The 115,343-nt window shown below is 37.7% G+C and carries 108 protein-coding genes and 2 pseudogenes (1 of these 110 running past the window's edge); 57 read left to right on the forward strand and 53 right to left on the reverse strand.

Annotation, left to right across the window (positions count from 1 at the left end; all coding sequences use genetic code 11):
- Together JEM65_RS10845 and JEM65_RS10850 are read right to left on the reverse strand one after the other, a co-directional pair.
- Nucleotides 1–581, reverse strand: a 581-nt coding sequence (locus JEM65_RS10845) for an IS91 family transposase (RefSeq protein WP_199599309.1), incomplete at its 3' end; no start/stop codon positions are given.
- On the reverse strand, nucleotides 581–1,408 hold the full coding sequence (locus JEM65_RS10850; protein WP_233530618.1) for a tyrosine-type recombinase/integrase: 828 nt from the start codon (nucleotides 1,406–1,408) through the stop codon (nucleotides 581–583). The genes JEM65_RS10850 and JEM65_RS10845, both read right to left, overlap by 1 nt.
- A gap of 751 nt (nucleotides 1,409–2,159) precedes the next feature.
- Between JEM65_RS10850 and JEM65_RS23110 the strand changes: the two are divergent.
- The 3 genes and pseudogenes from JEM65_RS23110 to JEM65_RS10865 form a co-directional block, all read left to right on the forward strand.
- Nucleotides 2,160–2,267: pseudogene (locus JEM65_RS23110) on the forward strand (hypothetical protein); the annotation flags it as partial.
- Entirely contained in the window at nucleotides 2,268–2,924 is a 657-nt protein-coding gene (locus tag JEM65_RS10860) for a T9SS type A sorting domain-containing protein (RefSeq protein WP_199599315.1), read from the forward strand.
- A 125-nt stretch (nucleotides 2,925–3,049) separates the two neighbouring features.
- On the forward strand, nucleotides 3,050–4,822 hold the full coding sequence (locus JEM65_RS10865) for an AMP-dependent synthetase/ligase (protein ID WP_199599317.1): 1,773 nt from the start codon (nucleotides 3,050–3,052) through the stop codon (nucleotides 4,820–4,822).
- A gap of 320 nt (nucleotides 4,823–5,142) precedes the next feature.
- On the opposite strand, the gene JEM65_RS10870 is transcribed toward JEM65_RS10865, so the two are convergent.
- Entirely contained in the window at nucleotides 5,143–5,490 is a 348-nt protein-coding gene (locus tag JEM65_RS10870; protein WP_199599318.1) for a hypothetical protein, read from the reverse strand.
- A 310-nt stretch (nucleotides 5,491–5,800) separates the two neighbouring features.
- Here JEM65_RS10870 and JEM65_RS10875 point away from each other — a divergent pair, with 310 nt between their 5' ends.
- The 5 genes and pseudogenes from JEM65_RS10875 to JEM65_RS10895 all read left to right on the forward strand — a co-directional run bounded on the left by JEM65_RS10875 (nucleotide 5,801) and on the right by JEM65_RS10895 (nucleotide 12,217).
- A complete protein-coding gene (locus tag JEM65_RS10875) occupies nucleotides 5,801–6,253 on the forward strand; it encodes a MarR family winged helix-turn-helix transcriptional regulator (protein ID WP_199599322.1) in 453 nt (150 codons plus the stop codon).
- A gap of 4 nt (nucleotides 6,254–6,257) precedes the next feature.
- Nucleotides 6,258–8,651, forward strand: coding sequence for a 3-hydroxyacyl-CoA dehydrogenase/enoyl-CoA hydratase family protein (locus JEM65_RS10880; protein WP_199599323.1), 2,394 nt, complete (start codon nucleotides 6,258–6,260; stop codon nucleotides 8,649–8,651).
- A 118-nt stretch (nucleotides 8,652–8,769) separates the two neighbouring features.
- A complete protein-coding gene (locus tag JEM65_RS10885; RefSeq protein WP_199599325.1) occupies nucleotides 8,770–9,960 on the forward strand; it encodes an acetyl-CoA C-acyltransferase in 1,191 nt (396 codons plus the stop codon).
- A 41-nt stretch (nucleotides 9,961–10,001) separates the two neighbouring features.
- Nucleotides 10,002–10,368, forward strand: a pseudogene (locus JEM65_RS10890) (four helix bundle protein).
- 43 nt (nucleotides 10,369–10,411) lie between these two features.
- Complete coding sequence (locus tag JEM65_RS10895) at nucleotides 10,412–12,217, forward strand: acyl-CoA dehydrogenase family protein (protein WP_199599327.1); 1,806 nt, start codon at nucleotides 10,412–10,414, stop codon at nucleotides 12,215–12,217.
- Nucleotides 12,218–12,301: 84 nt separating this feature from the next.
- Here JEM65_RS10895 and JEM65_RS10900 read toward each other — a convergent pair whose 3' ends face one another.
- Both JEM65_RS10900 and JEM65_RS10905 read right to left on the reverse strand, forming a co-directional pair.
- On the reverse strand, nucleotides 12,302–13,720 hold the full coding sequence (locus JEM65_RS10900) for a M56/M15 family metallopeptidase (RefSeq protein WP_199599329.1): 1,419 nt from the start codon (nucleotides 13,718–13,720) through the stop codon (nucleotides 12,302–12,304).
- Nucleotides 13,720–14,100, reverse strand: coding sequence for a BlaI/MecI/CopY family transcriptional regulator (locus JEM65_RS10905; RefSeq protein WP_307810555.1), 381 nt, complete (start codon nucleotides 14,098–14,100; stop codon nucleotides 13,720–13,722). The genes JEM65_RS10900 and JEM65_RS10905 overlap by 1 nt, the downstream gene beginning before the upstream one ends.
- A 90-nt stretch (nucleotides 14,101–14,190) precedes the next feature.
- Here JEM65_RS10905 and JEM65_RS10910 point away from each other — a divergent pair, with 90 nt between their 5' ends.
- Genes JEM65_RS10910 through JEM65_RS10920 form a run of 3 tightly spaced genes read left to right on the forward strand, consistent with a single transcriptional unit; the run spans nucleotide 14,191 to nucleotide 18,486 of the window.
- Entirely contained in the window at nucleotides 14,191–15,492 is a 1,302-nt protein-coding gene (locus tag JEM65_RS10910) for a DUF6265 family protein (protein WP_199599331.1), read from the forward strand.
- A gap of 30 nt (nucleotides 15,493–15,522) precedes the next feature.
- On the forward strand, nucleotides 15,523–16,860 hold the full coding sequence (locus JEM65_RS10915; protein ID WP_199599333.1) for a M28 family peptidase: 1,338 nt from the start codon (nucleotides 15,523–15,525) through the stop codon (nucleotides 16,858–16,860).
- Nucleotides 16,861–16,863: 3 nt separating this feature from the next.
- Nucleotides 16,864–18,486, forward strand: a complete 1,623-nt coding sequence (locus JEM65_RS10920) for a M1 family metallopeptidase (protein ID WP_199599335.1) — start codon at nucleotides 16,864–16,866, stop codon at nucleotides 18,484–18,486.
- 922 nt (nucleotides 18,487–19,408) lie between these two features.
- On the opposite strand, the gene JEM65_RS10925 is transcribed toward JEM65_RS10920, so the two are convergent.
- Nucleotides 19,409–20,875 carry a magnesium chelatase gene (locus tag JEM65_RS10925; protein ID WP_199599337.1) on the reverse strand — a complete coding sequence of 489 codons (1,467 nt, stop codon included), beginning with the start codon at nucleotides 20,873–20,875 and terminating at the stop codon, nucleotides 19,409–19,411.
- A gap of 125 nt (nucleotides 20,876–21,000) precedes the next feature.
- Nucleotides 21,001–22,128: a vWA domain-containing protein gene (locus JEM65_RS10930; protein ID WP_199599339.1), complete on the reverse strand. Its 1,128-nt coding sequence runs from the start codon at nucleotides 22,126–22,128 to the stop codon at nucleotides 21,001–21,003.
- A 181-nt stretch (nucleotides 22,129–22,309) separates the two neighbouring features.
- On the opposite strand from JEM65_RS10930, the gene JEM65_RS10935 reads away from it, so the two are divergent.
- Nucleotides 22,310–24,250 (forward strand): S9 family peptidase, encoded by a 1,941-nt coding sequence (locus tag JEM65_RS10935; RefSeq protein WP_199599340.1) that lies wholly within the window; start codon nucleotides 22,310–22,312, stop codon nucleotides 24,248–24,250.
- 74 nt (nucleotides 24,251–24,324) lie between these two features.
- Here the strand turns inward: JEM65_RS10935 and JEM65_RS10940 are convergent, their stop codons facing one another.
- Complete coding sequence (locus JEM65_RS10940) at nucleotides 24,325–25,293, reverse strand: App1 family protein (protein ID WP_199599341.1); 969 nt, start codon at nucleotides 25,291–25,293, stop codon at nucleotides 24,325–24,327.
- A gap of 62 nt (nucleotides 25,294–25,355) precedes the next feature.
- On the opposite strand from JEM65_RS10940, the gene JEM65_RS10945 reads away from it, so the two are divergent.
- On the forward strand, nucleotides 25,356–26,252 hold the full coding sequence (locus tag JEM65_RS10945) for a diacylglycerol/lipid kinase family protein (RefSeq protein ID WP_199599348.1): 897 nt from the start codon (nucleotides 25,356–25,358) through the stop codon (nucleotides 26,250–26,252).
- Nucleotides 26,253–26,373: 121 nt separating this feature from the next.
- On the opposite strand, the gene JEM65_RS10950 is transcribed toward JEM65_RS10945, so the two are convergent.
- Entirely contained in the window at nucleotides 26,374–27,051 is a 678-nt protein-coding gene (locus JEM65_RS10950; protein ID WP_199599350.1) for a Crp/Fnr family transcriptional regulator, read from the reverse strand.
- Nucleotides 27,052–27,155: 104 nt separating this feature from the next.
- On the opposite strand from JEM65_RS10950, the gene JEM65_RS10955 reads away from it, so the two are divergent.
- The 12 genes from JEM65_RS10955 to JEM65_RS11005 all read left to right on the forward strand — a co-directional run bounded on the left by JEM65_RS10955 (nucleotide 27,156) and on the right by JEM65_RS11005 (nucleotide 39,220).
- Complete coding sequence (locus tag JEM65_RS10955) at nucleotides 27,156–29,531, forward strand: heavy metal translocating P-type ATPase (RefSeq protein ID WP_199599352.1); 2,376 nt, start codon at nucleotides 27,156–27,158, stop codon at nucleotides 29,529–29,531.
- A 227-nt stretch (nucleotides 29,532–29,758) separates the two neighbouring features.
- The gene (gene ccoS / locus JEM65_RS10960; RefSeq protein ID WP_199599354.1) at nucleotides 29,759–29,944 is read left to right on the forward strand and encodes a cbb3-type cytochrome oxidase assembly protein CcoS; all 186 of its coding nucleotides are present in this window, start codon (nucleotides 29,759–29,761) and stop codon (nucleotides 29,942–29,944) included.
- Between the two features lie 10 nt (nucleotides 29,945–29,954).
- Nucleotides 29,955–32,138, forward strand: coding sequence for a cytochrome-c oxidase, cbb3-type subunit I (gene ccoN / locus JEM65_RS10965; protein WP_199599355.1), 2,184 nt, complete (start codon nucleotides 29,955–29,957; stop codon nucleotides 32,136–32,138).
- 5 nt (nucleotides 32,139–32,143) lie between these two features.
- A complete protein-coding gene (locus JEM65_RS22400; protein WP_233530619.1) occupies nucleotides 32,144–32,329 on the forward strand; it encodes a CcoQ/FixQ family Cbb3-type cytochrome c oxidase assembly chaperone in 186 nt (61 codons plus the stop codon).
- The gene (locus tag JEM65_RS10970) at nucleotides 32,326–33,201 is read left to right on the forward strand and encodes a cbb3-type cytochrome c oxidase N-terminal domain-containing protein (RefSeq protein WP_199599357.1); all 876 of its coding nucleotides are present in this window, start codon (nucleotides 32,326–32,328) and stop codon (nucleotides 33,199–33,201) included. Before JEM65_RS22400 ends, JEM65_RS10970 begins: the two co-directional genes overlap by 4 nt.
- A 185-nt stretch (nucleotides 33,202–33,386) precedes the next feature.
- Nucleotides 33,387–34,811: a cytochrome c oxidase accessory protein CcoG gene (gene ccoG / locus JEM65_RS10975; RefSeq protein ID WP_199599359.1), complete on the forward strand. Its 1,425-nt coding sequence runs from the start codon at nucleotides 33,387–33,389 to the stop codon at nucleotides 34,809–34,811.
- A gap of 89 nt (nucleotides 34,812–34,900) precedes the next feature.
- Nucleotides 34,901–35,347, forward strand: coding sequence for a FixH family protein (locus JEM65_RS10980; protein ID WP_199599360.1), 447 nt, complete (start codon nucleotides 34,901–34,903; stop codon nucleotides 35,345–35,347).
- Nucleotides 35,348–36,049: a sulfite exporter TauE/SafE family protein gene (locus JEM65_RS10985; protein WP_199599361.1), complete on the forward strand. Its 702-nt coding sequence runs from the start codon at nucleotides 35,348–35,350 to the stop codon at nucleotides 36,047–36,049. It begins immediately after the preceding gene.
- A gap of 91 nt (nucleotides 36,050–36,140) precedes the next feature.
- Nucleotides 36,141–36,575, forward strand: a complete 435-nt coding sequence (locus JEM65_RS10990) for an RrF2 family transcriptional regulator (protein ID WP_199599519.1) — start codon at nucleotides 36,141–36,143, stop codon at nucleotides 36,573–36,575.
- A 107-nt stretch (nucleotides 36,576–36,682) separates the two neighbouring features.
- Entirely contained in the window at nucleotides 36,683–37,414 is a 732-nt protein-coding gene (gene ric, locus JEM65_RS10995; protein WP_199599362.1) for an iron-sulfur cluster repair di-iron protein, read from the forward strand.
- 167 nt (nucleotides 37,415–37,581) lie between these two features.
- Entirely contained in the window at nucleotides 37,582–38,787 is a 1,206-nt protein-coding gene (locus tag JEM65_RS11000; RefSeq protein ID WP_199599367.1) for a hypothetical protein, read from the forward strand.
- Nucleotides 38,759–39,220, forward strand: coding sequence for a hemerythrin domain-containing protein (locus JEM65_RS11005; protein ID WP_199599370.1), 462 nt, complete (start codon nucleotides 38,759–38,761; stop codon nucleotides 39,218–39,220). Before JEM65_RS11000 ends, JEM65_RS11005 begins: the two co-directional genes overlap by 29 nt.
- Nucleotide 39,221: 1 nt before the next feature.
- Here JEM65_RS11005 and JEM65_RS11010 read toward each other — a convergent pair whose 3' ends face one another.
- The 16 genes from JEM65_RS11010 to hemN form a co-directional block, all read right to left on the reverse strand.
- Nucleotides 39,222–39,461, reverse strand: coding sequence for a TonB-dependent receptor (locus JEM65_RS11010; protein ID WP_233530620.1), 240 nt, complete (start codon nucleotides 39,459–39,461; stop codon nucleotides 39,222–39,224).
- Between the two features lie 268 nt (nucleotides 39,462–39,729).
- The gene (locus JEM65_RS11015; protein ID WP_199599374.1) at nucleotides 39,730–39,903 is read right to left on the reverse strand and encodes a hypothetical protein; all 174 of its coding nucleotides are present in this window, start codon (nucleotides 39,901–39,903) and stop codon (nucleotides 39,730–39,732) included.
- A gap of 202 nt (nucleotides 39,904–40,105) precedes the next feature.
- Nucleotides 40,106–40,888 carry an ABC transporter permease gene (locus tag JEM65_RS11020; RefSeq protein ID WP_146889016.1) on the reverse strand — a complete coding sequence of 261 codons (783 nt, stop codon included), beginning with the start codon at nucleotides 40,886–40,888 and terminating at the stop codon, nucleotides 40,106–40,108.
- Nucleotides 40,881–41,588 (reverse strand): ABC transporter ATP-binding protein, encoded by a 708-nt coding sequence (locus tag JEM65_RS11025; protein WP_199599376.1) that lies wholly within the window; start codon nucleotides 41,586–41,588, stop codon nucleotides 40,881–40,883. The genes JEM65_RS11020 and JEM65_RS11025 overlap by 8 nt, the downstream gene beginning before the upstream one ends.
- Nucleotides 41,582–42,817 carry a nitrous oxide reductase family maturation protein NosD gene (locus JEM65_RS11030; RefSeq protein WP_233530621.1) on the reverse strand — a complete coding sequence of 412 codons (1,236 nt, stop codon included), beginning with the start codon at nucleotides 42,815–42,817 and terminating at the stop codon, nucleotides 41,582–41,584. The genes JEM65_RS11025 and JEM65_RS11030 overlap by 7 nt, the downstream gene beginning before the upstream one ends.
- 4 nt (nucleotides 42,818–42,821) lie before the next feature.
- On the reverse strand, nucleotides 42,822–43,259 hold the full coding sequence (locus tag JEM65_RS11035) for a nitrous oxide reductase accessory protein NosL (RefSeq protein ID WP_199599378.1): 438 nt from the start codon (nucleotides 43,257–43,259) through the stop codon (nucleotides 42,822–42,824).
- Between the two features lie 30 nt (nucleotides 43,260–43,289).
- Complete coding sequence (locus JEM65_RS11040; RefSeq protein ID WP_199599380.1) at nucleotides 43,290–43,910, reverse strand: hypothetical protein; 621 nt, start codon at nucleotides 43,908–43,910, stop codon at nucleotides 43,290–43,292.
- A gap of 154 nt (nucleotides 43,911–44,064) precedes the next feature.
- The gene (gene nosZ, locus JEM65_RS11045; RefSeq protein ID WP_199599382.1) at nucleotides 44,065–46,026 is read right to left on the reverse strand and encodes a Sec-dependent nitrous-oxide reductase; all 1,962 of its coding nucleotides are present in this window, start codon (nucleotides 46,024–46,026) and stop codon (nucleotides 44,065–44,067) included.
- Nucleotides 46,027–46,052: 26 nt separating this feature from the next.
- Entirely contained in the window at nucleotides 46,053–46,628 is a 576-nt protein-coding gene (locus JEM65_RS11050) for a fasciclin domain-containing protein (protein ID WP_199599384.1), read from the reverse strand.
- An 11-nt stretch (nucleotides 46,629–46,639) separates the two neighbouring features.
- Nucleotides 46,640–47,131 (reverse strand): c-type cytochrome, encoded by a 492-nt coding sequence (locus JEM65_RS11055; protein ID WP_199599386.1) that lies wholly within the window; start codon nucleotides 47,129–47,131, stop codon nucleotides 46,640–46,642.
- A 321-nt stretch (nucleotides 47,132–47,452) separates the two neighbouring features.
- On the reverse strand, nucleotides 47,453–48,706 hold the full coding sequence (locus JEM65_RS11060; RefSeq protein ID WP_199599388.1) for an alginate export family protein: 1,254 nt from the start codon (nucleotides 48,704–48,706) through the stop codon (nucleotides 47,453–47,455).
- Between the two features lie 37 nt (nucleotides 48,707–48,743).
- Nucleotides 48,744–49,457: an SCO family protein gene (locus JEM65_RS11065; RefSeq protein WP_233530622.1), complete on the reverse strand. Its 714-nt coding sequence runs from the start codon at nucleotides 49,455–49,457 to the stop codon at nucleotides 48,744–48,746.
- A gap of 1 nt (nucleotide 49,458) precedes the next feature.
- On the reverse strand, nucleotides 49,459–50,238 hold the full coding sequence (locus JEM65_RS11070) for a formylglycine-generating enzyme family protein (protein WP_199599390.1): 780 nt from the start codon (nucleotides 50,236–50,238) through the stop codon (nucleotides 49,459–49,461).
- Nucleotides 50,239–50,356: 118 nt separating this feature from the next.
- On the reverse strand, nucleotides 50,357–51,802 hold the full coding sequence (gene nirK, locus JEM65_RS11075) for a copper-containing nitrite reductase (RefSeq protein WP_199599392.1): 1,446 nt from the start codon (nucleotides 51,800–51,802) through the stop codon (nucleotides 50,357–50,359).
- A gap of 159 nt (nucleotides 51,803–51,961) precedes the next feature.
- Nucleotides 51,962–52,792 carry a universal stress protein gene (locus JEM65_RS11080; RefSeq protein ID WP_199599394.1) on the reverse strand — a complete coding sequence of 277 codons (831 nt, stop codon included), beginning with the start codon at nucleotides 52,790–52,792 and terminating at the stop codon, nucleotides 51,962–51,964.
- A gap of 78 nt (nucleotides 52,793–52,870) precedes the next feature.
- Nucleotides 52,871–54,235 carry an oxygen-independent coproporphyrinogen III oxidase gene (gene hemN / locus JEM65_RS11085; protein WP_199599396.1) on the reverse strand — a complete coding sequence of 455 codons (1,365 nt, stop codon included), beginning with the start codon at nucleotides 54,233–54,235 and terminating at the stop codon, nucleotides 52,871–52,873.
- 210 nt (nucleotides 54,236–54,445) lie between these two features.
- On the opposite strand from hemN, the gene JEM65_RS11090 reads away from it, so the two are divergent.
- The 5 genes from JEM65_RS11090 (at nucleotide 54,446) to JEM65_RS11110 (ending at nucleotide 60,099) form a co-directional block, all read left to right on the forward strand.
- Complete coding sequence (locus JEM65_RS11090) at nucleotides 54,446–55,027, forward strand: superoxide dismutase family protein (protein WP_199599397.1); 582 nt, start codon at nucleotides 54,446–54,448, stop codon at nucleotides 55,025–55,027.
- Between the two features lie 88 nt (nucleotides 55,028–55,115).
- Nucleotides 55,116–55,646, forward strand: coding sequence for an RNA polymerase sigma factor (locus JEM65_RS11095; RefSeq protein ID WP_199599399.1), 531 nt, complete (start codon nucleotides 55,116–55,118; stop codon nucleotides 55,644–55,646).
- 1 nt (nucleotide 55,647) lies between these two features.
- Entirely contained in the window at nucleotides 55,648–56,469 is an 822-nt protein-coding gene (locus JEM65_RS11100; RefSeq protein ID WP_199599400.1) for an anti-sigma factor, read from the forward strand.
- 381 nt (nucleotides 56,470–56,850) lie between these two features.
- The gene (locus tag JEM65_RS11105; RefSeq protein WP_199599401.1) at nucleotides 56,851–58,314 is read left to right on the forward strand and encodes a potassium/proton antiporter; all 1,464 of its coding nucleotides are present in this window, start codon (nucleotides 56,851–56,853) and stop codon (nucleotides 58,312–58,314) included.
- Nucleotides 58,315–59,013: 699 nt separating this feature from the next.
- Nucleotides 59,014–60,099, forward strand: coding sequence for a PAS domain-containing sensor histidine kinase (locus JEM65_RS11110; RefSeq protein WP_199599402.1), 1,086 nt, complete (start codon nucleotides 59,014–59,016; stop codon nucleotides 60,097–60,099).
- 297 nt (nucleotides 60,100–60,396) lie between these two features.
- Here the strand turns inward: JEM65_RS11110 and JEM65_RS11115 are convergent, their stop codons facing one another.
- From JEM65_RS11115 to JEM65_RS11130, 4 genes are all read right to left on the reverse strand, one after another.
- Entirely contained in the window at nucleotides 60,397–62,631 is a 2,235-nt protein-coding gene (locus JEM65_RS11115) for a TonB-dependent receptor (protein WP_199599403.1), read from the reverse strand.
- 12 nt (nucleotides 62,632–62,643) lie between these two features.
- A complete protein-coding gene (locus JEM65_RS11120; protein WP_199599405.1) occupies nucleotides 62,644–63,933 on the reverse strand; it encodes a tetratricopeptide repeat protein in 1,290 nt (429 codons plus the stop codon).
- A gap of 85 nt (nucleotides 63,934–64,018) precedes the next feature.
- Nucleotides 64,019–64,567: a DUF4331 family protein gene (locus tag JEM65_RS11125; RefSeq protein ID WP_199599407.1), complete on the reverse strand. Its 549-nt coding sequence runs from the start codon at nucleotides 64,565–64,567 to the stop codon at nucleotides 64,019–64,021.
- A gap of 18 nt (nucleotides 64,568–64,585) precedes the next feature.
- Nucleotides 64,586–65,236, reverse strand: coding sequence for a DUF4331 family protein (locus JEM65_RS11130; RefSeq protein WP_199599409.1), 651 nt, complete (start codon nucleotides 65,234–65,236; stop codon nucleotides 64,586–64,588).
- 146 nt (nucleotides 65,237–65,382) lie between these two features.
- Here JEM65_RS11130 and JEM65_RS11135 point away from each other — a divergent pair, with 146 nt between their 5' ends.
- Nucleotides 65,383–66,555, forward strand: a complete 1,173-nt coding sequence (locus JEM65_RS11135; RefSeq protein WP_199599410.1) for an LETM1-related biofilm-associated protein — start codon at nucleotides 65,383–65,385, stop codon at nucleotides 66,553–66,555.
- On the opposite strand, the gene JEM65_RS11140 is transcribed toward JEM65_RS11135, so the two are convergent.
- The 4 genes from JEM65_RS11140 to JEM65_RS11155 form a co-directional block, all read right to left on the reverse strand.
- The gene (locus tag JEM65_RS11140) at nucleotides 66,556–67,311 is read right to left on the reverse strand and encodes a LytR/AlgR family response regulator transcription factor (protein WP_199599412.1); all 756 of its coding nucleotides are present in this window, start codon (nucleotides 67,309–67,311) and stop codon (nucleotides 66,556–66,558) included.
- Between the two features lie 85 nt (nucleotides 67,312–67,396).
- Entirely contained in the window at nucleotides 67,397–67,711 is a 315-nt protein-coding gene (locus tag JEM65_RS11145) for a 2TM domain-containing protein (RefSeq protein WP_199599414.1), read from the reverse strand.
- Nucleotides 67,711–69,030, reverse strand: coding sequence for a 2TM domain-containing protein (locus JEM65_RS11150; protein WP_199599416.1), 1,320 nt, complete (start codon nucleotides 69,028–69,030; stop codon nucleotides 67,711–67,713). The genes JEM65_RS11145 and JEM65_RS11150 overlap by 1 nt, the downstream gene beginning before the upstream one ends.
- Nucleotides 69,031–69,105: 75 nt before the next feature.
- Nucleotides 69,106–69,312 (reverse strand): hypothetical protein, encoded by a 207-nt coding sequence (locus tag JEM65_RS11155; RefSeq protein WP_199599418.1) that lies wholly within the window; start codon nucleotides 69,310–69,312, stop codon nucleotides 69,106–69,108.
- Between the two features lie 598 nt (nucleotides 69,313–69,910).
- On the opposite strand from JEM65_RS11155, the gene JEM65_RS11160 reads away from it, so the two are divergent.
- The 7 genes from JEM65_RS11160 to JEM65_RS11190 all read left to right on the forward strand — a co-directional run bounded on the left by JEM65_RS11160 (nucleotide 69,911) and on the right by JEM65_RS11190 (nucleotide 75,392).
- Nucleotides 69,911–70,615 (forward strand): esterase family protein, encoded by a 705-nt coding sequence (locus JEM65_RS11160; protein ID WP_199599420.1) that lies wholly within the window; start codon nucleotides 69,911–69,913, stop codon nucleotides 70,613–70,615.
- Between the two features lie 24 nt (nucleotides 70,616–70,639).
- On the forward strand, nucleotides 70,640–71,602 hold the full coding sequence (locus JEM65_RS11165) for an ATP-grasp domain-containing protein (RefSeq protein ID WP_199599421.1): 963 nt from the start codon (nucleotides 70,640–70,642) through the stop codon (nucleotides 71,600–71,602).
- A gap of 82 nt (nucleotides 71,603–71,684) precedes the next feature.
- The gene (locus tag JEM65_RS11170) at nucleotides 71,685–72,779 is read left to right on the forward strand and encodes a carboxylate-amine ligase (RefSeq protein WP_199599422.1); all 1,095 of its coding nucleotides are present in this window, start codon (nucleotides 71,685–71,687) and stop codon (nucleotides 72,777–72,779) included.
- A gap of 10 nt (nucleotides 72,780–72,789) precedes the next feature.
- Nucleotides 72,790–73,608 carry a type 1 glutamine amidotransferase gene (locus tag JEM65_RS11175; protein WP_199599423.1) on the forward strand — a complete coding sequence of 273 codons (819 nt, stop codon included), beginning with the start codon at nucleotides 72,790–72,792 and terminating at the stop codon, nucleotides 73,606–73,608.
- Between the two features lie 4 nt (nucleotides 73,609–73,612).
- Nucleotides 73,613–74,812, forward strand: a complete 1,200-nt coding sequence (locus JEM65_RS11180) for a hypothetical protein (RefSeq protein ID WP_199599424.1) — start codon at nucleotides 73,613–73,615, stop codon at nucleotides 74,810–74,812.
- Between the two features lie 188 nt (nucleotides 74,813–75,000).
- Complete coding sequence (locus tag JEM65_RS11185; protein WP_199599425.1) at nucleotides 75,001–75,183, forward strand: hypothetical protein; 183 nt, start codon at nucleotides 75,001–75,003, stop codon at nucleotides 75,181–75,183.
- On the forward strand, nucleotides 75,171–75,392 hold the full coding sequence (locus tag JEM65_RS11190; protein ID WP_199599426.1) for a type II toxin-antitoxin system RelE/ParE family toxin: 222 nt from the start codon (nucleotides 75,171–75,173) through the stop codon (nucleotides 75,390–75,392). The genes JEM65_RS11185 and JEM65_RS11190 overlap by 13 nt, the downstream gene beginning before the upstream one ends.
- A gap of 523 nt (nucleotides 75,393–75,915) precedes the next feature.
- Here the strand turns inward: JEM65_RS11190 and JEM65_RS11195 are convergent.
- From JEM65_RS11195 to JEM65_RS11205, 3 genes are all read right to left on the reverse strand, one after another.
- Nucleotides 75,916–77,118 carry an ATP-grasp domain-containing protein gene (locus JEM65_RS11195; RefSeq protein WP_199599428.1) on the reverse strand — a complete coding sequence of 401 codons (1,203 nt, stop codon included), beginning with the start codon at nucleotides 77,116–77,118 and terminating at the stop codon, nucleotides 75,916–75,918.
- 115 nt (nucleotides 77,119–77,233) lie between these two features.
- A complete protein-coding gene (locus tag JEM65_RS11200; protein ID WP_199599430.1) occupies nucleotides 77,234–78,646 on the reverse strand; it encodes a leucyl aminopeptidase family protein in 1,413 nt (470 codons plus the stop codon).
- A 9-nt stretch (nucleotides 78,647–78,655) separates the two neighbouring features.
- On the reverse strand, nucleotides 78,656–79,417 hold the full coding sequence (locus JEM65_RS11205) for an alpha/beta hydrolase (protein ID WP_199599432.1): 762 nt from the start codon (nucleotides 79,415–79,417) through the stop codon (nucleotides 78,656–78,658).
- A gap of 262 nt (nucleotides 79,418–79,679) precedes the next feature.
- Between JEM65_RS11205 and JEM65_RS11210 the strand changes: the two genes are divergently transcribed.
- The 6 genes from JEM65_RS11210 (at nucleotide 79,680) to JEM65_RS11235 (ending at nucleotide 84,155) form a co-directional block, all read left to right on the forward strand.
- Complete coding sequence (locus JEM65_RS11210) at nucleotides 79,680–80,240, forward strand: TetR/AcrR family transcriptional regulator (protein WP_199599434.1); 561 nt, start codon at nucleotides 79,680–79,682, stop codon at nucleotides 80,238–80,240.
- Nucleotides 80,241–80,405: 165 nt separating this feature from the next.
- Nucleotides 80,406–80,969 carry a carboxymuconolactone decarboxylase family protein gene (locus tag JEM65_RS11215; protein WP_199599436.1) on the forward strand — a complete coding sequence of 188 codons (564 nt, stop codon included), beginning with the start codon at nucleotides 80,406–80,408 and terminating at the stop codon, nucleotides 80,967–80,969.
- A gap of 71 nt (nucleotides 80,970–81,040) precedes the next feature.
- Nucleotides 81,041–81,688 (forward strand): DsbA family oxidoreductase, encoded by a 648-nt coding sequence (locus JEM65_RS11220; protein WP_199599438.1) that lies wholly within the window; start codon nucleotides 81,041–81,043, stop codon nucleotides 81,686–81,688.
- Nucleotides 81,689–81,711: 23 nt separating this feature from the next.
- On the forward strand, nucleotides 81,712–82,401 hold the full coding sequence (locus tag JEM65_RS11225) for a haloacid dehalogenase type II (RefSeq protein ID WP_199599443.1): 690 nt from the start codon (nucleotides 81,712–81,714) through the stop codon (nucleotides 82,399–82,401).
- Nucleotides 82,402–82,686: 285 nt separating this feature from the next.
- Nucleotides 82,687–83,499 carry a DUF6503 family protein gene (locus JEM65_RS11230; RefSeq protein ID WP_199599444.1) on the forward strand — a complete coding sequence of 271 codons (813 nt, stop codon included), beginning with the start codon at nucleotides 82,687–82,689 and terminating at the stop codon, nucleotides 83,497–83,499.
- 146 nt (nucleotides 83,500–83,645) lie between these two features.
- A complete protein-coding gene (locus tag JEM65_RS11235; protein ID WP_199599445.1) occupies nucleotides 83,646–84,155 on the forward strand; it encodes a GreA/GreB family elongation factor in 510 nt (169 codons plus the stop codon).
- A gap of 126 nt (nucleotides 84,156–84,281) precedes the next feature.
- Here JEM65_RS11235 and guaB read toward each other — a convergent pair whose 3' ends face one another.
- The 8 genes from guaB to JEM65_RS11275 all read right to left on the reverse strand — a co-directional run bounded on the left by guaB (nucleotide 84,282) and on the right by JEM65_RS11275 (nucleotide 94,295).
- On the reverse strand, nucleotides 84,282–85,754 hold the full coding sequence (gene guaB / locus JEM65_RS11240; RefSeq protein WP_199599453.1) for an IMP dehydrogenase: 1,473 nt from the start codon (nucleotides 85,752–85,754) through the stop codon (nucleotides 84,282–84,284).
- A 255-nt stretch (nucleotides 85,755–86,009) separates the two neighbouring features.
- On the reverse strand, nucleotides 86,010–86,516 hold the full coding sequence (locus JEM65_RS11245) for a hypothetical protein (RefSeq protein ID WP_199599455.1): 507 nt from the start codon (nucleotides 86,514–86,516) through the stop codon (nucleotides 86,010–86,012).
- A gap of 1 nt (nucleotide 86,517) precedes the next feature.
- Nucleotides 86,518–87,045, reverse strand: a complete 528-nt coding sequence (locus JEM65_RS11250) for an FMN-binding protein (protein WP_199599457.1) — start codon at nucleotides 87,043–87,045, stop codon at nucleotides 86,518–86,520.
- A gap of 105 nt (nucleotides 87,046–87,150) precedes the next feature.
- Nucleotides 87,151–88,326 carry a porin gene (locus JEM65_RS11255; protein ID WP_199599460.1) on the reverse strand — a complete coding sequence of 392 codons (1,176 nt, stop codon included), beginning with the start codon at nucleotides 88,324–88,326 and terminating at the stop codon, nucleotides 87,151–87,153.
- Nucleotides 88,327–88,494: 168 nt separating this feature from the next.
- Nucleotides 88,495–89,355, reverse strand: a complete 861-nt coding sequence (locus tag JEM65_RS11260; RefSeq protein WP_199599462.1) for a hydroxymethylglutaryl-CoA lyase — start codon at nucleotides 89,353–89,355, stop codon at nucleotides 88,495–88,497.
- A 262-nt stretch (nucleotides 89,356–89,617) separates the two neighbouring features.
- Complete coding sequence (locus JEM65_RS11265) at nucleotides 89,618–90,232, reverse strand: LysE family translocator (protein ID WP_199599464.1); 615 nt, start codon at nucleotides 90,230–90,232, stop codon at nucleotides 89,618–89,620.
- A gap of 68 nt (nucleotides 90,233–90,300) precedes the next feature.
- A complete protein-coding gene (locus tag JEM65_RS11270; protein ID WP_199599466.1) occupies nucleotides 90,301–91,335 on the reverse strand; it encodes a quinone-dependent dihydroorotate dehydrogenase in 1,035 nt (344 codons plus the stop codon).
- Between the two features lie 65 nt (nucleotides 91,336–91,400).
- Entirely contained in the window at nucleotides 91,401–94,295 is a 2,895-nt protein-coding gene (locus JEM65_RS11275; protein WP_199599468.1) for a TonB-dependent receptor, read from the reverse strand.
- A gap of 526 nt (nucleotides 94,296–94,821) precedes the next feature.
- Here JEM65_RS11275 and pepT point away from each other — a divergent pair.
- Together pepT and JEM65_RS11285 are read left to right on the forward strand one after the other, a co-directional pair.
- Nucleotides 94,822–96,060 (forward strand): peptidase T, encoded by a 1,239-nt coding sequence (gene pepT / locus JEM65_RS11280; protein WP_199599470.1) that lies wholly within the window; start codon nucleotides 94,822–94,824, stop codon nucleotides 96,058–96,060.
- An 85-nt stretch (nucleotides 96,061–96,145) separates the two neighbouring features.
- Nucleotides 96,146–96,742 (forward strand): YdeI/OmpD-associated family protein, encoded by a 597-nt coding sequence (locus JEM65_RS11285; RefSeq protein WP_199599472.1) that lies wholly within the window; start codon nucleotides 96,146–96,148, stop codon nucleotides 96,740–96,742.
- Between the two features lie 54 nt (nucleotides 96,743–96,796).
- Here the strand turns inward: JEM65_RS11285 and yajC are convergent, their stop codons facing one another.
- The 4 genes from yajC to JEM65_RS11305 all read right to left on the reverse strand — a co-directional run bounded on the left by yajC (nucleotide 96,797) and on the right by JEM65_RS11305 (nucleotide 99,894).
- The gene (yajC, locus tag JEM65_RS11290) at nucleotides 96,797–97,108 is read right to left on the reverse strand and encodes a preprotein translocase subunit YajC (protein ID WP_199599474.1); all 312 of its coding nucleotides are present in this window, start codon (nucleotides 97,106–97,108) and stop codon (nucleotides 96,797–96,799) included.
- Between the two features lie 16 nt (nucleotides 97,109–97,124).
- Nucleotides 97,125–97,673: a DUF1573 domain-containing protein gene (locus JEM65_RS11295; protein ID WP_199599476.1), complete on the reverse strand. Its 549-nt coding sequence runs from the start codon at nucleotides 97,671–97,673 to the stop codon at nucleotides 97,125–97,127.
- 66 nt (nucleotides 97,674–97,739) lie between these two features.
- Nucleotides 97,740–98,684, reverse strand: coding sequence for a transcription antitermination factor NusB (gene nusB, locus JEM65_RS11300; RefSeq protein WP_233530623.1), 945 nt, complete (start codon nucleotides 98,682–98,684; stop codon nucleotides 97,740–97,742).
- Between the two features lie 109 nt (nucleotides 98,685–98,793).
- Nucleotides 98,794–99,894, reverse strand: a complete 1,101-nt coding sequence (locus JEM65_RS11305) for a Glu/Leu/Phe/Val family dehydrogenase (protein ID WP_199599477.1) — start codon at nucleotides 99,892–99,894, stop codon at nucleotides 98,794–98,796.
- 132 nt (nucleotides 99,895–100,026) lie between these two features.
- On the opposite strand from JEM65_RS11305, the gene JEM65_RS11310 reads away from it, so the two are divergent.
- The 3 genes from JEM65_RS11310 (at nucleotide 100,027) to JEM65_RS11320 (ending at nucleotide 105,149) form a co-directional block, all read left to right on the forward strand.
- Complete coding sequence (locus JEM65_RS11310) at nucleotides 100,027–101,781, forward strand: ABC transporter ATP-binding protein (protein WP_199599479.1); 1,755 nt, start codon at nucleotides 100,027–100,029, stop codon at nucleotides 101,779–101,781.
- A 373-nt stretch (nucleotides 101,782–102,154) separates the two neighbouring features.
- The gene (locus tag JEM65_RS11315) at nucleotides 102,155–102,544 is read left to right on the forward strand and encodes a PUR family DNA/RNA-binding protein (RefSeq protein WP_199599480.1); all 390 of its coding nucleotides are present in this window, start codon (nucleotides 102,155–102,157) and stop codon (nucleotides 102,542–102,544) included.
- Nucleotides 102,545–102,641: 97 nt separating this feature from the next.
- Nucleotides 102,642–105,149: a M14 family metallopeptidase gene (locus JEM65_RS11320; protein WP_199599481.1), complete on the forward strand. Its 2,508-nt coding sequence runs from the start codon at nucleotides 102,642–102,644 to the stop codon at nucleotides 105,147–105,149.
- 105 nt (nucleotides 105,150–105,254) lie between these two features.
- Here the strand turns inward: JEM65_RS11320 and JEM65_RS11325 are convergent, their stop codons facing one another.
- On the reverse strand, nucleotides 105,255–105,590 hold the full coding sequence (locus JEM65_RS11325; protein ID WP_199599482.1) for a tRNA-binding protein: 336 nt from the start codon (nucleotides 105,588–105,590) through the stop codon (nucleotides 105,255–105,257).
- 42 nt (nucleotides 105,591–105,632) lie between these two features.
- Here JEM65_RS11325 and JEM65_RS11330 point away from each other — a divergent pair, with 42 nt between their 5' ends.
- From JEM65_RS11330 to JEM65_RS11340, 3 genes are all read left to right on the forward strand, one after another.
- Nucleotides 105,633–106,211, forward strand: coding sequence for a thioredoxin family protein (locus tag JEM65_RS11330; RefSeq protein WP_199599483.1), 579 nt, complete (start codon nucleotides 105,633–105,635; stop codon nucleotides 106,209–106,211).
- A 57-nt stretch (nucleotides 106,212–106,268) separates the two neighbouring features.
- Entirely contained in the window at nucleotides 106,269–107,540 is a 1,272-nt protein-coding gene (locus JEM65_RS11335) for a hypothetical protein (RefSeq protein ID WP_199599484.1), read from the forward strand.
- A gap of 235 nt (nucleotides 107,541–107,775) precedes the next feature.
- Nucleotides 107,776–108,396: a hypothetical protein gene (locus JEM65_RS11340; RefSeq protein ID WP_233530624.1), complete on the forward strand. Its 621-nt coding sequence runs from the start codon at nucleotides 107,776–107,778 to the stop codon at nucleotides 108,394–108,396.
- On the opposite strand, the gene JEM65_RS11345 is transcribed toward JEM65_RS11340, so the two are convergent.
- Together JEM65_RS11345 and JEM65_RS23115 are read right to left on the reverse strand one after the other, a co-directional pair.
- Nucleotides 108,383–109,906 (reverse strand): GH3 family domain-containing protein, encoded by a 1,524-nt coding sequence (locus tag JEM65_RS11345; RefSeq protein ID WP_199599485.1) that lies wholly within the window; start codon nucleotides 109,904–109,906, stop codon nucleotides 108,383–108,385. The two genes, JEM65_RS11340 and JEM65_RS11345, sit on opposite strands and share 14 nt — an antisense overlap.
- Nucleotides 109,907–109,933: 27 nt before the next feature.
- Nucleotides 109,934–110,251: a four-helix bundle copper-binding protein gene (locus tag JEM65_RS23115; RefSeq protein ID WP_199599487.1), complete on the reverse strand. Its 318-nt coding sequence runs from the start codon at nucleotides 110,249–110,251 to the stop codon at nucleotides 109,934–109,936.
- Between the two features lie 139 nt (nucleotides 110,252–110,390).
- On the opposite strand from JEM65_RS23115, the gene JEM65_RS11355 reads away from it, so the two are divergent.
- The 4 genes from JEM65_RS11355 to JEM65_RS11370 all read left to right on the forward strand — a co-directional run bounded on the left by JEM65_RS11355 (nucleotide 110,391) and on the right by JEM65_RS11370 (nucleotide 113,573).
- Complete coding sequence (locus JEM65_RS11355) at nucleotides 110,391–111,464, forward strand: endonuclease/exonuclease/phosphatase family protein (protein WP_199599496.1); 1,074 nt, start codon at nucleotides 110,391–110,393, stop codon at nucleotides 111,462–111,464.
- 126 nt (nucleotides 111,465–111,590) lie between these two features.
- A complete protein-coding gene (locus JEM65_RS11360; RefSeq protein ID WP_199599498.1) occupies nucleotides 111,591–112,259 on the forward strand; it encodes a lysoplasmalogenase in 669 nt (222 codons plus the stop codon).
- A gap of 167 nt (nucleotides 112,260–112,426) precedes the next feature.
- Nucleotides 112,427–112,921 carry an RNA polymerase sigma factor gene (locus JEM65_RS11365; RefSeq protein WP_199599500.1) on the forward strand — a complete coding sequence of 165 codons (495 nt, stop codon included), beginning with the start codon at nucleotides 112,427–112,429 and terminating at the stop codon, nucleotides 112,919–112,921.
- Nucleotides 112,922–112,925: 4 nt separating this feature from the next.
- Nucleotides 112,926–113,573: a hypothetical protein gene (locus JEM65_RS11370; RefSeq protein ID WP_199599502.1), complete on the forward strand. Its 648-nt coding sequence runs from the start codon at nucleotides 112,926–112,928 to the stop codon at nucleotides 113,571–113,573.
- Nucleotides 113,574–113,584: 11 nt separating this feature from the next.
- Here JEM65_RS11370 and JEM65_RS11375 read toward each other — a convergent pair whose 3' ends face one another.
- Both JEM65_RS11375 and JEM65_RS11380 read right to left on the reverse strand, forming a co-directional pair.
- Nucleotides 113,585–114,394 carry a lysophospholipid acyltransferase family protein gene (locus tag JEM65_RS11375; protein WP_199599536.1) on the reverse strand — a complete coding sequence of 270 codons (810 nt, stop codon included), beginning with the start codon at nucleotides 114,392–114,394 and terminating at the stop codon, nucleotides 113,585–113,587.
- A gap of 88 nt (nucleotides 114,395–114,482) precedes the next feature.
- Nucleotides 114,483–115,124 carry an NUDIX hydrolase gene (locus JEM65_RS11380; RefSeq protein WP_199599504.1) on the reverse strand — a complete coding sequence of 214 codons (642 nt, stop codon included), beginning with the start codon at nucleotides 115,122–115,124 and terminating at the stop codon, nucleotides 114,483–114,485.
- 6 nt (nucleotides 115,125–115,130) lie between these two features.
- Between JEM65_RS11380 and JEM65_RS11385 the strand changes: the two genes are divergently transcribed.
- Nucleotides 115,131–115,343, forward strand: the beginning of a protein-coding gene (locus JEM65_RS11385) for a peptidylprolyl isomerase (protein ID WP_199599506.1). 495 nt of this gene lie beyond the right edge of the window; 213 of the gene's 708 nt are visible here — the first part of the coding sequence; its start codon is at nucleotides 115,131–115,133; its stop codon lies off the right edge, out of view.

Here is a 115,343-nt window from a genome sequence, read left to right on the forward strand (position 1 = left end):
CTGAACACTTGGCTCATGGATTTTACGTTGAACAGGTAGTTGCCGTTATTCTTTGCTATTTTCCATTGTCCTGATCTGCTCAAACCACCGCCTGGCACAATGCAGTGCAGGTGAGGGTGCAAACTCATATTCTGGCCCCAAGTATGTAGCACCGCAATCATCCCCATTCTACCACCAAGGTGCTTGGGATTGTCCCCAAATTGCTGCAAGGTCTGCCAAGCAGCTCTGAACAGACTGCCGTACACTATTTTGCCGTGGCTCAATGCGTAGCTGTTAAACTCGCTGGGAAGGGTAAACACCACGTGAAAATAGGGAACGTCCAAGAGTTCATCCCCGCGTGCACGGATCCACTCCTCGCGCTTGTGCCCCTGACAGGTTGGGCAATGCCTGTTCCTGCAACTATTGTAACTGATGTGCAACGCATGGCAACAATCGCATTTATCAATATGTCCGCCCATAGCTTTGGTTCGGCACCTTCTTATGGCCTGCAAGGCTCGGTAATGCCAAGAGGTCAGGCTCAAATTTCTGAGCTGTAGCTGCTCCATTTCTAAAATATCAGCCACCGTATGTTTGGGGCGCATTAATCGTAGAGCTTATCCAAAGGAGAAAACTTCGAACCACTGGGCAGATTGGCCACATGCAGATAGGTCAGGGTCATCTCGATATGCGCATGGCCCAAAAGTTCTTTTAGGCTGACAATGTCAACGCCATATTCCAACAAATGCGTGGCAAAGGTGTGGCGCAAGGTGTGGGCGGTTATCTTTTTGGAACTGCCTATTTTACTGCGGTTTTCCTTGATGACCCATCGGATTCCATTGGTGGTCAACCCCCGAGCTACTCCATCTTTGGTGACCTGACTGTTGAAAAGATAGCCTTGAGGATTTTCCGTTTTGATATATTTCTTTAGCCCTCTGACCAGATATTTACTTAAAGGGACATAGCGGTCGATCTTCCCTTTTTTCTTGGGGATAAAGACCGTTCTGCGATCAAAATCGATGTCTGCCAATTTGAGATTGCAAAGTTCGTAGCTGCGAATTCCACAGCCGTAAAGCATTCCAATGATCAAACGGTGCTTAAGATACTTGGGCGCTTTTAAAAGACGCTTGACCTCTTCCTGACTCAGAACAATCGGCAGTTTCAAATCCCGTTTGATCTGGGGCAAAGCTACCCGCTTGGTCTCCATGCCCATGATTTTGTAGGCGGCCCTCAGCCCAAAAATGGTGTGCTTAAAGAAACTTTCAGATGGGGTTTTGTGGAGTTTTTGGCAGTAATAAAGGTAAGACTCAATATTTTCCACCGAAAGCGTTTCTGGGCTCTGTTTATAATGCAGGGCAAGATGTGCTAGGCATCGGAGGTAATTGTTTAAGGTGCTTTTGGCTTTGCCGTTAATGGAAAAGCTCTGCTCCAATTTGTTCTGGAGCGTACTGAAACCTGCTACTTCCTCAAAAGCGCGTTCAGCAATGGTTTTACTTTTTTTTAAACATGATATTAGATTTAATATTTAGCTACAAATTAATAAATCTATTACATTTACAAAAAGAACATCCGATCTGAAAGGTTCAGGAGGGCTTCCGACCGGTAGGGAGGATTCGTTCAACACAGATTCCAGTAAAGTTAATAGCATATTTTACGATGATGGCATTATCGCCAAAATAGTTTGGTATGGTGCTGATTCAAGAATAGATAGTTTAAAAACGTATTATACTTCCGGAAATTTAAACGAAGTTTTCTACCATGATAACATTGGTCGGTTTTTAAAAGGAAAACAATATAATTCTGAAGGTGAGATTTTAACGACTTGGGATTTTAAAAATGGTACTGTATTAAAGCGTTCTGACTACAGACTTTCTTACAACACAAAAAACAAAGCGATTATTAACAAGGCTCAAGACGCAATAAAAAGTAGTAATGAAAAGCTTTTAAAAAATCCAGACGACTTTAATTCATTTTACAGCAGAGCTGCAGCTAGATATATATTAGGCAACTATACCTTAGCGCTTAGAGATTTTAAACTACTTGAAGGGAAAATAGACAAAATCGTTAAAGACAAAAACATAATAGGCCCTAATAAAACACAGGCGGCAGTTTTTGACTATTTAGCTGGTATTTATGAAAGTTATGAACTAGAGAATCACACGGTTCACTATAAAATAAAAGCCATTAACACCTCTCCAAAAGAAAGTCGATTATACTATAACTTAGGAGCTTACCTCACTAAAATAAAAGCTTACGATCTTAGCATCAGCTACTTAAATAAAGCTATAGAAATGGTTCCCAAACACGGTTTTGCACAATGGCTTTTGGCTATAGCGTATTCTGATTTAGGTGAAAATGAAAAAGCTATGAAAAACATTAATGTAGCTTTTCAGCATGAAGATGGCATTTATAGACGCAGTCAAGGTACAGCAGAAAGGGATTTAAGAACCACACGAGGCCTTCTCTATCACCGTTTGGGAGAATCTCAAAAAGGTATTTCTGATCTAAAAAAAGCTTTAAGAATAAATAAAAACAACTCGTTTGCGTTACGCAACCTAGGCGTTATTTATCATGACCTTGGGGACTTCGCTAAAGCTTGCGAGGTATTAACAAAAGCCAAAGATCTCGCTTATGAAAAAGTACATGACAAAACTGATTTACAACCTTATTTAAAAAATGCCTGCAATAAAGAGCATTCAGAGTTTGAGACCGTTGAACCGGCTCTACAACTGTCAGTATATCCAAATCCAACGCAAGATTTTGCCTACGTTAAAAACTTGGATGCTGAAAATTTTGAATATGAAATTTACAATTTTGAATCAAAGCTAATCAAGCAAGCGGTCGCTACTACTAACGCCATAGATTTCTCTGATCTTGCTACGGGTTTATACATTTTAAAAGTGAAGGCCAATAACAAAACACACACGTTTAGAGTGGTAAAAGAGTAAATTTTCGCTCCTTAAAATTATTAACTTTCTAGAATTTTATAGTATTAGAATCCGCTTTTTTTAGGTCCGTATTTGAAAATCCTATTTAATTTCATACTTTGCAGATACTAAACTCCATATAACTAATGACGGACGTTACCAGAATTTTTGATATCCCTAGGCATCAATTAAAACACTACAACCTTAAAAAGGCGCTTATTACAAAAAGTGACGGCGAATGGAAATCAATTTCTTCTAAAGAATATGTAGACCAAGCCAATGCCATTAGTAGAGGTTTATTACGCTTGGGGGTGCAGCCAAATGATAAGATTGCTGTCATTTCTACCAATAATAGAACGGAATGGAATGTTATGGACATTGGCATCTTGCAAATTGGAGCACAAAACACTCCTATCTATCCAACAATTTCTGAGCAAGATTACGAATATATCCTAAACCACTCTGAATCTGTCATCTGTTTTGTCTCTGATGAAGAGGTTTTGGCTAAAGTGAATGCCATCAAAGCCAATACGAAACTAAAAGCCATATATACTTTTGACGCTATTACAGGTGAAAAAAACTGGAACGAAATTTTAGAATTAGGTAAAGATGAGAGTAACCAACAGGAGGTAGAAGCACGGATGGCTGCTGTTAAACCAAACGATTTGGCCACTTTGATCTATACTTCTGGCACCACGGGAAAACCAAAAGGCGTTATGCTATCTCATGACAATTTGGTATCTAATGTGTTAGCAAGTCAAAAACGTGTACCATTTGAAAATGGCAAGTCTAAAGCCTTAAGTTTTTTACCGGTTTGTCACGTTTTTGAGCGGATGGTTATCTACCTCTACCAATATTGTGGGGTAGAAATTTATTTTGCAGAATCAATTGACAAAATGAGTGACAATCTGAAAGAAGTCAAGCCAAATGTGATGACCGCAGTGCCAAGGTTGTATGAAAAAGTATATGATAAGATTGTTGCCAAAGGAAGTGAATTAACAGGGATCAAGAAAAAATTATTCTTCTGGGCTATCGAGCTAGGTCTTAAATATGAGCCCTACGGCGCTAACGGTTGGTGGTATGAAACACAACTTAAATTAGCCAGAAAACTCATTTTCAGCAAATGGAAAGAAGGCCTTGGTGGTCAATTAGAACTTATGGTTTCTGGAAGTGCTGCATTGCAACCACGACTGACGCGAACATTTGCTGCGGCAGGAATGCCTATCATGGAAGGCTACGGCTTAACGGAGACGTCTCCTGTAATTGCCGTAAATGATATGCGCGATGGTGGTTTCAGGGTAGGCACTGTTGGAAAGGTTTTAGACAAAGTGATGATTCAAATAGCTTCGGATGGAGAGATTCTTGTAAAGGGACCAAACGTAATGTTGGGCTATTTTAAAGAACCTGAAAAAACAAATGAAGCTATGACTGGCGATTATTTTCACACTGGCGACATTGGAGAAATTGATGCTGACGGCTTTTTAAAGATTACGGACCGTAAGAAAGAGATGTTTAAGACCTCTGGCGGAAAATATGTGGCCCCTGCGCTGATTGAAAACGAGTTAAAACAGTCGCGTTTTATTGAGCAAATTATGGTGATTGGTGAAGGCGAAAAAATGCCCGCCGCACTGATTCAGCCAAATTTTGAATTCATTAAAGATTGGATCAAACACAAACAAATGGATGTTCAGTTGGACAATAATTCTATCGGAAAGTCAGAAATTGTGCTCGCAAGAATCCAAAAGGAAATAGATAAGGCTAATAAACATTTTGGCAACTGGGAACAGGTTAAGAAATTTGAACTGACCCCCGATATTTGGACTATTGAAGGTGGACATTTAACCCCCACCCTAAAAATGAAACGAAAAATTATCAAAGAAATTTATAAAGATCTTATTGAAAAGATTTACAGACCATAAAAACAAAGAGCTTCATTGAAGCTCTTTTATATTAGTTCAACCTCAACTTCTTATCCACAATCCGCTCAAAATAATCTTGTTAAAATTCCTGGCACGCTATTTATGTCGCTTCCATTCATGAGTTTTATTACCAATCAGATTATTCTCAAGATTTTTACCGTTAATATCATAAAAACCCATGGCTTGTTGTCCATCAAACGTACAGATGTAATTGTCATGTAACATATGATATTACGGCGCGTTAGAGTTGATTACAAAAGGCACAACCCCATCTTCAGAAATCAGACTCCTACCCCAACTTCTAGAAGGTTCAATATATCCTATAATATCCAACAACGTTGGATAAATATTAATTTGCTGCGCCAAATCGGTATTTGTGCCAACCAAGCTTCCATCCGATTTATAAAACAGAATCGGTACCGATCGCCTATTGATGACGAAGTTGAACTTTTTATAAATAAATCCACAAAATTTAGTGCGCAGGCAATGAAGTTCTTCAAAAAATGCATAGAATAAGAGCTTACGGTACCAAGATCTGGTGTGGTAACGTTTAGCGGTACGATGGATAACAAAATAAGTAGGATATTGACATATAAAATGGCATCGTTATCAAAAGCCAATCCGTAATAAGACAGCCTCAAAAACTCCCCTGCAAAGTATGCTTCCAAAACATCATAATTATAAAGAAAGAATAAAAACCTGCTAAAAAACAAAACACATAAACCAAAAACAGGCGGTAACATAAAATTGTGTATTCCCTGTTTCCTAAAAAATAAAGCCATGTCAAAAGTGTGATGGTAAATAGTGGCGGCAAAAGTACAAATAACCCATACACAATAATAAAATCGTGCTAGATAATAGTCATTTACAAAGACTAAAAATCCCATGTCCCAACCTCTAAAATTTATAAATAAATTATCACAACTTACTATGCATGCATAATAAATTTTTGTATATTTGGTTTCCTTATAATTAAAAATGAAAGATAAAACCATTGATTATGTACTCAAAACCACTTGGTTAGCGGTTACTAAAATGTATAATGAAGAAGCTTCTAAGTTTGACAGTACCATGGCAACAGGTTTCGCTCTATTGAGTATTGATCCTGAAAAAGGGACCCCATCTACAGCGATGGGACCCAAAATGGGAATGGAAGCCACAAGTTTGTCCAGAACTTTAAAGTCTATGGAAGCACGCGGCTTGATTGAGCGTCGCCCAAATCCGGAAGATGGCCGCGGAGTTTTGATTTTTTTAACTGATTTTGGAAAACAAAAGCGTGCCTATTCTAGAGAAAAAGTACTGATTTTTAATGAAACCATTCGAAAGAGCGTCACTGACGAACAACTGAAACACTTTTATGAAGTGGCTGAAGTAATCAATAATATGATTTCAAACAAAAATATTTACAATCAAAAAGAAAATAGTTTATAATAACATGAGCAAACGTAGAATAAAAAAAGTAGCCATTGTTGGCTCCGGAATTATGGGAAGCGGTATTGCATGTCATTTTGCCAATATTGGTGTTGATGTGTTGCTTCTTGACATTGTACCAAAAGAATTGACTGATGCTGAAAAAGCTAAAGGATTAACTTTAGAGGATAAAGCCGTTAGAAACAGAATTGTGAATGATTCTTTGACTGCATCTCTAAAATCGAAGCCCTCTCCTATTTACCACCAATCTTTTGCGAGTAGAATTAGTACTGGTAATCTTGAAGATGACATTGCTAAAGTAAAGGATGTGGATTGGATTATGGAGGTGGTTGTGGAGCGCTTAGACATTAAGCAACAAGTGTTTGAAAAACTTGAAAAGCACAGAACGCCTGGCACATTGATTACCTCTAACACTTCTGGTATCCCTATCCACTATATGAGTGAAGGAAGAAGTGAAGATTTCCAAAAACATTTCTGTGGCACGCACTTTTTCAACCCTGCGCGTTACTTAAAATTATTTGAAATCATTCCTGGGCCAAAAACCTCTCAAGAGGTATTGGATTTCTTAAATGGTTATGGCGAAAAATTCTTAGGAAAAACATCCGTAACAGCAAAAGATACACCTGCGTTTATTGGAAACCGTATCGGAATTTTTGGTATTCAGAGTTTGTTCCATCAAGTTAAGGAAATGGACTTAACGGTTGAAGAAGTTGACAAATTAACTGGTCCGGTTATTGGCCGTCCAAAATCGGCCACCTTCAGAACTGTTGATGTGGTTGGATTGGATACATTAGTGCACGTGGCCAATGGTATTTATGAAAATTGTCCTAAAGATGAATCTCACGAGCTTTTCAAATTGCCAGATTTCATCAACACCATGATGGAAAACAAATGGTTGGGAAGTAAAACTGGCCAAGGCTTCTACAAAAAAGAAGGCAAGGATATTAGAACTTTAGATCTCAACACCTTAGAATATAGAGATAGGAAATCGGCACGCTTTGCGACTTTAGAACTGACAAAAACTGTGGATAAAGTGGTTGACCGCTTCCCGATTTTAATCTCAGGAAAAGATAAAGCTGGCAAATTTTACAGAAAGAATTTTGCAGCAATGTTTGCTTATGTTTCCCACAGGATTCCGGAAATAACAGAGGAGCTTTATAAAATAGATGACGCCATGAAAGCTGGATTTGGATGGGAACATGGGCCTTTCCAAATTTGGGATGCCGTTGGTGTGGAAAAAGGAATAGAATTGATGAAAGCGGAAGGCTTAGAACCTGCTGCTTGGGTTACTGAGATGCTGGCATCAGGTAACAAATCATTCTACACCGTTAAGGAAGGCAACACCTTCTTTTACAATATTCCATCAAAAAAGCAAGAAAAAGTTCCGGGACAGGATGCCTTTATCATTTTAGATAACATCCGTAAGTCGAAAGAAGTCTATAAAAACTCTGGTGTTGTTGTTGAAGATTTAGGAGATGGCATTTTAAATGTAGAATTCCAATCTAAAATGAACACTATTGGTGGCGATGTGCTTTCTGGCTTAAATAAAGCGATTGACATTGCTGAAAAAGATTTCGTAGGATTGGTTGTTGGTAACCAAGCCGCAAACTTCTCTGTAGGTGCCAATATCGGAATGATCTTTATGATGGCTGCAGAGCAGGAGTATGACGAATTGAATGCGGCAATCAAATATTTCCAAGATTCGATGATGCGTATGCGTTATTCTTCTATCCCAACCGTTGCGGCACCTCATGGTATGGCACTTGGTGGTGGGTGTGAATTATCAATGCACGCTGATATGGTTGTTGCTGCAGCTGAAACTTATATGGGACTTGTAGAGTTTGGTGTAGGTGTGATTCCTGGCGGTGGTGGCTCAAAAGAGATGGCACTGCGCGCTCAGGACAACTTTAGAGAAGGTGATGTCAAATTAAACACACTTCAAGATTACTTTTTAACAATTGCTATGGCCAAAGTCTCCACATCAGCTTATGAAGCTTTCGATTTGGGTGTATTACAAAAAGGAAAAGATGTTGTCGTAATCAATAAAGACAGACAATTAGCCACTGCTAAAGCACATGCTAAATTAATGGCAGATGCGGGTTATACCCAACCTATAAAACGCACCGATATCAAAGTACTTGGGAAACAAGCGCTAGGGATGTTCTTAGTAGGAACAGACGCTATGGAAGACAGCAAATACATCAGCGAACACGACCAAAAGATTGCCAATAAACTGGCATACGTAATGGCGGGAGGCGATTTATCAGAACCAACCCTAGTGTCTGAACAATATTTATTGGATTTAGAACGTGAAGCGTTCTTATCTCTTTGTACCGAAAGGAAAACTTTGGAAAGAATTCAACACATGTTGAAAACAGGGAAACCGTTACGTAATTAGAAAATAGAATAAAGAATAAAGAGAAGAGAAGCCATATAAGAATGTTTTGAAATAGATAAAAAAGTCTTATTTCTCTTATCTCTTTTCTCTTTTCTCACTAAAAACACATAATATAACCATGAGAACCGCATATATAGTAAAAGCATACAGAACTGCTGTTGGTAAAGCGCCCAAAGGTGTCTTCCGATTTAAAAGGACTGACGAGCTCGCTGCCGAGACCATTCAGTACATGATGAAAGAATTGCCTAACCTCGACAAAAAACGTATTGACGATGTTATTGTGGGTAATGCAATGCCAGAAGGCGCACAAGGCTTGAACATGGCTCGATTTATTTCGTTAATAGGCCTTGATAGTGTGGATGTACCTGGTGTTACCGTCAATCGTTTTTGCGCTTCAGGCATCGAAACCATTGGGATTGCTACAGCAAAGATTCAAGCAGGCATGGCCGATTGCATCATTGCAGGTGGTGCCGAAAGCATGAGTGCTGTACCGATGACCGGATTTAAACCAGAATTGAATTATGATACCATAAAAGCTGGTCACCCTGATTATTATTGGGGAATGGGAAATACGGCAGAAGCAGTTGCCAACCAGTTTAACGTCTCTCGTGAAGATCAGGATGAGTTTGCTTACCATTCGCATATGAAAGCTCTAAAAGCACAAGCCGAAAATCGCTTTCAAAATCAGATCGTGCCTATTACTGTGGATGAAACCTATGTGGATGCCAATGGCAAGAAAGCCACAAAATCTTATACAGTAACTAAAGATGAAGGTCCCAGAGCTGGCACAAGTTTAGAGGCACTCGCCAAACTACGTCCAGTATTTGCCGCCAACGGAAGTGTGACCGCAGGAAATTCATCACAAATGAGTGATGGTGCTGCCTTTGTAATGATTATGAGTGAAGCCATGGTGAAAGAATTGAATCTGGAGCCCATTGCGCGATTAGTCAATTATGCAGCGGTAGGTGTTGAGCCTCGAATTATGGGAATTGGTCCTGTTAAGGCCATTCCGAAAGCATTAAAACAAGCAGGTTTAGAACAAAAAGATTTGGAATTAATTGAATTGAATGAGGCTTTTGCTTCTCAGTCCATTGCTGTCATCAGAGAGCTCAATCTAAACGCAGACATCGTTAACGTGAATGGTGGTGCAATTGCCCTAGGTCACCCATTGGGTTGTACAGGTACAAAATTATCGGTACAGTTATTTGATGAAATGCGCCAACGCAACATGCAAGGTAAATACGGTGCTGTCACGATGTGTGTAGGTACAGGTCAGGGAGCTTGTGGAATATTTGAATTCCTTAAGTAATTAGAACATAGAGTAGAGAAAATAGACAAGAGACTTTTATAATGGGGGTTAGAAAACGTCATAATTATAAAAATTTGAAAATTTGGTCTTTAGGATTGGAAATTGCAAATGATATTTCTGACCTATTGGTAGAGTTTCCAAAACACGAACGTTATGATCTAACTTCTCAATTGAGTAGGTGCTCTGTTTCAATACCAAGTAATATTGCTGAAGGATCCGCAAAAACTGATAAGTCATTTAGCAACTACCTGGATATATCTTTAGGGTCTTCCTTTGAATTAGGAACTCAATTATTAGTAGCCAAACACAGAAAATATATAAACGAACAAAAATTAAAAACGCTAGAAGAAAAAAATAGAAGAATTCCAAAGGATGACCATGGGATTTCAAAATGGACTAAATCAATAGTCTATTTTCTCTACTCTTTTCTCTCTTTTCTTAAACAAAAAACATGGAAACACAACAAGAAAAAGAAATACTACGCGGGGGTCAATTCCTCGTTAAGGAAACGAAATGCGAAGACATTTTTACGCCGGAAGATTTTAATGAGGAGCAAAAAATGATGCGCGACTCAGTTATTGAGTTTAATGACCGTGAGATTATTCCGCACAGAGACCGTTTTGAAGCTAAAGATTATGCACTGACAGAAGAAGTGATGCGTAAAGCAGGAGAAATGGGATTCTTAGGGGTTGCAGTTCCTGAAGCTTACGGCGGATTGGGTATGGGATTTGTGTCTACCATGATTGTTTGCGAATACATTTCAAGTGGCACTGGATCGTTCAGTACAGCCTTTGGAGCGCATACCGGAATCGGAACCATGCCAATTACACTCTACGGAACTGAAGAACAAAAACAAAAATATGTTCCAAAATTAGCGACTGGCGAATGGTTTGGCGCGTATGCATTAACAGAGCCTGGTGCGGGATCTGATGCCAACTCTGGTAAAACCACCGCTACTTTATCTGAAGACGGAAAATCTTATAAAATCAACGGACAAAAAATGTGGATCTCCAATGCTGGTTTCTGTGATTTGTTTATTGTATTCGCACGGATAGAAAATGATAAAAACATCACTGGTTTTATTATTGAAAAGGATCTTAATAATGGCATTTCTTTAGGTGAAGAAGAGCATAAATTAGGAATTCATGCATCCTCAACAAGACAAGTGTTCTTTAGTGATACTGTTGTTCCTGTTGAAAATATGCTAGCCGGTCGTGGTGAAGGCTTTAAAATTGCCATGAATGCATTAAATATTGGCCGTATTAAATTGGCTGCCGCCTGTCTTGACTCTCAAAGAAGAATTACCACCTCTGCCGTTCAATACGCTAATGAACGCAAGCAATTCAACACCCCAATTTCCGACTTTGGAGCTATTAAGTTAAAATTAGCGGAAATGGCAACCAATTGTTACGCCGGTGAATCAGCATCATACAGAGCTGCTAAAAACATTGAAGACCGTATTGCACTCCGCCAAGCGGCGGGTAACTCACATCAAGAAGCGGAATTGAAAGGTGTTGAAGAATACGCTATCGAATGTTCTATCTTAAAAGTTGCCGTTTCTGAAGATGTCCAGCATTGTGCTGATGAAGGTATCCAAATTTTTGGAGGCATGGGCTTTTCTAAGGACACGCCTATGGAAGCTGCTTGGAGAGATGCACGTATTGCAAGAATTTATGAGGGCACCAATGAGATCAACAGAATGTTATCTGTGGGCATGTTGGTCAAAAAAGCGATGAAAGGCCATGTAGATTTATTAGGTCCTGCACAAGCAGTGGCTGATGAGTTAATGGGCATTCCTTCTTTTGACGCACCTGATTACTCTGAGTTATTTGCAGAAGAAAAAGAGATGGTGGCCAAACTTAAGAAAGTCTTCTTAATGGTTGCTGGTGCCGCAGCTCAAAAATTTGGTGAAAAATTAGATGACCAACAACAATTGTTATTGGCTGCATCTGATATTCTGATCGAAATTTATATGGCAGAATCGACTATTTTGAGAACTGAGAAAAATGCAAAACGTTTTGGTGAGGCATCTCAAGAGATTCAGATCGCAATGTCTAAATTATACTTATACAACGCTGTTTCTATAGTTGAGAAAAACGGTAAGGAAAGCATTATTTCATTCGCTGAAGGAGATGAACAACGTATGATGCTGATGGGTCTGAAACGTTTTGTAAAATACACGAACTACCCGGATATCGTCGATTTACGTAAAGCAATTGCTGAAAAAGTTAAATCGGAAAATAAATATAGTTTCTAAATTTCTGACTAACATAAATTTGTTAACTAAGAAAAGCCAATTCATTAATTTGAATTGGCTTTTTGATTGATGAAAATTGATAGTTTAGTTGGTTTTAAGCGCTCTGATTTTCAATAGACTTTCGTATAGTGACTTCGCGATAGATTCTTGATGATTGTTACTGGTTAAGATCGCTTTATCTTTATCATTTGTAATAAATCCGAGTTCCAATAATACTGCCGGACATTCCACATTTTTTAGAATATAGAACCCTGCAACATTTATTTTACCGCGATTAGAGAATTGATTTAACTGGTTTTCGACAAGAATTTTACTGTATGTATAAGAAGATTCCTGATAATTGCTTTTATCATAATAAAATCCCTCCACCCCACTAATATTGGAATCTTGATGGGCGTTAGAATGTAAACTGATCACTAAATCTGGATTGACTTGATTTATAAAACGTACCCTTTCAGATAAGTTTAAGGATTCATCGTTAGTTCTAGTTTCAATGATTTTGATTTTTTGATCGCTGTACGCGGCTAGTCTATTAGATATTTGAAGAACAACATCTTTTTCAATAAGGTTACCTGAATCTGTACCACCGTGTCCAGCATCAACTACAACGACCAATTGTGGTTTGCTGTCTTTGAAAGAGCTTAAAGTGAAAATTGCTGCAAATAGCGTCAAGGCGATTAAAGATTTAACTGTTCGTTTTAGTACTGATGATTTTGATTGATGTAACATGATGAGTCTGGTTTTTATATGATTAAAATTAAATCCGCTGGTAAAAGGCATTGGGCCATAGTTATTTCCTGAATAAATAATAGTGTTAGAATAGGTTGTAATATCTACTCCTGATTGAATGACCTGATCATCTGCTATGAATTCGTGATTTTCCCGAATCTGCCGTCTATAAAGCCACACAAAAGGATTGAACCAAAACACACAATTTAACAACTCAATAATCAGAATATCGAATGTATGCCACTGTTTTGAATGGATCATCTCATGTTGAAGGACATTCTTCGCATAGGCTTCGTCTGCCAATTGTTTTGGGTCAATAAAGACATAATTAAAAAAACTTGAAGCATTCTGTTGTTCAGCAATCCCCACCAATTTTAAACCACCAATAGTCTTGTTGCTATTTTTGGTCAGCTTAATAATCCGAAAAAAATTAAGTCCATATCTTACCAAAAGCACTAACAGGACAATGAAATAGCTTGACACCAAGAGGTTGTTGAAAGAATTGTCAGCCTTTTCCACTGTTTCCACAGTTCTCCCAGTAAGCAAATCTTCTGAAATTATTGCACTATCATCGGATTGAAAATTTATTTCAGGTAGACTTGGAATAGTATTAAAAAGCTCGACCTCCATAATAGGTGCTAGCAAACTAAGGACGAGGGATGTTAATAGGAAAAATCGATTAAACTGAAACGTTTTTTGATTTTTTAGAAACAAACGATAGACTAAAAAAGAACATCCTAAACTGACTATGGTATAAACGATATAATGGATCATTATTTTTTCTTTTGATCGATTTTTTGTTTGACTAATTCCTGGAGTTCTTCTAATTCTTCCATACTAAAATCGGCATTTTTGGTAAAAAAAGAGGCGAACTGAGACGTAGAATCATTAAAAAAATGAGTAATCATGGTTTTCATTTGTGAAGCGAAGTATTCATTCTTTTTAAGAATAGGAAAATATTCCTTGTCACGCCCTAACCTATTAAAGCCAATGTAATTTTTATCACACATTCTACTCAGCAAGGTCGAAACTGTTGTATATGCAGGTTTAGGCTCTGGAAAAAGATCTATAATATCTTTCATAAACCCTTTGTTGAGGATCCATAGATATTTCATCACTTGTAGTTCGGTTTTATTTAATTGTTTTATATCCACAAATATAGTTTTAATACTACAAATGTAGTAATATAAATTATATATGCAAGTTTAGATTGAAAAATTATATCTTTATGAAAATGAATTTCTATGAGATCCTCTTTTTTATTCCTTTTAAGTTTTAACTATATATTTAGTTTCGCACAGCCTAATACAGAAGTTTTTCTATTTGATTTGAATGGTGCTAATGGAACTTTTAAAGTGTCAAATTTTAAAAATATTTCTAACAACGACGGTTATGACAATCAGCCTTCGTTCATGGATAATGGAACGATATTATATGCTGGAACTCGAAATGCCCAAACAGACATCATCAAATACAACCTCAACTACGGATTAAAAACTTGGATTAGCTTTACGGAAGGTGGCGAATATTCACCCTTAAAAATTCCAAATCAAAATGCCGTGTCGGCAATTCGATTGGATCCTGATGGAAAGCAGCACCTGTATCGTTACGATTTAAAAACAATCACCAATGAAGTTCTCATTAAGGACCTAGTAATTGGCTATCATGTGTGGGCTGGCCAACATCAAATCGTTTCTGCTGTTTTAGAGGATGATGGGCTCTCATTGTATATTTCAGATTTAAGAACCAAAGAAAATAAAAGAGTGGCAACGAATATTGGTAGGTCGTTACACCAAATTCCTAATACGGATTTGATTGGTTTTATTTCTAAAAACACCTCTGGTATATCAGATATCAAATCGTTCAATCCTATAAACGGTGCCATCAAAACTATTGCGAGAGCACTTCCAAATAGTGAGGACTTATATTGGCTCACAGTGAACAGCATATTAATGCCCAAAGATGATGTTATTTATAAATTAGATACAAAGAGCACTATAGGTTGGACTGCAGCTGTCTCTTTAAAAGAGTTTGAGATTATCAACCTTACCCGATTAGCGATCAGTCCTGACGGGACAAAGCTGGCCATTGTGGGCGAATTAAGTGATCAAGCAATTATGAACACAAGCGTTTCTGACCAACCCTTGGCCCCAACCCTTGAAAACATCAAGTGGATTGCTGGCAATTGGAAAGGAGAGGCGTTTGGCGGACAAACCGAAGAAAACTGGAGTGAACCTTCAGGAGGTTCAATGATGGCGACGTTTAAATTAATCGATAACGGTACTGTGGTCTTTTATGAGATCGAAATCATTCGGGAAGTTGAGAACAGCTTGATGTTACAGCTAAAACATTTTGGCAATGACCTTAAAGGCTGGGAAGAAAAAGATGAGACCATCGATTTTCCATTAAAGGAAATCACACCAACCAAAGTTGTTTTTGAAGGCATGACCTTCGAGAAAATAAGTGAAAATGAAATGAATATTTACGTCGATATTAAGCAAGATGATGGCAGCATTAAAAATGTAAAATTCAATTATACAAAATAAAAACAGATCTAATTCCCTAAAAAAACTAATATGAATTATATTTTAAACTATAGTCTTGCCTTGTGTTTCTGTGCGAGTCTAAATGCACAAACAGATCAAAAAATCTACGATATTATTGATGGTGTTTCTGCGGAGCGCATTGAAAAAGATGTTCAAACCCTTGTTAATTTTGGTACCCGAAACACGTTTAGTGATACTGTGTCTAATACCCGTGGGATTGGTGCCGCCCGACGTTGGATAAAAAAAGAATTTGAAACCATCTCCAAGACCTGTAATAATTGTTTGGATGTATCCTACCAAAAGGATTTTGTAACCAAAGAAGGCAACAGTCGCGTGCCTCACGACGCTTGGATTGTTAACGTGCTGGCCGTTCAAAAAGGCAGCAAATATCCTAACCGCTATATCATTATGAGCGGCGATATTGATTCGCGCGGCAGTGACACAATGGATTTCACCACAGATGCTCCAGGTGCCAATGATAACGCTTCCGGAATGGCGGGCACCATTGAGGCGGCTCGTGTCTTATCAAAATATAAATTTGAAAGCAGCATTATTTACGTAGGGCTATCCGGAGAAGAACAAGGGCTTTTTGGCGGTGCTGGCTTAGCTGCTTATGCTAAAGAACAAGGTTGGGACATTATTGGAGTTCTCAATAATGACATGATCGGAAATATTGAAGGTGTTGATGGGGTCATTGACAACCGTGCCTTTAGAATTTTCTCTGAACCCGTCCCTCCTACTGAAACTGAAAAAGAGCGTCAAATGCGCCGTTTTTATGGTGGGGAAGTCGATGGTATTTCACGTCAATTGGCACGCTATGTGCATAAAACCACACAAACCTATATGCCGGAAATGAACCCAATGATGGTGTATAGATTGGATCGCTTTGGTCGTGGAGGCCATCATCGTCCTTTCAACGATTTAGGTTTTCCTGGCATCCGAATTATGGAAGCTCACGAAAATTACACTCAGCAACATCAAGATATTCGCACTGAAAATGGCATCACTTATGGAGACACCTTTGAACACGTTAATTTTCCATATGCTGCCAAACTAACCACGGTAAACGCCATAAATTTGGCTAGTTTGGCATTAGCGCCGCCACCACCTAAAATGGTTGCCATTGGGGGCATTGTAGAGGCCTCAGCTAAATTAAAATGGGATTCTGTTGAAGGCGCTAAAGGCTACAAAATTTATTGGAGGGATACAACCTCCCCAACTTGGGACCATTCTAGATACGTTGAAAATATTGAAGAATTCACCCTCAACGGAATTGTCATTGATAATTACTATTTTGGTATTGCTTCTGTAGGGCCTGATGGCCATGAAAGCGTGGTAGTGTTCCCAAATTCAATTTTAAGAAACTAAATAATGAACAAGTACATTTTAGCGGTTTTTGCATTAGTAATAGTTCAATCCATAACAGCCCAAGAGAAATCCTTTACAATACAGGATACCTTGAGAGGTTCTATTACTCCAGAGCGCGCTTGGTGGGATTTGACGTATTACCATTTGAATATTGAAGTTGATCCGGACTCTAAATCCATAAAAGGAAAAAACACCGTTCATTATAAAGTTTTAGAACCCCATACCGTGCTTCAAATTGATTTGCAAGCGCCATTAACGATTACCAAGGTGATTCAAAATAATACACCTTTGGAAGTTAAGCATCAGGGCAATGCACATTTTATTACCTTAAAAAGTGCTCAGGAATTAGGAAGCATGCAAAGTTTGGACGTCTATTATGAAGGGCACCCAAAAGAAGCCGTCCGAGCACCTTGGGATGGGGGGGTTTCTTGGAAAAAAGATGACAATGGTAATGATTTTGTGGCAACCTCTTGCCAAGGGCTGGGTGCCAGCGTGTGGTGGCCTAACAAAGACCATATGTATGATGAAGTAGATAGTATGCTCATCAGCGTTACTGTTCCGAAGAATTTGATGAATGTCTCCAACGGACAGCTGCGTAGTATTGAAGATCATACAGATGGCAAAAAAACTTATAATTGGTATGTTAACAATCCCATCAACAATTATGGGGTCAATGTAAATATTGGCGATTACGTTCATTTTTCTGAAGTTTATAAGGGCGAAAAAGGTCCGCTCAAAATGGATTATTATGTCCTAAAATACAACTTAGAAAAGGCGAAAAAACAATTTAAAGATGCACCACGCATGATGGAAGCTTTTGAACATTGGTTTGGACCCTATCCGTTTTATGAAGATGGTTTTAAATTGGTAGAAGTGCCGTATTTGGGAATGGAGCACCAAAGCTCAGTCACTTATGGTAACGGGTATGAAAACGGGTACTTAGGACGTGATTTATCAGGTACTGGTTGGGGTTTAAAGTTTGATTTTATCATCATCCACGAGTCAGGCCATGAATGGTTTGCGAATAACATCACCTACAAGGATATTGCTGATATGTGGATTCATGAGAGTTTTACCGCTTATTCCGAAAGTTTGTTTTTAGATTATTTTTATGGAAAGACCGCGGGCGCCGAATATGTTATTGGTACGAGACAGGCAATCCAAAACGATACCCCAATAATTGGGCCGTATCATGTCAATCAATCTGGCTCTAGCGACATGTACTATAAAGGCTCCAACATGCTGCATACCTTAAGACAATGGATCAATAACGATGACAAGTGGCGAGAAATTTTAAGAGGATTAAACGAAACATTCTACCATCAAACCGTCACTACCGCACAAATTGAAAATTATATTTCTGAAACTTCAGCAATTGATTTGAGCGCTTTTTTCAATCAATACTTGAGAGACAATAGAATTCCCACCTTGGAATATGAACTTAAAGACCAACACTTGAAATACCGTTGGATCCATACAGTCCCGAATTTTGAAATGCCCATTGCCGTGTCTATCGATGGGGAATATCAAAAACTAACACCTAAAACAAATTGGTCCACCATGACCGTTAATGGAAATACCATGATTGTTGATTCTAATTATTATGTGACTTCGAAAAAACTCTAACAACATAGGCTACACCAAAATCATGAAAAAATGGGACTAAGTTAATAGTAACTTTATATTGAGTCCATCCCGTAAGAAAACCCAGTAGCATCCTAATGGGTTTTTAATACAATCAAACCAAAATGGAACATCTTAGTTTGTCATGTCGAATGCAATGAGACTTCACATAGTTTGTCATGTCGAATACAATGAGACATCACATAACAGAAGTCTACCGAGGATTACTGTTATGGGATTCCTCCTTACGTCGGAATGACAAACTCTAAGAGGAAGGACCAAGACACAGTTTGTCATGTCGAATGCAATGAGACATCACATAACAGATGTCTACCGAGGATTACTGTTATGGGATTCCTCCTTACGTCGGAATGACAAACTCTAAGAGGAAGGACCAAGACACAGTTTGTCATGTCGAATGCAATAAGACATCACATAACAGATGTCTACCGAGGATTACTGTTATGGGATTCCTCCTTACGTCGGAATGACAAGTTCTAAGGGGAATGATCGAGACATAGCTTGTCATATCGAATGCAATAAGACATCACATAACAGATGTCTACCGAGGATTACTGTTATGGGATTCCTCCTTACGTCGGAATGACAAACTCTAAGAGGAAGGACCAAGACACAGTTTGTCATGTCGAATGCAATGAGACTTCACATAACAGAAGTCTACCGTGGATTACTGTTATGGGATTCCTCCTGACGTCGGAATGACAAACTCTAAGAGGAAGGACCAAGACACAGTTTGTCATGTCGAATGCAATGAGACTTCACATAACAGAAGTCTACCGTGGATTACTGTTATGGGATTCCTCCTTACGTCGGAATGACAAAATCGAAAGGCAATGAGACATCACATAATATAGGTCTACCGAGGATTTTACCATTGATAATTGAGCTTAATCAATACTTTACTCTAAATCCCACTTATAAAACTGCCGTAGGGATCTTGAAATTGAGTGCCTTCAGAAAACCGAAACTTATTTAATTGTTTAAATTCCACCAAAGCCCACAGCACGAATTCTTTTACGAAATAGCTCTCGTGCTTATTAAGGTTAGGTTGGTGTGATGCTAACAACTCATCTAAAGGGGTAATAGCATCTAACAGATTTTTATACTCTTTATCAGTTAAATCATCTAACAGTTCAAATCCATCCTTTTGATTAAAGAACCAAGAAATAACATCGTCATAAGCAGTCTCAGCATCATCTTTCTTCAATTTCTCGATCTTCGGGAAAAACTCTTCAAACAGACTTTTGACAGCTTCGCCAATTAAATTATAAGCCACTACTGCGGCACCTTCCTGTTCGCCTTCATACACCAATTCTACTTTTCCTGTGATGGATGGAATGATGCCAACAAAATCACTCAAGCGCACGATTGTTTTTTCATCGCCAGCTTTTAAAGCGCGACGCTCCGCAGTACTCAATAAGTTCTCTAAGGCTGTAATGCTCAAACGAGCACTGACACCACTCTTGGAATCAATAAAGTCACTATCCCGAGCTTCAAAAACAATCTGCTCCAGTAAATCTCTTGCCAAATCAGGAACCTCAACCATCTCTTTTTGTCCTTCCACTAAGCGCGCTTCTTGTTCCGTAATTAAGCGTGCCGTTTCAATATCCGATGGATAATGGGTCAGAATTTGAGAACCAATTCTATCTTTCAATGGTGTAACAATGCTGCCTCTGTTGGTGTAATCTTCAGGGTTTGCCGTAAATAGAAATTGAATATCCAAAGGCAATCTTAATTTGAAGCCTCTAATTTGAATATCGCCTTCCTGTAAAATATTAAACAAGGCCACTTGAATCCGTGCTTGTAAATCAGGTAATTCATTAATGACAAATATGCATCGGTTGGCACGCGGAATCATCCCGTAGTGAATCACACGATCATCAGCGTAACTCAATTTTAAATTGGCTGCTTTAATCGGATCTACATCACCAATTAAATCGGCAACAGTCACATCTGGTGTTGCCAATTTCTCAGCAAAACGCTCGCTTCGATGTAACCAAAAAATAGGCGTATCATCGCCTTTCTCTTTGATCAATTCTCTGGCAAACCTAGAAATAGGGTGTAATGGATCATCATTAATTTCTGAACCTTCTACAACGGGAATATATTCATCCAAAAGATTGAGCATCAAACGCGCTAAACGCGTTTTTGCCTGTCCACGTAAGCCTAATAGATTGATATTATGTCTTGATAAAATGGCGCGTTCCAATTCCGGAATAACGGTATTTTCGTAACCATGGACACCTTCAAAAGTGGTTTCTCTGTTTTTAATTTTCAGAATCAGATTATCTCGTAATTCATCTTTTATGGATTTGCTTTGGTATCCGGCTTTTTTAAGTTCGCCTAAGGTTGTTATCTTTTTTATATTCATTTTTTATTTTTTAAGTCTGAGAAAGCCAACAGTAGTTCTTTCGGTAAGTATTACTCTCTATCCGCAATCTCTTCTCTCTTTTCTAAATTCTATTTTCTCTTTTCTCTATTCTCTACTCTTAAAACTCACCCCCTAATTCTTTTCTTCCTATTCGTTTCATAATCTTCAAAAATCATCTCGCCTAAACCTTTAAGTCCGGTGTAAAATGCTTTTCCTTGGTTGGCATGTGTAAATTCTCTCACAAACTGCATTAAGTAGGGATCTTGAGCAATCATAAACGTGGTAATTGGAATATGCAATCTTCTGGCCTGCTGGGCCATATCATAGCACTTGTTGGTAATGTACGGATTCAACCCCACACTGTCTTTATAATATTGTCCATCAGGCAAGCGCAAACAACTGGGCTTCCCATCCGTAATCATAAAAATTTGTTTGTTGGTATTTCGCTTTCGTCGTAGTAAATCCATTGCCAATTGCAAACCGGCAACAGTATTGGTATGATAAGGACCAACTTTTAAATAAGGCAAATCCTTAATTTCAATCTGCCAAGCGTCATTTCCGAATACGATAATATCTAAGGTGTCTTTTGGATAACGTGTAGTGATCAGTTCTGCTAAAGCCATGGCGACTTTTTTAGCGGGGGTGATGCGGTCTTCGCCGTATAAAATCATACTGTGGCTGATATCAATCATTAAGACTGTACTCATTTGCGATTTATACAATGTTTCTTCAACCACCAAATCGTCTTCAGATAATCTGAAATCGCCAATACCGTGGTTGATTTGTGCATTTTTTAAACTCTCAGTCATCGATACTTTATCTAAAGCATCCCCAAACTGATAATTCCTAAAATCGCCCGTATGCTCATCGCCAATTCCGGGGCTTTTACTTTTATGATTCCCTTGTCCGCTGCGTTTGATACTCCCAAAAATATGGTCTAAGGCTTGTTGGCGGATGGCGCGCTCTGTTTTTGCAGTAATGGCCATTCCGCCCTTGCCGTCAGGATCAATTTCTTCTTTGATATAGCCTTTTTTCTTGAGGTCTTCAATAAAATCATCAACGGTATATTCTGCAGTAGTCAGTTTATACTCCTTATCTAGCTCGCGTAACCAATCAATGGCTTCGTCAAAATCGCCAGAAGTATGTGTAATCAGTTCCTTGAAAATTTCAAATAATTTATCAAAAGGCGACTGAAATGGGGCTTCGTAGGTCTTAAAGACAAAGCCTTTACGTTTATTTTTATCATTTGTCATAGCCTTATAAAAATACGACATTTTACACGATCACTATTGCTATTAACATCGATTTTGCTAATCAAGTAATACGTTTTTGTTATCTTTAGGGCAAGTCATTGATCTATAGCGCTTCACTAGCCTATAGGATCAACAACCTTCATGAGCATAACTGTAACTAATCAACACAAAAACCAATCACATGAAACATTTTATTTTCATCTTCTTAATTCTTTTATGCACGAGTTGCAAAGATAACAAAGAAGCACAAAAAAAAGACACAGCAGAGGCCGTACAGCAGTACACCATTGAACAATTTATGGACAACGAAGCCGTAGGTGGCGGAAGTTTTTCTTATGACAATTCCAAACTTTTAATATCCAGTAACCGTTCGGGAATATATAACGTGTACACCGTACCCACTACTGGAGGCAACTATACTCCCATTACAGCATCAGACAGTACATCTTATTTTGCAGAATCCTTTTTTCCACATGATGACCGTATGCTGATTTCTGCAGATAGTAATGGCGATGAAATCAGCCATATTTTTTTACGGGACAGTACTGGAACCATCAAAGACTTAACGCCAGAAAAAGGAGCGAAAGCACAATTTTACGGATGGGCAGATGATGGCAAGTCTTTTTACTTCGGCTCTAACAAAATGAATCCGAAATTTTTCGATGTCTATGAAATGGATGTTACCAATTTCAACTCTAAGATGATTTATCAAAATAATGACGGTCTCAATTTTAGCGCCATTTCTAAGGACAAAAACCACATTGCCTTAGTACAATCGTTAAATACCAATGACAGCGACTTATTTGTTTATAATGTAAAAACGAGACAGAAAACAAAAATCAACGTCAACCAAAGTGGGAATTCAGCACAAGATTTTTCTAATGATAGTGACGCATTGTATTACACGACTGATGACGGGGTAGAATTTTCCTATTTAATGACGTATGATTTGAACACCAAAGAAACCTCTAACGTGCTGCAAAAACCATGGGATATAGTTGGTACCGGATTTACAGAAAAAGGCACCTATATGGTAGTTTACGTTAATGAGGACGGAAAGAACGCTATTGAAGTTATTGACACAAAAACCAACAAACCTATAGATTTACCCGATTTTGGAGATCAAAGTATTACCAGCGTTGGCTTTAGCAATGACGAAAAATGGATGCGTCTATATGTGGGTGGGTCAAATATGCCTTCCAACTTATTTACTTACAATTTTGAAACGAAGGAACAACACCAACTCACCAATGTTTTAAATGAGGAGATTCACCCAGAAGATTTGGTTACCGCTAAAGTGGTACGTTACAAATCTTTTGATGGTGTTGAAATTCCTGCCATTTATTACTTGCCGCACCAGGCTTCTGAAGACAATAAAGTACCCGCAATGGTTTGGGTTCACGGAGGTCCTGGTGGACAAACCCGTCAGAATTTCAGTTCTATGATCCAATATATGGTCAATCAAGGCTATGCTGTATTGGCGGTTAACAACCGCGGAAGCAGTGGTTATGGGAAAACATTTTACCAAATGGACGACTTAAATCATGGTGAAAAAGATTTACAGGATTGTGTAGAGGGTAAAAATTGGCTGGCCAACCAACCCGAAATTGATGGCGGCAAAATAGGAATTATTGGTGGTTCTTACGGCGGATATATGACCATGGCAGCCCTAACTTATGCACCCGAAGAATTTGATGTGGGGGTAAATTTATTTGGCGTTACCAACTGGATCAGAACCCTGAAAAGTATTCCACCATATTGGGAATCAATGCGAAAATCATTGTATTTGGAATTAGGCGATCCGTTTACTGCTGATTCTGTACGACTCAAACGTATTTCGCCATTATTCCATACCGATAAAGTCACTAAGCCACTCATCGTTTTGCAAGGCTCCCAAGATCCTAGGGTTTTACAAGTAGAGTCCGATGAAATTGTAGCGGGTGTCCGAAAAAATGGCGTTCCTGTGGAGTATGTGCTGTTTGAGGATGAAGGTCACGGGTTTGTAAAAAAGGAGAACCAAATAGAAGCGTATAGTAGAGTGGTTCAGTTTTTGGATACCTATTTAAAAAACAAAGAGCAGCAAACTGATAGTGAACTAAAAACAGAAAAGACACCCCAATAAAAGAATGCAATCCCAGACTCTATACAATGAATCCAAAATCCAAAAGACTTTGGATTCATCAGTGTATCAAAAAATCAGATAATACCAATAGATTTTGAATGTTCTATTGCTTTGTGGCTAAATTGATAGTAACAGGTGGCCACGCCCATATCTGCTACATTGGCTAAAATAGTGGCTACCTTATTTTTTTTTGCGCTCGATGTCTGCCGGATATACACCGCTTTAATATTTTTAGGGAAAATTTTACAAATGCGTTCATAAATTTGAGGATCATGCTGTGAATCATCACCCAAAAGCACATAATCCAATTGCGGATAAAACGAAATAATGTCCTTAATCTTGACAAATTTATGATCGTGACTTCCTCTTCCCGTAAATAAGAAATCAGAAATCCCAGCTTTTATTTTTTTAAGTTTTATAACCGCTTTAGGAAGTTCATGTAGACGTGCAAAGGTTTCGATAAATTCGTATAGATTCCATTCACTGCTCGATACATAGAAAAAAGAATTAGACGCCTGGTTGTTAGTTTGTCCTGCCGTACTAAGCGCTTTGTAGTGCTGCACGACATCTTCAAAAATTTTCCGATTATTGACATTTCTCAATAAAAGCACATACAATTTCTTAAAAAAATTATTGCTGTGCGAAATCAAAAAGGTATCATCAATATCTGAAATAATTCCTAATTTGCTTTTAAAGGGCTTTAAGATCTCACCGTAGTTGACAATCCCAAAATCATATAATTTACAGGTCACCTGATAAGGATGCCATCCACTTTCCAAATCTTCATTAAAAGGAACGGTGAACCTAAAAAAACCATCGTCCAAAGTTCTGGTGGTCACTTTAAGGTCTTTGAAGCTTAGAGTTACTTCAACATTGGAAAAGGGTTTAATCCTGAACATATGGAGAATGGCTACGGCATGCCTAATTCCTTTTTTATCTAACCGGTATTTATCTGGTGCCCAAGATTTAAAAACATGCCCAGAAACAATGAGTTCCTGATCATTAACATAGCCGCGGTATAGTTTTAAATCGAGTTTTGACAATTGAAAAATAATTATTTATAATAAGTTACAAATTACTAAATTTAAGCAGTTTTATAGGTGTTATGGATTCGAAAAATAAATTATTATTAGTGGTCAATCCCATTTCTGGTGGTTCAGGTAAAGAACAATTGATCCAAGAAATCACCGAGGTGCTAAATCACCGTAAAGTAGTGTTTACAACTTATGAAACCACGGGTGAGAAGGATGAATCCCATATCAGAAAAATCATAGAGACGCAATCCATTCAAAAGATAATGGTTGTGGGCGGGGATGGTACCATACAAACGGTCGCAAAAGCTGTAGATAAAAGAGATGTTGCCCTAAGTCTAATTCCTGCGGGTTCTGCCAATGGCCTGGCCTCCAATTTTCAATTTCCAACCACCGTAGAAGATCAAATAGACATTGCTTTGGGAGACTCTTATATACTTCTGGATATGATCTCTATCAATGACCATCTCTGTTTGCATATTGCTGATCTTGGCATCAACGCTACACTGATAAAAAATTACGAAAACTCCGAGATACGCGGTAAACTGGGGTATGCACTTCAAACCATCCCTACGCTAATGGAATCTGATCTGCCCTATAGCTTTTCCTTGACCATTGACGACCAGACTATCAACCTACAAGGGGTGATGGTGGCTATTGCCAATGCCAAACAATTTGGGACTGGCGCTGTCATCAATCCTGAAGGACAAATGGACGATGGTATATTTGAAGTGTTGATATTTAAAAAATTGATGCTCATTGATATCTTAAAAACCTTAGACGAAGACTCCTATAGAAATCCTGAATTTGTAGAGTGCTACCCAGCCACAAAAGTCAGTATAGCGTGTCCATCTGAAGTTTCGTTGCAAGTGGATGGTGAATTCATAGGCAATGTCAAGCGTGTTTCGGCAGAACTGCTCTCTACAAAACTAAAAATCATGGTTCCCACGCAAGAGCCTAACAATTTATAGTTTCGAGAATACTGGTAATATAGCAACAGGAGTGGGTTTTAAAGTGAGGCTATTGAAGGGAAAAACAAGCACTTCCAATCAATTAACAACTTTCACCCTAAATCCTTATAGACTCGTTTCGTTATTCAACACGTGCCAGATCCTTCAAGTTTTCAATTTTGATCCTTTTTCCGGAAGTAGAAATCAATCCTTCTTTTTTAAACTGAGACAATATCCTAATGGCAGATTCTGTTGCGGTTCCTACAATGCTCGCATAATCTTCACGTGATAAATGGACCTTCAAATACCCTTCTTTATCCACCCCAAAATTTTTGCTTACATAAATAATGGTTGCCGCGAGACGTTCCCTAACCGTCTTTTGCGCCATATTGATCAAATCGTCTTCAGCTTCTCTTAAATCTTGGGCAAGATTCTGTAAAATATCAAATGAAAATTCTTGGTTGGTTTTAATAGTGCTTATAATTTGTTCTTTTGGCACATAACAGAGTTCCATATCGTTTAGCGCAATGGCGCTTAAGTTTGTCCTTTCATTACTAATAATAGACCGTTGCCCAATGAGATCTCCTTTTCCCATCAATTTAATGGTGTGATCTTTCCCGTTGGCACTTAGTTTTGTCAATTTACAAAGACCTTCTCTTACACAATACACCCCATTGAGCATTTCATTCTCGTTAAAAATAACATCACCCTTTTTATAAAACCGCGTAGTCTTACATGCTGCAACCTGTTTCATCTCCTCTTTGGTCAATGTATTCATCGCATTTAACTGACGCGCAATACATTGTTTACAACTACTCATAGCTCTTATAATTGACCTTCAAAATTACGAAAAACATGACAAATATCATAGTTTAAATTGCGATCAATTTCGCACCTTTGCAGGAGGTATAAATGAGCATAATTATGGAGCAATCGAGCTGTTTCCACTGTGGCGATCCTTGTGAGACGTCCACAGTTCTTCATGATGATAAATCTTTTTGTTGTCAAGGCTGCAAGACGGTTTATGAGATTTTCTCAGAAAATGACCTTACCTCCTATTACGACTTACAATCCAACCCAGGCACCACCCCAAAAGACATTCAGGGTAAATACGATTTCCTTTCCCAACCAAATATTATCGAGAAATTAGTAGAGTTTGATGATGGCAAATCGCAAATCACCACACTGTACATTCCGCAAATTCATTGTAGTTCCTGTATTTGGGTGCTAGAAAACCTGAACAAACTTAACCCGAACATTTCATCACCTCAAGTTGATTTTGGAAAGAAAACGGTGCGTCTTCAATATAATTCAGAGACCTACAGTTTAAAAGAGGTGGTCATTTTGCTCAGTAGCATTGGTTACGAGCCTTATATCAGTTTAGAGGATTTTTCTACTGGAAAAAACCACGTCAATCGTTCCCTAATTTACAAGCTTGGCATTGCAGGATTTGCTTTCGGGAATGTGATGTTTTTATCCTTTCCAGAATATTTTGAGGTCAATGAATTTTGGCTAGAGCAGTACAAACCATTTTTTAGATGGTTGATGTTTGCGTTTTCACTTCCCGTAGTATTTTATGCGTCATCAGATTATTTTATATCGGCCTACAAAGGCTTGCGTGCAAAAGCCTTAAATATAGATGTGCCTATTGCATTGGGGATTATTGTGCTGTTTTTAAGAAGTACAGTAGACATCATGTTCGACCTAGGGTCTGGATTCTTTGACAGCTTAACAGGATTACTTTTCTTTTTATTGTTAGGGAAATTCTTCCAGCAAAAAACCTATTCCTTTTTATCGTTTGAACGGGATTACAAATCCTATTTTCCAATCGCCATTACCAAAATAACAAAGGATGGCAAAGAACAGCCTGTTCAGGTGTATGACATTAAAGAAGGTGACCGATTGCTCATTAGAAACGAAGAACTGATTCCGGTAGACGGCGTGCTCATAAAAGGAAACGCCAAAATTGATTACAGTTTTGTAACGGGAGAATCTGAAGCATTAAGAAAAATCTCAGGAGACAAACTCTTTGCTGGTGGCAAACAAACCTCAGGAAGTATAGAAATGGAAGCCTTAAAAAGTGTTGAACAAAGTTACTTGACCCAGTTATGGGGCAACGATGTGTTTAATAAATCTAAAGAAGATGGCTTTACGACGCTGACCAATGTTATCAGTAAACGTTTTACCATTGTCGTGCTGAGTATTGCCTTTATCTCCACAACGTTCTGGTTATTTGCAGATTCCAGTAAAGCACTAAATGTTTTTACATCTGTTCTAATTATTGCCTGTCCTTGTGCCATTGCGTTGGCTGCTCCATTTACCCTTGGTAATATGCTGCGGATTTTTGGAAAACATAAGTTCTATTTAAAAAACGCCACAGTCATTGAACAAATGGCGGCGATCAATACCGTCATTTTTGACAAAACGGGAACCATCACTTCCAATAAACAAAGTACAGCAACCTACGAAGGGGATTCTTTATCGTCTTCAGAAGAGCTTTTATTAAAAAACACCCTAAGAGGTTCAAATCATCCACTCAGTAGAACGCTTTATGCGCTTCTAGAAGAAAATGACATCATTACGCTCGATGAATTTGAAGAGCATTTAGGTCAAGGCATTGAAGGAGTACATCAACAGGATCGGATCAAAATTGGATCGGCAAATTTTGTAGGTAAAACCAATGAGGCAGCCTTACTAAACACTGCCGTCCACATTAGTAGCAACAACACCTACAAAGGGAAGTACACGTTTTACAATAGCTACAGAAAAGGATTGGCAAAGTTGTTCAACACCCTGAAAAAACAGTACGATTTGGCCATTTTGTCGGGAGACAATGAAGGCGAACTGGAAAACCTAAAAAAATTATTGCCGGCAAGAACCAAAATGCTGTTCAATCAAAAACCAGATGATAAACTGGAATATATAAAATACCATCAAACTGAGGGCGCCAAAGTAATGATGATTGGCGACGGATTAAATGATGCGGGTGCGTTGGCGCAAAGCAACGTTGGTATTGCTCTTTCTGAAAATGTGAACGTCTTCTCTCCTGCCTGTGATGCCATTTTAGATGCAGAGAACTTTAACAATTTGGGAGATTTCCTTAATTTATCTAAGTCGGCCATCAAAATTGTCAATTGGAGCTTTATGCTGTCCTTATTCTATAATGTGATTGGTGTTTATTTTGCAGTCACCGGACAATTGGCTCCCGTCATTGCTGCAATCCTAATGCCTTTAAGTTCTATTAGTGTGGTGGTATTTACCACAATTGCAACCAATTGGGTGTCCCGAAAATTGAAATAAACGATATGTTTATGTTTCTTTAAAACATTTAATTGAACACTAAATTTTTAATTGAATCCTCAAAGGTATATTTTAACAAAAAATTGTATAAATTTGAAAGCAAAGAGGGTCACAAATTTTCTAAAATATATCAGGTTTTAGTGGGTGTAAAAAACACAATACATGATAAATATCATAAAATAACTTTGGCATCAACTGTAATTTTGAGCCATAACTTCTAAATAGGTATGAGCGTTATATACATTTTACTGACTATCAGCATTGTAGTTGCTGTCATTTTTTTTATTGCCTTTATCGTGGCAGTTAAAAGCGGGCAATATGATGACAGTTACACCCCTTCCGTTCGCATGCTTTTTGAAGATGAGCTCATAAAAGAAAAACCAAAAACATCAAAACTAACTAATCAAGAATAATCTTTTTACTATGGAAATGCAACAATTTTATTACGATAATAAAATCGTCAAAAAATTCCTATATGCCACCATGTTCTGGGGCGTGATAGGGATGTTGGTGGGTCTATTACTGGCTTTCTTATTTCTTTTCCCCAATCTTACGGACGGTGTTTCATGGTTGAGCTTTGGAAGATTGAGACCTTTGCACACCAATGCCGTAATCTTCGCCTTTGTGGGGAATGCCATTTTTGCAGGTATTTATTATTCTTCTCAGCGGTTATTAAAAGCAAGAATGTTTAGTGATGCTTTAAGTAACTTCAATTTTTGGGGATGGCAATTGATTATCGTTGGTGCCGCCATCACACTTCCCTTAGGTTTTTCGTCTTCTAAGGAATATGCTGAATTGGAATGGCCCTTTGATATTGCAATTGCAGTAGTTTGGGTCGTTTTTGGTTGGAACCTTATCGGAACCATATTGAGAAGACGGCAACGACATTTATATGTGGCCATTTGGTTTTACCTCGCCACGTTTGTAACGGTTGCCGTACTCCATATTTTTAATAGTTTAGCTATTCCTGTAAGTGCCTTTAAAAGTTACTCCGTATATGCAGGTGTTCAGGATGCCCTGGTACAATGGTGGTACGGGCATAATGCTGTTGCGTTTTTCTTAACAACACCGTTTTTGGGGCTGATGTACTATTTTGTACCTAAAGCGGCCAACAGACCCGTGTATTCTTACAGACTTTCCATAGTTCACTTCTGGTCGTTAATCTTTATCTATATATGGGCTGGACCTCACCATTTATTATATACAGCGTTACCAGAATGGGCACAAAATTTAGGTGTAGCATTCTCCATCATGTTATTAATGCCATCTTGGGGGGGTATGATCAACGGACTCCTTACACTTCGTGGTGCTTGGGATAAAGTAAGAACCGACCCTGTTTTAAAATTTATGGTGGTTGCCATTACAGGTTATGGTATGGCCACGTTTGAAGGGCCAATGCTGTCCTTGAAAAACGTTAATGCTATAGCCCATTATACAGACTGGATTATTGCCCACGTTCACGTTGGTGCCTTAGCCTGGAATGGGTTTTTAACTTTTGGGATGATCTATTGGTTAATTCCACGTATGACCAAAAGCAAACTGTACTCTGTTGCTTTAGCAAACGTTCACTTCTGGATTGGAACTTTAGGGATCATTATGTATGCCCTACCCTTATATGTTGCAGGGTTTATACAGGCCAGTATGTGGAAACAATTCAATCCTGACGGCACATTGGTTTATGGTAACTTCTTAGAAACTGTTACTGAAATTATGCCCATGTACTGGATGCGCGCCATTGGTGGTACATTATTTATAACAGGAATGCTCATCATGTGTTATAATGTCATTCAAACCATCAGAAAAGGTAGCGAAGTAACTGATGAACTTGCTGAATCTGTAGCCCTACAGCGCGTGTCTAAAAAACGTGTTGCAGGAGAACATTGGCACAGCTGGTTAGAACGCAGACCAATTCAATTGACTATTGGTGCTACTGTTGCCATTCTTATTGGTGGTATCATTCAAATAGTACCCACCATCATGATCAAATCAAACATTCCTACAATTACAAGTGTTAAACCCTATACACCCTTAGAACTTGAAGGTAGAGATCTATATATTCGCGAAGGTTGCGTGGGCTGTCACTCTCAAATGATTAGACCGTTTAGAGATGAAGTAGAACGTTACGGCGAATTTTCAAAGGCGGGTGAATTTGTATATGATCATCCATTCCTTTGGGGCAGTAAACGTACAGGACCTGATTTGCACAGAATTGGAGGCAAATATTCTGACAACTGGCATTTCAACCATATGTATGACCCTCAGAGTACGTCCTCAGGATCTATCATGCCGGCTTACAAATGGCTAATTACCACTGAATTGGACAAATCCAATACAGAGACCAAAATGAAAGCCATGGTTAATTTGGGCGTGCCTTATTCTGATGAGGAAATTGCCAACGCGCAACAGCACATGGCTGAGCAAGGGGAACAAATTGAAAAGAACCTCTATTCTGACCCTGACTTTGTAGAATCTTACGAAGCAGATAAACAAAGTAGTGGCGCAGACTTCGTAGATATGAGAGATCGTGAGATTGTAGCCATAATCGCTTATTTACAGCGCTTAGGAACTGATATCAAAATACAAGATTTAGAAACGACTAAAAACTAACAATCATGCTAAAATATGTCAAAAACCACATGGACAGCATTTCGGGTATAGAAATATACCCGGTGATTTCCTTACTTATATTTTTTACTTTTTTTGTAGCCCTCTTTTGGTGGGTATTCACCGCTAAAAAAGACTATATCAAAAAAATGAGCAATATCCCTTTAGACAACCAAAACGAAACAACACTATGAGACATTTAATTCCATCTTACGTCAGGGTGCCTTTGATATTCTTTATCATATGGGGTCTAATTGAATTCTTTGTGGACTCAGGAAATGAACCTGCGTTTATGAATAATCCCATGATCATGCTTTTCCTAGTATTGGTATTGGTGATTCTTCTCGCTATCGAGGCTATTGTAGCCGCCTTGGAAAACGTGATGTATCAAAGCTTGGATGAAACCGCTAAAGCACGATTCCGCGCCACTAAAAATTCACCATCTAAAATTGGAGAATGGATCAGTACCACCTATACTAAAATGTTGGGTTCAAAACCTATTGAAAAAGAAGGCGAAATTGTTCTTGACCATGATTATGATGGGATTAGAGAACTTGATAATGATCTTCCGCCTTGGTGGCTCTATGGTTTCTACGCGTCTATAGTCTTTGCGGCTGTTTACTTGATCCGTTACCATGTTTTTGATGGTGAAAATCAGTATGAAGAATTGGAAACTACTTTAGAAATCGCTAAAGCAGAGCTAGAAGAGTATAAGAAGACCGCTAAGGATTTGGTAGATATCAACTCCGTAGCCGTGTTGACAGATCCGGCAGATTTGGCCAATGGCAGAACTATTTACGAAGCCAACTGTGTGGCCTGTCATATGGCAGATGGTGGTGGAGGTATTGGCCCTAACCTTGCGGATGAGCATTGGATTTTGGGTGGTGGTATCAAGAACATTTTTAACACCATTAGTGAAGGTGGCCGAAGTGGAAAAGGAATGATCGCCTGGAAATCTACCTTAAAGCCTAATGAAATGGCGCAAGTTGCCAGTTATATTATGACTTTTGAAGGAACCACGCCTGCAAAACCGAAAGAGCCTGAAGGTGATATTTGGAAGGAATAGAAATGTCGCTAAAGTTACGGCACCAGCTAAATCTGTTGAAGCCAAAACTAACGATGTAAGTTAGTACTGAAAAGTAAGTGATACTCTATTTCCTTTAAGTGATACTCTATTTCCTTTAAGTGATACTCTATTTCCTTAGCGGAGAACAAGCGAATAGGTAGCGTACAATAGATAAAAAATAACAAGTGAAAACTCCCCAAAACGAAAGCTTTAGAGACACCCTAGGCACTCTTACTGATGAAGGTAAGCGTAAATGGGTCTTTCCTAAAAAACCAAGCGGCAAATTTTACGACTATCGTAAATGGGTCAGCTATGTACTTTTGGGGTTCTTTTTATTGGCGCCTTTTATCAAAATAAACGGCAATCAGTTTTTGATGTTTAATATTTTGGAACGCCGTTTTAATATCTTCGGTTTTCCTTTTTGGCCACAAGATTTTCATCTATTTGTCATCTCTATGCTGATAGGTGTGATTTTTATAGCACTGTTTACTGTAGCTTTCGGAAGAATTTTCTGCGGATGGATTTGCCCACAAACGATATTTATGGAAATGGTCTTCAGACGTATTGAATATTGGATTGACGGCGATAGAGGTGCCCAAATGCGTTTGGATAGACAAGAATGGAATGTTGAAAAAATCAGAAAACGCGGTCTAAAATGGTTTTTATTTTTAGTGATTTCTTTTGTCATTTCAAATGTGTTTTTAGCGTATTTAATAGGAAGTGATAAATTGATCAGTTATATTCTTGCGGGACCAATGGCTAATGTCAGTACGCTGATTTCTCTTCTTATTTTTACTGCAGTCTTTTATTTCGTATTTGCATGGTTTAGAGAGCAAGTATGTATTATTGCATGTCCGTACGGCAGGTTGCAGGGCGTTTTGTTAGACAATAAATCTATTGTTGTGGCCTATGACCATAAACGTGGCGAAGCAGAGAATGGCAGAAAGAAATTCCGTAAAAATGAAGATAGGGAAGCCTTGGGGCATGGCGATTGTATTGATTGTTTCCAATGCGTTAACGTTTGCCCTACAGGTATCGATATTAGAAACGGGACGCAGTTGGAGTGTGTCAATTGTACTGCCTGCATTGATGAATGTGACCATATTATGGAAAGTATCAACCTTCCAAAAGGTCTCATAAGATATGCTAGTGAAGAAAACATTGAGAAGAAAAAGAAATTTGAGTTTACACCACGTCTTAAAGGTTATTCGGCTGTATTAGTCATTTTAACAGGTCTTCTTATCGGAATGTTGATGTTAAGAAACGATGTAGAAGCACGCGTATTGAGACTTCCAGGTCAACTATTTGAACATAAGGATAACAATATTATCAGTAATGTGTTTACCTATAAATTGATTAACAAAACAACCAGAGATATCCCTGAAATAAACTTCAAATTGAGAAGTTATAAAGGGACCATTAAAGTGGTTTCTGCTGAAGACCGTTTTACGGTCCCTAAACAAGGAATGGCAGAAGGCACCTTATTTATTGAAATCAATCAAGGCGACCTAAAATCAGACAAAAATAAATTGATGATTGAGGTGTACAGTGACGATGATTTGATTGAAACCACAACGGTTAATTTCTTAGGACCTAGAAGTTATAAGTAATTTAAACCGTTAAAATTAGTGTTGAAAAACATTTAGTTATACGAAAGAAAGAATCCCTCCTACGGGAGAATGATAAAAGAGATAGTATTATGAAATTCAATTGGGGTACGGGTATTGTATTAGCATTTATAGGCTTTATAAGCTTTATATTGTATTTTGTTATTTCCATGACGGTTAACAAAAAATATGAGCACGACTTGGTGACAGAAAACTATTATGGCCAAGAGTTGGAATTTGAAAATGAGCTGCACAAGCAAAGACATGCGCAAACCCTAGAAAAAGATCTTTTTTGGACACATACTGAAGAGGGGTTAGTAATTACGTTTCCTGAAAGCATGACGCCATCAGATATTAAAGGTAAAGTGTTCCTATACAGACCATCTAATAAACAATTAGACTTTGAAAGTACAATTTCATTGTCTAACCATAATTTGCTCATACCTGACAAAAGTTTGTTAGGTGGTCGTTGGAACATTAAAGTAGATTGGCAATATAAAGAAGATTCGTACATCTTTAAAAGAGATATTACCTATTAAATGCTGTGGTCTGCGCTCATATTCGGATTATTGGGTAGCTTCCACTGTGTGGGCATGTGCGGTCCTATTGCCTTTATGCTGCCGGTTGACCGGTCCAACTCTACCAAAAAAGTAGCACAGATTTTCACTTATCACTTGGGGCGGATTTTGGCCTATAGCCTTATTGGTCTTTTCTTTGGACTGGTTGGTAAAAGTCTTTACATCTTTGGTCTCCAACAACAGCTCTCTATATTAATTGGCATATTGATGATTGTAGTAGTCTTAATCCCTACAAAAACAATTAACAATTACAACTTCTCCAAACCCATTTACAAAATTATTTCTAAAGTAAAATCCTCCTTAGGACAAGCCCTAAAGAAAAAAACCGCCGATACTTTTCTTACCATCGGTTTCCTTAACGGGTTCTTGCCTTGCGGCCTTGTGTATATGGCTGTATTTGCCTCTTTAGCCATGAACAGTGCTCTACAGGGCAGTTTGTATATGGCCTTGTTTGGTTTAGGAACCATTCCTTTAATGACCTCTGCTATTTATTTGGGAAAATTTTTAAATACCCGTGTCAAGCAGCGCATCCAAAAGGCCATTCCTGTGTTTGTGGTAATTATAGGCATCTTATTTATATTACGCGGTATGGGCCTTGGCATTCCTTACCTCTCTCCTGCTCCAGCTATTGAAATGGCTCAAGGTGAGATAGAATGTCATTAAAAGTAGTTAAAAAAACAACTAAATTTTAATGCGGATAATTTTGTCCTATTTAAAATTTAATGTATCTTTGAACCAACAAAATAATCAATTTATGTTTTCTAAAGCTTGCGAATACGGTCTTAAAGCGTCTATTTTTATAGCATCCAATTCTTATGATGGTGAACGTGTAAGCTTAAAGGAAATTGCAAAGGAAATCAATTCACCAGAAGCCTTTACTGCAAAAATACTACAAGATTTAGTAAGACATAAGATTATCAATTCAGTGAAAGGTGCTTATGGTGGATTTGAAATTCCTAAAAATGAGATTTCATCCATCAAACTCTCACAAATAGTGAATGCCATTGATGGCGATAGTATTTATAGAGGTTGTGGTTTAGGCCTGCATGTGTGCGATGAGAACCATCCATGCCCTGTACATGATCAATTTAAGGATATTAGAATGCAGTTAAAGGATATGTTGCAAAACACCAATCTTGAACAGTTGGCACTTGATATCAAATCGGGTGCAAGCTTTCTAAAATTATAAAAAAAAAATTTGAATACAAATAGGATAATTTTATCCGAATAAACACTTGTCTAATTTAACCCCCCCCCCCTTAAACCTCCTTATTTATAAAGGATTGGGACAGATTTATGGAAACATTACAAAAAGATTCACAAAAACAAATCGGTCAATTTGTGGCTGAAGATTTTAGAACCGCAGCCGTATTTTCTAATTATGGTATCGATTTTTGCTGTAAAGGCGATAGAACCGTTGAAGAGGTATGCACTAAAAACAAAATAGATATCGATGAATTATTAGGAAAACTAGAAAATATACAGTCCTCCAACAGTCAGCAGTCCATTGATTACAAGTCTTGGCCCTTAGACTTACTGGCAGAATATATTGAGAAAAAACACCACCGCTATGTTGAAGAAAAAACACCAGTGTTGCGACAATTTTTAGATAAACTCTGCAAAGTACACGGACAAAGGCATCCTGAGCTATTAGAGATTACAGCGTTATTTATTGGCTGTTCTAAAGAATTGGCAGCTCATATGAAAAAAGAAGAGTTGATCCTCTTCCCATTTATCAAACGTATGGTAAAAGCAAAATCAGATGGTACTCAAATTGAATCTCCTCAATTTAATACCGTTGAAAACCCAATCGCCATGATGAAAGATGAGCATGAAGCTGAGGGCGAACGTTTCAGAAAAATTGCAGAATTAACTGACAATTATACCCCACCTGCTGACGGATGTAATACTTATAAAGTAACCTTTGCAATGTTAGAGGAATTTGAAAAAGATTTGCATTTGCATATTCATTTAGAAAATAACATCTTGTTTCCTGAAGCAATTAAGCTGGAAGCATCCTTAAAATAATTTTTATTTGGTTTTGATTGTTGAAGTGACACTTCCTTTTCATAACTCATTCTACTGTGCTACTACGTTTCTATGAGGGGAATTTAGCGCCTGTTAAATGAGTTATGATGGGAAGTGTTTTTTTTCTTTCTATTATTAGTAACTTTATGCGACCAAATTTACTTTAAATGCAAAAAAAACTTATTGCTGTATGTCTGATCAACTTTTTGATCGCCGCTTTAATGGGTTTGGCATTACGCTACATTTTTGTACAACCTCTTGGCATTAATTTCAGATACCTTACGCATGCACATTCACACGTTGCCATGCTCGGTTGGGTCTACTTAATGCTCTATCTTTTAATTGTACACTACTTTATTCCAGAAAAGAAACCCATTTACAACCGCTTATTTTGGGTAACACAATTTGCCGTTATAGGCATGATGGTAAGTTTTCCTTTTACAGGGTATGCTGCAATTTCCATTACATTTTCATGCTTGCATATTTTCTGTAGTTACTATTTTGTAAGATTGGTTTGGAAAAACCACAAAGTCACCTCCTCTCCCATCCGTAAGTTATTAAAATCATCTTTGGTGTTTATGGTGCTCTCCACCATAGGTGTTTGGTGCCTGGGTCCTGCCGTGGCCATTTTGGGTCAAGCCTCAGCATTTTATCAAATTGCCATACAGTTCTTCTTACATTTTCAGTTTAATGGTTGGTTTATGTTGGCTGTATTGGCTGTATTTCTACATCAATTTCCTATAGATAATTCAGCGCTATTTAAACAGTTTTTCAATACTCTTATAGCCGCCACCATCCTCACATTTGCATTGCCTGTAAGTTGGTTTTTATACCATCCATTATGGTTGATCATTAACGGATTAGGCGTTCTTTTACAACTGCTATCTGGCTATTATTTTATCCTATTGCTAAAACCACACTGGACTACCTTCTGGTCTGGAATTTCAACCCTGACCAAAGCGCTATATGGGTTGGCACTGATTTCATTTATCCTCAAAATTGTACTGCAAACGGCTTCAATTATTCCACTAGTTGCTCAAATGGCACATCAATACCGTAACTTCGTTATTGGATTTATCCATTTAATGATGTTGGGCGTTATCAGCGGATTTTTATTTGCATTTTTATTACAGAAGTATTCAAAAACAAACACTAACAAAAGCCTTAGTTTTGGTATTTATACTTTTATATTAGGGTTCGTTTCCACAGAAATATTACTCATTCTTCAGGGTATATTTTACTTTTTTGGATGGGGAATGTTGCCTCAGTATTATCTCATTCTGCTGTTATGCAGCATCTTTCTGCCCTTGGGCATCTTATTTTTCATTTTAAATCTCAGAAATTATGACACAAAAACCCTTAAAACGACATAAAGCACTTCAACCTTTAAGTAGAGAGCACCACCACGGATTATTGCTGTCTTGGAAAATCAGAAGTGGATTCAGTAAAAACATTGAAACCAAGCGCATCAAGATCTATGCAGACTGGTTTTTTGAGAACCATTTGATCCCTCACTTTAAACTGGAAGAGACGCATATTTTTACCATTTTGGATGAAGACCACGAATTTGTCAAGCGCGCTTTGGCAGATCATAGACGGTTAAAACGTCTGTTCACCAATGGCGAAGATGCCACTAAAAATCTTCATAGAATTGAGGAAGAATTAGAGCAGCATATTCGTTTTGAAGAACGTACCTTGTTCCCTGAAATTCAGAAAGCAGCCACCGAAGAACAATTGGCACTCATTGCCGAAATCCATCATGAAGACGGCTTTGTAGACAATGTAGAGGATGAATTCTGGCGTTAATTTAATGGATAACAAAAGACATGTTCATATAAAAATTACGGCCTTGTCGCAAAATGTTGTTCCAATCCGCATAAGTAGAATAACTCGCATCCAAAATGTTTTCGATTCCATATTTCAAAACAACATTATGGTTTTGAATGGTCAATTCATTCCCTAAATTCAGATTCAGAATTGCATATCCAGGTGTCTCATCTTCGCCATAAAAACGGCCATAGTTACTTTGGTTGCCATTCCCTTCCAACTGAAGCGCGGCATTAAAAAAAATCCACGAAAATCTCCGTAATCAGCGGGAAAATTAGTAAGCGTATGGACAAATTATCCCGCAGATCTCACCGATTTACGCTGAAAAACAAATATTCCATCTTTTTTAATGAAATATACGTTATCATAATGAATCAATTTATATCCTTATGATATTTTACAGATAACCAAAAAAGAAAAAAACAAAGGTTTTTTTATACCGAAAAGAATTAACTAAAATTTGGTAGAGGATTCTTGATATCTGGGAATCAGGTGAGTTTCGAAATAAAAATGCGCATTTTGAAGTCTTGTGGGAACATCGTTTTAGCCGCTGCACGCTCTGTTTCAAATAAACCTAACACATCAAAAGACAGGCGTCTTGTTTCTTGAGCAGGCAAGTCTGTATTAGATTTTGGTGTACTTTGTTTGATTTCTTTGGTCAACTGGTACTTTCCGTTACAACCTTGCTGACTGTCTTTTGATACGGCTGTTTTTTGCCATAACGGCTTGGTTCGCTAAAAAACCGACAATAATCTCGAGGGTGTTGCTAGTATGTGTGATGCCTGCAATCATATTACAAATTTACGGACTAGGATCTCAACTTTAAGTGACAATGGTCACAATTTAAATGCCATCTGTAATGCGTTAAAAATCCTTTTTCTTCGATTTATAGACGATTCGTAATACCGGTACTATTACCCATAAACTTAAGGCTATAAACGAAACAATCAAACCGTAATTGGTGCCAAAAAACTGTTTAAAAATGGCGCCTGTATACCCAAGTAATGCTGAAATATCCAATTTCAACAATATCAAGGTTCTCGACAAATCTATAGGATTCAGCATGGTGCCAATTAAGGACACCTTATCTAGTGGATACTCTTCAAAGCCTATCAACACCAATAAGAAGATGCCGTCATAAATAACCGCTAAAAAGAGCCATAGCAAGATGGCATATCCAAATCCTTTGATCTTATTTTCATTCGAAAGTGCGATGTTAAAAGCGAGCGCAGTAAAAATTAAGGTCAAAAATGTACCCGTTATCAACAACAAGGAGAAATCCCAGATGGCACTACTCTCGAACAGCCCGTAGAACACAAATGGCAATCCCAATCCTAAGATTAAACTCATGGAGAGCGAAATAGCGACGCCCAGATATTGTCCTAAAAATATGGAAGAGCGTTTTAGCGGTTGCGCCAACAGGAGTTCTGTAAATTCTTTAGAATTGTAATAATACATTACTCCAAAAATGGTTCCTATTAATGGCACCAGAATAATGATGACATTCATTAAGGTAATGACCGCTTTTGATAAATCGTTATTTAAGAATAACAAGACGATGCCGAGCAGGAGATAAAATGCAAAATAGACATAACTCCAACGGCTGCGCATCAGGTCATAAAAACTATATTTTAATATTTTAAGCATGGTTGTCAGTTAAGATAGACGCAATAGCATGTTCAAAATCTGGCTGATTGGTCTTGGTTTTTAATTCTGATATGGTGCCTTTAAAGTAAATTTTACCTTCCAAAATGAAAACTATTTCGTCTGAAATTTCTTCAACAAAACTCATAATGTGAGAGGTGATTAAAATGGTTTTTCCCTTTTCTTTTTCAACTTGGATCAAATCTTTTAAACGAAGCATTGAAATTGGATCCAAGCCTGAGGTAGGCTCATCTAAAATAATGATGGGACTGTCAAACATAAACGTCAACACGAGGTTCACTTTTTGTTTTGTACCTCCCGAAAGTTGGCCTAATTTTTTATCCAAAAACGGCGTTAGTTTGAACAATTCTATCAAGCGTTCATCTTCTTTCGTGGATTTCCGTAAATCTTTAATCATTTTAATGAGTTCCCTAACTTTTAAGTTACTTGGGAAATTTGCTATTTGCGGCAAATAATCAATCTGATGGCGGTAATCTGAATTCTGGGTAATGTTTTTACCCAAAACCGTAATCTCACCTTTATCAGGAATAACCATTCCTAATACCGACTTTATTAAGGTGGTCTTTCCTGAACCATTTGGCCCCAGAATGGCGAAGATGCCGCCTGCACCAATACTTAAATCCAGTCCGCTTAAGACATGGTTTTTTCCGAATTTTTTATGTAAACCTTGTATCGTTACCATGTGGCTTTTTTCATTAAAGGGTTATTGTCCAACAAATCATCTGGGGTGAAAACAGGCGATACTTTTTCAGAGAAATCAATAATATCGATAAACATACTCCGCAATAAAATGATGGTTTCTGGAGTGCGATTGACGATGTATGAAAACAATTTCACCGGTCTATAAGGAATATCGCCAATCCCGTTTTTATTTAAATCATAACCGGTATAGCTGCTCCAATAATTTCGATCGAATGTATTGTCATTAACATTGCTGTTATAGGCAATATCAAAAGAGTTATATAAAAAATTGTTTTCGGTGAAGGTATTGGTATAGCAGGCACCGCGGACTTTAATGGCCCAACCATTATTCCTGAAATTATTGTGTTTGTAAATAATGCGGTTAGATCCTTCTATGTTAATGCCAATAGTATTATCGTGAAAAGTATTGCCAATTATTTCTGCATCGTTGATTTCTTTGAGCAACATACCGTAAGAAGCGGTTCCCCAATTATCCTTGAACAAATTATTATACATCTTTATCCGTTTGGAAAACATGACTGCAACACCAGCGCCATTATTAGAAAATTCATTACCCTCATAGACATCGTCGTTAGAGAACATAAAATGCAGGCCATATCTCACATTTAAGGAGCTCAGGTTGTTTTTGATGGTACAAAAATCAGAGAATTCTAGATAAATGCCATCCCGCACGTGTTGAACGATATTATTTTCAATTTGAACATTCTTACTGTACCATAACTGAATCCCATTTCCGGAGTTGTATTCTTCTACCGCATCTCCGATGATCTTATTATTGAGGATCTTTCCGTCACTAGATCTTTCAATATATATTCCGAAAAAAAGTTTTTCTAGAACAACATTTTGAATGGTGAAATTTTTACTTCTTTTCACACGAATAGCCGCATAATCTGCGGTATAACTTGTCCCAACATTTTTAATCATCAATCCGTCAATGGTTACATTGTCTGAGGTTATGGTGATAATTTCACCCTTCAGTTCTCCATCAATAACAGGTTGATCCTTTCCGATGATGGTGAGGGGTTTATCAAAGTTAAGATTGTGTTCTTTATAAGTACCTTTCTTAACCACGATGGTATCAAATGCCTTCGCCTGGGTTATGGCTGCCTGCACTGAGGTGATAGCACAGGTTTTGCACACTTCTAAAGTTTGGGCAGTAGTTGCACCCGTCATCAACATGACGCTCATAAAAACGACTAACTTTTTCATGTGGCTAGCCTTTAAGATGCATTAGTAGTTCCTCCCAAGAATACAAGTCGCCGCCTTTTTCAGCTTGCATCTTCTCAGCATCCGCTGTGCTTTTAAAAGCTGAAAGATAAGCGCCCATAGGGCTTGGAATATTTTTACTGATCAAGAATGTAGCTTTTTTAGCATCAATCAACGTCCCTGGTTCTGAATAATCATTAGAGAGAAAAAGTTCGATCTCTGAAGTCTCAAAATCGTCCATAAAATTGACCATACATTCTGTAGCATCAAATTTATAGGCTTTATTTTTTTTGGTTACAAGTTCTGCAGCATGTGTCTTGTCTACAATGGTCATTTTACAAAAACTGCAGCCATCATTACCATAATCTATGGCTTTGGGAGACACAGTGCAATTGAACATGAATAGCAATAAGGCAAGAATTGAATAGTGTTTTAGTGTTTTCATGAGTTTAGTGTTTTAATGCACGCATGGCGTTTACTGCGTGGTTGCCTTTACGCTTGTCCTTCTGCCTAACCAGAATGCCACCAGCGTTAAAAGCATACCCACGAACATCAGGTATCCACCTGTATGTGGTAAAGAGGTTACATCAAAATTTAGCAACTTTTGAAAGCCAAATAATGGTGGTTTATAAGACATTGGCGAACCGTCTGGATTGGTCACTTTAATAATTGCATTGGGATCCAAATCACTGCCGTAAGAGATCAGCCAATTATTAAAATCATACATCCCAAGAAGGCCTAATACTGACATCAATACAAACCAACCTAAAAAGAATTTATAACTTACTTTTCCAAAAAATCCTAACACACCAATCACCACACCCAAGATTGACATGCCTAAAATAACTTTTGGAAACACGGAGAACTCCCACATTTCTTCGGGTTTTGGAATGGTTTTCATCCCAATGTAATGATTAATGCCATCAATGTTTTGTAAATCAAATTCTTCAACACCTTTAATTCCATCAATATAAATATTCATACCCAGTGGATCTGGATATTGTGGTGCTCCAAGCATGATGTTCCATAGGGGGAATTTAAAAAGTCCCAATAAAAGCAATGAACCGAATATCATTATAATCGCAGCTGTTTTCATCTTAAAATAATTTAGTACCGTTACTTGTGAAAAAGCTTCTTTTGAAGAGGCTTTAGTGATTTAAAAAAGAAAGGCGAGAGCGAAATCACAACCCTCGCCTTTCATAGGAAAATAAACACTAAAACAAAATTTCCCTATCTGTTATTATTTAAAATTAGTCACCTAGTGACCAAGACAATTCTATGTTGGAATCTGCTGGAGACACACGAACATAGCCTTGCATTTCTTGGTGAAGTGCAGAACAGAAATCTGTACAATAGAATGGCCATACGCCAACTTTTTTTGGTTCCCAGGTTAAGGTTCTCGTTTGACCTGGAGAGATTAACAACTCGGCATTATTAGCACCAATCATCGCAAAACCGTGTGGTACATCAAAATCCTGTTCGAGGTTGGTCACGTGGAAGAACACTTTGTCTCCTACTTTTACCCCTTCTATATTGTCTGGTGAAAAGTGACTACGGATTGTGGTCATATACACATGAACGTTTTTACCATCACGCACCACTTTAGTATCAGCATCAATAGTTGCTTTTCTTGGATGCTTGTTCTCTGCTAACCTGTAGATCTTTTTAGAATTATTTTTAATGATCTCTGCAGGAATGGCAGCTGCATAATGCGGTTCACCATGTGTTGGGAAATCTAATAATAATTCCATTTTATCTCCAGAAATATCATACAGCTGCGCTGAATGCTCCATCTCTGGTCCTGTAGGCAAGTAACGGTCTTTGGTGATTTTGTTCATGGCGAACATATATTTACCAAACGGCTCTCTTGAGTTTCCTCCAGGAATTGTTAAATGACCAACAGAATAGTAGGTTGGTTTTCTATCAAGCACTTCCCAAGTCCCTAATTTCCATTTTACAACTTCAGAAGAAATAAAGAAAGTGGTGTATGCATTTCCTTTCCCGTCAAATTCTGTATGTAACGGGCCTAAGCCTGGCTGCTCAACTGAACCTGCCAATACATCTTCAAATCTCAGGATTGGAATACCGTAAGCATCACCGTCAAATTTTTTCTTTTCGATGGCATCCAACATTTTAGTAAATGAATGCACCGTTAGATTGGCTGATAATTTACCATTACCAACAATATATTCTCCTGATGGATCAACGTCACAACCGTGTGGCGATTTTGGTGTTGGCAATAAGTAAATTGCGCCAGGGATCTCTGCAGGATCTACAACTCGTACTTCTTTTTTCATGGTTGACGTTGCAGTATGCGTCGCTTCATCATGTAAGTTATGTGTGTATTCAGCTGGCATCATCTTACCACCGCCATTATTTACGTATGCTTCAATTTTTTTCCAATTGATAGCAGCAATAAAATCTTTATCATTTTGAGAGGCATTAACCTCTAGCAATGTGCTTGCCTCTTCTGTATTATAGGTCGTAAAGAAGAACCAACCGTGCGATTTTCCACGCCCAGGGTGTGATAAGTCATAGTTAAAACCTGGCATAAGAATTTGGAATTTGATATCCATATGTCCGTGTTCAGGATCTACAGCAATAAAGGTTAAGGCTCCTTTAAAATTACCTTTATAATCTTTAATTGGCATGTCTCTTTGAGGTACCGGCACAGAAAAACGTGTCCCCGCAACTACATACTCTGTGTTTTCTGTAATGAAAGAGGAACTGTGGTTTCCTGCACTATTTGGAACTTCAATAATTTCTTCAGTTTCAAATGTAGTCAAACTGATTCTAGCAATACGTGGGGTATTGTTCCCATTGATAAAAATCCAACGTCCGTCCAGTTTTCCATTGGTTTGTGAAATGTCAGGGTGATGTGAATCATCCCAAGGAACAAATCCAAAGGACGTTTCTAGCATCGGCTTGGTCTCTTCAGAATAGCCATAACCATTAGTTGGAAACTGGGAGAATACGGGAATTTCTTTAAACATACGTCCAGAAGGTAAGCCGTAAACCGTTAGGTTCCCGCTATATCCTCCGGAAATAAATGCGTAATGCGAGTCATGTTCACCTGGCGCCACGTAGACTTTTTCAGCAACATTACTTGCCAAAGCACCTGATCTGCCCTTTGATTTTTCTGAATTATTGCAACTTGTTAAACCCGCCAGGACAGCGACAAGAGCAACTGTTATTTTTAATGTTTTTTTCATGGTTTCTGAATTTAGGTAAGTGTTAGTTAATTTTTAGCTGGCGGCAACAATACTTTGTCTATGATGTGGACAATCCCGTTGCCTGCAGGTACGCTCGCAATGATTTTAGCACCACCAACCATCGGTTCGCCATCTATCACTTCTATCTGTACATCTTGATTATTGGCTTGTCCCAACTTTTTGAATTTCGTTAAGAACTCTTTCGAATAATTGCCAGGAGTTACATGGTATTTAAGAATATCAGCCAGAGCATTTTTGTTTTCTGGTTTTAATAAATTCTCAACAGTTCCCGCTGGCAAGGCATCAAAGGCTTCATTGGTTGGCGCAAATACCATTAGAGGACCTGCATTTACCAAAACATTCTCCAATTGTGCCGCTTGCACGGCTGCCACCAACGTAGAATGGTCTTTTGACCCCATAGCTATTTGTAAAACATTTGGAGTGGCAACATCATCTTCAATAAAAGCTTGACCTTTATTTTTGTCTTGAATTGATTCCGAAGTGGTTGTTTGTGCTTCTGGTTGTTGCTCTTTATTTTCCTTGCAGGACACAAACGCGACTACTAGAATAAGAAAGCTCAAAAATTTAAAACTTGTTTTCATAAGAAAAATATTTATAAGGTTCTAAAATACTCTAGTACAGCCCTTGCTTCCTCTTCAGAAAGATGTTGGTTTGCCATTGGCGCACCATTAAACTCCATCAGTAAATCTTTAGCAAGAGGATCTTGTTTAACCATCTCTTCAGGATTCAAAATCATGTTCATAATCCATTCCGGTGATCTTCGGGTTAAAATTCCAGTAGGAGGAGGACCAATGAACTTCTTATCAGCTTTATGACAGGCCGTACACATTTTTTCATAAACATCTTTTCCGTGAGCAACCATAGTTTGATCAATCTCTGTTGGAAGTGCTAACGACGTAATAGGCCCTACTCCTTTATTGTTCAACTCTACACGTTCAGAAGCTGGTACTTTAGATTTTGCTGGTGCTGCTTGTTCTGTAGGAGTGGATTTCTCATACGGAGAATCTTTCTTCTTCTCTCCATCTCCACACGCCATGAACAGCATCATGCCAAATCCTGTAATAATCATTACTACTTTTTTCATTGTTTTATAGTTTTGTTTCTAATTAAATTTCTTGCAACTCCGTTTATGATAACAAAACGCAAGCTTCATTTTTGGTTTTCTTTAACAAATTTAAAACCTTAAATGTTCAAAAAACATGATAAAAATCATATAAAGGACAATATTGTCCTATTAAAGGAAAGATTATTTTTCAATGTATCAGAAGCACAGCACCACTTCAAAACACATACACTATAACAACAACTTAAAATCATAACACAAAAAAAATCCCTCTCTATTCTATGGAGAATATTGAAGGATATTTTGGCTCATTATTCCATTACTGGAAAATTTGAACAAATATTATTTAGTGTGTGTAAAAAGTTTTGGTTTAAATACAAACATTGCCCAAGCCCAATTGTTAGTAGTGTCATTATTACCGCCTTTAAGTAGTTGCATGGTGTCTGAAGCAAACATGTGTGAATACCCCAATTGAAAATCGATATTACCGGCAATTTTATAGCCCAAAGAAAAATCAATTTCGGTACCCAAATAATTATCTTGCTCCTCGCCCAAAAGATCTACAACCGTTGCTGCTGATGAAAATACGTGTGGTATGAGCTGCAGTGTCAATTTATCTTTCTGATATTTTATTGGCAGATTGACATCCACCAAGCCCACAGAATTGATATGGTTGCCCACATAGAAATAATCCATCCAACCATTAAATTTATGATTGGTACCAAATAGCGGATTAAAAGCTTTTATATCAGAATCTGTACTGTTCATATCTGTACCTGACAAATATTCAGCTCCTATACCTATATTGAAGTTTGAAGTTGCCTGGTAATGTAAATTTCCGGACAAATTAAAAGCACTCAAATCACGATCAGCAATTTGTCCTGTTTGGAAATATACAGAAGCATCTGCCTTGATCCTATCCTTTCCGAAATCTAAAAATGCACCAATGGTTTGGTTATAATCTACTTCCTGATCACCATCTTTATCAAACGTAAATCCTGTGTTTAAGGCTAACAGACTTAAATTAAAATTATCGAAGTTTGTGTGGTACCGTAAATATTGAAATGCTTTGTAATTATTGACGTTATAATCCGTTTTAAAAAGGGTTTCGTCTTCTTCATTTAAGGCAATACCTAAATCAAGTCGATTTTTTGCATTGGGTTGATAGGTAGCAATAAAAGCATCATGACTGCGTCCTGTTTGTGACCAATCGACATTTCCAAACATTCGAGAATCGTCATATATAATTTCCTGACGTCCCATTTTGAAGCTAAATAAAGAATCTAATTTAAAGGACGCCCAAGCTTCATGAATTGCAGTTCCATTTGCATCGCTAGATGATAACGTAGCCACCTCTCCCCATACTCTAATATTTTGCAAAGAGATATAAGCATTCAACTTTTCACTGCCGTAGTTAAAATTAAGCCGTGACCGTTGTGAGACAAAAGTAGCAGCATCTACATGATCAGGCATCAAGGTTTTATAGCCATGCCGATATTCAACCCGCGGTCTTAATTGGAGATCAATACCAAATTCTTGCGCAAAGGTTGTGTGGCCCAACATGCCGAGGCATGCCAAAATGATTAGTTTTTTCATGATTTTATGAGTTTTTTTTTAATTCAAATTACAAGACTTATCGGCTTGCAATTGCTTCTTCAATATGTTTTACTGTGGCGTCAGAATTAACCCCAAGACCTTCTTGTTGGAACATCATTTCCCCTCGTTTGTTAAAAACACTAATAATATTTGAATGTGAAAAGTCTAAAGGTGAAATCTTTTTGTAATTGACAGCCATTACCGCTGCAAATTCTCGTGTATTATCTTCTGACGATCGCAGGAACAGCCAAGGTGCCTTATCCATAACATTCTCTTCAGCAAAAGCCTTTAAGCGTTCTGGCGTGTCAGTTTTAGGATCAATACTCACAAAAACCAATTTTAAATTGTCTTTTGCGTTTTTCGGAAGGCGTTCTTCAATGTTTCTCATGTCTGCCACCAATCTTGGGCAAGCAGCTTTACATGAGGTATAAATCATGACCATTACCAATACATCTCCTTTTAATTCTTCTAGTTGAAGATCTTCACCGTTTTGGTCAGTCCATGTAGAGGTCAGGTTAAAGATTGAAGTTTCTGAAATTTCATCAGAAGCCAATGCTATTTCCTTTTCAACGGGCACCAAATCCATATTACAAACGGGGCAACTGCCAGGTTCATCATAGGTTTTATCACCTTCACACTCCATTGGGCAGTAGTAAGCTACAACCTCTTCTGAACTCTTGGATGAATCATTTTTACAGGCGCTGAGGCCGATAAACAGGATGCTACAAAATATATAAAGTATTTTTTTCATGTTATTTAATGTTTTCAGCGTCTTTGGCGCATCTGAATCCTAGATTTTTAATAGCATAGTTTGCCTTAATGCTCCCTCTAAAGGCGTAACGCATAAACGCTGCGTAATTCATTAAATCTGTACTCCCTAAGGAGGCGCTTCCGCAGAAAAGATTGTTATCTTTTTCATTGTCCTTTCGAGATTCTCCGGAAAGCAGTACGGAGTTAAAATCAGAAGTCCATTCCCAAACCAAGCCGTGCAAATCGTGAACACCCCAAAAGTTTTTAGGGTTTTGTCCAATTACATTTTCATTAGATCGTGGTGCTTCATACCAGGACAAGATTTGTTCGTTGTATGATTTTTTAATCCGTGCATCCTTCAAAGTTTCGTCAGCCATAGCAGCATATTCCCACTCATCCATGGTTGGCAAACGTTTGCCCTGACATTCACAATAGGCTTTTGCCGCAAACCAACTCACGTAGGTCACTGGACTATTGAGCAGTTCGCTATCCTTAAGTTCAAGATCGTTTGTCCAATTTCTTAAATAAGAACCATCTGCAAATATTTTTTTGGCTTTGGATTTTTGCCATTTAGGGAAGTTCTTAACAAAATCGAGATACTGTTTATTGGTTACAGGATATACATCCAATTCGAAATCTTTGACTTCAACTACAGTAGAATCCCTACCGTAGAGTGGAATGTAGCGTGCACCGTCTATATGCGCCATACCTTCAGATTGTCCAAAACTAAACATATGGATAAACATCATTATAAAGGACAATCTGAAGATTTTGGTACGCATGACTAACTATCTTTAAACTAGGGTTATTATGTCTAGCTCACTAGTGTTAGTGTCTAGTTTATTGTTTTAGAGTTGCAATCGCGTTTATTGTCGACTGTGGTGCTCCGCGTAAGTGCTGTTATTTGCCACTTACTTTTTTAACCATTGCTGGCGTTACGACTGTTTTATTATTACCCCAGCTGTTGTAGACATACGTCAATACGTTGGCCACTTCCTCTTGGGAAATCATTTGTTTGGTCATGATACTATTGTATTTCTCGCCATTTACGGTGATTTCTCCACTTAAACCGTGTAGCACAGCATCAATAGCTCTGTCAACATCAGCATTTAGATAATCTGATTTTGCTAATGGAGGAAATGCATTTGGGATACCCTGACCTTCTGATTGATGACAGGCAATACATGTTTGACCGTATATCTGTTTTCCAAACTCCATTTGTTCAGCAAACGATTTTGCAGGAACATCAGACTCTTTAATTTCATCTGTAGTAGGCATGGTTTGAATTCCAGGACCTTCAGGCACATAGATACTCTCCATTAACTCTCCAGAAAATATTTTCTTATTTTCTTCGCCTTCTACTTTCAACATGCCTAAGGCACCTTTGTTAAAAGCTCTAAAAATAGAGTGGTCTACTAAGATGAACGTTCCTGGTACTTCAACTTTAAACTCCACTATGGCTGCTCCACCAGCAGGAATCAAGGTGGTTTGAACGTTGGTATTCACGAGGTCTCCACCTTCTACATACACCCTATCAAAAATTTCACCGATAACATGGAACGACGACACTAAGCCAGGACCACCATTTCCAACGAATAATCTTACCGTTTCTCCTACTTTGGCAGTTAATGCACCATCACCAGTTAAAGATCCTACTTTACCGTTAAATACAACATAATCTGCTCTTTCATCAACAGCTTTTTGCATATCAAAAGGTTGCAATCCGCGTTCGCCATTGGCGCCTTTGGTATAAAAATCACCTTGCATGACGTAGTATTCTTTATCTACAGGAGGCAAACCACCTTCTGGTTCAATTAAAATAAGTCCGTACATTCCGTTTGCAATATGCATCCCAACAGGTGCTGTAGCACAATGGTACACATAAAGACCTGGATTCAGCACTTTAAATGAGAACACTTTTTCGTGGCCTGGCGCAACAAAGGAAGATTCCGCTCCTCCACCTGGACCATTAACCGCATGCAAGTCAATGTTATGAGGTAATTTATTGTCAGGGTGGTTTTGTAAATGGAATTCAATTTCATCTCCTACCCGAGCTCTGATAAAACTCCCTGGAACTGATCCTCCAAAGGTCCAATATACATAGCTTACCCCATCAGTAATTTCTCCTACTTCTTCAAGGATTTCCATTTTTACAATAAGCTTTTTAGCTTTACGCTTCCCAACTGGGGTTGGCACATGTGGCGGTGCCGTTAATTCTGCAATCATCTCTCGACTGACTGGAATTTCTTCTGCGGATGCATATTCGGTTTTTTTGTCTTCAAAGCAACTGAACATTAATAGTAATGACAGCAGCGACACTGATTTTAATAGGCTTTGTAATTTCATGTTATAATTGGTTTTATAGTTCAAAATTAATTTTTTTAATATAGAAAAAACATGACGATTATCATATTTAAGACATTTTTGTCCTATTTAAAATATAGCTCAAAAGAAGCTGAACTTCCGTCCAGCTTCTAAGGTTCATATTTATTTTTATATCCGTTTTCAGATCTTAAAGGTCATTACAGGCAAATTGGCATGGTTTACCAAATCTTCAGATATACTGCCCTCAAAAAAATGGGCTAAGCCTTTTCTACCATGGGTAGGTATCATTATCAAATCAGCGCCCAGAAGATTGGAGAAATTAATAATCCCTTTTTCAATGGTGTAATCTGAAACATAATTAACAGTATTCAGCTGGTTCATATTACCGTCTGCCTTCTTTAAAAAATTAGCTACTTCCTGTTCCATTTCGGCAGTGCTTTTAAAATTCTCTCCAGGTACGTTTACATATAACAGCTGCATCTTTGAGGAGTCTTGTAGCATTTTTGTAGCTCTAATATAAGAACTAACTGCATTTTCTGAAAAATTAGATGCAAAAATAACCGTCTCAAAATTAAGGTTATTAGGTTTTTGCTTGATCACCAACACTGGTATTTCTGAATGGCGCACCACTTTTTCAGTGTTAGAACCCACAAACACCTCTGTAAACCCGCTTACACCATGGGACCCCATAACAATCAAATCTGCATTGTGTTCTTTTGCCACCTCACTCACCTCACTAAATACTTTAGAATGTTTAACTATTGGTGTGATTTTAATACCTTCTAAATACTCTTTGTTTAAAAATTCTTCAAATTTTTGTTGGGCAAGTTTTAGAAAAAATAACACTTTTGGCTTTTGGCCCTTATCAGATCCTGAAAACAGTCCGTCTGACATTTCTAGCATGTGCAATACCAAAATTTCAGCATTATTTTGTTTTGCCAAAATAGCGGCTGCCTCTAAAGCATATTCAGAATATTTCGAAAAATCTATAGGTACGATTATTTTATCCATGGTAACATGTTTTAAACTGTGTAATAGAAAGGTAATCCTATAAAAGTAAGCTTATGAAATGACTTTTTATGGATTACCTTAAACCGTCATTGAAAACAATCGCGTTTGGGGCTGTTTTCTTCTCAACAGCAAATCAAAAGCCATACATATGTTTCTCACAAATGGTTTCCCTTTTTCTGTCACAGTTAATGTTGTGCCATTACTAATTAACAACCCGTCACTTTCCATTTCTTCCAAACCTTTCAACACCTCTGGCAATTCTTTAAAATAGAGTTGGGAATCGCTCCAAGAGGTTTCAAATTGACACATCAAATTAAGAATGTGCTGTCTAATAATCAAATCTTCAGTACTTAAGATGTGACCTTTAACTACAGGAATAATACCTTCCTTTATTAAACTGTAATACTCTTCTATGTTTTTTACGTTTTGGGCAAAGCCATACCAACTATCACTAATTGAGGACACTCCCAAGCCAATCATCGCTTTTGTTTTTGAAGCCGTATAGCCCATAAAATTGCGATGCAAAGTTTTATTGGTCATGGATTGATACAATGAATCTGATGCCAGCGCAAAATGATCCATGCCAATTTCATGATAGCCTGCCTCAGAGAGTAGGGTTTTACCCAATTCATATTGTTGGCGTTTGGACTTACCAGACGGTAAATTACTTTCGTCAAAACCACGTTGACCATTTCCTTTAATCCAAGGCACATGTGCATAGCTGTAAAAAGCAATTCTGTCGGGCTTCAAAGATTTCGTTTTAGCTATTGTTTCTCTTACATGATCCTCGGTTTGAAAAGGCAATCCAAATATAATATCATGGCTTACAGAGGTATAACCAATGGCTCTCGCCTGCTCAGTAACGCGCTTCACATTTTCAAAAGGTTGGATTCTATGAATGGCTTTTTGTACCACTTCATTATAATCCTGCACTCCATAACTGACCCGTCTAAAACCAAGATCATAAAATGTTTGCAAGTGTTCTTTGGTAGTATTGTTTGGGTGCCCCTCAAAGCTGAATTCGTAAGTATCTGCTAAGGTAGCGCTTCTTAAAAGACTATTAATTAGCAGGTTTAAATTTTCTGGAGAAAAGAACGTTGGTGTACCTCCCCCCAAATGCAATTCTTTAATTTTAGGTTTTGAAGGCAAAATATCACAATATAAATCCCATTCTTTAATCAAGGCATTGATATACGGAATTTCTACACTGTGCTGCTTTGTAATGCGCTTATGGCAGCCACAAAAGGTGCACAGGCTCTCGCAAAACGGCAAGTGCAGATATAAGCTTATGCCTTCTTCTTCATTACTCTCCTCAAATGTTTTGAGCAGGGAATCTTTCCATTTTTTCATGGAAAATGTGCTGGTATCCCAATACGGAACTGTAGGGTAGCTCGTGTATCTTGGACCAGCAACATTGTATTTATCAATTAAAGACCTCGTCATTGTAAATTTACTTAAAATTAGATTCAAAATTATTTTAAATAGGCTATAAAAAATATGATATAAGTCATATAACAGTCTTACTTTAGATTAATTTTATGAATTGTTTAACAGAAGCCAACCTTAGAGCGACCTCATATTTTATGAACGGATGGTTGTCTAAGCCCTAAATTAATACTAACTTTAAGAATTAAATACTAAAAACCTTAACCCATGAAACGATTATCATTCTTATTCATTGCTGTGTTTGCACTGACCATGACCACTTCTTGTAAAAATGAGAAGAAAGACACGAGGACAGAAGTAAAAGAAGAAATGCCAATGGAAACTAAGACCAACGACATCAAAAAAATGCAAATTGCCCTAGAATCTAAAAGCGGTAGTAGCGTAAAAGGAAACGCTGTATTTACTGAAGAAGATGGTGTAGTAACCATGGTGGCCGTAGTGGGCAGCCTTAAGGAAGGCGAACACGCCATCCATCTTCATGAAAAAGCAGATTGTTCTGCAGATGATGGGACGTCTTCTGGAGGACATTGGAACCCAACCAACCAGCCGCACGGTAAATGGGGAAGTCCTGATGGATACCACAAAGGTGATATTGGAAACTTTATGGCCGATGCCAATGGAAACGGAACGATTACTATAACTACGGACGAGTGGTGTATTGATTGTGGAGATGCCAACAAAGACATTGTAGGTAAAGCAATCATTATACATGAAAACGTTGATGATTTTACAACTCAGCCAACAGGTAATGCTGGTGGACGTGTGAGTTGTGGTGGCATTATTCAATAAGCCAATAACGTTAGCACATTTAACAACCTAAAAGCCACTTTAAAAAGTGGCTTTTTTCTTCTCATAAGTCATATCTAAATTAAGCCATATGCAATTAGAATTATTGATCTCAAAATTCCAGCAAAAAGATGTTAAAGCATTTGAAGAGCTCTACAATATGTATAGCGACAGTATGCACGGGGTTATTTACAACATTGTGAGAGATCATGATATTGCGGAAGAGCTCATGCAGGATGTTTTTATCAAAGCCTGGAACAGTGCTAGCAGTTATTCAGCCGAAAAAGGCCGGTTTTTTACTTGGATTTTGAACATCTCCAGAAATGCTGCAATTGACAAAACGCGATCGAAGGCGTTTAAGAATTCTAAAAAAAACCTTGACGCTGAATATTTCGTAGATATTTTGGAACACAGTGATAGTTTAGATGCCCAAACAGATGCCATAGGCATTAAAAAATTTGTAGGTCAACTTGCCAAAAAATGTATTGAAGTTATTGAGCTTTTATACTTTAAGGGATATACCCAAAAAGAAGCCTCAGAAACTCTTGATATGCCTATTGGCACCATCAAAACCCGGAACAGAAATTGCATTAAGGAATTAAGAACCATTGTACTCAACTAATATGGACATAACCGCTTACATAGAATCTGGAATTTTAGAGCTTTACGTTGCAGGCGCGCTTTCTGAAAATGAAAATAGAGAGGTGTACAAACTTATGCGTCAACATCCAGAAATACTTCAGGAAGTTGAGGCCATAGAGCTTGCAATTAAGAAACTAACAGCCGCGACAGCACCTAGCCGTAGAGCTGGATTGTTTGAAAACATCAAAGCAAAAATAGTACACCTATCTGGAAACGCAGCTACAGACAGCAAAGTTATCCCGATGGTCAAATCCAAATACGACTGGTTAACTTATACCGGTTGGGCCGCAGCTATTATTATTGGGGCTGGATTGTTTTGGACATTAAATCAAAATAATGAACTGGAATCCAATTTAACAACTGCTGAAATAGAAAACAGTTATTTGGAAGAACAAATTGCAAATGCAAAAACAGACCTTGCAGCATCTAAAAATTTGTTGAACATTTTACGGGATAAGGACATCATTTCAGTGCCTTTAGGTGGCCAAGGTGAATTTGCAAACACCTACGCCAAAGTCTATTGGAGTAAGAAAGATAACAGCATTTATTTAGATGCCCAAGGACTTCCGGAGGCACCTGCTGGCAAAGTTTACCAAGTTTGGTCATTAAAATTGAACCCTTTAACGCCTACCAGCCTAGGCACTATTGACGATTTTAACACAGACGACAACAAAATATTTGCCATTGCCAACGCCAATGAAAGTGAAGCGTTTGGGATTACCTTAGAACCAGAAGGTGGTAGTGAAACTCCTACTATGGACCAATTATACACCTTAGGTGTTGTCGTAACAGCAGCACCATAAACAGAAATAAATTTCATTCTTAAAGCACCAGCAATTGTTGGTGCTTTTTTTATGGAAGATTTTAAATGTGGACGTTTAATTCTTAGAGTATGGTGCCATTTAAATTTCTAGAGACTATCATCACGATTATAAAGACCAAAAGAAAATTATGGCAGGAATCATGTGTATGACATTTCAATTGGAAATGCAGCTCAGATTGAATTCGCGCTAACTATCTATTTGATAGCCCTTATTTATTTTAATCGATCTTATCATTCCGATTTCTGATTTTAAACCAACTCTTAATACACATTATAAGGTAGAATTATTCTTAAACGCATGTATTTCTTCCTAAATTAAAAAAAGTATCTTCGTGAGCATCGATATTTTATAAGGTAACACATGAATTTAACCATTGAAAACATCCTATTAATTGGCTCTATTTTACTTTTTATAAGCATTATTGTGGGTAAAACATCCTATAAATTTGGTGTGCCAACTTTAATATTATTTTTAGCAATAGGCATGTTGGCTGGCTCTGATGGTATTGGTGGTATTCGTTTTGATAACCCAAAAAACGCACAGCTTATTGGCATCATTTCCCTCAATTTTATTTTATTTTCTGGTGGACTTGACACCAACTGGGGTTCTATAAAACCCGTTCTTAAAGAAGGCATTATGCTCTCCACCTTTGGGGTGTTGTTAACCGCTGTTTCCCTAGGCACCTTTGTGTATTACGTAACTGACTTTACGATTTATGAGAGTATGTTATTAGGCTCTATCGTATCTTCCACTGATGCCGCAGCGGTATTCTCAATTCTACGTTCTAAAAATCTCGCCCTAAAAACGAACCTCAGACCGACATTAGAATTAGAAAGCGGTAGTAATGATCCCATGGCATATGTGTTGACCATTGCTTTTTTGACGTTAGTCATCAATCAGGACCAAAGTCTTATCTCTGTTATTCCCATGTTTTTACGCCAAATGATTGTGGGTGCAGCCGCAGGATTCGGATTTGGAGTGGCCAGTAAATTTATAATCAACAGGATCAGACTTGATTTTGAAGGGCTTTACCCTGTTTTGGTCATCGCGCTCATGTTCATGACCTTTTCCGCAACAGATTTTGTGGGCGGTAATGGTTTTCTAGCCATCTATATTTGTGCGGTGTATCTTGGCAATCAAGACATCATCCATAAGAAATCCATCTTGAAAATGTTTGATGGATTAGCTTGGTTGATGCAAATTGTGCTCTTCCTTACCTTAGGATTGCTGGTTTTTCCTTCCCAAATTGCACCATATATTGGTATTGGAATGCTCATTTCATTGTTTCTGATCCTTATTGCGCGTCCCGTGGGGGTTTTTATAAGCTTAATTTTTTTCAAAATGAAATTGAGACGACGCTTTTATATTTCTTGGGTAGGCTTGCGGGGCGCTGTTCCTATTGTTTTTGCAACCTATCCGCTTTTAGCCGGTATTGAAAAAGCAAATATGATATTTAGTATTGTTTTCTTTATCTCAGTAACATCAATCCTGATTCAGGGTACAACCTTGTCTGTTTTAGCAAAATGGCTAAACGTAGGATTGCCCGAAAAGTCTAAAATAATAAACGAAATTGACCAACTCCTCTTAGATCTACCCAAATCTTCATTGCAAGAATTCAATGTTTTATCCAACTTTTTCGCTGTCAATAAACGCATTGTCGATTTGAATTTCCCAAAATCGGCGTTTATAATTATGATAAAACGCGACAATCAATTTATTCGTCCAGGGGGATCTACTGAAATAAAATCGGAGGATATTTTGATGGTGCTTGCAGATGATGAAGGCGACTATTTAAAAGTCCATGAAGCTCTTAAATATAAATAATAGCATAAACGACTGACATTAGTTGTTCAAAGTAACGGTAGTTGTATGTTGATCTGATAGTGTGGATTCCTAATATTTTATTAATAAGGGCACTACCCACTCAAAACCAATGTTACGAATAGAAATAATTTCAGGTTATTATTTTGTATTGTAGGTCTGGTAGTGTATTTTGCAAAAGAAGATAAAACACAAGACATTCAAAAACTAAATTTTAATTTCTGACATCGTCTCATTTCCACTATACCTGAATGGGTTTTAAGTCTCTATGGGTAATCTCGACTGAAGACTTAGTCTTTTATTGAATCAATAGTTCGTTTATTCTAAATTTTAAACCTGACACTTTCAATGTTTTAATATTTTATACATTTATCCAGCACAAACAGTCTGTCGTTTCATTATCACAGAGAAAGATACGTACTGAAAAAATCTATAGATACTTATTCGAATATATGCGTTTCAAAAATATTCAGAAGAGCAACTAAAATATCAAACGATTTTTAGCGTAAATAAGGGAATAGGATCATTGTAGCACAAATCATTCTACCTCTATAAAATTACTGGTGTTTTATTGGGTTAATGATAATTTCTTTTTGATATGGCGCAATAGATATTGTTTTGTCGCTTTTGAGAAAGAGAAATGATTAAAACTCTGTTTCCTCAAAAATATCTTTAGTTTATAAATAATGATGTTACTACTATATGCCTGATTCTACACTAAACAATGATTATAATTTTGAACGATTCTTTAACTTAAGTCCAGTTATTCTTTGTATTGCCGGTTATGACGGTTACTTTAAAAAGATCAACCCAGCGTTACCTAACTTGCTTGGTTACAGCCAAGAGGAGTTAATGCAAGTTCCCATTGATGATTTTATACATGAAGATGATAGAAAAACAACGTCTTCCTCTAGAGAAAATGTTAAAAACAACATACCTATCTTTAATTTCACCAATAGATATGTCAGTAAAACAGGAGAAAGTGTATGGTTATCATGGACTTCCATATCAGAAGAAGAGAATCAACTGATCTACGGTGTTGCCCAAGACATAACTCAACTTAAGAAGTTAGAAGAAGAGCGCAATATATTATTACTAAACTTAACGAGGTTAAATGCGGATATTAAGAAGTTTACCTATATGGTTTCCCATGATTTAAGATCGCCGGTAAACAACGTTATTTCTATATTCGGCCTGCTCGATCTTGCCAAAATCAAAGACGAAGAAACCCGAGAATACGTAGAATTTTTAAATACCTCCAATTTAGAAATGAAGCAGACTTTAGACCTATATATTGATGCTTTACGGACCGATAGAAATATAAATGAAGAAATAGAATTTTTAAATTTGGACACGACTCTCAGTTCGGTTAAAAATACGATTAATGAACTCATTAAAAACTCCAAAGCCCAGTTTAAAGTAGATTTTTCAAAACTGACACATCTTAACTTTAGCAAATTCTTTCTTCAAAGTATATTCCTTAATCTTATATCTAATTCTTTAAAGTTTTCAAGCCCAAATAGAGGCTTGATAATTACGATTAGCTCTCATCAATTGGGAGATGAACTTCAGGTAATTTTTAGGGATAATGGTGTTGGTTTTGATATGGAGAAGATAGGAGGGAATGTTTTTAAATTACATCGAAAATTTAGCAATAATAGCCAGAGCAAAGGAATAGGTTTATATTTGGTCAGAAACCACATGGAAAGCTTAGGAGGTAAAATAGAGGTTAACAGTGAAATCGATGTAGGCACCACCTTTGTTCTGACTTTCGCACCTATCTTATAGAATTTAAAATTATGTTGAGGAGATTGGCATCATTTTAAAACAATGCTTTCTTGCTTAAAACAAAAAACAGTTAATGGTGCTATGACATGCAAGTGCCCCGCAGCTTTTAAGGTTACCCAATGGTCTTGTCCCTAAAACAGGAAAGCACCTAACCATATCACTACGGCTAAGTACTTTCCACTAACAAAAAACTCTAAAAAACTACCACAACTCACGTGGTCTCTTTACAAAATGAACTCAGTTCATTTGTGTCAGCCTTCAATAACCTTTAGTTATTGGGCCATAAAATCGTTTATATTAAAATTTATAGGCAATTGTGCCTTTAATAAAAAATGGTGTTCCTGGTGTAAAATGGATTTCTTCCACCGCTTGCGCTTCATTTTGAAGTCTGGATTCTGTAGCAAATTGAGTTTCATTCCATGCCACATCAAATAGGTTTTCAATTGCAAATCCTATTGTTACATTATCAAAACTATAATTGGCATTAAAATCTGTTATAAAGTAGCCTCCAGCCACTATTGTATTGTCTTCATTTGCTGGCCTATCATCAACAAAACGGTATCTCAATCCACCAGAAAAACCCTTCCAATCATTAAGTGATAAACCTCCTGCCATAGTGAAATCTGGGGCCAACGGAATATAATTCTGTCCTTTTATATCTTCAGTACTTCTAGCATGCGTCAAGGTCATATCGGTATCTAAAAACAACCACTCGTTAAACTGATATCTGAACCCGAAATCCAATCCATAGCGTTCTGTTTTGCCACTTGGCTCAACGATTCCTGCATCACCAACATACACAAACTCTTGTTCTAAAAACAAATACCACAAGGTAGTGTTGACCACTAAGTTTGGTAGAGGTTTCCAGATGTCTCCTAAGTCTAGGCCATAAGCTCTTGGCAAAATATCTTTACCTTGATTGCTTACAACCACTCGTGTATCATTGCTGTGAAAACCGATTCCCGATTTCAAAAAGACTTGATAATTGTCCTTTACATCCCAATAAAAGTTCAACTTAGGACTTACAATGGTTTTTGTTTCAGATAAATTTTGGTACTTCGTTTGCAATTTATCAGTGTATAAAAACTTAAAATAATCCAAACGTAAGGCTGGTGCAATTCTAAATCTACCCAATTCAAACTCAGCATTGACAAAAGCGTTCACGTTGGTTTCATTTAAATCGCCCAACTGAATATTCTGCAAAATCGTGCGTCTGTCTAAAGTGTGCGACAATTCAATATCTTCTACCCTATCGTTTCTAAACCCCAAACCTGAGGTTAACGTTAATGGCGTGTTTCCTAAATTGGTGTCGTGCACAATTGAAGTGTTCAACCCGAGTATTTGTCGGTCTTCTTTTTGTTTGATTTGATCCCCATTGATAGGGTCTTCCAAAAAGAAAGTAAAGTTAGAATACAGCTCAAACGCATAATGGGAGTAAAACGCATTGGTCTTAAACTTTGTGTTGTTTGCTATGTACTTGTTGAACTCAACGTTTAAATTAGTACGTTTCGTTTCGCCACCTTCTGTAGCGTCAATAGCACCAAATCTTGTGATACTTCCATTGTCAACGGCGCGTTGGGGTATTTGCCCGGAAGCATCCCAGCGACTGGTAAAATGGGACGCCGATACCGATAGTTTATCATTATTGGGCGAAAACGTCACATATTTTCCAAAAATATTGATGCGGTCAAAATTTTGAGGGGAATCATAAGGACCGTCATTGGCTAAATATTCTGCTGCGATATACGCATTCTGATGTTTTGTATTCTCCAACAGATTGAATAATCCTAAAGTACGTAAGCTATTAAATTGACCGGCAGTTACCGAGATTGAACTTTCCTTCAAGAAATCCCGTGTTGAAAAATCGACATAGCCCGCAGTTGCAAAATTGCCATGTTTGGCATCATAAGGTCCTTTTCCAAAATCAACCTTATTAACGGTTTCTGGAATTAAAAAATGCAAATCGCTATAACCTTGTCCGTGGGCATGAGATACCATGTTAACCGGCATTCCGTCAACTGAAATTGAGATGTCAGTACCATGATCTATATCAAAACCTCTCAAAAAAATCTGCTCTGCCTTACCACCACCCGCATGCTGACCGATGATCAACCCAGGAATTTTCCGCAAGGCTTCCTGTGATGAGTTGAGCGGATTGGTGTTTAAATCCAACCGGCTGATCGTACTCACAGGATTCAACTCCTCAGTAAGCACCATCTCATCCAACTGAAAAGCTTTCTCCTCAAGCATTGTGGTGATCGTCTGTCTGAAATTAGAGTCGTTCAAAGCAATAATTTTTGTTCCGTAGCCTAACAGTCCTATTTTAAGACTATCCCCTACCTGATTATTCTCGATAATGAATACGCCATTTTCAGAGGTGTGGGCATGGCTTTTACTATTAAGGTTGTAAACATAAGCGGTTTCTAACGGCTGATTTTGCATATCTGTAATCTTTCCTTTTATCTGTTGCGCTTGGGTCATGGCTATGCCACCCAACACTGCAAACAGTGTTGCTAAATTTGCAAATTTCATATGGGTTCCCTTTTAAAGTTGGCTTACGCTTTCTGCCATTATCGGACCCAGTTCATATGCACTAGCCATTAAATCAGGCTTGAGTTCCTTTACGCGTTGAACATCTCCTGCCGCTTTCAAAATTTCTGCACTATGATACAATGCCATTGGTTCAGAAGTATGTCCTAATACATATTTCTCGGTCAGTGACAAAGCTTCATTCAATTGTCCATTTTTAAAGTAAGACCAGGCCAATAAATCATAGGAATGTGGTGTTGGTCTGTTTTCTATTTCAATCATTGCAATGTTTATAGCCTCTTGTAGGTTCATGTTTTCCTGAGTATACAGTTGGACATTGTATTGATTGTACATAGCACCATAAGCTTTATCTTTTACAGCACTATTATACAATGCAATCTGTTCTTTCTTCGCAACAACGTCACCCTTAAATTCATAAATTTGAGATTTTAATAGGTAATAATCTGGGGCGTGATAATCTTTAGTAACAGTATTTAAAATACGCAAAGCTTCATCAGCATTTTTCTCGTGTGAATACACTATCCACGCGATCCCCTTTTTAGCATAAGCATCATTTGGATCGAGTTCCAATGCCTTTAAAAAATGCTCATAAGAATCCTGTATTTTACCGGCATGTCCATAAAAATCAGCCAGGTTGGTATAAGACCATTGTTTGATGCTTTTCAAATTTGACGATTCTGCAATGGCTTTGGCCTGTTCCATATACTCTATCGCAGCATCCAAGTTGCCTTGATGGTCACTCCATTTGGACAATCTGATCAAATAATCAAAATCTGACATGTTTTCAAATTTTTCCAAATAGGCTTTTGCCAATTTATAATTGCCTAATTCTAAATGCACATCAAATAACATCTTTTGAGTGTCTTTGAGATGATCGCCATTCATTTCAGCTTTGTGTAATAATTGCAGAGCCTCCTTAAATTTATGCTGGGAAATGTAGTTGGCAGCCAAGCTTTTCAACGGGCCTGAAGATTCGTAATTTCTCACCTCATTAAGTTTAATAAGATTGCTTTCTGCCGATTTTAAGTAATCGATTTTTCCGGTTGAAGCAAACATTGCTGCGTTAGAATGAGCAATTTTACTTAAGTAGCTATATTGGTTGGTTGCATCTTCTAATTTTTTATTCCAAAAATCATAATCCTTTTGGGCATTTGTCCATGTTTCATTTTCGGTCGGGTCCAAATAAAGATCGTAATCTGAAATGTTTGAAACTTTTTGTGAAGAGTTAGTGCAACTACTTAATATAACCAAAAAGCAAAATGCTAAGATATATTTTGAGTTCATGAGGTTGTTTTTTGAGTTTTTTTGTTTTGTGTCTTTTAAAATAACCCTGAAATAACGTGAGACATTATTTCAGGGTATGGTAATCTTACATATGTGGCGCTGCCAAATAAGGGAATGAACTCGAGAATGGTTTATCATTCGCGTCCACATTATCACTTGATAAAGTACTATTATCGGTGCCCATTGGACCTCCAAAGATCAATAGTAATTCTACATCGATAACATCATCTGCCAACGTACGACCTGTAAGCACATTGGTGCCATCAAAAAATGTAGTCGTTCCATCTAAAGAAACCGTCAAAACATCTGTTGCTAGAGCCCCAGTAAAAGTTGCGGCGTCCATACCTAAAGCATTTGTTGTGTATCCAGGATTCAAGGCTAACAATTTATTTTGAAAAGCAACTTGGTAAGCTGCGGCCTGCTTGGACGGTACAGTGACGTTAAAAGCATCTTTATTTCCCATCGACACAAATACTGTGCTGATGGCTGGTCTTGCCATTTGATCTTCCTGTGCATAAGTGCCAGAAAATTCTGGAGCTTTGGGTCCATTTGAATCGTCATCATTACTACAGTTATAGACAGTAAGGGCCATTAGGGCGACGATTGCAGTTATTTTTATATTATTGAATTTCATAATTAAGTTTTTTAGAGTTTATTGTTTTCTTTTTGTTTCTACCCATGAGTTGATACTTCCTGAACCACCAATCATTGATTTTGGCACTTCTACAACAACAGATAAAACGTTTGTTCCTGCATACGTATCTGTTCCCGGATTTTCAAATCCTGTTGCAGTGCCCGCTATAATAGCTTTGTATTGATCAACATCAAAAAAGAAGGGATCATCACGTGGGCCAGCAAAAAAGCTCATTCCTGCATTGGTAGCTATCATTGCATTAGCACCTGGAGCTGTAATTGCCACACTAGAAGCTACTCCTGTAGTTCTTACAGTACTGCTTAAACCTGTTTGGGCTGGAGCAACCGGACCAAAGAAATACATCTTACCATCTTTTGGAATCGCTTGGATGACTAAATCCTCAATAGCATCGCCATTGGTGTCAATGTTGATTTCCAACATGGTGTTCTCATCAAATTTAGCTGATTGCGTATCCGTTGGAGATAAAAGAGCTTGAACATTCGTTACAAATACGATGTTGTTGGTGTTTTGCCCCTGAAAGGCATAAAAGTCGGTGATGTCATTTGAACCACCCGTCACTGCAGGCGCATCCATGTGATCTGCCGCAATTGCGAAGAAGCCGGCTACCGCGATAACTGCTACTCCTAATAAAATTTTTGATTTTTTCATAATAATGAGATTTTTGTTAATTATTAATGTCTCTGTGCATACCTACGAAAAATTAAAGGGGTCGGTTTTGTTAAATTTTTGTTAACATAAAAAACTGCGTAATTTTATTTTTAAAAGTATCTTTGCAGTCTAATTGATTTTTGACTATGAATCCCTCTGCCTCTGGTTGGATTAAAAAATTACTAAAAGAAGTTTCTGCTGATGCAGGCTTTTTTGACAGCCCTCTTGAAAGCTTTTATCAAGACCTTAAACACTGTGGATTTATTTATGGCAGCAATATAGCTGCCGTGAGCAACGCCGTCCCAAAAAAGGATTTAACCGATGAAGAATTGTGCAAGGTCAATTTGATTTTGGCGTTTTTATATGTCTATAAAAGAAATCCTTCCGAAGAAAAATTTATCGATACAGTAATTAACTTTTATGGCGCCATTACGGTAAGCAAAGCCTCCATTTTCCATTCAATATTGGGAAAAAAGAAATCTGCCTCCTTATTAGAAGACCTCATTGATAAACGCATCCATATTGATGACAATATTTTTACCAAAAACTTTAATTACTTTATTACCAATGCCCTTTTGTTTGTGGACGTATTGGCTTACCAAAAGTTTTTAGACACCAATACCGTATCAGATAAATATTTGCAAGACATAGAAACGTCTATTGAAACTATTGTGATTGAAGTTTTTGAATCCAAACTACAAAAAAGTAAGTATGACAATAGTTTAACCAAATTACTCAAGCAGTCTAGGCGCTATCATACTAATGCTCCTCTAGACTATGGAGATGCCATTGCCACGCTTAAAACCTCTTTAGAAAAACGGTATATTATTGACATTGCCTGTATGGCCTCATGGACCGATAATGTAGTGGATAAGAGTGAAAATAAATTTTTGGCCCAATTTTGTGACCATTTAGAACTTGAATTGGACGTATTAAATCGATCAATTTTAGATATTGACGTGTTTTACAGTTCTAACAAGAGCAGTATTGCAGCCTTAGGTTCCAAAAATTTTGTACAGAGCTTCTATGATAATTCTAGCAAAATGGTCATGAAGTTGATCAGCAGAAATAGTAAGCGCTTACTGCAAGAACTTAAAGAAAGTAAAGAATTAATGGTGCTTTTAACAAAGTCCACCAAAAGAGAACTGACCGCTGCAGAGCATAAAAAAGTTCAGGCACAATTGATGGATATTTTCAAATCCATACCAAGTTTGGCCATTTTCATGTTACCTGGTGGCGCTATTTTACTGCCCTTATTTATCAAATTTATCCCTAAACTATTACCATCGGCATTTGATGAAAATAGAATTGATGAATAGCTACTCTAACCAATCCTTAAAATCTTTAACGCGTTCTCTTGCCACAATAACATCTTGGTCTTTATAGGTATTCAATTTAATTTGAAGACGTGAGTTGGTATAACTGATCATATCCTTTATGGCATCAATATTGACATAGAATTTTCTACTGACTCTAAAAAAGACCGTAGGCTCCAAATCAGGCTCCAACTGTTCTAAACTCACATCTAAAAGATAGTTTCTGCCATCACGTGTATACGCATAAGTGCCTTTATTTTCACTATAAAAACATTCAATGTCTTCTGTCGCAATCAATTTAAGGTGCTGTCCCACTTTAACCGAAAATCGTTTTTTGTAGGACCTATCTAATGGATTGACCAACATTTTTCGGATATCGTTAAAATCTAATACGACTTGTTTTTGTGCTGGCACTCGCATCTTATATTTTGTAACGGCCTTGGCAAGGTCATCTTCATCAATTGGCTTCAACAAGTAATCAATACTGTTCAACTTAAACGCCTGTAACGCGTAGGCATCATAGGCGGTGGTAAAAATGATGGCAGAATTGATTTCTAAGGCCTCAAAAATCTCAAAAGACAGCCCATCACTCAACTGAATGTCGAGAAATATCAAATCAGGATGGGTGTGTTCAGAAAACCAGGCAATAGATTCTTCTACGGAGTGCAACATGGTATGTGCTTCAACCTCTAACTTGCCCAACATCCTTTGCAAACGTCTTGCCGATGGTTTTTCGTCTTCTATGATAATTACGTTCATTCTGTGTTCAGTATTAAGTAATGAGAATTGAGTATTAAGAGATGTTGAAAAAGTTTCCATGGAGGTGATGGCACCTGTTCAAGCATTACTCCCATTTACTGTTGCGTTCTTTTTCCATCAATTCTTTAATTTTCCGTTCTTCCCAATTTTTACCCCATATAATATACGGCATAAAAACTGACAGTCCGTGTGCTAAAAGACCAATGCCCCAGAAAAACAGCGTGGTAAAATTCTGCCATTGAAAATAACTTTCACCAGTGTCCAATTGCTGGATGTTTATGATAACAAGCATTAAATTGATGACTAAATAAACCAGAAGGTGACTATAAAACCCGCTGATTCTCTTAACGCGTTTCTTCGCTCTGTCATATCGTTCCTTTTCAAAATAATTCGGTTCCATTAGTTCCATGTTTTTGTGTTTTGTTCCTTTTCTAGAATTTCTTTTATTTTTCGTTCTTCCCACTCTTTACCATAACCAAATACTCCAAAGGCATGAAAGATGATGCCCATTCCCCATCCTAACATAGGGAACCAGAACCATTGATAATTCCATGAGGTTTTATAGTTTATGAAAATTAAAAATGGGATGACCACACAGTATGACACTAAATTACCGAAGAAGCCTTTAAGGTCTTCCACTCTCTTTTTTGCCCGGTGATACGCCTCTTGTTCGTTATATAAATATTTTGTTTTCATGATTAAAGTTTGTTTGGTTAATATGGGTATTTTCACTTTAAAAAAGGCAGCCGATTCGTCAATCAGCACTGGTCGTTTGGTTAGAATACCATATCTATTGACAATATTTTGAAGTCCTACACCTTTCCTTTGTTGAAGCACTTCTTTTTTCTGTAAATTATTCTTCACTACCAGATAGTTGTCTTCCACTGTGATGCTGATGTGCAAGGGTTTTGATTCACTTACCGTATTATGCTTGATGGTATTTTCCAAAAGTAGTTGCAAAGACAAGGGTACGACCTTAGCCTCTTCTTTATTAAAATCTTCTGGGATTTCAAAATTGATACTGTTCTCAAAGCGCATTTTCAGCAAATTCATATAGATTTTTGCAAACTCCAACTCTTCTGCTACCGTAACCAATTCCTTATCCTTTTGTTCCAAAACATAGCGGTATATTTTTGAGAGTGATACGGTAAATCGTTGCGCATTTCCGGGATTCTCTTCAATCAAAGAGGTCAGCACATTCAAGCTGTTGAACAAAAAATGTGGGTCAATTTGATTTTTCAGACTTTCAAATTGTGCACTGGCCGTATTGGCAATGACTTTTTGTTCTTTAATCTTATTCTGTTGATAGCGGTTATAGAAATACACCACATGAAATATAATCACGATAGTCAATGTAATCCACAGTCCAAAACTATAGTTATTCCAACGTTGTGCCTGCAAGAAATCAGAAACAGACGAACCATGGTAAATTACATATTGCAATCCGTTTAGAATTACTAGCCCTATCATGGTAATTACCACAGACCCGATAATTCCAATAGCAATCCTTTTAAATCGTTCTTCCCGTGTCCATGTTAACTTTTCTAGATAAGCGAAATAATAATAGTTTGAGTAGCCCAATAAAAAACTATACAGTTGGTAGAAGCTGAAAATCTCTAAAAATTCATTAAAACTTTCAAATTGAAAACCATTATTAAGCACATTTCCCGCTACAAAAACTGCACAACCAATAAAAAAGGTAAGGAGGATATTCTTCATAGGTTAATTCTTGATGGTGCTTATGGAACTTAAGGTTTAAAATTAGGGAAAAGTTTTAAGGAATTTTTTATTCCCTCACAAAACAGAGCATCGGTTGTTCCTGAGTTCCAGTTCCCGATTGTTAAAATCAGAATCTGATATGAATTCAAAAATCTGTTCTCCATCACTCTTTAGATTGTCTTTACTGAGTTTAACTGCTTCCAGAATTGACCTATTAGGATTGTGTTGTGCTGACGCCAATCCGGTAACAAATACTACGATGATAATTATTAAATGTTTCATAAGGGTTTGATTTAATGATTTATAGTTACAAATATCTCTGAGTAATTCCGATTTTAAAAAAATAGATAACTGAGTTGTTGAATTGTAGGACTGAGCTGTCATTGTAAATCAAACCATCCTGCAGCAGCCAATTGCGTATAATAGGTATTTAATCACATAAAAGCTTGCAAAAAACCAAGGTTACACGTCCTAACTTATCTACTTCTTAAAAATTTAAGAATATCACACTATTTTATGGCTTTTATAATTTAAAAAAGTATATTGTTGTACCCGTTTATATTTAGAAATATTATTGTCCGATAAAGAATTAAGACCGCTGCGCTTATAGAACAAAGAACAAAGATTTAATTATAACTGACTGATAAACAATCGTTATCTACATCAAATCTGCCCAATCACTATTAGTGAAATTGGTCTTGGAAAACAAGGTGTCATTTTTAAGATATCGAACCAGGTCATGCTTTTATAGAGTTTGCAAACTTTTTACGTGTTTTACCGGACACTGATGATTTAGAAACAGAACGTACTATATTTTTGATAGAACTCAGCGTCCGTTACTAATTTTACCACGACACTTTATAATTAAACACCTTATATATTGAAAGAACACCACCACAAGTGGCACTCGCCAACCCTTAGTAAGGATATAGAAATGCTCGTTTTTGGACATGCCGGGTATCCCGTGATACTGTTTCCAACAACCATGGGTAAGCACAATGAATGTAAAGACATGAAACTTATAGAGTCTGTCCGATGGTTTGTTGAACAAGGAAAAGTTCAAATTTACTGCCCTGATGGTATTAATGAACTAAGTTGGTATAACAAAAAGATCCATCCGTCGCAACGCGCAAAAAACCACGAATGGTACGACCAATTTATTATGAATGAAGTGGTCAATCCTATTTGCCACGAAAAAAACTTACCAAAAGTGGCTGTGGCGGGACCGAGTTTTGGAGGCTATCAAGCCTCAAATTTTGCGTTTAAGCATCCTGAAAAAGTGAGTCATATGTTTAGTATGAGTGGAGCGTTTGACATCAAATCGTTTGTGGAGGGTCATTATGATAACAACGTGTTTTTCAATAATCCCATCGATTTTTTACCCGGAAATAATCATCCTGATTTATGGAAGATGAAAATCATTCTTGGTGTAGGCGAATGGGATATTTGTTTAGAAGCCAATGAGAAAATGGCACAAATACTCAGAGACAAGAATATCCCCTTTTGGTATGACGTTCGTAAATGGGCAAAACACGATTGGCCGCTATGGCGGGATATGTTTCCTGAATACCTTTCAAAACTTTAAAATAGACAAGTAAAATTTATACATATGAAAAAAATTGGCATCCTATTCGGAAAAGAAAACACATTCCCACAGGCCTTTATAGATCGCGTCAACGAAAAGAAAGTAAAAAATATTATGGCTGAAGCCGTTTCTATTGATATGGTAGAACAGGCAAAACCTACAGATTACGCCGTGATTATTGACAGAATATCACAGGACGTTCCGTTTTATCGCGCCTATTTAAAAAACGCAGCCATTTCTGGAACGGCCGTGATCAACAATCCGTTTTGGTGGAGTGCTGACGAAAAATTCTTCAATAATGCCTTGGCAGAAAAAGTAGGTGTTCCTGTACCAAAAACGTTCATTCTACCTTCTTCCCACCGCCCGCCAGATACTGATGAAAATTCTTTCAGAAATATGAAATTCCCATTTGCTTGGGAACATATGTTCGAGACCATCGGTTTTCCTGCCTATATGAAACCTCACGATGGGGGTGGCTGGAAAAGTGTCTATCGCGTTGAAAATTCGCAAGATTTGTGGAAAAAACACGGCGAAACAGAAAATTTGGTGATGATGTTGCAGGAAGAAATCAATTTTACAGAATATTTTAGATGTTATGTCTTAGATACTGACAACGTACATATCATGCAATATGAACCACGAAATCCGCATCATTTACGCTACGTAATTGACGGACCGCCTGTAAAACAAGAGCTCTTAGATTTGATTAAAAAATACTCTATCCGACTGAACAAAGCCTTGGGTTACGACTTTAACACCGTAGAGTTTGCGGTACGCGACGGCATTCCGTATGCTATTGATTTTTGCAATCCGGCGCCTGATGCTGATGTCAATTCTGTGGGTCAGGATAACTTTGATTGGATTGTTGAAAACGCAGCGAATATGGCCATTGCAAAGGCTAAGAAATTCAAGAAAGACAAGATGAACCTCACTTGGGGCACCTTTGTTAAAGACCAAATTACCGGTAAAAAAACCACCTATAAATAAAGATCACCTGATCTCTGAAGTTTATAGTTTTAAAGATCAAAAGTCAACTTTGCAGTAGTAGTCTAAAAACCAATTGTAACTTATGAAATTCACCTTAGGCATTGAAGAAGAATACCAAGTCATCTGTCCGAAAACACGAGAATTAATATCCCATGATCAGCAAATTGTATCTGAAGCCGCCAAGCTCCTAAATGAGCAGGTAAAAGCTGAGATGCACCAGGCTGTTGTGGAAGTTGGCACCAATATCTGTAATGACATCACTGAAGCCCGAACGGAGCTGACGCACTTGCGAAAGTCTATTTCAGATATTGCAGGCACTTTAGGATTTAAGATTGGCGCAGCGGGCACCCATCCGTTTACAAAATGGGAAACACAACTCATGACTCCTAATCCACGCTATGATGAGATTGTAAATGAACTTCAAGATACCGCCCGCTCTAATTTAATCTTTGGCCTTCATGTACATATCGGTATTGAAGACAAACAATTGGCGTTGCATTTAACCAACGCCATGCGCTATTTCTTACCGCATTTATACGCTTTATCCACCAATTCACCATTTTGGGAAGGCCGAAATACAGGTTTTAAATCGTTCCGGTCAAAAATATTTGATAAATTCCCGAGAACAGGCATTCCTGGGGTTTTTCAGACCGTGGCGGAATATGAGCATTATATCGACATCCTGATTAAAACAAAGTGTATTGACAATCCGAAGAAAATATGGTGGGACATACGCATCCATCCGGTTTTTCCAACGGTTGAAGTGCGTATTTGTGACGTGCCAATGACCATTGAAGAAACCTTGAGTATTGCCGCATTAATTCAAGCTTTGGTTGCCAAGTTGCACAAATTAAGAACCCAAAATCTTAATTTTATGCTCTACCATCGTGCCTTAATTAATGAGAATAAATGGCGTGCCAGCAGATACGGACTCGATGGCAAAATGATTGATTTTGGCAAGGAATGTGAAGTACCCACCAAAGAATTAATGCTCGAATTACTTGAATTTGTTGATGATGTGGTGGATGAGCTCGGATCCCGTAAGGAAATAGAACATATTAAGACTATGTTAGTTAACGGAACGGGAGCAGATAGACAACTTGCAGTTTATGAAGACACCAAGGATTTGAATAAAGTGGTCGATTATATTATCGCGCAGACCGTTCTCGGAACTTAGAAAAATATACATGCTTAAAGAAAAGATAAAAGTAGCCATTCTCGATATGAACAACAACCAGCCCAACCAAGGCTTGCGTTGTATTGTTGATATTGTGAGAGGTTTTGAAGATGAAGTTGCGTATACCATATTTAATGTGAGAGGAGCAGATGAATTGCCAGACAGTTCTTATGATATTTATATTTCTAGCGGCGGCCCGGACAGTCCATTAGAAGATGGCCCATGGCGGATTCCCTATCTGAATTTGGTTCAAGACTTGTGGGATTTCAACAAGACTTCATCAGATCAAAAGAAATATATGTTCTTAATTTGCTACTCATTTCAAGTGGTGTGTGATTATTTTAAATTGGGAGAAATGCGGCCAAGACGAAGCACCTCCTTTGGGGTTTTGCCAATTCATAAAACAAAAGCGGGATTAACAGACCCTCTTTTAGAAGGCTTGGACGATCCGTTTTACGCTGTAGATTCTAGAGATTGGCAGTTGGTACAACCCAGATTAAAAGTCTTTAAGGAGCATGGTGCCTCCATTTTAAGCTTAGAAAAACTGCGGAGCCACGTCAGTTATGAACGCGCCATTATGGCGGTGCGGTTTTCTAACGAATTTGTAGGTACGCAATTTCATCCGGAAGCGGATCCTATCGGAATGAGAGCCCATTTTCTAGCCGACGCCAACAAACACAAAGTCTTTGCCAATTTTGGCGAAGAAAAATATGATGACATGATGGATAAAATGGACGATCCGGATAAAATCATAAAAACCCATAAAATCATCCTCCCAAAATTTATCGCAAGCGCCATTAAACAATTGTCACCAGAATTAATCTCATAACATTATGATTACCTCCCTACGCCAAGCATTCAACGCGCAATTTACTTTAGAAAAATATGCTGGCATGTTGGCAGATATCAATTCGGAATTCAATTATACAACTAAATTTAAAATCGCAGAAACGCCTGTTTTTATTCCCAAAGTATTAAAACAGCAGTTGATTGAGGCCTGTGAGGACATCATGAAAGTCATCAATCAGCCTAATTTTAAAGATTTGACTGAAGGTGCGTTTTTTAATGAACGTATGAAAGTACCCAATGAAGATGCGCATTCTAAATTTTTACAATTGGATTTTGGGGTGTGTTTAGATGAAAACGGGCAACTCACCCCAAAACTAATCGAACTGCAAGGGTTCCCGTCACTTTACTTTTTTCAGGAATTGATGGGCAGGATGTATCGCAAACATTACGATTCTATACCTCATGATTTTTCACAACACCTCAACGCACTAACCTCTCAGGAGTATCTTGAACTGTTACGCACTGAGATTGTTGGAGACGCAGATCCTAAACAGGTTATCCTTTTAGAAATTGAACCGGATAAGCAAGCTACGGCCATCGACTTTTATGCGACGGAAGCTTTACTAGGAATTAAAGTGTTGTGCATTACCAAACTGATCAAAAGAGGAAAACAATTGTTTTATGTGGACGATAATGGCGAAGAAATTCGAGTCTTAAAGATTTATAATCGCATCATTTTTGACGAGTTGGACCAACGGCCTGATTTAGACCGGGAATTTGATTTTAAAGACGAGGTGGATATTGAGTGGATTGGCCACCCAAATTGGTTTTTCAGAATTAGCAAGTACACGATGCCGTTGTTAAAAGGTGATTATGTACCGAAATCCTATTACTTGGACAAACTCGAAAACATCCCGACAGATTTAGAAAATTATGTTTTAAAACCGCTCTATTCTTTCGCGGGTGCTGGCGTTGAAATACATGTTGATAAAGCAATGATTGACGCTGTTAAAGATAAATCCAATTACCTATTACAAGAAAAAGTAGCCTATGCGCCTATCATCCAAACGATGGATGAACCGGCAAAATGTGAGATTCGTATGATGTTACTCCATAACAGCAAAACTAATCAAACTCAGATTGTCAGTAATTTGATGCGACTAAGTAAAGGCGAAATGGTGGGTGTAAAATACAACAAGGATAAAACTTGGGTTGGTGGCAGCACAGGTTTTTTTGAGCCGTGAGTTGTTTGGAACGATGTTGATTGAACGCTGATAACACAGATTGTTTATGATTTTCACTGATTTACAAATAGAAATCTGCGAAAATCAGCTAAATCAGCGTCATCCGCGTTCCATCGGATTACAAAGTAAATTCCCTTTTTAAATAGACCACATTAATAATTTTGTATATTAGATTTCAATCTTGTGTGATGATTACAAAGACAAAATTAAAAGAACAGATCGAACATTTACCTGAAGAGTTTACTATTGATGAACTCGTTGAGCGGTTAATCTTAATTGAAAAAATCGAGAGCGGCTACCAACAGTCTGAAAGCGGGAATTATGTTTCTGAATCTGAGTTAAATAGTGAGCTAGAAAAATGGTTCAAATAAATTGGACCCATCAAGCTGTAGCTGATTTAAGAGCTGTTTTTGATTACATTTCAAAAGATTCTAACAACTATGCGAAGCTTCAAGTTATAAGAATCAAGAAACGTACGAAGATTTTACATTCTCAAATTTATTCTGGAAAGATCGTTCCCGAAATAAACAAACAACATACAAGAGAATTAATTGAAGGCAATTATAGAATTTATTTATAAAGTTGTCAGTCCATCACGGGTAGACATTTTAACCGTCCATCATTCTGCCAGAAATCTCGAGAATAGAATCCTTTAAAAATGAATACTCAGTGTTAGAGCGCTGCCCGTTTGTTCAGGCGGGCAACATAAAGCATTTAAGATTAGAGTTTAAAAAAAACATCAGTAAAAATCATAAACAATCCGCGTCACCCGCCTGAACGGACGGGCAGGTCTGTGTTCTATATTACAAACTCTTTTCCGGCGCCGTAATACTCGCTCGGAAATCTATCACATACCATGCGGATTAGTTATGTTTAATCAAAAAAAATCCAGCGAAAATCAGCCAAATCCGCGTGGTCAGCGTTCTATCCAGAATCACAAACTCTTATCCAATCCCAGAATACTCGCTCGGAAATCTTTCACAAAATCTTTTCATTATTTTTTAATTTGCTTAATGGTATATACCATGAGGATTAGTTATGTTTTATTAAAAAAAATCCAGCGAAAATCAGCCAAATCCGCGTCGTCAGTGTTCTATCCTAAATCACAAACTCCTATCCGGTGCCGGAATACTCGCATGAAAATCCGTCGCTATACGTTGGGTATAATCATCCAATAACTCCATCACCCGATCCGCACTCTCAGAAACTACAATCATGCCGATGTGCCATTTCTTATGCATACGCCATGCAATTTCCGGATCATTGAAACTTGACGTATCAGGATTTTCAAATTTACTTAAGGACACCACGATACCCGCATATTGATTTTTGACTTTAGGCAAGGTATACCCTTCCTTTCTTAAGGTTGCAGATTCGATACGTGCCCATTCTTCCCACAAGTTGATGCCCGATGCCAACTCCACCATTTCCGCTAAATTGGCCCCTCCCACTCGTGAAGATGTTTCCAGAAAGAACAATTCGCCCGTGTCTTTAGATTCAATAAACTCCGTATGTGATGCACCAAACTGCATGCCGAAAGCGGTCATGACCTCAGCATTCATTTTTGTTAAAGCCTTTTCGATTTTAGTGCCAATTTTGCAAGTAGCAGATCTGAAGACACCGCCGCCATGAGCGACTTCAAACGGCGTGTCCAAATATTTGCTCACTCTGGAAAATATGACGTTTCCATCAACCGTTAAACTATCTACGTGGTACACATCGCCTGGTGCAAACTTTTCAATTAAATAATTGTCACGTTCGTCTTGTAGCGCATTGACTATTTGCCAAAGTTCTTCGCGATTGTTGATCTTCTTAATGCCGGTTGCAGAGGCTTCCAAACGCGGTTTGAGGAACCACGGTGGACTCACATTATCAGCATAAGCATTGATATCAACATCATTAAAAAGTGCCGTAAACTTAGGTACATTAACCCCTTCTTCCTGCGCTTTCATGCGCATGGCCAGTTTATCTCTAAAATAATGTGAGGTAGTTCTGCCCATTCCAGGCATTCTGAAATGTTCACGTAAAAGTGCTACTTTTTCTACATCGAAATCATCCAACGCCACAAACCGATCAAATTTTATCGTCCTGAATTTATAGGCGATGCCTTTGGTGACATCACTCTGATTCCAATTTTCCACATAAAACACATCATCAATGGCTTCCCAGGGCCAAACTTCATGTTCCAATTTCTTTTTGGTCAATAAATACACGTTATTACCTTCAGCTTTACAGCTTTTAATAAAATCGGCGCCTTTATGATACGTAGTAACGCATAGAAAATTGAGTGGTCGTTTTGTGGTCATATTTTGGTGGAATTTTTAGTGATCAAAGATTTTAAATAAGCTGCCCTACTCAAAATCCTTAACTGAAGCAACGGTTACTTCAGCTTAATTCTTACACAAAATACAAAATAAACCCTTAGTTCTCAGAAATAGATTTGATATAATTCACCATTAATTGCACGCCGTAGCCACTAGCACTTTTCATTTTAGCATACTGAGAGTCGCCAAACGATACGCCTGCAATATCCAAATGCATCCATGCCTGATGCTCTTTTGTAAATGCCTCTAAAAACTTTGCTGCTGTAGAAGCGCCTGCAATAGGTTTCCCGCTAAAGTTTCTGAGGTCCGCAATGTCGCTATGCAAATCACTATCAAAGTCAGAAAACAGAGGCAACGGCCATACCCGTTCATTAATTTCAAAACCTATTTTTGAAAGGTCCTGCGCCATCTGAGTATTGTTGGTAAACATGCCCGCAGCCGAATAGCCTAGAGTTTGCACCACACTCCCGGTTAAGGTAGCAAGATCAATCACTTGTTTGGGTTGAAATTCCTTGATGATATAATTCAAACCATCTGCTAAGACCAAGCGACCTTCAGCGTCTGTATCAATTATTTCAATGGTTTTGCCTGAATAACTATTAATAACATCTCCAGGACGGTAACTATTGCTGTCCACAGCATTTTCTGCGGAAGCGACCACCCCAACAACATTGACATTAAGTTTTAATTTGGCGACCAGCTCAACAACACCTAAAACAACAGCGGCGCCACCCATGTCGCTCTTCATATAATGAAGATTGGTTGAGGGCTTAATTGACAAACCACCCGTATCAAAGGTGATGCCTTTACCTACCAAACCGATATCTACGGCCTTGCCTTTTTTCGGCATATATTGGGTAACAATAACGACTGGCGGATTAACACTCCCCTGTCCTACGGCCATAACGGCGTGAAACCCTTGTGCTTTAAGTTCTTTTTTATGCAACACTGTACACGTATAGTTGGAATCATGCGCCGATGCTTGAGCCCATTGGCCTAAAAACTCGGGCGTTTTTTGGTTCGCTGGAGCATCTACTAAAGTTTTAATTCTATTAATGGTAGCTCCAATCGCTTGTGATTCTTCGATGAGAGCGGTCACGTCTTTAGAATTTACAATTTCAAATGTAATCGGACTCTCCTGCTCCTTTTTAGATTTAAAAGTGCCAATAGTATAGGCCGACATTTCTAGACCAATCACCACTTTACGAAGTTCAGCGTCAGAAAAACCTTCTGTGATAAGTTGAACGGGTTGCTTCCAGTATTTTTTATAATCGAAGCTAAGTTTTCTAAAGGCGTCATCAATTTTAACGGCATCTTTCTCCTCTCCTTGTCCTAATAGATATACTCTATTGCCTTCTGCACCGTAAAGCATTTGGACGGTTGAAAATTCGCCATTAAAATCCGGATTCTTGACCGTGATATATTGGCTAAGATGGTCCAACTGCCCTTTTCGACATGGCACAATGACGTCTTGATGGATATTGAGTTGGGTAACGTGTTTAAAAATCATAGTTTCGAATTAAAAATAAAGCCATTTCACAGCTTTCGGAAACTCATGTTTCCAATAAATTTCTGCATGCTTTCCTATTTCATTAACTGAAAAATAAAAATCTATCGCATGGTTTTCAACCATTTTTTCTCTAAAAATAGCTTCAAGTTTTTGGGCATTTGGTAAATGTTCTGCACTCTCATTTCCGCCAGAATACAGATAAATTTTAGACTCCTGTAAAGGTCGAAATGACTCCGTTTGATTAAAAATTGTTTTTGCGATCCACAAACTTGGCGAAAAGATCATCATTTTACCAAAAACCCCTGGATTTGACAATCCCGCATGAAGGCTGATGAGCCCTCCCAACGAACTCCCACCAATGCCAGTATTTTGAAAATCAGGCAGCGTTCTGTAATTGGTGTTAATGTAAGGAATTAATTTTTCAATGATAAACTGAATGTAGAAATTGCCTTTACCCTCACCATATCTAGGATGGTAATACGGCAAATATTCACTGATGCGTTCGTCTTCACCATGATCTATGGCAATAACAATAATATCACTCAGGCCCTGCTCTGCTAATTTAGCCAAAGACTGGTCTATAGCCCAATCTCCATAAGGTGACATGGGATTAAATAAGTTCTGCCCATCCTGCAAATAAAGCACAGGGAAGTGCTTATCCGTCTCATAGTAATTGTAGGGCAACAACGCTGAAATTTTTCTGGTAGCCTGCAAATGCGGGATTTCATAAGCCTCTTCAAGAACCTTTATAATAGGTTTAAAATCCGTCATTGAATGTCAAAATTATTTACGCGCGAAATTACTGTTTTATGGTTTTATAAACTTGGAATTTATGATTTTATATTTATCGTGAGTAGATCATTTCGGAACACTTATAGCTGACTAATTAATATTTTAAAGCGGTTTTAGCCATACATAATAGGATACTAATATCCTTTAGGTGATATGACATTAGTAGGAATATAGTAAAACTTTGTTAAATCTTTTTTTATTTCTAACCAATCGTTTAGTTTTGTGCAAGAACTAAAAATCAATGGCACGAAAAAAAGAATATTTAGAAGATGAAGTCATCGAAAAAGCCATGAATCTTTTTTGGCGCTATGGTTATGAAAACACATCCATGCAAATGCTAGAAAAGGAAATGGGCATTAATAAGTTTTCTATTTACTCTAGTTTTGGCAGTAAACATGGTGTCTTCCTCGAAAGTATAAAGGCATACAAGAGCAAGGTGAACGCCATATTTGAAAAATTTAATACTGCGTCTAACGGTGTGGAAGACATCAAACAGTTCTTCTATGATTCTGTTGACATTGGTAAAGAAGGCATGCTAAAAGGGTGTTTAATAACCAATACGTATTATGAATTTTCAGAGCGTGAAGACGCCTTAATCAATGAACAAATGATTTTGTTTATGGATACTCTAAAAACCACATTCATTGAAAAATTAAAAATGGATGTTACTAAAGATGACGCCACAATTTTAAAAGAAGCAAACTTCCTGGTATTGGCAAAACACGGTTTAGCGGCTGCCACGAGGGTTAATAGCGAGCAAGAGATTAAAGATTATATAGAAATGACTTTTAAAAACATATAACGGTTTTTTAAGTTCTTTATGAAGGATTGTTTACTCGTAAAGCTAACAAAGAATCCTCAGTCACCCTTAAAGACAATGCAGTAAATTTCATAGATTTTCACCCGCGTTTAACAACAAACAACTCAACTAAAGTTGCGTTGCAACTAATTATTAAAATTAAAAATTATGACAAGTTTAAAAATTCACAATATCGAGACTGCACCAGAAGGCAGCAAAGCTTTCTTAGAACAATCACAAAAAGCAAATGGCATGATCCCAGGTCTGCACGGTGTATTGGCAGGATCTCCAGGTCTTCTTGAAGCGTACCAAACGATACATAAATTGTTTACGGATTCTTCTTTTGATAAAGACGAATTGACCGTGGTGTGGCAAACTATTAACGTAGAACATGCCTGTCATTACTGTGTTCCTGCGCATACTGGAATTGCCAAAATGATGAAAGTTGACGATGCCATTACAGAAGCGCTTCGCAACGAAACCCCTTTAGAAAACTCAAAGTTAGAAGCATTACGTACCATGACATTAAACCTTGTCCGTAATCGCGGACACGTTAGCCCTGAAGAATTAGAGACTTTTTATGCCGCTGGGTACGAAGAAAGACAGGTATTGGATATCATTTTAGGAGTTTCTCAAAAAGTGATCAGTAATTACACCAATCGTATTGCCAACACACCTGTAGATGCGCCTTTTGAAAAATTTGTGTGGTCTAAAGAAAATCAAGTTTCCTAAGATTACAAATCACAACAACAAACCTTCCGTTTTAATTACGGAAGGTTTAATAGTAAATAGACCAAAAAAACATGAAAGAAAAATTAAAAATAGATATCGTTTCTGATGTGGTATGTCCGTGGTGTACTATTGGATACAAACGTTTAGAAAAAGCAATTACAGATCTGGGCATTCAAGATCAGGTAGACATTGAATGGCAACCCTTTGAGTTAAATCCCGACATGCCTGCGGAAGGGCAAAATCTACACGAACATCTCGCCGAAAAATATGGGTCTACTTCAGAACAGCAAATAGCATCACACCAACACATGGTTGCTGCAGGTGAAGACGTCGATTTTAAGTTCGATTATTTTGATGACATGCGCATTGTAAACACATTAGACGCTCATATATTATTGGATTACGCCAAGCAATTCGGAAAGCAAACCGAATTGAAAATGCTGTTGACTAGGGCCTTTTTTAGTGACCGAAAAGATGTATCGGACAGAATGGCTTTAAAACAAATTTTATTGGATGCTGGCTTAAATGCTGATGAAGCTTTAACAAAGTTAGAGGATGAAAAGTCCCGTACTGAGGTAAAGAATGCTGAGGAATTTTGGCGTCAATTAGGCGTCACTTCGGTTCCCACGATTGTCTTTAATAGAAAAAGTGCAGTAACAGGTGCGCAACCTGTTGATGTATTTAAACAAGTTCTGTCTGAACTTATTAAAGAGTCATAACAAGATCATAAAAAAGAATACATATGTTAGAAAAAACCCGACCTAAAGTTTTATTCTTTGATGTGAATGAAACGCTCTTGGATCTTACTGAAATGAAAGCTACGGTAAGCACTGCGTTACATGGAAGAGACGATTTACTGTCCTTATGGTTTACCACGATGTTACATTACTCGTTAGTGACCTCCGCTAGTGGACACTATGAGCATTTTGGACACATTGGCGCAGCTGCTTTACAGATGGTTGCGGCCAATAACGGCATTACCATTTCAGAAAAACACGCGCGGGAAACCATTGGAAAATCGCTCAGCGCCTTACCAGCACATCCAGATGTCAAACCTGCTTTGGCCGCATTAAAAGATGCCGGCTACACTTTGGTATCTTTTACAAACTCCTCCAATCAAGGCGTAAAAAACCAGTTCGAATATGCGGGCCTCACCGATTTTTTTGATGAACGCTTGAGTGTGGAAGATGTTGGAAAATTTAAACCCTTTTCTGACACCTATGCCTGGGCAGCTCGTAAAATGAATGCAACACCCGAAGAATGTATGCTTATTGCAGCGCATGGTTGGGACGTTGCTGGCGCCTTATGGGCGGGTTGGCGAGCCGCATTTGTTAGCCGACCAGGACAACAACCATTTCTTTTGGCTCCCCAAACAGAATTGGCAGAGCCTGACTTAAAAAAAATAGCAGAACATCTAATAGCTTACAAATAAATCTATTATTGTCCGATAAAGAATTAAGACCGCTGCGCTTATAGAATCAACCTGCCCTTGCCGTCAGGCGGGGAACAAAGATTTGATTATAATTGACTGATAAACAATCGATATTCTAAATTAAATTTGCCCAATCACTGTTAGTGAAATTGGTTTTAAAAAACAAGGTGTCATTTTTCAAGATCTCGAACCAGGTCTTGCTTTTATTGAGTTTGCAAACTTTTTACCTATTTTACCGGACACTGCTGAAATAAATTATTGAATATACCCATAAATAAAAATTAAATGAAAATTACATTATCAGCTGTCATTTTAGGCTTATCACTACTATCATGCGGTAATAACCAGAAAACCATTCCACAAAAGGAAACTACGTCAAACTTTCAAAATAAAGCACACGAATTGGTTTATACTATGTCTCAAAAAGTGGGCAATTACAATAAACTCGCTGACAAAAAAGATGTTAGCTATACCTACACCTATCAAACACTTGATGGCAAAAAAGATGTAGTGACAGAAAAGTATATTTTTGACGGAGAGTTATCTTACGGCGCATACAACATACACGAAAGAACCTTTCCCCAACTTGAGGGCTTGATGGAACAAGGCTATGACGGTAATGAATTCTGGCTAAAACACAATGGAAAAATCTTGAATGATGACCAGCTTTTAAAAGGCGTTGTCTTCAATAGACCCACAAATTTCTATTGGTTTACCATGATGCAGAAACTTTTGGACGATGGTTTAAAATATGAACATTTGGGAGAAAAAACGATAAATGACCAAGCCTATGACATCGTTAAAGTCACTTTTGATATTGCGAATAAAGAAGCCACGGACATCTATCATTTGTATATTAATAAAAAGACCAATTTGGTAGATCAATTCCTTTTTACAGTGGCAGACTATGATGTTATTGAAACGCCATATCTAATGATACTTGAATACGAAACGATTGATGGCCTCATTTTACCAACACGACGTAAGTATAAAAAATCCACTTGGGATGCTAATATCTCTGAGGAGCCTTGGATAGTGGTTACATGGTCTGACATTAAGTTCGATAATAATTTAACTAAAGAAGAGTTTCAAAAATAACGCCGTTTCCCCCGTAATACGGCATTGGGTCCATAAATGGAGGAAACCGATCCATGGTTTAGAATTATCTTTTGTATCTTACTAGATCATCGTTTTGGCAATTGATAAGACCAATTCTGTAGAAGAACATTTCAAAAACACTAATTATGAGCAGAGGATTTGTAAAGGAAGAAGATCAGGAAGAGGTACCAATGGTACCCCCAAGAGCAGATTTGCCTGAAGGCGCCATTAACTATGTGACCCAAGTAGGTATGGACGAACTGTTAGATGAAAGAGAGCGTTTAACGACAGAGCGCGATCAATTAGAGGCTATCAATGAAAAGGAAAAACGGATTACCACCAACTATATCAATGCAAAATTGCAACTCTTAAACAATCGCATTCTAACCGCTAAAATCGTGGATCTTTCTACCCAGCCCCAAGACGAAGTGCGTTTTGGCGCACAGGTCACTTTAAAGATTGGCAGTGATAAAAAACTGCAAAAATATCAGATTGTTGGGGTGGATGAAGCTGACATTTCAAAGGGAAAAATTTCATTTCTATCACCAATTGCGAGATTATTGACCGACAAGCAGGTGGGAGAGATTGCCGTTCTTAAATTGGCAAAAGAAGATCGCAGCTTTGAAATCATCAAGATTGAATATCCTTATATTTAATTGGAACTATACACGTAGACTTTACCACACTATTAAAGAAATTTCGAAACATTCCATAAAAAACACGACCAATTCCGGTCGTGTTTTGTATATACTAAGCTCGACCTAAATGCCGAACGCGTAATTTTATCGTGAGTAATTTGGCGATTCTTCAGTAATGGTCACATCATGTGGGTGACTTTCATTGATTCCCGAAGAGGTGATTTTTACAAATCGTCCCGTTTCCTTTAAGGTTTCAACATCCTTGGCACCACAATAGCCCATACCTGCACGCAATCCTCCAATAAATTGGTGGATACTTTCTATGACTTCACCTTTATAAGGTACGCGACCTACAATGCCTTCTGGCACCAATTTTTTGATATCATCTTCGACATCCTGAAAATAACGGTCCTTACTGCCTTGTTTCATGGCATCTATAGACCCCATGCCTCTGTAAGCCTTAAACTTACGACCTTCATAAATAATAGTTTCACCTGGAGATTCTTTTGTTCCTGCCAGTAAAGACCCTAACATCACAGTATCCGCCCCAGCTGCAATAGCTTTTGGAATATCACCTGTATAACGAATTCCACCATCAGCAATTACCGGAACTCCAGAACCTTTTATAGCTGCTGCAACTTCCAAAACTGCAGAAAACTGCGGAAAACCAACGCCTGCTACTACGCGAGTTGTACAAATGGAACCTGGACCAATGCCCACTTTTATGCCATCTGCGCCAGCTTCAACCAAATATTTGGCAGCTTCGCCTGTAGCAATATTACCTACGATAACTTCGAGATCAGGGAATTGTTTTTTGATGGTTTTAAGTATGGTCACTACACCTTTAGTATGCCCATGTGCCGTATCAATAATTACCGCATCCACACCAGAATTTACAAGTGCTTCTGCCCTATCTACCGCATCTGCAGTGACACCAATTGCGGCAGCAACGCGCAAACGCCCAAAAGAGTCTTTGTTAGAAATTGGCTTGGTTGTTAGTTTAGTGATATCTCTAAAGGTGATTAAACCAGCAAGCTTATAATCTGCGTCAACTATAAGCAATTTTTCAATTTTATTCTTTTGTAGAATCCCTTCTGCATCTTGTAAAGAGGTACCGATAGGTGCTGTTACCAATTTATCTTTGGTCATTACGTCCACAATCGCACGTGAGCCATCTTTTTCAAAGCGTAAATCGCGGTTGGTCACAATACCTTTTAAAACACCGTAATCATCAATAATAGGAATCCCCCCAATGCTGTGTTCTGCCATATTTTGGGTCGCATCTAAAACCGTTGCAGTCAGAGGCAAGGTCACCGGATCGGTAATCATTCCGCTTTCTGCACGCTTCACTTTACGCACCTCATTGGCTTGTTGTGCAATGCTCATATTTTTGTGCAACACCCCAATACCTCCTTCTCTTGCCATGGCAATAGCCATTGCACTTTCAGTAACCGTATCCATAGCGGCGGATACAATAGGAATATTGATCTTGATATTACGTGTAAACTGGGTTTGAATATTGACCTCTCGAGGAAGGACTTCGGAATAGGCGGGAATTAGTAGGACGTCATCATAGGTTAATCCCTCACCTACTATTTTGCTTTCGTGTGCTGTCATTGCAATTACGGTTTAATTGCGTGCAAATATACAATATTTATAGCGAAAATAGTTTTATGTTTCTCTTAAAATAATTATTTTCTTGAATTGTAATTGCACTTATATTTTATAAAATTTAAACTTTTGATACTTGCTTCCCAAGGCCCAATAAAATAGCCCAATGTAAATACGGTGTGACTCGTTGGATTTTTTTGAGGAAGTCTTGTAAGTCTAATCAAGAATGCAATTTAAACAGTGAAAGCTAAAAAATAAAAATTATCCTTTCCCTGTTTGATTTTTAGACTGAAGTAATTGAACTAAAATAATCATTACTGAACATGTAAACGTCAAGGTCATCAAAATCCCAGAAAGCATGACAATATACTTCATCCATAAAAGCCCAGACCACAATAAATAAAGTCCGCCAAAGGTCAAGATGACCGATAGAAAGGGCTCAATAATTAAAAACATTTTTAGCTTTTTGTGTAATTGGGTGGTACTTAAGATCAACCCTACTAAAAAGAAAATAATGGACATGGACAGGATGTGATTATGCACCAGAGTCAGCATCTCCTGCTCACTTTTTTTAAATTTCATCACCGTAGCGGCTTCATTGCTTTCATTTCCTAAATATTGCTCCTCAATACCATTGGGTTGGGTTGCCGATGTATTGCCTACAAAAAGTAAGCCCGTATAAAATCCGATGCTCAAAACGACTATAAACGCTGCAATTAAGAGCTTAAATTCTTTGGGAAACGTATGTATCAAGCCATTTAGATGCATACTAAATGATGTTTTTAGAATGAAGGATTTTTAGCGATTTTAAGAGATCATTCATAGCAGCAGTCATTGATCTTACTGATATTGTTGCTCCAGAAATGGCCATAATATTATCGCCATAACGCAGCTCATCGTTTTGGGTTTTACCAGTAAACTGTCTTAGCCAACGTTTGCTTCCAATCTCACCACCGTAATCTTCGCGGTAAATCAGCACTTTTGTACTCAACACAATTAATTCAGGATTTAACAACACCAAATAATCAAATTCATCTGTTTTGCTTGCCGCTTTAGCCACATATGCATAGCCTAATAAGGTATTGTTGGAATGAATTTTAAAAAAATTATCCGATCCAAAGGGCGACGGTAAATCTTTCGCAACTTCCGTGGGAATTTTAAATGCTTCGAATTTATAAGTACTCGCCTGAAAAGTTTCGGTTATTTCTTTATCAACTTTCTTCTGTATGTTTTTAGGCAATCCAACATCTTGAAACGCCGTAAGAATAAAAAGAATGATTGTAAATTTTAAATTCATGTCGCAAAGATATTTAATTGTTTCTCTTGACCAATTAATATGCCAAAAGCTAGAGCGTTTTTTTTTTGCTCTAGCTAGTGACTGATAATTACTTATCGGCTATTATTAGAACCATACACCAATACCAAGGTTTAGTTGGTTAGCCAAACTGGCTGATGTGGCATCATCCTTAAATTGATAATCTGCCTTTAATACAGCGCCCGGTGCTAATTTATAAGATAAACCTACGGTCCAATCGCTTCTATTAAACACGTCATTTACTAATAAATCGCCGCTAACTGAGGTATTGGTATCGTATGCTTCATAACGCGCAAATGCGTACAATTGTTGCTCTTTGGTAAGTGGCAGTAAATTATAAGCAGCCTCTACATACCAACCTTGCATTGTGCTTCCCAAACCTTGGGTTGGACTGGCTACTAGATCATAATGTAATTCATTATAAGCTTCGGTATCTGTTAAAGATGAATGCACAAATTGACCACGAGCGGCAAAACGTTTGAATGTGTATCGCGCGTCAAGACCTATCATAGAGATGCCAACACTTGAGCCATCCAATTCTTCCACATCATCTTCAGCTTGAGAACGTCCTACATAACCTGACAACCCCAAACGCAAGCCTGGTAGTCCGTAATAATCTAATTTTGCTGAGAAGTTAGGCGTATCAACATTCGATTCAATTCCTTTTTGACGTCCATTTCTCAGGCCGTCTTTGCCACCTAAAAATTTAGAACCATTAACAGAGGTAAATCCGTTAAAGATATATGCTTGATAACGCAACGACGCATCGTCCACTTTACCGGCCACACCCACACCTATCTCTCTCCAAGTTGTTGGTACAATACTTTTGTCCATACTTGGTCGCTCTACACCATTAAAGGTAGTAGGCTCGTGATATTCATTAATGATGCCCATTGGAACAAGCATTAATCCTCCTCTAAGATTTACATTATCGTTTAAACTGTATTGTAAAAATGCTTGTTCAACATACACTTCACTAACGTGCTCAAATTCTACTTCTGTAACAAATTGCACTTTATCGTTAAATTTGTATCCGAATAATAATACCAACCGTCGAACATCAAGTTCTCCGTTACCACCTTCTGGTTGATTATAAATGATCTCCCCATAACCGCCTACCGTGACCCCTGAACTAATATTGCCAGAAAGAATGCGCTGGGCTGAATTTTGATCTGGTTGATTGTTGTTTAAGGAATCTGGAACTGTTTGTGAAAATGTAATTGCTGAAATTGACAGCGCTATGACCATTGTGATATGTTTCATTTTGAGAGTTTAAGTATGTTTTTATTTAGAATGAATATTGATTAATAAGATTCGACAAAAATAAAACACGAATTGATATTCACAAAACTTATTTAGATTAATTTAAAATAATATTTTAAAACAGTTATAAACAGCTGTTTACACAGCAATAAACCTCTGTAATTTGGACTAATGGTAACTGGTGAAGATTTTTGTGGCCTCATTATAGGCACTTTCAAAGCTCAAAGCATTGAGATCATTGCTTTGTTTGCTTGTAAAATAGGAGAGCAATTTTTCGGTGGGCATATTTCCGGTCAATTCATCTTTTGCCATTGGACAGCCTCCAAATCCTTGAATGGCACCATCAAACCGATTACAGCCTGCTTTATAGGCAGCATCCACCTTTTCAAACCAAGAGGTTGGTGTGGTATGGAGATGGGCTCCAAACTCAATATGCGGATATTGAGGAATTAAATTGGAAAACAAGTAGTTGATATTCTCCGGATCTGACGTTCCGACAGTGTCACTCAACGACAGGATTTTCACCCCCATCTTTGCCAAATGCTCGGTCCAATTGCCAACTATATCCACATTCCATGGATCGCCGTATGGATTACCAAATCCCATAGAAATATAAACCACCACTTCTTTATGACTTTTATCAGCAATTTCCAAAATCTCACTCAGAGTTACTACAGATTCTACGATGGTTTTATGGGTATTTCGCATCTGGAAATTCTCTGAAATTGAAAATGGATAGCCCAGATAGTTTATTTCAGGATGCACAGATGCATCTTCGGCCCCTCTGGTATTTGCAATAATTGCCAAAAGCTTGCTTTGGGTTTTAGACAGGTCCAGTTTAGAAAGCACCTCAGCAGTATCTACCATTTGCGGAATGGCTTTGGGCGATACAAAACTTCCAAAATCGATAGTGTCAAAACCAACACGCAACAGCGACTGGATGTACTGTACTTTTTTCTCAGTTGGAATAAAGTCCTTGATACCTTGCATGGCGTCGCGAGGACATTCTATGATTTTTACGTGTTGCATCGGTTCAAAGATAGGAATTCATTTGAAGAAGGAATCCTTCCCTATAAAAAAACATTGGAGAAATCGATTTTCAAGGACAGTCAGAACTACCTGTACGTAATTCTTGTTTTGCTTTGTAAAATATTTTAGACGTCCTTGGTAAGGAATGCAGTGTAATCGTCCTGAAACCTTTTTAGTCAATCGTATTGAATGATGTCCTTGCTATTGGAATTTTCGTTTTTATGTTCTCTGTACAGAGAATTACATCGATTAAAATCGATAATTACACAACAATAATATAGAGTGCAATACCTACAAAAACGAGTATTTGGAGCCATTTTAAAAAAACACCGACGCCCTTTTTTTCTAGAATAAGCTTCGAAATCTGACCTGCCATTACTGCAATACTGCTAAAGGTTAGAAAAGAAACGATCATAAACACAAGGCCTAAAATATAGAATTGAGCAACGGTATTTCCTTCTTCATTCCATAAAAACCCAGGAAAAAATGCCAAAAAGAAAATCATAACTTTCGGGTTGACCAAGTTCATGATAACGCCAGTTTTAAAAAGTGATATATATGTTTTCTTAGGGGCTGATGCTGTTAATAAAATGGTGTCATCACTCTGATATACTTTATAGGCTAAATAGAGTAAATAGCAAGCGCCAAGCACTTTTATGCCATAAAAAAGTGATTCTGAAGCTGTAATAATTGCAGAAATACCGAACGCTAATAACGTAGTATGCACAATACAACCACTTATCAAGCCCGCAGTTGTAGCAATCCCGCTTTTGGTGCCATTAATTAACGATTGGGTAAGGACATATATATTATCCGGTCCTGGAGAAATGGCCAGTGCCAGGGTAGCTAATGAAAATGAGATGAGCGTTTCTATCATTGTGAGGTGGCACTGAAAACTTAATCTGTGAGATACTTCATCATTTTATCGTATAAGGTCATTGCGTTTTATGCCCTATTTAAAATTGCTGTATTAATTTCTTTTATCAATTGTGGTCCTTCGTATATAAATCCAGTATACAACTGGACCAAATCAGCGCCTGCATCCAATTTTTCTAAGGCATCATTAGGACTATGAATTCCTCCTACTCCAATAATCGGAAAGGCTTTATTGCTCTTTTCAGCTAAAAACCGAACCACTTCCGTTGCTCTTTTGGTTAATGGTCGCCCACTTAAACCGCCCATTTCATCTTTATTTTCACTTTGCAATCCATCTCTTGAAATGGTCGTATTGGTAGCGATAACCCCGTCTATTTGAGTGATTGAGACGATATCAATAATATCTAAAAGTTGTTCATCAGTCAAATCAGGTGCTATTTTTAAAAGGATAGGTTTTCGGTTTTCTTTCAGGTTATTTTTATTCTGTAGTGTCTGCAACAAATCGGTTAAAGGCTTCTTTTCTTGTAATGCTCGGAGATTTGGCGTGTTTGGAGAGCTTACGTTTACGACGAAGTAATCGACATAATCAAAAAGCGCATCGAAGCAAATCATATAATCGTTGACAGCCTCTTCATTAGAGGTCATTTTATTTTTACCAATGTTACCACCAATTAAAACGTGATTCTTATGGCCTATTGCGGCGTTTTCTTTTAAGCGTTCTACCGCTTCTTCAACCCCGCCATTATTAAATCCCATTCTATTAATGATGGCCGAATCTTCCTTTAATCGAAACACACGCGGCGTCTCATTTCCAGGTTGTGGTTTTGGGGTTACGGTTCCAATTTCAATAAACCCGAAACCTAGATTGGAAAGTTCCTTGTAAAGTTTGGCATCTTTATCAAAGCCTGCTGCAAGACCTACAGGATTTGGAAATTTCAATCCAAACAGTTCCCGTTCAAGAGATTTGTGAGCCACTTGAAAAGTATTTCTAAAAATGCCCGAAAAGCCAGCATTGCTAGCAAATTTCAAAAGTTTAAAAGTAAAGTGATGCACTGCCTCAGGGTCAAAAGAAAAAAGCAGCGGGCGTAGAAGTGATTTGTACATAGATGGTAAAATAAAAAACTACCCAAAGATAGGGTAGTTTTTATATTGATTTAATTTAATCGCTATTATTTAAGGGAAAGGCTAAGTCTTGCAAATAAAAACCGTCCACCAACGCCAAACTGCTGTGCTCTTCTGGACCAATCGAAACGTCCGTCACTACGATTATCATCTGTTCCAGCAGGAGCATTAAACAAGCGATCTGGGTAAATATCCAATAAATTATTGGCACCAACCGTAATCAAAAAACTATCTGTTAAATTATAGCCTACCGAAAGGTCTGTAACTATTTTTGAACTCAATACTTCTTGTAAAGCTATATTTGTTGTTGCTTCCGTAACTTCTCCAAAAAAGACATTCCGCAAGAAGAAGTTAAAATTGCCCGTACTCAACGTATGAGATAAGTTTACTTTGGTTCTTGGAACCGCTTCTTCTAAATATACCCGGCTATCCTCTGGGAAGTAAGTATCTACCTGGTCCGCATTCTCTAGTACACGAGAAGCTTTAATAGCTCCTACTTTCTTTGTTTTTGATAAGGTTGCTGCTAAATCATTTTTTAGGAGCATATCTGTTCCAATAGTCATTCGGTGTGTAAAAACCAAATCTATTCCCTTAGACTCCGTATCAATTGCATTGGCAAAAAACGAAGCTGCGGTAGCATTGGCTTGAGATAATAAATTTGCCAGTTCTGCATTTGCTGCATCTATGGGAACTCCATTGCTATCACGTTTTGGAGAAAATTGGCCCGTGTAAACCACTCTGTCATCTATAGCAACAAAATAGCCATCTAGGGTTATATTAATTCCCACTTCAGGTAATTTTACTGTAAAACCTGCACTAATACTTTTTGAGGTTTCTTGCTTTAGTTCTGGAATGCCCAATAATTTTGCGGCACGGCTATCATTGGCAAAAGTTCCTACTTCTTGTGGATTTCCGTCTTGGTCAAAAATTGTAGAGGTAGAATTAAAGTATAATTGGTGTAATGACGGTGCTCTAAAGCCGGTATTTCCAGCGATCCTTAGGTTTAAGCTTTCGTTCACTTTTAAGAGTGCTGCCACTTTTAAATTGATGGTAGAACCAAAGTCAGAGTAATTTTCGAATCGCGATGCAAGGCTCAACAAAAAGGAATCTGTTATATCAGCTTCCAAATCAATATATCCTGCGACACTGTTACGCCCTCTTTCCACTTCGTTTTTTGGGCTAAATCCAGGAAACACTTGTGAGCCACCTGGCCTTTTGTTTCCAAAAAAGTCAACTGAAGGTTGTTGGCTAGCCAAAGTGATCCCTTCTCCTTGAGCCGTATATTGTAAATAAGATGCTGCTTCACCTGCAAATATTACGTAATTTTCAAGACGATATTCTGCTCCAAATGCGACGTTAAGTCCAGAAAAAATATCTTCATAAAAATGATTAAGATCTAAATTGACTGTGTTTTGCGCAAAATTAAAACCACCGGCATCAAAGGTGGTTGGAGAGGCATTTTGCAGTGACGCATTAAAGGTATTCCCAATGGTGTAGATAAAGGCGTTTTTACCATAAGTATTGCTAAAATCAGTATTCCAATCGCCTAATTTCCCTTTAACCCCAACAGAAAGTGATTGGTCTGTAATGGTCGAATTGATTTCTGGCAAAAATCCGTTAATATAAGCTGGAGTGTAAGTCCGGCTTTGATTGGGCAGACGATAAAACCCTCCCGAATTCCCGGTACGGGAACTCAGTCCTCCAAAAGAATAAATTTCAGAACCATTGTCATCTAAAGGCAAAGAGAAGTTTGTAAAAAATCGACCCCCTCGCACTTCAGATTGCCCCACTCGCATGTTAAAATCCGAACGATTTAGATTTCTACTGGCTAGTTCAGCATCTGTATTATTGGCGCCCAATAGGGTTCGTAAATCGGCTTTGGACGCATTGGGATCAAGATTGAAACCCGCTTGATTTCCGTAGTTTATCACATCATTAACATCGTCATCCAACAACTTAGACAGATCATACCCATCAGCTGAGGCAAAGCGTTCTACAGTGTTATACTTGTTAAAAATATCACCTTCCCATTCTCTCATACGGTTATAATCATCTCGGTAATCAAAATCTCCCGTAAAATTTATATAGCCACCTCTGTCTCCCAGTTTTAAACCATAGTTTGCACTGATATTTGTTGTAGCGCCGTCCACCCCACCAGTTTGTTCATTTGCATTTTTAGTAAAATTGGCACCTGTAGTGATGTTCAACTTCAATTCGTTGGTCGCATTATCGAGCACAATATTGATAACACCTGCAATGGCATCACTACCATACTGCGCTGCTGCACCATCTCTTAACACTTCAATACGTCTGATGGCTGCCGTAGGAATTGCATTCAAATCTGTTCCTACACTTCCCCTACCAAAGGTTCCGTTAACGTTAACCAAAGAAGAGGTATGGCGTCTCTTTCCATTAATAAGCACCAATACCTGATCTGGCCCAAGACCTCTCAAGGATGCTGGATCAATATGGTCGGTTCCATCAGCAATGGTTTGCGTATTGGACGTAAATGAAGGTGCAACAAAATTTAAAATTTGATTGAGATTAACCTGTGGACTGCTTCCCAATATTTCAGACACGTCAATAACATCTACCGGAGCTAAAGAGTTCACGGCAGTTCTGGCAGGGTTTCTACTTCCTACAAGTACAATTTCATTTAAGGACACCCCAGGCTTCATGGTTACATTAAGCGTAGTGCCTTCTACTGTTTCTTCTAAAGTATTATAACCAACATAAGAAAAAATCAATTTGTCTCCCGGCACAGCTTTCACTTCGTATTTACCATCAAAATCAGTTATGGTACCTACCAAGGTGCCTTTAACAACAATTGTGACGCCACTTAAGGGTGCGTTGTTTTCGTCTTTCACAACACCCGTCACTTTTTGGGCGTACATTGAATAAGAAAACATAATCAACAATAATAAAACGTAGTTTTTTCTCATAATACATTGATTTAAAGATTAATTATTAGTAATTATTTTATTAGATTCTATCGTCTCTAAATTTCGAAAATCCTCCAGCAATTCGGCTATAGATCACTTTTCAATAAAACCGTATAGCATGGCTATAAGCTAGATGGAACTCTTTTATTAAAAAATACTAGGGGCTTAATTATAAATTGCAAAAAATCAATAGGGTGAAGTTGACACTTGATCGCAAAAGAAGGTAGGTCTGATTTTAAAAATCCAGTTTTTGCTTGTAATCGAAATAATGCTGCATCTTGCACTATTTTAATTACTTACTAATTGAGTTAATAAATAACTAATTCATTAAATTATATCGTAAAAATAAACGCTTAATACAGAATTATTACATAAATATAAGAAAACAATTGATTGTAGGAGTTAAATTATTTAATAAAGTCGTTAATGTCACCGTGTTATAAGAGGAATATTTACTGAAAATTTTTATAACATTGTCATTGTTCATTTGAATATGCTTTATTTTGCATCATTAAAGAAAAATAATATGATTGATAAGCAACACATCATTAATAGATTTATAAGTTACGTAACTATTGACACAGAATCTGACCCGAATTCTGAAACGACACCCAGCACTGAAAAACAGTGGGATTTAGCACACGCTCTTGTTAAAGAGCTTACAGCTATTGGCATGAAAGACGTTTCTATTGACCAGAACGCTTACATCATGGCTACGCTACCTAGCAATGTTGACCATGAGGTGTCTGTAATTGGATTTGTATCTCATTTTGACACCTCTCCTGATTTTACAGGAGCGAATGTCAACCCTCAAATTATCGAAAAATATGATGGAAAAGACATTGTGTTAAATGCTGAAAAAGATATTATCCTGTCTCCTGATTTGTTTGACGACTTGTTACAGTATACCGGTCAGACATTAATTACCACTGATGGCAACACGCTTTTAGGTGCTGATGACAAGGCGGGAATTACAGAGATTGTTTCCGCTATGGAATATCTTATCCAGCATCCTGAAATCAAACACGGCGAGATTCGTGTTGGATTTACACCGGATGAAGAAATTGGACGCGGCGCTCATAAATTTGACGTTGAAAAATTTGGCGCAGAATGGGCCTATACCATGGATGGCAGTCAAATAGGCGAATTGGAATATGAAAATTTTAATGCTGCAGGTGCTACGGTAAAAGTAAAAGGAACCATTGTACACCCAGGATATGCAAAAGGCAAAATGGTCAATTCTATGTATATTGCTACTGAATTTATCAACTCGCTCCCTATGTTGGAAACACCTGAGCATACTGAAGATTATCAAGGGTTTTTCCATCTTGCAAGCATCCAAGGCAGTGTGGAAGAAACGGTTTTGAAATATATTATCAGAGACCATGATCAGGATCATTTTAATGCGAGAAAGGAAGCCATGCGTCAACTGACCTTCGATTTGAATACACAATACGAAAGAGAAGTAGTAACCATTGACATCAAGGATCAATATTTCAATATGAAAGAAAAAATTGAACCGGTCATGCATATTGTAGACATTGCGGAAGAAGCCATGATTGCCCTTAACATCAAACCGCTCATCAAGCCCATTAGAGGCGGAACAGATGGCTCACAACTAAGTTTTATGGGCTTACCTTGTCCTAACATCTTTGCTGGCGGTCATAACTTCCACGGACGTTATGAATATGTACCGGTAGAGAGTATGATAAAGGCCACTATGGTAATTTGCAAAATTGCAGAATTGACGGCGTTAAGGAAATAAAATTCTTTCTGCTTTCTAGAGTTGCCACAAAGATTAGTTTGTAATAAAAACACACAGATGGCATTTTTGACTAAAATGACTTATTATGGCAAAAATAAATTCGGTTGAAGAGTATTTTGAGGTCCATTCTCAATTTGATGAGGCTCTTGCGATGCTACGACAGATTATCACTACAACAGAATTGGAGGAAACCTTGAAATGGAATGCACCAGTATATGCCCTAAACGGAAAAAACGTATTAGGCCTTGCCGCTTTTAACAAGCATTTCTGTATTTGGTTTTTTAACGGTGTCTTTTTAAGAGATGAACACAATCTACTGGTAAAGGCTCAAGATAAAACCAAAGGTTTACGACAAATGCGCTTTGAGTCTGTTCAGGATATTGACAAATCTATAGTGCTGGCCTATGTAAAAGAAGCTATTGATAACCAAAAATTAGGAAAAGAATTACAGCCAGAGCGCAAAGGGAAAAAAGTAGATATTCCAACACTCTTAGAAAAAGCGTTTGAAACAGACGGTGCGCTTAAAGACTGCTTTAATGCACTCACTCCGGGAAGGCAACGGGAATATGCCGACCATATTGCATCTGCAAAACGTGACGTGACGAAAGCCGCTCGGTTAGAAAAGATCAAACCGATGATTTTAAAAGGCACTGGCCTTCACGATACATACAAAAAACGTTAATACAAAAAAGCCACTTAACAGTGGCTTTTTTAATGCTATACAATTACACAACAATTACTTTGTGGTGGTCGTTGTTGTAGTAGTTGCTGGATCAACGTTGAGTTTACTACTCATCTCCATTGAAATTGCGGAGCGATCAAACTTTATTTTTCCTGCTAAGGTTTCAATAACACAACTGCTATCTTTATCATTTAGGTCGACAATCTTACCGTGCATTCCGCTTTTGGTAATCACTTTGTCGCCTCTTTTCAATTCGCTGGCAAACTTTTTCTCCTTTTTGGCACGTTTCATCTGTGGTGCAATCATAAAAAAATACACTACAGCAAACATTGCTATAAAGGGTAAAAACTGACTTATTCCTTCCATTAATTCTTAAGTATTATTAATCGTGATTATGGCCTTCGTGACCGGGTTGTGTGCTCGATTTACGAACTGGTTGTTGCATAATAGATTGTGCGCCACTTTGAGCAGCAGGCTGCATTGCATTAGCTCCGCCTTCTACCATTGCTTTAATTCTAACTGTTTCTGCACCTTTTTCAGTGTTTGTAGTCATGGTGATTGCTTTTGTAACTAAGCCATTACCTTTGCCGTCAAACTTCACATTGAATTCTCCAGTTTCTCCAGGCGCAACTTGTTTGGTCCAATCTGATGGCACTGTACAGCCACAAGTACTTTTTATATCACTAACAACTAATGGAGAAGTTCCTGTATTAGTATATCTAAAAACAGTTTCTACTGGCGTTCCATTTTGTATTGTTCCAAAATCGTGTTCAGTTTCTTCAAATTCAATCGTCGCGAAGTTTCCTGAGTTAGCATCTCTTGCCGCCGCTTCTGCAACATTTTCTGATTTGATTTTTGCGGTAGCATCCTCTTTACATGACGTAAAGGCCACCAAACATAGTGCGCTAACACCTAACATAATTTTTTTCATCGTATTATTTTTTTTAACTGTTCTATTTAAAATAGATCTAAATGCAAAAATAAGAATAATTTCTTACTACATCAACCCTCGCCCTATTTTATTTAAATCGCCATTTTCAGTGTATTCCTTAACAATCTTATCTAAGATTCCATTAATAAAGAAACTGCTCTTAGGGGTAGAGTACTCCTTTGCAATATCAATATATTCGTTAATGGTTACTTTTACGGGAATGGACGGGAATTTTTGAAATTCGCAAATCGCCATTTGAAGCAACACAGCATCTAAACTGGCAATACGGTCAGCATCCCAATTTTTGGTTTTTGCCGCTACTTCTTGGTTAAATTTAGACTTATTGAGTATGGATTTCTTAAACAAGGTTCTCGCAAATTCTTTATCCTCTGTATCTTTAAAAAGTTTGGGGGTAAAGTAATTTGAGCTGTTTTCCTTTTTTACTTTATTAAGCATTTTGAGAATTCCAGTATTGACTACTGGCAAATCGTCTAACCAAGTCAATCTCTTGTCTTCAATATAATCATAGAGCTTGTCATTAGGCGCTACAATCTCACTGAACACATCTGCTATAAAGTTCTTATCTTCTTTAAAATCAGAAACGGAAGTCGCCATGTACTCTTTATAAAGCGGACTTTCTAAAATGCTCTTAAAGATGATGTCAACATATTCAAAATCGAGATACCAATAATCAATCTTTCGCTTTTCAATCTCAATCTGAAGCGCTCTGTCTTCTTTTAAGAGTTGTAAAACTTCATTATTAATAAATTTTCTGTTGGGATTTTTTTCTTCTTTGGTTGCTAAAATTTTACGCTGCGATTTGTCTTGATAATCTTCAGCGCGCTTTTGTACTTCAATTAAAAGCGATAACATTAAGAGGTGCAAATCATACATGTGATCAAGACTTTGGAGTAAGAACCGCTCGTCTTTTTTGAAATCATCACTTTCTCCACCTTTAAACGCATAAAGGGTTTGCATCACTTTTATACGAATATGTCTTCTGTTTAGCATTTGTAAGAACTTATTAAATTAAAAAAGGCGAAAAGTACATTTGACTTTTCGCCCTGCAAAAATAGTATTAATTTATAACTTCAAAACATATTTATAAGATATATTGCCCTTATTTTGACTTTTCGATTTTTCTTTTGGCAATCCGTTCTTTAGCAGTATTTAGTGCTGCCACATTAGGCGTGGCTCCGTTTGCAGCCGCCCGTTTTAGGATTTCTAAAGTGGTATTATAGATGTTTTCTGTTCTTCGGATAATCTCCTGTTTATCATAGTTTTCAAGTTCAGCGTATACATTAATGATGCCGCCCGCATTAATCAAAAAATCTGGAGCATACACAATCCCTTTTTCTTGCAACATCACACCATGCCTATCTTCAGCCAATTGATTGTTGGCTGCGCCCGCAATAACCTGAGCTTTTATTTTATTTATAGTCTCATCGTTTATGGTTGCCCCGAGTGCACATGGCGCATAAATATCCATAGCTTCATTATACAAATCATTTCCCTTATATATAGCAACCCCATATTTGTTACTCACAGTGTGCAATCGTTCTTCACTCAAATCTGTAATGGTCACTTTTGCTCCTTCTTTAACCAAATACCCAACCAAAGCTTCACCAACATTACCAATACCTTGCACAAACACTGATTTGCCTGCAAGAACATCAGAACCAAATTTATACTTTGCGGCAGCTTTCATTCCCATAAAAACGCCATAAGCCGTAATTGGAGAGGGATTACCTGAGCCTCCTTTACTTTCAGAAATTCCAGTAACGTATGGTGTCACTTCTCTTACCGTATCCATATCTTCAGTGGTCATCCCTACATCTTCAGCCGTAATATATTTGCCGCTTAAAGAGTGTACAAACTCACCAAACTTACGCATCAATTCAGGGGTTTTTTGAGTTTTGGCATCACCAATTATTACCGCTTTGCCGCCGCCTAAATTTAAACCGGTAATTGCAGATTTGAAGGTCATGCCTCTAGAAAGTCGCAATACATCATTTAATGCTTCCCATTCATTGGCATAATTCCACATTCGTGTACCACCTAAAGCTGGTCCTAAAACCGTATTATGGATACCAATTATTGCTTTTAAACCAGTATCTTTGTCATTGCAAAAAACAATTTGCTCATGATTATCAAAAGAAAGTTGTCCAAAGACAGGGTCTGCCTTTGCAATTTCCTTAGCACTTATAACTTTTGAATTCATATAGTTGAATTTAATTCAGGATTTTTAGATTATCTAAAAATTTGGCATAAAAATAAATCAATATTACATTTTTAGCAAAAAAATAGGCGCTAAATTATCATATTGCCAATACGAAACGGCTTAGAATTATAAATGAAAGAATTACAACACGTCAATAAATATTTTTACAAGTACAGATATAAATTACTAGCAGGAATTTTAATAACAATTGTTGCGCGAATATTTCTTCTTTTTACTCCAGAATTGGTAGGTAATTCAATTGATGTGATTGATAATTACAGAAAAGGCATTACTACAGATATTGACGTAGTTAAGAGTGAACTGTTAGTGAATATTCTTTATATCGTTGGCGCTGCAATTATTGGCGGCATCTTCACGTTTTTGATGCGTCAGACCATTATTTATGTGTCACGAGAAATTGAATACGATTTAAAAAATGAAGTGTATCAGCAATACCAACGCCTTTCTTTAGATTTTTACAAATCTAACCGCACTGGAGATTTGATGAGCCGTATCAGTGAAGATGTAGGAAAAGTGCGCGAATATGCAGGACCTGCCTTGATGTATAGCATTAATACGGCAACCTTATTTATTATTGCGCTGGTATTGATGTTCAACTCTGCGCCCACACTAACGTTGTACACTATTATCCCCTTACCGATACTCTCCTACTTTATTTATATTTTAAGTAAAAAGATTCATAAGCGTAGTACCATTGTGCAACAATGGCTTTCCAAACTCTCTACCTTTACCCAAGAAACATTTAGTGGCATAAGCGTCATCAAATCGTACGGCATTGAAGGCACTACCAATGCTGATTTTGATACACTATCTGCTGAGAGCAGACAAAAAAATATTGACTTGGTTAAAATTCAAGCCTTATTTTTCCCTCTGATGATCTTTTTAATTGGGCTTAGCAACATCATAGTTATCTATATTGGTGGTAAACAATATATAGATGGCGAAATTGAAAGTTTAGGGGTGATTGCTAAATTTATCATCTACGTCAACTTACTGACATGGCCTGTGGCTACGGTAGGCTGGGTTACCTCTGTAGTACAACAGGCAGAAGCTTCCCAAAAACGGATTAATGAATTTTTGAAACAAGAACCAACCATAAAAAACAATGTCACTGAACCTTCCCACATTGAAGGCGATATTGAGTTTAACAAGGTCTCTTTCATCTATCCTGACACTAATATTCAGGCGTTAAACAACGTCAGCTTTAAGGTTAACAAAGGAGAAACGATGGCCATTATTGGTAAAACAGGTTCTGGAAAATCAACCATTTTAGATCTAATTGGACGTCTGTATGACGTTTCTTCAGGAGAAATCATAATTGATGGCACCCCTATTGAAAACCTCAACTTAATAAGTTTAAGGGACCATATGGGTTACGTGCCGCAAGATGCATTCTTATTTTCTGACAGTATTAAAAACAACATCATGTTTGGCAAGGAAGACGCAACCGAAGAGGAAGTGATCAACGCCGCCAAAAATGCCGATGTCCACAAAAACATCAAAGGTTTTACCAAAGGCTATGATACTGTTTTGGGCGAACGGGGCATTACACTTTCTGGAGGTCAAAAGCAACGCATTTCCATTGCCCGGGCAATTATAAAAGCACCACAGATTTTGTTATTTGACGACTGCCTTTCAGCCGTAGATACGGAAACCGAAGAAAAAATCCTGAATAACCTTAGAACAGTCACAAAAGGAAAAACAACTATTATTGTAAGCCATAGAGTGTCTTCAGCCAAAAGTGCGGACAAAATTATTGTGCTTGATGAAGGAAAGATCATACAATCTGGCTCACATGACACACTTATTGGTGTGGATGGTTATTACAAAGAACTGTATATGAAACAGCTTACAGAAAACGATTAGGTTACAAAACAAACGCTATGGCATCAACAAGGTTTATTTGCAGACTGAAAGTCTGCTTCGTGAAATAGCCGATAAAGAATGGGAAAAAACACATAATGATTTGTGTACCCGCCTGAACGGACGGGCAGGTTCGTGGCTAAAATATTTATAGAAACTAAAGTAACTGCAATGAATCTCGCTATCGGAAGCAGGGTTTTAACCTTTAACTAGATAATAAGAACTTGGCCCGTTACCTCTAGTTCCCCCAACCATTTAAAGTGCTGTAAAAAAATTCTTCATATTTAGTTAAAAGAAATATCAGAAATTGTTGGTTACTAATCTTTTTTTTTAGATTTTTGGTACGTAAACTGTTACTAATAAAAATAAAAAATCTATGAGTGATCACGGAATGATGGAGAAAGAGGAAATATTCTCTAAAGTATTGCGCGCAGGAAGACGAACCTATTTTTTTGACGTTAGAGCCACAAAAGCTGGAGATTATTACCTTACTATTACTGAGAGTAAAAAATTTACCAATGACGATGGTTCTTTTCACTACAAAAAACACAAAATTTATCTCTACAAAGAAGATTTCAGCGAGTTTAATGAAATTTTAAAGGAAATGACCGATTATGTCATTAATGAAAAAGGAGACGAAGTGATCAGCGAACGTCATCAAAAAGATTTCAAAAAAGACGAGTTTGATTCTGAAGACCAAAATTCAAATTCAGAGCCCGTTAAATCTACGGGAAGCTTTACAGATATCAATTTTGAGGATATCTAAGCCCAAAGAACATAAAAACATCATTAAAACCGCTACCTATAATAGCGGTTTTTTTATATTTATCCTTTAACTAACCAAGTACCTTACATAAACTACTATGAAATTTTTGTACACTTTCATTTTTTTATCGTCCTGTGTCATTTTTGCCCAAGAACAGATAGACTTATCCTATTATTTACCGCAAAACACAAGTTATAACCAAGCCATTCCTACCCCACAATCAGTGATAGGACATGAGGTTGGTGAGTGGCACGTTACCCACGACAAACTTGTAGAATACATGAAAGCATTGGCAGAAAGTTCTGATAGGATTACGTTAGAAAACAGAGGCACAACCTATGAGGGCCGACCTTTAATCCTGCTGACCATTACCTCTCCAGCAAACCATCAAAATATTGATGCTATCAGGGAGCAACATATTGCTGCTACTGAAGACAATGCTGCAGCAAATACGAGTAATATGCCGGTAGTGGTTAATCAAGGGTTTTCCATTCATGGTAACGAGCCAAGTGGTTCTAATGCTGCACTACTGGCTGCTTATTACCTCGCTGCCGCAGAAAGCAGTGAAGTTAAAGACATGCTAGATAAGATGGTCGTACTTTTTGACCCATCATTCAATCCTGACGGCTTGCAGCGTTTTGCGTATTGGGCCAATTCCAACCGAAGTAAAAATTTAAATCCAGACCCCAACGACCGTGAATTTTCTGAAGTATGGCCAGGAGGCAGGTCCAATCATTATTGGTTTGATATGAATAGAGATTGGTTACCTGTACAATTACCAGAGTCTAAAGTCAGGTTGGAAACGTTCCATAAATGGCTGCCAAATATTTTAACGGACCATCATGAAATGAGTACCAATTCATCCTTCTTCTTTCAGCCCGGAATCCCCAGTAGGACCCACCCATTAACACCTAAGCTAAACCAAGAACTTACAAGACGCATTGGCGATTTCCATGCAAAAGCTTTAGATAAAATTGGCTCCTTCTATTATACAGAAGAAAGTTTTGATGATTTCTATTATGGTAAAGGCTCCACATTTCCTGATATTAACGGCGGTATTGGGATTCTTTTTGAACAAGCGAGTTCTAGAGGTCATATTCAGGAGAGTGACAACGGACTGCTCACGTTCCCCTTCACCATTCGAAATCAGTTTACAGCTGCTCTCTCTACTTTGGAAGCAGCCAAAAGTATGCGCGAAGACATCCTAAAGTACCAGCATAATTTCTTCAAAAATGCACGTTTAGAAGCCAACAAAGAAAACGGGAAGACGATAGTTTTTGGCGATGAAAAAGATGCTGGGAAAACTTACGAATTGGCCGAAATACTAAGAAGGCATCAAATTAAAATCTATGAGCTTAAAGAAGATGCCACTATTGATGGTAAAAAATTTAAGAAAGGTTATAGTTATGTGATCCCTAAAAATCAAAAAAACACACGGTTGATTAATGCGATGTTTGAAAAGCGCACGACTTTTCAGGACAGTCTGTTTTACGATGTGTCGGCCTGGACTTTACCACTGGCCTTTAATTTAGACTATGCGGAAGGGGTGTCGTCCTCAAATATGGGCCAACAGGTATCAGATTTAAAAATGAAAGCGGGACAAGTCTCTGCAAAGAGTGAGTATGCTTATTTAATGGAATGGCACGAATATTATACGCCAAAAGTTCTGAATCAAATTCTTAAAAAAGATTTACGCGCCAAAGTTGCGATGAAACAATTTAGCACCAACGGCAAAGATTACGACTATGGCACCATCATGATCCCTGTTCAAAACCAATCTAAAAATTCGGAGGAACTGTACACTTTTTTAAAGGAATTGGCAACTGAAGGCCATGTGCAAATTGATGCCGTGGCTACTGGATTGACCCAAGGCATCGATTTGGGCAGCAACCAATTCAGACCTTTATCGCAACCCAAAGTAGCCCTGATTGTGGGCCGCGGTGTATCGCCTTATGATGCTGGCGAAATTTGGCATTTGCTAGACCAACGTTACGATATGACCTTGACAAAATTGGATACTGATAATTTAGATCGTGCAGCTCTAAATCGCTATAACACCATCATTCTACCAAGTGCTACCCTGAGCAAAAGTGCTGCAGAAAAACTAACTACTTGGGTAGAGAACGGCGGAACGCTTATCGGATTTGAAAATGCTGTACGGTGGCTAAACACTAATAAATTTATTAAATTAGACTTTAAGAAAACAGAACGGATCGCTAAAAATGTCACTTTTGAAGACCGTAGCGATTATAATGGAGCTCAAGTTATTGGCGGTGCTATTTTTGAAGCGAAGTTGGACCGTTCGCATCCTATTAATTTTGGATACAAAAATGAAACCCTACCGCTTTTTAGAGGTTCTACCATATTTATTAATCCGGACAAACAGAGCTACAATAACCCCATTCAATACACTAAAAACCCGTTGTTGAGTGGCTATGTCTCCAAATCAAATTTAGATAGTTTGGCGCTGAGCGTACCGTACCAAATGCAACGTTTAAAACGTGGTAAGGTGGTGGCATTTACAGACAATACCAATTTTAGAGCATTCTGGTTTGGCACAAACAAACTCATGATGAATGCTATTTTTTTTAGAGAAGAACTTTAATATAAAATTCAAGTTTATAAAACAATCCAAAGTTAGGCTACGAGGAACATCGGAAATAGCTTAATTTTGGATGGTCTATATCATCAATTTTAGATGTAACAGAAATTAAAGAATTGCTGTTCCGTTGTTGACATGTATTTCGGGAATCAATAAGAACACATCGCCCTCTTTAATGGCTCCAACCACAAGACATTCGCTCATAAATTTTGCAATTTGTTTTTTAGGGAAGTTCACAACGGCAATAATCTGTTTATTCAACAAGTCTTGCTTGGTATAAAGTGTCGTTATTTGAGCTGAAGATTTCTTAATCCCTAGACTTCCAAAATCAATAATCAGCTGATATGCTGGACTTATGGCCTCAGGAAAATCATGGACTTCTATAATAGTTCCAATACGCAAATCAACTTTGGTGAAATCCTCAAAAGTTATTATCTTTTCCATTCTCAAATTTTGAAATAATTTACAAGATAGAAAAATAAATTTATGGCTCAAACTGCTTCAAATATGTTGCCTTTAGGTACCAAAGCACCCGATTTTAGATTGCTGGATACTGTAAGCGGTAAAAAGCGCTCTTTGGATGCGTGCAAAGGCTTGAAAGGTACGGTCATTATGTTTATCTGCAACCATTGCCCTTATGTTAAACATGTGAATGCCAGACTTTCAAAACTCGCCAAAGAATACAAATCTAAAGGCATAGAATTTATAGCTATTTCCAGCAATGACGTGGTTAGCTATCCGCAGGATGGTCCTGACTTGATGAAGAAAAATGCTATTGATGAAGGTTTTATCTTCCCGTATTTATATGACCAGACACAAAGTATCGCAAAAGCCTATAGTGCGGCTTGCACACCGGACTTCTATCTCTTTGATGCCAATTTAGAACTATTTTATAGAGGTCAATTGGATAGTTCACGGCCAAGTAATGAAATTCCTGTTACGGGAGAAGACTTGAGTAATGCCCTAAATTTACTGTTAAACAACCAACAACCTCCGCAAGATCAAAAACCAAGTCTTGGCTGTAATATCAAATGGCGCAATGAAAATAAACACGTTGGCCAATAGTATCTAAATGTCAGACTAAATTAAATGACATTTTCAATTTATAAAAAAGACCTTTTCATGAAAAAAATCATACTAATTATAGGCATTGTACTCATCCTTTTTATAATTCTGCTCTACACATCATTAAACAGTACTCCTAAGGAATTTGAAACTTCAACCATCCTCAGGTCTGAAAACATTGAGAACATGAATTTTAAGGATTATGATTCGCTAACCATAGCAGCCAGCACGCTATACGAAGCAAACGACTTAAAAAAGATGATGCAAGGCGAGCATTACCGTGAGGCCTGGTCAACCCCAATTAAGGTTAAAGTTGCCTTTTTAGACACCCTTTTAGGAGGACTGACCGTAGTAAAGGAAGGTGGGGGCAATCAAACCAAATCTTTAAAACTTGAAGACAGCATCGGTAACAAGTACACCTTAAGAAGCATCAATAAAACACCAGCGCCTCTTGTGCCAGAATTTGCCAAAACCCTGGGACTCGAAAATATTATCGTAGATGGTATTTCTGCGCAACACCCCTATGCTGCAATTGTTGTGGCATCTTTGGCTGATGCTGCCCAAATACATCATACGGATCCTAAAATCTACTTTATCCCTAAACAAGAATCGCTTAAAGAATATAATAAAAATTACGGCAATAAGCTTTTCGTTTTTGAACATGAAACGGAAAGTGGCACCAATTGGACAACTGTTGATAATGTGAGTGAAATTATAGAAACTGACGATTTACAGGAATTAAAACTAGAACTTGGCGCGTCTCTTAAAGTCGACGAACGTGCCCTAGTTAGAGCGCGTTTATTCGATTTGATCATTGGAGACTGGGATAGACATGCCAAGCAATGGGGTTGGATTATAAAAGATAATGAAGATGGTCAACTTGCTATTCCGTTGCCATCAGATAGAGATAATGCATTTTTCAATATTAGCGGCATTGTGCCAAGCATTATCGCCAATAAAAATGTGACCCCTGAAATGCGTCCTTTTGATAAAGATATTGATTACCTGCCCGGACTCATCCATGATTTTGATGTCTATTTTTTAAAGAGCACTCCTGAACAGGTTTTTATTGAAGAAGCACAAAAATTACAAACGCTGTTGACAGATGCAGCTATTGTAAATGCCACTCGCCAATGGCCTTCTCAAATATATGCTCTAGATGGAAAAGATATTGAGGACAAACTTAAAAGCAGAAGAAATGAATTGACCACCTATGCTAAAGCCTTCAAACGCATTCTCAATGAAAAAGATTATCCTTCAAAAGCATTAAAAGGCTCCGAAGATGTAAATTTTAATGGTCATTATATAAGATGTTTTGAGTGCTATTAAATTTGGAAATTCTTAAGCATAAAAAAAAACGGTTAAAAACCGTTTTTTCAAATTTGGGGCAAAAAAGCAATGTGTTGAAACCTGTCTCTAGGATTCAAGTTGCCAAAAGTAGTTAAGATCTTGATGCTCTTTTATCTCAAATGAAAAGCACTTTAACCTTATTGGTTTTTAGTTAAATAAAAGCAAAACCTAGACCTGTTTCCTTAAAATAAATGTATTTTAAGGGGCCTACACTATGAAATATTCCATTTACTTATTTATAATTTTAACCTCGTCAATGAACGCACAGCACATTATACCCAATTCTATATCAAAAGAAATACATAAAGCGCTAGAATACTATCCTGAACTTGAAGACACACACATTGAGTTTAGATTCAAACCCAACATTAAAAAATCAACCATGCAGGCCAGACCTACATTTGGAAGCTTTTTTAGAAGTCGGGAAAACAGAAGTTATGTAATACTTATCAGTGAAACCTTCAAAATTGCCGATAAACAATTCCTAACCACCCATATCCCCTCAGATATATTAATAGGATGGATTGGTCATGAACTGGGGCACATAATGGATTATACACACCGAAACAAACTGAACCTTATGTGGTTTGGAATTAAATACGTGCTGTCTGACACTCACATTGTAGAGGCTGAACGTGCAGCAGACACCTATGCCGTACAACATAACATGGAAGAATATATCCTGAAAACGAAGGATTTTATTTTAAACAATGCTGATATACATGACGCCTATAAATTGCGTATCAAAAAATACTATTTATCTCCTGAAGAAATCATGGATGTCATCGAAAAAAGAAACACAGAAGCTACGGCAACCGAATCTATTGCTCAGTAACGAATTGTTCCCACTCTTTAAATTTGTCTTCTTTCATAACGCGTTCCATCTTTACCTGACCGCCTTTTTTCTTATTGGCACCGCTCCATTCATAAAAAACAGCAGGCTGGATGGATTTCACCTTCACACCTTTTAAGGCTTTGCTTCGGGCTACTTTATAGTTTTTGTTAGCATCTTTTAAAAAATCATCCAAGCTGTTGGCAATAGCTTCTTCATTCAGATTATCTTCTGTACCAATATACCAACAGTGATAAAATTCGCCATCTTCACAACGTTTCGCACAAATAGTGTATTCTGGAATTTTTGTTGAAAATTCGCTTTCAAGATGCTTCATCGCATCATCCATTTTATTAACGGACAATTGAGAACCTACGGTGTTCAGAAAAAATTTGGTGCGTCCCGTAATTTTAATTTCAGCACGCTCAACATCTGTAAAAGCAATGGTATCTCCAATCTCATAACGCCATGAGCCACTAACTGTACTCATAATCAGCACATAATCCTGATTTGTAGTTACTTCTTCCAAGGTTACCGAAGGCGCGTCTTTAACCAATGAACCATCCTCATTGATGTACTTGGGTTTAAATGGCACAAATTCAAAATAAACACCTTCATCTGTTACCAATTTCATGGCATCCGTTTCTGGACGTGATTGAAATGCAACAAAACCTTCTGAGGCCAAATACGTATCAATAACCGTTATGGGACGTCCCAATAAGGCATTAAAACTCTTTTCATAAGGCCCAAAAGCCACACCACCAGAAGTGTACACTTGAAGATTAGGCCAGATGTCATGAATATTATTCAAATTATGATGGCTGATAACTTTTTGAAGCATGAGCTCAATCCACGAAGGAATACCACTTAAAGCGCCAATATCCCAATTTTCGGCATTCTCGGCAATGCGTTGTACACGAGCATCCCAATCGTCAATCTTAGAAATTTCCTCTCCAGGTTTATAATACGATCGGAACCAAAATGGAATGTTACTAGCACTAATGCCACTAATTTCACCTTCCAAATGGTCATTATTTTCCTTTAACTCAGTAGAACTCCCCAACATCATGATCTCCTTCTCAAAAAAATCAGCCGGGAAATCAAAATTACTCAAAGCAAAAACCTGCTGAATACCTGTTTGTTTGATCGCATCAATCATATCATCGGTAACCGGAATCCGTTTACTCGACTTCCCTGTGGTTCCTGAACTCAAGGCAAAATATTTTGGACGCCCAGGCCAGGTGACATTCTCTTCACCATCTTGTAATCTATACCACCATTCTTCCTGAATTTTATTATAGTCGAAATAAGGCACTGTATTCGCAAAAACCTTAGTTGGATCTTCTGAGTCCAAAATAGCTTGAAAATCATAATGTTTTCCAAATGCTGTGTCCTTAGCTTTTGATAAGAGCTTTTTTAAAACCTCCTGCTGCTCTTTTACAGGATTATTTTCTGAAGAAAAGGTTTCTTTGACATCAATGAAACCTTTAATGATATTACCAAGTATTGCCATAGGGTAAAGATAAAAATAAAGATGAATTTAGGCCGCCATTTTTCTACATTCCTCTGCACACTGTCTACAAGACTCTGCACAAATTTGACAGTGCTCATGATCGTGTTGACTGCACTGCTCAGCACACCAATCGCAAATTTCTGCACATAATTTACAATAGTCAGCAGCGTATTTACTATCTGCAGACATCATTTTAATACTCACCAAGCAGGCATCTATACATTCCACACAACACTTGGGACAGTCGTTCATACTCTCTTTGCCAACCATTTCGATGAGGCAATTTTGACAATCTACCAAACACTTTTGGCAGGCTTCAATACATTTTTGATATGCTGTTTTCATAATAAAAAGTTTATTGCAATGTCTCTCATTTCATACAACAAACGTGTTTCAATTACTAAAAGCTTTAACGCTAATCCTTTTTTAGCATCTATAGGTTCTTTTGAGAGAATTATGAGTAATTTGTGGCCAAATTAAATTTATGCTTTTAAAAAAGATTTTGATCGGCTTTGGCCTTATGGCCATCCTATTCACATTAATTCCACTGATACCCGCAGATTACTGGTGGATTAGGATGTTCGATTTTCCACACATTCAGTTAACTACCCTTACATTTATCGCTATTTTAATTTATTATATAAAATTCGATATCAAAAACCTCAAAGACTATGTATTCATCAGCTTGCTTATAGGGTGTTTTATATTTCAGTTTTCAAAAATTGCTCCCTATACCCCATTTTATGAGAAAGAAGTTTTAGATGCCTCCGCAACACAAACACAATCAACAATTAAGCTACTCACCGCAAATGTGTTACAGAAAAACGAACAAAGTGAGGGACTAAAAGCGATAATTAAGGAAATGGACGCAGACATTCTTGTGTTTACAGAAGCCAATAACCGTTGGAAGGACGCTATTATAAAAACACTATCCGCTGAATATAAATACAAAGTTGAATTACCATTAGATAATACCTACGGAATTTTAATGTATTCCAAACTAGAACTTGTTAATCCGGAAGTAAAATTCATGGTTACTGATTCCATCCCGTCCATTCATAGCAAAGTACGCTTACCTCATGGCGATCTTGCACAACTTTACGCCATACACCCTACCCCGCCTATGCCACAAGAAAACCCATTGTCTACTGATCGAGACGCAGAACTGATGATGACCTCTGAATTAGCGCGCAACTCTAGGATTCCCGTGATAGTTATTGGCGATTTTAATGATGTTGCCTGGTCGCCAACATCGCTTTTGTTTCAGGCCACTAGCGAGTTGCTGGACGTGAGAGTAGGTCGTGGTTTTTACAGTACGTTCGATGCCAATAAACACCTCTTCCGTTGGCCATTGGACCACATTTATGTATCTCCAGAATTTAGACTGTTGGATCTAAAAGTTGGCAACTCCATTGATTCTGATCATTTTCCGCTTTATGTGGAGCTCACCTACGAACCGGAGGGGGCGGCAGACCAACTGCCAACTCCTGCTACTGAAGAACAACTTGAAAGGGCCCAAAAACAATTGAAGAAACTGAAGGAGAAAAAGACGCCGTAAAATTTTGTCTTGCACAAATTCTTGATTATATGTATTTACAACCTAACAGCTGTTCAACTCAGCTCAAATGAGTATAATAGTTCTAAAATAGGGTCATTTTAGTATCTTAGAACCAAATTCCGGCCTATGCTCAGCAAAACCGATAAACTATTTGTCTTAATTTATGCCTTGCTAATTATCGCTGAGCTTATTTGCGGCAGTGTGGACAACCGAGGGGTCTGTCATTATTTCACCAAACCTTCGTTGCTCATAAGCCTCCTCTTTTATTTTTATGTTCAAAGTAAAGAACTGGATCCAAAAACCAGAACCCTCACTTTCTTGGCACTTATATGTTCTCTAATGGGCGATGTTCTTTTACTTTTTGATTCCCGTTCTGCTAATTATTTTATCTTAGGATTGGTGTCATTTTTATTGGCACATCTTTTTTATAGCGTTGTTTTTCTCAAAAAAAGAAACTCTAAAATAAACCCTCTAGTTTTAATTACAATTTTATCCCTATACGCTTTAGGATTTTTCTATCTGCTCAGAGACGGTTTAAACGACTTGATGATGCCCGTAATTATTTACATGCTGGTCATTCTATTGATGGTCATAACGGCATATATAAGACACAAAAAAGTAGCTGAAAAAAGTTTTATTCTGGTATTTTTTGGAGCGCTTTTATTTGTGATTTCAGACAGCATATTGGCCGTGAATAAATTTTATATGCCCATACAGTTTTCTGGCGTCTATATCATGCTAACCTATGCGCTGGCACAATATTTTATCGTCTTAGGTGTTTTAAAACAGCGATAGTTTTTATCAATACCTATAAAATAAATAATTTATAGTCAGATAATTATACATAATTTAACGAAGTGTTAGTTTAAACTTAAATCACTTTAATATTTTCAGAAAAAAAAGCAAAATTCCTGTAACAAATTCCGTTCTCTCTATACTAACCCTGTAACTAACTACCCGATTTGGACAAAGAATTAGAACATAATTTTGTGGCGTTGCTAGAAGAGCATCAAAACATTGTGCACAAAGTTTGTAGACTTTATACAAACCATAGAGAAGCGCACAATGATTTGTTTCAGGAGATCACCATTCAGCTATGGAAAGCTTATCCTAAGTTTCGAGGCGATGCAAAATTCAGTACTTGGATGTATCGTGTTGGCCTCAATACAGCCATCACCTTATATCGAAAATCTAAGCGCACAATCAATACGTATGAGTTAGATACCTATCAATTCAAACTTACCGCTGAAGCCTATGACGACACTGAGGAACAACAACTAAAATTGCTCTATGACGCCGTGCGGCAACTTAATGATATTGAAAAAGCACTTGTGTTTCTGTATTTAGAGGACAAAGATTATCGGGAAATAAGCGAAACCTTAGGGATCAGTGAGGTTAATGCCAGAGTGAAGATGAACAGGATCAAAAACAAATTAAGAACCATACTTAATCCGTAATCTTATGGATGAATTAGAACTATTAAAAAAACATTGGAAGAAAGAGGAAGCACAGTACCCTCACGTCTCTGCCAATGCTATCTATAAAATGATCTTAAAAAGATCATCATCTATCGTTAAATGGGTGTTTATCATAAGCTTAATGGAATTTGGCCTATGGACAGCACTCACGCTGTTTTTTAAGGGCTCCAAAAACACAGCTCATTTTGACAAATTAGATTCTGATTATCTGCTTATTCCGTTAAGCGTTATCGGATATGTGATTTTAGCGTATTTCTTCTATTTGTTTTACAGAAACTACAGACGCATATCCGTAACGGACAATGCCAAAGTACTCATGGAGAATATCCTAAAAACACGAAAGACAGTTAAAAACTACGTCCTTTTCAACTTACTCTTTATGGTCGTTTCTTTTGCAGTCGTATTGTACATTGAATTTGATCAAGACCAAGCCCTGATCAATAGAGTACAAGCAGCCTCTGCCAATGGGGAAGTCTTTATGTTTTACGCGAAAATCATATTAATGGTCGCCGGGGTTATTGCCGTTTTTGCAGGGGTATTACTATTTTTCTATTGGTTGATCTACGGCTTATTGTTGAGAAAGCTAAACAGAAATTATAAAGAATTGAAAAAACTAGAAATGTTATCGTAAAGCCTAGTCTTCTATTCTTCAATCCTCCATTTACGAAGCCTATTCAATTCTTGCTGCGCCATGATCTCCTCTTGCGGAATCACCTTTAAGAATGAGGGGTGTTGCTCAATGGCATATTCAATTTTCTCGACAATCTGATCGATAGTTTCATTCTCGTAGTCAATTTCTAGCGGCGCTTTAATTTCCATAGATTGAAGGATATTCTTTTTCTTGATCCGAATTCCCTTTTTATCGAATGATCGTCTAAACCCATCAATCACAATAGGAACCACAATAGGCTTATACCGCTTAATAATGTGCGCTGTCCCCTTCCTTATAGGTTTAAAAGGTGTTGTGGTGCCTTGCGGGAAGGTAATTACCCAACCGTCATCCAACGCCTTAGAGATGGCCGTGATATCGCTCATTTTAACCTGCCTATTGACCTCCTGCCCTTGCGCTCTCCACGTGCGTTCAATACTGATAGACCCCACATAGGCCAATATTTTAGGCAACAAGCCAGATTTCATGGTTTCCTTAGCGGCAACATAGTAAACGTTCAATTTCGGATTCCACAAATACCCTATATTCTTGATATTATCGTCCCGATCACTCAAACTTGCATTAAAGACATGGAACATTGCCACCACGTCAGCAAAATAAGTCTGATGATTGGAAATAAAGAGCACATTGGTATCCGGTAGATTTTTGATGACCTCAGAACCGTCAATTTGCAGCTCATTAAAACCTCTAAAACGCCTATGTGTCAAGGCTCCCAAGATGCGGATAAGCCATTTCTTAACTAAAAGTATATGTCCAAAAGGGTTTCTCTTAAATAATCCCATCATTTATATTTAAAATTAACGATATCCTACGGATGCAATATAATCGCTTCACTATAGGTCAAGAAACAAATTTAATAAAAACCTCTGCTCACAGCACTGTTTTTATCAAGTCTTTTATTTCACTAAGCATCATGGCTGTTGCGCCCCATACCGTATGCCCGTTCAATTTAAAAACCGGAACCTCAACTTGCTGATTTAAGGAGGTCATAATCATTTGCGTAGTAACGTACTCATCATTAACAAAGTCATTGAAATTCACCTCAATCAAGTCTTCTACCTCATCATCTTGTTTAAGAAATTTAGGCGTCTCATTTGTAATGCCCAAAAAGGGATATACAGTAAAATTACTGGGTGGAATGTATAATTTGGTCATTTGTTTTAATACTGTAATAGTACCTAGCGGCACGCCTACTTCTTCAAAAGTTTCTCGTAAAGCCGCATATTCCAGTGAAGGATCGTCAGCTTCCAGCTTCCCGCCAGGGAATCCTACTTGGGCAGAATGCACCCCTCTATAGGTCTTTCTCAAGATCAAAATCAACTTTGTGTCCTGCTCCATATCAGGGTAAAATAAGGCCATAACTCCCGCTTGTTTTGAATATTTAATGGCTTTTTCTTGCTGTCTAATCAATTCATTACGGTAAGGGGGCGACATTTTAAACTGCGAATCTGGCCCGGGAAGGGGAATATGTTCTATTTTTGAGATAGATTTTAAAAATGTTTCAAAATTCATTTAATTATGAGAATTTTAATGTGTATTGGCGTTTTTTTTATTTTTCTTAATTGTGAAGATAAACAATCTCGCCAAAAAGAAAACAATTTGGTTCCTGATTCCTTGACCACTGCAACTACGAAGGAAGAAAGAAAAGAACAAAAAAAACCCCAACGTAAATATCCGAAACTCACTGATAAAAACGCAATGGATTTTTTTCTGAAATACGAGAAAGAGCAC

The organism is Gelidibacter salicanalis (genome assembly GCF_016469035.1).
Taxonomy (GTDB): Bacteria; Bacteroidota; Bacteroidia; order Flavobacteriales; family Flavobacteriaceae; genus Gelidibacter; species Gelidibacter salicanalis_A.

Bases quoted from the DNA above. Each gene is read 5' to 3' on its own strand.
- JEM65_RS10860 (WP_199599315.1), top strand. From the start codon at position 2,268: ATGGTTCCCAAACACGGTTTTGCACAATGGCTTTTGGCTATAGCGTAT.
- JEM65_RS10865 (WP_199599317.1), top strand. From the start codon at position 3,050: ATGACGGACGTTACCAGAATTTTTGATATCCCTAGGCATCAATTAAAA.
- JEM65_RS10875 (WP_199599322.1), top strand. From the start codon at position 5,801: ATGAAAGATAAAACCATTGATTATGTACTCAAAACCACTTGGTTAGCG.
- JEM65_RS10880 (WP_199599323.1), top strand. From the start codon at position 6,258: ATGAGCAAACGTAGAATAAAAAAAGTAGCCATTGTTGGCTCCGGAATT.
- JEM65_RS10885 (WP_199599325.1), top strand. From the start codon at position 8,770: ATGAGAACCGCATATATAGTAAAAGCATACAGAACTGCTGTTGGTAAA.
- JEM65_RS10895 (WP_199599327.1), top strand. From the start codon at position 10,412: ATGGAAACACAACAAGAAAAAGAAATACTACGCGGGGGTCAATTCCTC.
- JEM65_RS10900 (WP_199599329.1), bottom strand. From the start codon at position 13,720: ATGATCCATTATATCGTTTATACCATAGTCAGTTTAGGATGTTCTTTT.
- JEM65_RS10910 (WP_199599331.1), top strand. From the start codon at position 14,191: ATGAGATCCTCTTTTTTATTCCTTTTAAGTTTTAACTATATATTTAGT.
- JEM65_RS10915 (WP_199599333.1), top strand. From the start codon at position 15,523: ATGAATTATATTTTAAACTATAGTCTTGCCTTGTGTTTCTGTGCGAGT.
- JEM65_RS10920 (WP_199599335.1), top strand. From the start codon at position 16,864: ATGAACAAGTACATTTTAGCGGTTTTTGCATTAGTAATAGTTCAATCC.
- JEM65_RS10925 (WP_199599337.1), bottom strand. From the start codon at position 20,875: ATGAATATAAAAAAGATAACAACCTTAGGCGAACTTAAAAAAGCCGGA.
- JEM65_RS10930 (WP_199599339.1), bottom strand. From the start codon at position 22,128: ATGACAAATGATAAAAATAAACGTAAAGGCTTTGTCTTTAAGACCTAC.
- JEM65_RS10935 (WP_199599340.1), top strand. From the start codon at position 22,310: ATGAAACATTTTATTTTCATCTTCTTAATTCTTTTATGCACGAGTTGC.
- JEM65_RS10945 (WP_199599348.1), top strand. From the start codon at position 25,356: ATGGATTCGAAAAATAAATTATTATTAGTGGTCAATCCCATTTCTGGT.
- JEM65_RS10950 (WP_199599350.1), bottom strand. From the start codon at position 27,051: ATGAGTAGTTGTAAACAATGTATTGCGCGTCAGTTAAATGCGATGAAT.
- JEM65_RS10955 (WP_199599352.1), top strand. From the start codon at position 27,156: ATGGAGCAATCGAGCTGTTTCCACTGTGGCGATCCTTGTGAGACGTCC.
- ccoS (WP_199599354.1), top strand. From the start codon at position 29,759: ATGAGCGTTATATACATTTTACTGACTATCAGCATTGTAGTTGCTGTC.
- ccoN (WP_199599355.1), top strand. From the start codon at position 29,955: ATGGAAATGCAACAATTTTATTACGATAATAAAATCGTCAAAAAATTC.
- JEM65_RS22400 (WP_233530619.1), top strand. From the start codon at position 32,144: ATGCTAAAATATGTCAAAAACCACATGGACAGCATTTCGGGTATAGAA.
- JEM65_RS10970 (WP_199599357.1), top strand. From the start codon at position 32,326: ATGAGACATTTAATTCCATCTTACGTCAGGGTGCCTTTGATATTCTTT.
- JEM65_RS10980 (WP_199599360.1), top strand. From the start codon at position 34,901: ATGAAATTCAATTGGGGTACGGGTATTGTATTAGCATTTATAGGCTTT.
- JEM65_RS10985 (WP_199599361.1), top strand. From the start codon at position 35,348: ATGCTGTGGTCTGCGCTCATATTCGGATTATTGGGTAGCTTCCACTGT.
- JEM65_RS10990 (WP_199599519.1), top strand. From the start codon at position 36,141: ATGTTTTCTAAAGCTTGCGAATACGGTCTTAAAGCGTCTATTTTTATA.
- ric (WP_199599362.1), top strand. From the start codon at position 36,683: ATGGAAACATTACAAAAAGATTCACAAAAACAAATCGGTCAATTTGTG.
- JEM65_RS11000 (WP_199599367.1), top strand. From the start codon at position 37,582: ATGCAAAAAAAACTTATTGCTGTATGTCTGATCAACTTTTTGATCGCC.
- JEM65_RS11005 (WP_199599370.1), top strand. From the start codon at position 38,759: ATGACACAAAAACCCTTAAAACGACATAAAGCACTTCAACCTTTAAGT.
- JEM65_RS11020 (WP_146889016.1), bottom strand. From the start codon at position 40,888: ATGCTTAAAATATTAAAATATAGTTTTTATGACCTGATGCGCAGCCGT.
- JEM65_RS11025 (WP_199599376.1), bottom strand. From the start codon at position 41,588: ATGGTAACGATACAAGGTTTACATAAAAAATTCGGAAAAAACCATGTC.
- JEM65_RS11030 (WP_233530621.1), bottom strand. From the start codon at position 42,817: ATGAAAAAGTTAGTCGTTTTTATGAGCGTCATGTTGATGACGGGTGCA.
- JEM65_RS11035 (WP_199599378.1), bottom strand. From the start codon at position 43,259: ATGAAAACACTAAAACACTATTCAATTCTTGCCTTATTGCTATTCATG.
- JEM65_RS11040 (WP_199599380.1), bottom strand. From the start codon at position 43,910: ATGAAAACAGCTGCGATTATAATGATATTCGGTTCATTGCTTTTATTG.
- nosZ (WP_199599382.1), bottom strand. From the start codon at position 46,026: ATGAAAAAAACATTAAAAATAACAGTTGCTCTTGTCGCTGTCCTGGCG.
- JEM65_RS11050 (WP_199599384.1), bottom strand. From the start codon at position 46,628: ATGAAAACAAGTTTTAAATTTTTGAGCTTTCTTATTCTAGTAGTCGCG.
- JEM65_RS11055 (WP_199599386.1), bottom strand. From the start codon at position 47,131: ATGAAAAAAGTAGTAATGATTATTACAGGATTTGGCATGATGCTGTTC.
- JEM65_RS11060 (WP_199599388.1), bottom strand. From the start codon at position 48,706: ATGAAAAAACTAATCATTTTGGCATGCCTCGGCATGTTGGGCCACACA.
- JEM65_RS11065 (WP_233530622.1), bottom strand. From the start codon at position 49,457: ATGAAAAAAATACTTTATATATTTTGTAGCATCCTGTTTATCGGCCTC.
- JEM65_RS11070 (WP_199599390.1), bottom strand. From the start codon at position 50,238: ATGCGTACCAAAATCTTCAGATTGTCCTTTATAATGATGTTTATCCAT.
- nirK (WP_199599392.1), bottom strand. From the start codon at position 51,802: ATGAAATTACAAAGCCTATTAAAATCAGTGTCGCTGCTGTCATTACTA.
- JEM65_RS11080 (WP_199599394.1), bottom strand. From the start codon at position 52,792: ATGGATAAAATAATCGTACCTATAGATTTTTCGAAATATTCTGAATAT.
- hemN (WP_199599396.1), bottom strand. From the start codon at position 54,235: ATGACGAGGTCTTTAATTGATAAATACAATGTTGCTGGTCCAAGATAC.
- JEM65_RS11090 (WP_199599397.1), top strand. From the start codon at position 54,446: ATGAAACGATTATCATTCTTATTCATTGCTGTGTTTGCACTGACCATG.
- JEM65_RS11095 (WP_199599399.1), top strand. From the start codon at position 55,116: ATGCAATTAGAATTATTGATCTCAAAATTCCAGCAAAAAGATGTTAAA.
- JEM65_RS11100 (WP_199599400.1), top strand. From the start codon at position 55,648: ATGGACATAACCGCTTACATAGAATCTGGAATTTTAGAGCTTTACGTT.
- JEM65_RS11105 (WP_199599401.1), top strand. From the start codon at position 56,851: ATGAATTTAACCATTGAAAACATCCTATTAATTGGCTCTATTTTACTT.
- JEM65_RS11110 (WP_199599402.1), top strand. From the start codon at position 59,014: ATGCCTGATTCTACACTAAACAATGATTATAATTTTGAACGATTCTTT.
- JEM65_RS11115 (WP_199599403.1), bottom strand. From the start codon at position 62,631: ATGAAATTTGCAAATTTAGCAACACTGTTTGCAGTGTTGGGTGGCATA.
- JEM65_RS11120 (WP_199599405.1), bottom strand. From the start codon at position 63,933: ATGAACTCAAAATATATCTTAGCATTTTGCTTTTTGGTTATATTAAGT.
- JEM65_RS11125 (WP_199599407.1), bottom strand. From the start codon at position 64,567: ATGAAATTCAATAATATAAAAATAACTGCAATCGTCGCCCTAATGGCC.
- JEM65_RS11130 (WP_199599409.1), bottom strand. From the start codon at position 65,236: ATGAAAAAATCAAAAATTTTATTAGGAGTAGCAGTTATCGCGGTAGCC.
- JEM65_RS11135 (WP_199599410.1), top strand. From the start codon at position 65,383: ATGAATCCCTCTGCCTCTGGTTGGATTAAAAAATTACTAAAAGAAGTT.
- JEM65_RS11140 (WP_199599412.1), bottom strand. From the start codon at position 67,311: ATGAACGTAATTATCATAGAAGACGAAAAACCATCGGCAAGACGTTTG.
- JEM65_RS11145 (WP_199599414.1), bottom strand. From the start codon at position 67,711: ATGGAACCGAATTATTTTGAAAAGGAACGATATGACAGAGCGAAGAAA.
- JEM65_RS11150 (WP_199599416.1), bottom strand. From the start codon at position 69,030: ATGAAGAATATCCTCCTTACCTTTTTTATTGGTTGTGCAGTTTTTGTA.
- JEM65_RS11155 (WP_199599418.1), bottom strand. From the start codon at position 69,312: ATGAAACATTTAATAATTATCATCGTAGTATTTGTTACCGGATTGGCG.
- JEM65_RS11165 (WP_199599421.1), top strand. From the start codon at position 70,640: ATGAAAAAAATTGGCATCCTATTCGGAAAAGAAAACACATTCCCACAG.
- JEM65_RS11170 (WP_199599422.1), top strand. From the start codon at position 71,685: ATGAAATTCACCTTAGGCATTGAAGAAGAATACCAAGTCATCTGTCCG.
- JEM65_RS11175 (WP_199599423.1), top strand. From the start codon at position 72,790: ATGCTTAAAGAAAAGATAAAAGTAGCCATTCTCGATATGAACAACAAC.
- JEM65_RS11180 (WP_199599424.1), top strand. From the start codon at position 73,613: ATGATTACCTCCCTACGCCAAGCATTCAACGCGCAATTTACTTTAGAA.
- JEM65_RS11185 (WP_199599425.1), top strand. From the start codon at position 75,001: ATGATTACAAAGACAAAATTAAAAGAACAGATCGAACATTTACCTGAA.
- JEM65_RS11190 (WP_199599426.1), top strand. From the start codon at position 75,171: ATGGTTCAAATAAATTGGACCCATCAAGCTGTAGCTGATTTAAGAGCT.
- JEM65_RS11195 (WP_199599428.1), bottom strand. From the start codon at position 77,118: ATGACCACAAAACGACCACTCAATTTTCTATGCGTTACTACGTATCAT.
- JEM65_RS11200 (WP_199599430.1), bottom strand. From the start codon at position 78,646: ATGATTTTTAAACACGTTACCCAACTCAATATCCATCAAGACGTCATT.
- JEM65_RS11205 (WP_199599432.1), bottom strand. From the start codon at position 79,417: ATGACGGATTTTAAACCTATTATAAAGGTTCTTGAAGAGGCTTATGAA.
- JEM65_RS11210 (WP_199599434.1), top strand. From the start codon at position 79,680: ATGGCACGAAAAAAAGAATATTTAGAAGATGAAGTCATCGAAAAAGCC.
- JEM65_RS11215 (WP_199599436.1), top strand. From the start codon at position 80,406: ATGACAAGTTTAAAAATTCACAATATCGAGACTGCACCAGAAGGCAGC.
- JEM65_RS11220 (WP_199599438.1), top strand. From the start codon at position 81,041: ATGAAAGAAAAATTAAAAATAGATATCGTTTCTGATGTGGTATGTCCG.
- JEM65_RS11225 (WP_199599443.1), top strand. From the start codon at position 81,712: ATGTTAGAAAAAACCCGACCTAAAGTTTTATTCTTTGATGTGAATGAA.
- JEM65_RS11230 (WP_199599444.1), top strand. From the start codon at position 82,687: ATGAAAATTACATTATCAGCTGTCATTTTAGGCTTATCACTACTATCA.
- JEM65_RS11235 (WP_199599445.1), top strand. From the start codon at position 83,646: ATGAGCAGAGGATTTGTAAAGGAAGAAGATCAGGAAGAGGTACCAATG.
- guaB (WP_199599453.1), bottom strand. From the start codon at position 85,754: ATGACAGCACACGAAAGCAAAATAGTAGGTGAGGGATTAACCTATGAT.
- JEM65_RS11245 (WP_199599455.1), bottom strand. From the start codon at position 86,516: ATGCATCTAAATGGCTTGATACATACGTTTCCCAAAGAATTTAAGCTC.
- JEM65_RS11250 (WP_199599457.1), bottom strand. From the start codon at position 87,045: ATGAATTTAAAATTTACAATCATTCTTTTTATTCTTACGGCGTTTCAA.
- JEM65_RS11255 (WP_199599460.1), bottom strand. From the start codon at position 88,326: ATGAAACATATCACAATGGTCATAGCGCTGTCAATTTCAGCAATTACA.
- JEM65_RS11260 (WP_199599462.1), bottom strand. From the start codon at position 89,355: ATGCAACACGTAAAAATCATAGAATGTCCTCGCGACGCCATGCAAGGT.
- JEM65_RS11265 (WP_199599464.1), bottom strand. From the start codon at position 90,232: ATGATAGAAACGCTCATCTCATTTTCATTAGCTACCCTGGCACTGGCC.
- JEM65_RS11270 (WP_199599466.1), bottom strand. From the start codon at position 91,335: ATGTACAAATCACTTCTACGCCCGCTGCTTTTTTCTTTTGACCCTGAG.
- JEM65_RS11275 (WP_199599468.1), bottom strand. From the start codon at position 94,295: ATGAGAAAAAACTACGTTTTATTATTGTTGATTATGTTTTCTTATTCA.
- pepT (WP_199599470.1), top strand. From the start codon at position 94,822: ATGATTGATAAGCAACACATCATTAATAGATTTATAAGTTACGTAACT.
- JEM65_RS11285 (WP_199599472.1), top strand. From the start codon at position 96,146: ATGGCAAAAATAAATTCGGTTGAAGAGTATTTTGAGGTCCATTCTCAA.
- yajC (WP_199599474.1), bottom strand. From the start codon at position 97,108: ATGGAAGGAATAAGTCAGTTTTTACCCTTTATAGCAATGTTTGCTGTA.
- JEM65_RS11295 (WP_199599476.1), bottom strand. From the start codon at position 97,673: ATGAAAAAAATTATGTTAGGTGTTAGCGCACTATGTTTGGTGGCCTTT.
- nusB (WP_233530623.1), bottom strand. From the start codon at position 98,684: ATGCTAAACAGAAGACATATTCGTATAAAAGTGATGCAAACCCTTTAT.
- JEM65_RS11305 (WP_199599477.1), bottom strand. From the start codon at position 99,894: ATGAATTCAAAAGTTATAAGTGCTAAGGAAATTGCAAAGGCAGACCCT.
- JEM65_RS11310 (WP_199599479.1), top strand. From the start codon at position 100,027: ATGAAAGAATTACAACACGTCAATAAATATTTTTACAAGTACAGATAT.
- JEM65_RS11315 (WP_199599480.1), top strand. From the start codon at position 102,155: ATGAGTGATCACGGAATGATGGAGAAAGAGGAAATATTCTCTAAAGTA.
- JEM65_RS11320 (WP_199599481.1), top strand. From the start codon at position 102,642: ATGAAATTTTTGTACACTTTCATTTTTTTATCGTCCTGTGTCATTTTT.
- JEM65_RS11325 (WP_199599482.1), bottom strand. From the start codon at position 105,590: ATGGAAAAGATAATAACTTTTGAGGATTTCACCAAAGTTGATTTGCGT.
- JEM65_RS11330 (WP_199599483.1), top strand. From the start codon at position 105,633: ATGGCTCAAACTGCTTCAAATATGTTGCCTTTAGGTACCAAAGCACCC.
- JEM65_RS11335 (WP_199599484.1), top strand. From the start codon at position 106,269: ATGAAAAAAATCATACTAATTATAGGCATTGTACTCATCCTTTTTATA.
- JEM65_RS11340 (WP_233530624.1), top strand. From the start codon at position 107,776: ATGAAATATTCCATTTACTTATTTATAATTTTAACCTCGTCAATGAAC.
- JEM65_RS11345 (WP_199599485.1), bottom strand. From the start codon at position 109,906: ATGGCAATACTTGGTAATATCATTAAAGGTTTCATTGATGTCAAAGAA.
- JEM65_RS23115 (WP_199599487.1), bottom strand. From the start codon at position 110,251: ATGAAAACAGCATATCAAAAATGTATTGAAGCCTGCCAAAAGTGTTTG.
- JEM65_RS11355 (WP_199599496.1), top strand. From the start codon at position 110,391: ATGCTTTTAAAAAAGATTTTGATCGGCTTTGGCCTTATGGCCATCCTA.
- JEM65_RS11360 (WP_199599498.1), top strand. From the start codon at position 111,591: ATGCTCAGCAAAACCGATAAACTATTTGTCTTAATTTATGCCTTGCTA.
- JEM65_RS11370 (WP_199599502.1), top strand. From the start codon at position 112,926: ATGGATGAATTAGAACTATTAAAAAAACATTGGAAGAAAGAGGAAGCA.
- JEM65_RS11375 (WP_199599536.1), bottom strand. From the start codon at position 114,394: ATGGGATTATTTAAGAGAAACCCTTTTGGACATATACTTTTAGTTAAG.
- JEM65_RS11380 (WP_199599504.1), bottom strand. From the start codon at position 115,124: ATGAATTTTGAAACATTTTTAAAATCTATCTCAAAAATAGAACATATT.